The sequence below is a fragment of the Flavobacterium sp. Flavsp81 genome (assembly GCF_059491325.1).
The window spans coordinates 288358-403700 of record NZ_CP168505.1; the positions used below are offsets into that span (position 1 = coordinate 288358).

A 115343-nucleotide genomic window follows, 5' to 3' on the forward strand; every position below is an offset into this window, starting at 1 on the left:
CAAGAATTGCATTATATGCATCATTAAAGTTTCTATTTAATAAACTCAAATAGCCTTCAAATCCCTTTTCGACTGTTGAGAATTTACCGAAACCATCATTAACAAAAACTTCTTTACCATTAATTACTTCTCTAGTATATAAATCTGATTTCCCTAAATCTCCACTATCTTTAATATTCATAGGGTTATTATTTGGAACTTTTAATTTAAAACCATTTTCTTGCCTTCTTTGAGAAACGATATAAAGACCTTTGAATTTGTTCGATTTACCTTTTTCTTCTACCATTTTTATAGACGCTTCTCCAAATTCTTTATAAAATTCCTCCCTGCCATCGTTCTTTAAATTGCATTTGCAATCACTTATTTCAGGCAACGAATCAACTAAAACATAGACTTTAATTTCTTCTTTGTATGTAGAAGGAGCAACCACTACTTTTCCTATATCTGATGAGTATCCTCTTCTACCATAGACTCCTGTAAGTTCAGGAATAATAGTTTCAAGATAATTATTTAGTGCATGATAAATGAATTTATAGTTTTCCTTATCTTGATAACTATATTCGTTTTTACAGCTAGAATGTATATCACCATCCGAATTTCTAATACCTACACAACCAATTAAGCCCTTAGAATTCCATGGATCAATAGAAATCGACCCTCTATTACCTAAAGTCATCGTACCACTATTCACTTCTGCAGATATATCATCTGTTTTTTTAAAATTTGTAGTATTATCATCAACAATTCTATACCTAAAACTCTCTTTATTGTTATGATTCCATCCTTGTTTATATCTAACAGCATATAATTTATTAATTCCATTTGGTGGTAATGGACCTTCTTTTCCATAATTTTTATTATTCTTTTGCGCATGTCTTGCTAAAGTCAAAATAGTAGGTTCTGCATTTTTAAATGTATTATTTTCAATGTCTTGCTTTAATTTTTTTATAGCTTCGCCTTTTATATTTCCACGATATATATATGTCTTATATAACGGATAAGCACTTTTCTCATTAGAAAGTTTTTTGCAATAGATTTGATCATCATTTTTATATTCACTTATTCCATTATAACCTCCACTGTCTGGATATGAAATAGTATTTCCTTTTTCATCAACTTCAATTGGTGTTGCTATTTTATTTGTAATGTAAATAACTGCTTCTTTAGCTTTTTCATTTACCTTCTCAAATTTCTCCTCTTTCTTTTTCTCCGGTTGAAAAACCTTAAAAACAGAATTGGAATCACTTACAGGATCGGATTTAAAAACTGTGGCATCTACATCTACTATTGCACTTACTGTATGTTTGTTGGTTTCTAATACTTCAATGTCTGCAAATACTTCCTGTTCTGCTCCTTCTCCGAAATCTCCGCCCGAGCTTCTTGGAATTTCATTGAGTGCAACAGTTATCGAAAATATATTGTTGGTAATGGTACATTTTTGATCTGCCAATAAATCGTTACCCCAATAATCTTCATCATATAATCTAAGTTGAATTTCTCTCCCAATCAATCCGCTGGAATTTACCCAGACCTTAATTTGCTTGTTTCTGTAAGTGCCTTTTATAGTGTTTCCTGCAGCATCAGTAATATACACGCTGTTAATGGCGTCTTTTGGTTTTGTCTGGGGGACAGTTGGAGATTGTGCTTTGGGCTGCTGCGCAGGAATATTTTTAACAGGTTGCTGAACCGGTATTTTACGTTTAAAAGGAGCTACAGGAGTTTCAAGTTCATTGACGTTTACATTCTTACTGGCTAATTTTTCATTGTCAAAACTAGTTGTCACGTAGTATTCGTGAATTTTGTCTTTTTCTTCCCCGCCTTTAGTTGCTATTTTCGCAAAAGTGGGTCTTAGCAGAAAATCAATATCGGCGATTCCGTTTTCGACAAAACCGAAACGGGTTTCAATTATATTTTTCTCATTTGCTTTATTATGTCCTGCACCTTTTGCATCATCTTCCCAAAGGGTAACAAATATCTTCCGTTTTTCCATATGGAGACAATGAATCCTTGCTTTAAGCGTTTGCCCGTATGAAAGAGGTTTTGCAGGCTTTCTTCCGCTTTTATCAAGTAAATCTATACTGTCAATTTTTGGCCTTTCCGCGGGATGTGTATCTATATCAATTCTGGCTGTCTGATCGCCTCTTGTTGCCATGATACGAATGCCCTTTCTGCCCAGGCTTCTCTGCAGGAAAGTATAGGATACTTTATCTCCTTTTTTGTCATTCTCTTTTGTTTTTCGCCATCTGCCATGTTCTAAAATATGTACTGTCCATATAACCGGCGTGTCAAACGGACTTTTTGGTGCAGTTGTATACGGAAAGGTTTTGGCAACAGGATTGCTGACGCTGTAAAATTCTTCTGTTCCAATTATTGGATTAGGATTTCCGATTATTTTAAAATCTGGCATATTTTATAGTAAATTCAAAAGTAAAAGTGAGTTCTTTAAAAGCGAATATAATTATTAAATACTTTATTTTAACAAAGAATAAAAATAAATTTCTTACATTTTTTATTTATAGCCCTGATAGAAGTGGAAATCATTTTGTGCCGGGGTTCGGCGCAAAATATTACTTCACTTAACTTTTATTTTAATCGGAGTTCAGTGAACTTCGTTTGTAACGGATAGCAGGAAACAGCTCCAAAAAAACGCTGTAAAATCTAAGTCTTACAGCGTTTTAATCTGGGATTTTAATTTGGATAATAAGTGTAATCAACCTTAATTACCTGATTAATTTTGTCTTTGGTAAAACGATAAGTGTCCAGCAAATTATTTTCATTAAACTCTAGAGTTCCAAAGAAGTTAAATACTTCTGTTTCTTCTTCGCGCTCGGCACTCGAGTAATATTTTTCAAATTTGCTTTCTCCTTTTTTCTCTAATTTAGACTTTCGGTATTGCAGAACATTTCCGTCCTGATAAGAAGTATATTTGTAAATAAAAGGAAAAACATTTTCCGGACTCCCACAATTTTTTGTCCAAAGAATGTTATTGATGTAACGTAATATACAATTGCCTTCTATTTTTTCTTCGGCAAAACTATTCATATAGCAAAATTTATCATCAGTCATAATGATATAGGACTTTTCAAGCACAACATTATTTTCTAATCTATATACTGTCGTTTCGTTTGCATCACCGCGATTATCTGAAAAAATCATTTTATCATCATTGTAACGGATTGTTGTTGTTTGATCACCTCTGATAATTTTGGTCAGCATTCCATACTCATAAACATAATTTGCTTCTCCGTCAGGTTCGCCTTTTCTATTATAAGTTTTGACTTGTTTTAGGAGGCCATTTTCATTTACTGATACGTCTTTTATTGGTGTTTTTGTGCCGCTCTTTGTGAGGAAATAGTAAGATGCTGTTTTTATTTTTGATTTGTTTTCTTTAAATAAAGGAAATTCGTCTTCCCGTTTTCCATCAATGGACAAGATTGTTTTGTTCAGGATAGCATTCATTATTTCGTTAGACTTTGGCGTAATTTTATTTTTACTTTCTAATGAAGCAATTTCTTTTCTGTATTTTCGGGTATTTATGACATAAGATGATTCTTTTTTTACCTTTATATTCCCGGCGACGAATTCCGTAGCCATTCTTTTTCCCTGCTGTATTTTTATCTTGTCTTTAAGTTTTCCGCTCCAATATGCAAAAGCCTGAAAAGATTCCCCTTCCGGATTAATGTCTATAATTTCTTTATTTTCGAAAATAACATAAGTGTATTTATTGATGTTTATTATTTGCAATGCCTCTTTTCCAAAATTCCTGATTAATTCATTTTCTTCCGAATTTGAATCAAAAGTGATTGCCGGATCTGCAGAATCTTTATTAACATCAACCAGAAGTACACAAGGCTTTCCTTTTTGAATACGTAAAGTGTCGACAATTATTTTAGCAACATAAGCTTCCTGAGCTGCTGCTGCAGTAATTTGTTTTGTATTTGATTTAGGTTTCTGCTTAGTTTTTTTTTGTGAAAAACCTTGAAATGAGAATGTAAGAATAAGAAGAATGCTTAACAGATGTTTCATTTATTGTATTTTGTAATTAAAATTTTGCAAATATAATTCTTTCTGAAAATATTAAATAATAATCTTACAAATAAAGTAATGGTTTTAATAACATTTTCAATGATTCATTGCACGTCATTATTTAGTTCTTCGGAAAGAGAAAAAAATCCGTTTTTAATCCGCGCCTTCGCAAAAGCGAATCTGTACTATCTGCGTAACTATGCCAAAAATAAAAAAACGCTGCAAAACCTAAGTGCTGCAGCGTAATCTCAAAATAAATAATTAACGGGTATTATCTCCAGCCTCCGCCCAATGCACGATATAACTCGGTATTGGCAGAAAGCTGCTCTCTTTTTATATTTGCCAGTTCTAGTTCGCTTTGCAATAAATTTGCCTGTGCAGTAATCACTTCAAGGTACTCAGCCATTCCGTTTTTGAATAGAAGATTGGCATTTTTAATACCTAGCTGCAGCGTTTTCACACGTTCCTGCAGAAAAGCTTCCTGTTGTTTCAATTTCTCTACTTTTACCAAAGCATCAGATACTTCATTGACAGCCACCAAAACTGCTTGTCTGAAACTCAAAACAGCTTTTTCTCTTTCGGCTACAGCGATATTATATTGCGTTCTTACTCTTTTGTTATTCAATAATGGCTGTGTCAATCCTCCGGCTACAGTCCCAAATAAGGAAGCCGGAATATTGAACCAATTGCTGGTTTCGAATGAATTCACTCCGCCCTGAGCAGTAATTCTAAGGGTAGGATATAAGTCGGCTTTTGTGATTCCGACATTTGCATTTGCTGCTTTTAAGGCCAATTCGGCACTTTTTACATCAGGTCTTCTGCTTACTAATGAAGACGGAATTCCGATTGATGTATTATTTTTTACTTCGATAGCGCTCAACCGAATCGTTCTTTCTTTTGAATTTGGAAATGATCCTGTCAGCACACTCAGGGCATTCTCCTGAATAGCAATATTTTGCTCTAATAAAGGAACCAGTTGTGCAGCAGTTAACTTTTGTGCTTCCGATTGCTGAATCGCCAATGAAGTAACTTGTCCGGCATCATATTTTAATTTGATGATGTTGGTTGTACTGTCATTTAGCTGTACATTTTTCTTAGCAATTTCCAGTTGTGCATCCAGCATCAAAAGGTTGTAATATCCTTTTGAAACATTGGCTACAATATTCGTCTGTAGTGCTTTTTTAACTTCCTCTGACTGAAGATAAGTGGCATACGCCCCTTTTTTCTGACTGCGGATTTTACCCCAAATATCAGCTTCCCACGAAAGTGAAACTCCTGCCGAATAATCGTCAATGTGTTTTTGACCTAAAGCCTGATTCAGATTCATTCCTGTGAAACTATTATCAGAAGGATTGCTGGTACTGGCATTCACAAACAAATTGACCTGAGGTACATTTCCCCATTTTGATTGTGTGAATCTGTATTGTGCAATTTCGATGTTTTTAGTCGCGATTTGCAAATCGTTGTTTCTGGCCACCGCGCTGTCTATTAACTGAATAATATCTTGTTCGGTAAAGAAATTTTTCCACTCCAAATCCCCGATACTCGAAGTATCAGTTGAAACCGATGCATTCCTGAAATTCTCAGGAAATGCATCTTTTGGAGTTTCAATATCCTTCGAAACTTTACAGGATATTATTGTGACGATCAAAATGGCGATCATCACTATTTTGGTTATATACTTTTTCATTTTATATGTTCTCATTAAATTTCTGTACAAGTATCTTTTTTGCTTTCAAGATCTCTTGAAATTTTATAGGATATGTAAGCGATGCCAATGATAATGGTCACCAGGATTGCCGTTATATAATTTTCCATTTTTATTTTTCTTCGTTATGAATTACGGCAACTGGTTTTCCAGAAACCTTTTCTTGTAAATATTGAAATACGATGAATAAAACCGGGATGATCAACAACCCAAGAATTACTCCTGAAACCATACCTCCGGCTGCACCAATACTAATCGAATGGTTTCCCTGCGCCGATGGTCCCGTGGCGCTCATCATAGGGATTAGCCCTACAACGAAAGCCAGTGATGTCATGATAATTGGTCGTAAACGCAGTTTGGCTGCATCTATTGAGGCTTTGACTAATGCCTGACCGGATTTTCGTCGCTGCGAAGCAAATTCAACAATCAGGATCGCATTTTTGGCGAGGAGTCCGATTAGCATGACAAGGGCAACTTGTACATAAATGTTATTTTCGATTCCTGTTAGGCCAATGGCTACAAATACTCCAAATATTCCTGCAGGTATTGATAAAATTACAGCCAAAGGCAAAATGTAACTCTCATATTGTGCTGCAAGCAGGAAGTAAACAAATATCAGACACAATAGGAATATCGTTGCCGACTGACCTCCTGAAGAAATCTCTTCGCGGGTTTGTCCTGAAAATTCATATCCGTATCCGGCAGGCAATTGCTGCGCAGCCACTTCTTCGATTGCTTTGATGGCATCTCCGGAACTAAATCCGGGTTTCGGAATCGCATTAATCGAAATAGAATTAAACAAATTGTATCTCGAAGCGGTTTCAGAACCATAAATACGGGTTAGTTTTACCAGTGTATTTATCGGAACCATTTCGCCGTTTTTGTTTTTTACAAATACACGGTCAATAGCTGACGGATCTGCTCTGTCGGCAATATCAGCCTGAACAACAACTCGGTAATATTTTCCAAATCGATTAAAATCAGATGCCTGCGCACTACCAAAATAGGCCTGCATGGTTTGCAGAATGTCTTTGACTTTTACACCTAACTGATCTGCTTTCGCATCATCAATATCCAATTGTAATTGCGGATAATCGGCTTTAAAAGAAGTAAAGGCTACTGCAATTTCCGGACGTTTCATCAACTCTCCAATGAAATTTTGAGAAATACCGCTAAACTTATCCAGTTTTCCTCCGGTTTTGTCCTGAAGTACTAAATCTAAAGCCTCAACGTTACTGAAACCGGGTACGGTTGGGAAACTAAAGACGAAGAAACTACCACCGGAGATCTCGCCTAATTTGCCACGAACCTGATTCATGATTTCGTCAATATTTTTTACCTCGCCACGTTCTTCATTTGGCTTAAGCAACACAAAAACAACGGCTGATGACGGACTTGTAGAATTCGTTAACAGGTTGAAACCTGAAATAGCTGTTACAAATCGTGATGCATCCAAAGCTTTCAAAGTGTTTTCCGCTTGTGTCATTACTTTCTGAGTTCCGTCAAGAGATGTCCCTGAAGGAGTATTAACTGCAATTGCGATAAACCCCTGATCTTCTGTCGGAATAAATCCTGCCGGAGTTGTTTTAACCATTACAACCGTAGCGAAAGTAATTAAAGCCAATCCGCCTAAACTAACCCATTTATTGCGGATTAAGAATTTCAATCCACCCACATAGCGGTTGGTTAACGATTCAAAACTATTATTGAATCCGGTAAAGAATTTTTCTTTAAATCCTTTTTTTACGTATGGACCATCCCCATGAGCTTCATGATTATCCTTTAAGAATAAAGCGGCAAGGGCAGGGCTTAGTGTTAAAGCGTTTACGGCCGAGATTACAATTGCAATTGCCATCGTAAAAGCAAACTGACGATAGAAAACTCCTGTTGAGCCTTCCATAAAACCAACCGGCAGGAATACAGCAGCCATTACCAGCGTAATCGAGATAATAGCACCCGTAATTTCGTGCATTGCTTCATGTGTTGCTATTTTTGGAGACAGATGTTTGTGCTCCATTTTCGCATGCACGGCTTCGACGACGACGATCGCATCATCCACCACAATACCAATCGCCAGAATTAAAGCGAAAAGCGTTAAAAGGTTAATCGAGAATCCGAATAACTGCATGAAGAAGAACGTTCCTAAAATTGCCACAGGTACAGCAATTGCCGGGATTAATGTCGATCTAAAATCCTGAAGGAAGATGAATACAACGATAAATACTAATATAAAAGCTTCTATTAAAGTATGCTCAACCTGAGCAATAGACTGATCCAGAGAAACTTTTGTACTATAGAAAATATTGTGTTTTATTCCGGCAGGGAAATCTTTTGATGCTTTAACCATCAATTTATTGATCGCAACCTGAATATCATTTGAGTTAGAACCTGCTAACTGAATAACCCCAATTACAATTCCTTTTTTACCATTCAAACGGGTTAAACTGTTGTAGGAGTAAGCCCCAAGTTCAACTCTGGCAACATCTCTCAAACGAAGAACTGAACCATCGGCATTAGAGCGAATGGCAATATTTTGATAATCTTCCGGTTTGGTTAGTTTTCCTTTGTATTTGATTACGTATTCAAAAACCTCTTTACTTCTTTCACCAAATTTACCTGGAGCAGCTTCCAAACTTTTGTCCTGAATAGCTGCCATAACTTCGTTTGGCGTAACATTGTAAGTTGACATTTGAGTCGGGTTTAACCAAACTCTCATCGAGTAATCTTTAACCCCGCCGAAAATACTGGCAGAACCTACACCCGGAATACGTTTAATCTCCGGAATAATATTAATCTGAGCATAATTGGCAACAAAAGTCTGGTCATATTTTGACTCATCATCAGTATACATACCGATTGCCATAATAAAACTGTTTTGTTGTTTTGCCGTGATTACACCTTGCTGAACAACCTCTGCAGGCAATTGACTTGTCGCCTGAGCAACTCTGTTTTGTACGTTAACTGCGGCCTGATCAGCATCTGTTCCTAATTTAAAGAAAACAGTAATCGCAAGAGTACCGTCATTACTGGCGGTAGAACTCATATAAGTCATATTCTCAACACCATTTATAGATTCTTCCAAAGATGGCGCAACAGAACGTAAAACCGTTTCTGCGTTCGCTCCCGGATATACTGCCGTTACCAAAACCGATGGGGGCGCAATATCAGGAAACTGTTGTAAAGGCAATTTTGTAAGACCGAGTATACCTAATATCACCAATAAAATGGAGATAACGGTTGCCAGTACAGGTCTTTGTATAAATATTTTGAACATTTTCGTAAAAATTATTTTTTGTTAATTATTTGAGCAACTTTAGCAGTTGATTTTTCAGGCTGAATTACCTGACCTTCCTGAAGCTTGTCGATACCGCTTAATACAATTTGGTCACCGGTTTTTACACCGTCCTTAATAAGGTAGTTGTTACCACTTTTACCGATAACTGTGATTGGCATTTTAGTAACCTTGTTTTCTTTGCCTACAGTAAAGACGAAAACTTTATCCTGCATTTCGATTGTAGCAGATTGAGGAACCAAAATAGCATCATCATGCTGCAGTCCTAAACGGATTCTTCCTGTATTTCCTGAACGCAAAGTTCCGTTTGAATTTGGAAAAGTGGCTCTTAAAGTAATGGCACCGGTGTTTTTATCGAATTGACCATCTACCATATCAATTTTTCCTGTTTGCGGATATGCGTTGTTATCAGCTAATATTAAAGAAACCGGAGGTAATTTTTTGATTTTGTCTCCAATACTGCTTCCTGCATATTGTGCTTTAAAATTGATGAAATCAGTTTCTCCCAAAGAGAAATAAGCATATACTTCATGAACATCTGAAAGTGTTGTCAAAGGTTCGATATCAGCTGCTGAAACTAAACTTCCTTGTTTTTTAGGTAATCTTCCAATATAACCGCTTACCGGAGCTGTAACATTTGTATATCCTAAATTGATTCTGGCAGATGCTACCATTGCTTTTGCCTGCTCGATATTGGCAGCAGCAATTTTTTGAGAAGCCTTAGCCGTTTTCAACTGATAATCCGAAACTACTTTGTTTTGTACCAAAGGAGTTAATTTATCTACCTCTAACTGAGCATTGATCAAAGCAGCTTCAGCAGCATGAAGACTCGCTAAGGCATTATTTAATTGCTCACGAAAAGGACGCTCGTTTATTTTGAATAAAGATTGCCCTTTAGAAACGTAAGCACCTTCATCTACCAAAACGCGATCCAGGTTTCCGCTTACCTGCGGACGGATTTCAACATCAACAGTTCCTTGTATAGAAGCAGGATATTCAGCATCAGTAGTAGTGTTTTCGCTTGTTATTGCCAAAACCGGCAAAAGCGGTGCAGGTGCAGCAGCAGGCGCCTGTGATTTATCTGCACAACTGCTAAGGACAAGTGCGAGGATAAAGCTGGTTATAATTACATTTTTCATTTTCATATTGGTTTTAATTTGTTGGACATTCCCGTTTTTAAATTTTTTATTTGAGGTATTCTTAATATTCATATTTAAGTATATTAAATTTTCTAACGCTGTTAAGTAAATCGATGCAAAATTCCAAATAATAATGCTTTGCAATTCTGTTTCATAAATCGGTATTAAATTATTTATCGGTGTTAAGTAAATGAGGCTGAAAGTCTGTTTTTATGTTAATTAAATTATTTATCGCTGTTAAGTAAAAGAATAAAAAAAAGGATTTGTTAAATTAACTATTAAATCATTTACCACTGTTAAGTTAAAATGAAATTTTTTTTATTGTATTGATTTTATGATTCCTCCAATAGCATCTTTCAGAATCTGATTGTTGATAGTTTCCATGACATCACTTTTGTTAATGATATTAATCGCAATCAAACCATGAATGACAGAAAAGAAGGTAAAATATTTTTGTTTAATAACTTCTTCGGTCGGGTTGCTGTTTTTCATGATTTCAGCTATAACATTTGTAAATAGCTTATAAGGTGTTTTTGCAGCATCACATTGTTCCGTACAGCAATTCATCTGAACGCCAAACATTACCTGGTACATCTCAGTATCCGTAAAGGCAAAATCCCAATAGGCCATCCACATGGCTTCTATTTGTTCTTCCGGTTTTTCAAATTTAGATTTAGCATTTTCCAGCTCCTTTCCCAATTTGATAAAACCTTTACCGGTTAATTCTCTTAAAATAGCATCTTTATTAGAAAAGTATTCATAAATAATAGGAGCAGTGTATTCGATTCTGTCGGCAATCTTTCGCATACTCAGACCTTGCCAGCCTTCATCTTTAACGATAGCATAAGCAGCCTCAAGAATGTTACTTCTTGTTTCTTCTTTTTGTCTTAAAATACGATCTTTACTTGCCATTTTGATTAGTATTAAATAATCTAACACTGTTAGGCAAATGTATGGCAGTTTTTTGAAATATGATATAATTAAATTATAATTTTTTCTTATCGTAGTATAGATTGATGCCAAAAAAACGCTAAAAGCCTTTGATAATAAGGAGTTGTTGAAATAATTATTTTTTTAAGAAGCAGCAAATTTTCGTATTTCAGGACCATTTGTCCCGCTGTTCATTCTATTTTTTATAATCTCGTTCCAAAAACGAGCCCATAAAAGGATGCCATTTCCATCGGGGCTAGGCGAGAACTGTGGCAATTTAATTCTACTAACTCTTTATTTTACAGGGTATTTGTCCGGATTTAGAGAAGTGTGAAAAACTGCATTTAGAAAAACCGTTTTTTGAAATTTCATCAACAATAAAAAAAGCGATATAAGGAAATTTTTTGAAAGGGATTTGGCTGTCTAATATTTCTTGTTGTTCAGAAGATAATTTGAAAGATTTAGTATTCGCAATTTCAAATTTTATTTTCAATGCTTTCATAATAGCTTTAACAGCCTCATTTGAGAAACATCTTCTGTATATGTTGTGATGTTAATTACTTGCATAATTTTAAAATTTATATCTCTGTACGTTAAAAATAAAGTTAAGACAAAAGTCTAATCTAATACTAATCAATAATAATTTATTTTAATCTTCGATTAAGTCAAAAGGCATTTTTTTGTATTATTACAAAAAAAGAAAATGAAACCAGTATCAGTTATCAAAATAGCGATTGTTGCCCTGATCACACAATCGATACAATCTCAGGAAGCAAAAAAAGAAACGAATCCGACAGATATAAAATATACAATCGAAAACTGTGTCAATCACTTTGAATTAGACAAAGCTACCAAAACCAAAGCAGGCTACCAATACTGGTTTGCTGATAAAAATTTCACTCAGGAAAACACACTCAAAATGAGTATCGTTGAACCGGGAAAATCAACCCATGCGCCACACCATCATATCGAAGAAGAATTTTTTTATATCCTTGAAGGCACTGCACAATTCTATCTGGATGGAAAAACTGTAACAGCAGGACCAAACACCAGTTTTTATTGTCCTTCGAATATGGAACATGGAATCAGTAATGTTGGTAAAACAGATTTGAAGTATTTGGTAATTAAGAAGGATTTGAAGTAATTGAAATTATATTTTATAGTCAGTATAAAAAAACCGCAAAAGTCAGAAGACTTCGCGGTGAGTGCAAAACTTAAAAAGTCTTGTATGTTTTAATAGTGAGCTATTTCACATAGTTTGGCGACACACATGCTTCCCAATAACTTACAATTGTTTTAATTATTTGTTTTATTTCGTTATAGTTTGAAGGTTTAACAAAAAAGCCCTGAATAGATTTGGAATAAGCATCTACAACATGTTGCTGTTCTGCGCTTGTAGAAAAAAACAAATACGGAATTGATTTAAGTCTTAAATCTTCGTTTTCATGAATTTTTTCACGAAGTTCCATACCACTTAACTTTGGCATGTTTATATCAGAGAAAATTATAAAAGGCTCAACTTCTGTTGATGTCAAATATTCTAATGCTTTTTCACCTTCAGAAAAAAAGATGATTTCATTTTTATAATCAAGCTCTTTGAAAATATCGGTTAAAATATCCTGATCATCTAAATCATCTTCAATTATAATAATTGGCCCGACCTTGTTCATTTTTGTTTTTGGCAAAGGTAGTTTATTTAATCCAGAGGACAATTTTTATAATTTTTGAGCGTATTCAATATTTCCCACTTTTTCTCCTGACTTTAAAATGACAACGATAAACAGAAGCAGTTTAAAAACAAGGTTCGAATAGCTTTCGGAAAGTGGGTGATAAGAAATTCTTATATCAAATTTTCTAAACCAAATGATGCCAGTGTATCAGCAATTGGCAACGTCTTTAATCCAAGCTCTGTTAAGCTGTATTCTACTCTGGGCGGAATTTCCGGATATGCTTTTTTTGATACTAATTTGTTTTCAACCAAAAAATTTAATTCCTGAATTAACATTTTTTCGCTAATACCCGGAATGGCCCTTTTTAATTCTCCATATCGGATTACTCTTTCGTTTATTTGAAACAAAATCAATAATGTCCATTTGCCGCTAAGTAACCCTAAAGATTTCCTAACGGGGCAATTCTCGTCTGAAGTAAAAATTTTTTTTATATTTTTTTCCATTGATAATCAATTATTCTAACTAATAAGTAAGTACCATACTTATTTGTAGGTACTTGTACAAAAGTAAGAAACATCATTACTTTGTACAACAAATAATCAAATAAGTTAGAATACTATGGAGCAAGAAGAAAAAAACAGGCAAATAGCAATCACAGCTTACCAAAGAATTTTTGGCGACCTAGATATTACTGCAATAGATGATTATGTCAGTAAGGATTTCGTACAACACAACCCAACAATAGCTGGGGAGTAAAAGCACTTATAAAAATGCTTGTCTCACAAGGAGTGCAGAAGCAAAAAATTGAATTTAAGCATATTATTGCAGAAGATGATACTGTTATCCTTCATTCCCGTTATGAAATGGCAGGAAAGGAATGGAGATTTATAGATATTTATCGTCTCAAGAATAACAAGTTTGTAGAACACTGGGATGCAATGATGCAAATGGTGGAGGAACGTGCAAATAATAATTTGATGTTCTAAATTAGATTTGAAGGTTAAAATTAATATTGTAAGTGGGTATAATCCACAAAAAAATGGTTTTTAATAAATAAACAATAATAAAATGACAGCAAAAGAAGTAGTAGAGGCTTATTCAAGAGCACTTGGAAAAGGAGATATTCCAACAGCATTTTCGTATTTCAGTCCAGACGCAAAATGGCATCAGCCGGGAAAAAACAAGTTTTCAGGAACACAAAATGGTCTTGAAGCTATTGGCAAGTTGCTGTCTGATATGATGGGTACAGCACAAGGTTCATTGGTTATTAAGCCAACAGCTCCGTTAATGGTCAATGGAAGCTTTGTCTCTAGTCCTGTACAATTTAGTGCAAAAAGTGGTAATAAAACTATAGAAATGAATGGCAATGATTTGTTCGAAGTGACAGATGGTAAAATTGTTCAGGTTTGGTTATTTTCAGAAGATCAGGATGTTGAAGACGAGTTCTGGGGAAAATAATTTATCATAAAGTATTTATTAGTTTCGTCTTAAAATTTGAAAGAGTGTTCTTAAGGGACACTCTTTTGTTTTCTATTCTTTATCAGATTATTTCATTCTGTGCCTCAAACCCGTGTTGTATTGCCGCTTTAAGTATTTCAATGTTTATATCTTTCAGTGTTTTGAACTTAATACAATATCCGGTCACGTCTGCCTTGCCTATTTTATTTCCATACGTTTTGGCTAAGTATTGCTTATCATTAATACCAAGGATATAAACAGAGATTCCGGTTTTGTTTGCGCTCATACCAATTTGATAAAACTCTCTGGTTTTTCCATCAGCATATTTTATGGTGTGAAGCCCATATCCTATATTAGGATTAGAAACAGTTTTATTTTCACTGTTTTTACCATCCAGGAACCATAATTTACATGCCGGCATTACTTCCAGAATGATGCGGTGTAATTCTTGCATGTCGCTGCGTTTTAGTTCAGGTTGACCAGTAATATACTCTTTGATTTGTTCTTTTATGTCCATATAAAATTATAGATTGCTTTGTTAGCTATTTGTCATGAATGATCTGATAAGATTTTTTCGAATTTGCCAAATCATCCCAAATACAAAACCATCTTTCTATTAAGCCAATTGCCCAAAGCCGTTGTAGCTGTTATAAGCAGTATTTTCTATTTAGTTGGTCTAATTCTTTTTTACTATTGTCAACAGCAATCCAAGTTGATATATTTTCATTGTCATTCTTTTCAGTTTTCTTTCGTGTTGCTATTAAGAAATGTAAATACAAATTTTCATTAATTTCTAAATTTGGTATTATACTTTTTATAACGTTCTCGCGCTACAAGCAGTTTGGGATTAAATTAAGCCGATTATTCGGATTTGCTAAATCTCCCAAATACAAACCAATTTTTCCATTAAGCCTAATACCCAAATTGCTTGTAGCGTGTGTTGGCAACTGTTTTTTTTATTCAATTATATCTTCAGAATAATCATTTTTCTTTAGTAAAGATTTAATTTCTTGAATTTGTTCTTCTGTGCAATTTTCTCCTATTTTAATTTTATTAATTTTAAAGTTTGCATATTTACTGTTAAATGGTAAAAGAATAGATTCAACATTATCGGAAAATTCAAACGTGTAATCGTCAGTATGCTTTTTGATTGCAAATCTAACCTCATTTTCAATTTTATAAGAACCTGGTAAATAGAACATGCCTATTTTGGAAACTCCACGAATAAATAAATGTCTATTAAATCTATTTTCAATGTTTATATTTAACTTTTTTATTAAAAGATTTTCTACTTTGAAATTTCTGTCTTTGTAATATATTTTTCTAAAATCTGAATGGTTTGTTTCAACTTCAAATTCTATTCTAACACCACTTTTATTATCTCCAAAGGAATTCCATAAACTATTTTCATTTTCAACATTTAGATTGTCTTTTGAAGCCATACAAAAAGTATATATTTCTTTCATTAGTACATCTTTCATATTGTTTCCATCTTCATCAATATTTTCAAAATAACCTAATATATTGTGGTCAGTGTAGAAAGTTTGAAATTCTTCATAATTGTCATTTCTTATTAATGAGTTTAGTTTGAGATTTCCTTTTAAAATATTACTTAATGCTGATATTTTTGTATAATGATAAAATAACTTTTCCGTTGGTTTTGGATAATAGATATCAAATAATATGTTAGATAATTTTGAAGTTTGAAAAAAATCTAAATTTATTTGAGTTATATTTTTTCCATCAGCATTTACAGTTTCTATAACGCTTCTATTTGGAATAGATTTATCTTTAAAAAAATTATCTGTAAACTCAACATCATCAATAGTTATGGTTGAGGCATTATTATATTCTTTTTGGGTAATAATTGAGTTTACTAAATCTACTGCATCAGAAAGAGAATCTCTATTTAGATTTTCCGTTTCTCTATTTAATCGAATTGATTCTTTAATTTTCTGAATGTCTTTTGGTGTCATATTTTGGTGTAAAATAGTTGCCAACTTGTATATATGCGAAACAAACCTTCGCCAATCTACCTAAATTTAGGTGCATATACGAAAGATTGTTTCGTATTATTCTTTTTCAAATATATTTATTATTTCTTACAAACTACTAAGAGAATTTTTTATTAATGGAGATTTGTAATAATTCATATTTATAAGTTTCATTTAAACAAAAAAAAACTTCAAAAACAATGTTTTCAAAAGTTTCAAATTTAAGTAATCAATCACTTCAATATTAGCACTTCCTCAGGAATCCTAAACAGCAAAACACATCCGTTTTAGAAAACACAGAATGAGTGCTTCCGGGTGGCATATACAAATAATCTCCTTTTTTAATTCGTTTTTTCCGGAGAGGAAATGGTGACTGTGATTTGGATAGCCTCCTGCTTTAGGAGGTTAATAATTTAGAAAAGAAAATCGGCTTTAGCCTAAAAATGCGTATTTGGCTAAAGCCTCTATCAGGAAATCTTTAAAACCCTCCAGCTAAAGCAGAAGGCAATTCATTGTTTTAAACTTTTAAATTGAGACTATCAAAAGTAAGAACGTTTTTTTGTTTCCGGTTTCAAATGAGAATAGTTTTTTTATAGCTTATCGTAACAAATAACCCTGAGCTAATTTTTGAAAAGTGATTACTTGTTCTTTCTGCCATTCGATATCTTTTCCTAATAAGGATGCTATAATTTCGGCAACAACTGCTGCAGTTTCTATTGCTGCTCCTGCATCAAGAAAAAGCAGCCTGATTCTTCTTGCCAAAACATCTTCAATGGTTAGAGCCATTTCGTTTTTTACGGCCCAGACTACTTCCGCTTTTGTATAAGGATACGAAGGATGGATTTTTTCAGATAAAGAAATATCTGCAGTAATCATTTGTTGAATCAAATTTGCATCAGAACCATAAACGGCCAAATGCGAATTGATTTTGGCATTTGTAAAACCATGAATTTTCAAACGCCTCGTTTTGCAGCGAACATATTTCAAATCCGAAACCTGTATTGCCTTATTGACGGTTTGTTCGGCCATATTTCTGTAAGTAGTCCATTTGCCTCCTGCTACGTGAATCAAACCGGAGGGAAGTACTTTAATAATATGTTCCCTGGATAACAAAGCGGTCTTTTTCCCAGAACCGGCTTTAACCAACGGACGCAAACCCACGTAAACACTATTAACATCAGCATAATCAATTTTATGCTTTGTATATTTATTAAAGTGGTTAATAATAAAATGTATTTCTTCTTCCAAGGGTTTTGGCTCTAAGGCTATCTCTTTAACGGGGGTATCAGTAGTACCCAACACTACTTTATCATGCCAGGGAATCACAAATAAAACCCTGCCATCAGAAGTTTTTGGAATCAGCATAGCTGATAAACCTTCAAAATAGGACTTATTGAGTACAAGATGAATCCCTTGCGAAGGTGCGATTGTTATTTCTTCATGTTCTTCTGCCTTTTGTAATAACGCATCTGCAAAAACACCGGTAGCATTAACTATAGTTTTCGAATTAATAACATATTCCTGATTTGATAATTCGTCTTTTGCTCTTAAACCAATTATCTGATCATCCTTTTTTATAAAATCAACAACACCACAATAATTTAATACCAAAGCTCCATGCTGCATTGCTGTTTGAGCCAGATTGATTGCCAGTCGGCTGTCATCAAACTGTCCGTCAAAATAGAGGACACCTCCTTTTAAATGGGTCGAATCCAGGTCAGGCAAATGCTTTAAAGTCTCTTCTTTAGAAAGTGTTTTTGTTTTGCCCAAACTGAATTTAGCCGATAAAAACTCGTAAATCCATAAACCAAAACCATAATACCATTTGTCCCACCATTTATATACCGGTACCACAAAACCTAATTTATGACAAATATGGGGTGCATTCCGTAACATTCGGCCACGTTCAAGCAAAGCTTCACGAACCAAATGAATATTGCCCTGCGCCAAATATCTTACTCCGCCATGAACTAATTTGGTGGATCTGCTTGAAGTTCCTTTAGCAAAATCGTACTTCTCCAAAAGCAGGGTTTTATATCCACGGCTGGCAGCATCAACTGCACAACCGAGTCCGGTAGCTCCTCCGCCAATTATCACAATATCAAATTCGGTATTCTCACGAAGCTGATTGATTTTTTCTTCTCTATTCATTAAAAAAATAAGTTTAAAGGTGGGGTGTTAGCTGTTCGTGCTTCTTTATTCACCTTTAAAGACCTTTCATGTAAAAAACATTAAATTTATGACCGTCAGGATCTGCAAAAACAAACCCGTAATATTCTTTTCCAAATTCTTCGGGTTCGGAAAAAATTTTCCCGCCTGCGTTCTCAACTTCTTTCGCCCAATTGTCCACTTGGTTTCTGCTTTCAGCGGAAAGAGTGAATATAACTTCGTTTGCTGTATGTGAGTCGGTTATTTCGCCTTTTATACTTGTTTTGAGTAAATCTTTTAAAAAGAAGTGCATCACAAAATCATTTTTACCAATAAGAAAACTTGTCAATTCATTAGACTTACCGTTGGGCTTAAACCCTAATTCAGTATAAAATTTAGTTGTTCGGTCTAAATCGCTTACGGCCAAATTTGACCATATCATTTTCGGATTCATAATTTTATTTTTTGATTAGTAATGTAAAATTATTTCGTTTATTTTTATTTTTCTTGCAATGTTAAGTATAACCATTGTCTGCTGTAACTCCCAAAGTTTATGATACACTTCTGCTAAAATAATTCTTTTTTATTATGAATCACAAATGACTTCATTTCTTAATTATTTAGCAATCTTGCATTTTTTTTCTTTAAATATAGAAATTAGCTGCTTTCTTTTTATCTGTTCAATATCTTTTGTTAATGTTGCAAGTTGAATAGCTTAATACACAAAGGTATAAGTCCTAATGATATTGCAATGAAAATCGCAACTCTAATGTAATTGAGTGTCTGCCAAAGTGAAGTTCGGTTTATCAGATCTTTTGCAAGAGATGGCATTTCGGCTATTTTTTGAAAATCAATAATGTTAGGTGCAAAATAGGAAAGTGTCCAAACCCTGACAGCAAAATGAATAGCAAATAAAATCAGGAGCCAATTTCTAACCGGGTCAATTTTCCAACAGAAGATGATTGCAAGTATAAAAGTAATCTCGTGCAGTGAATGAAAAACTATCCAAAATATTTTCAGGCTTACCCCACGTCCGTCTAATAAGAGGCTGAAGTTGTTTGGCGGGGAGGCTGCCCACTTGGGAACAAGAATAAGGGTTTCAAAAATCTGTGCACCATTCATTAAAAAGTAAATTAGCGTTGTGATACAAAGCCATATTTCGGCTCTTGTCAGATAGCTTGTTGTTATATTTTCCATTTTAGTCATTTTGTTTGATGTTGATATTATTGGTTATTTCTTTCATTATAGTAGTTGCTTCAACAAAATAACGTTCTATAGCTTGTATTTCTGTTATAGAAAAAGAAGCAATAAGGTCTGCCGTTCTTTGTTGCAGTTCACTAAAAAGCGGTTGTAATAGCTGCATACTATTTTCCACATTTGGCACAATAATTACTTTTCGCCTGTCATCTTTGGTGAATTGTCTTTTTAAAAGCTTTTTTTTCTCCAAACGATCAATTAGACCGGTTACTGCACCGGTTGTTAAACCTGTCAGTTTTGAGAGATCACCTGCCGTCAATTCTTTGTGTTGAAGTATAAGTCCCAGATACTTGTGGTCGGAACCAGTTAGTTTTGCTTTTCGTGCGATTGCTTCGTGCATAAAAATTGAAGCATCAGAATATTGTCGGCTTGCCATTCTAAACTGTTGGATGATAGTGTCGGCTGATTTTTTGCTCATTGTCTAAATATCTTAGTGACAAAGATAAATATTTTACCTGCACAAATCCAAATACTGTAACAATTTATATTTGAAACAAAATGGTTATAAGCATTAAAGGGGGCTTTATGCGATAAATTTTTTTATCTCGAAAGGCCAAATGTAGAAAGGGTAGGAGGTCTTCTGACTTCGTACAGGAATACTAACAATTTATCCTGATTTTTAAGTTTTGTTATTTCAGGAAGGTTTTGGGGAACGGATGAATATACTGGTATGTTGCTATTATTTTTTTTCGGCTTCTTTCAGGAAGAAATCAGTCATTTTTTTAAAAGTACTTTCATTGAATGTAACGGGTCCATGCTGGCCTTCGGGTATAGAAATAAACTCGGTTAATAAACCTTTTTCTTTTAATGCTTTGGCAAAAAGTTTGCTTTGACAATAGGGTACAACGTTATCGGCCTCGCCATGAATTACTATAAATTGAGGATCTGTTTTGTCAATGAAAGTGACAGGATTAAGAAGCGCTATCATATCAGGGTTATCTGCCGGATTGCCTTTGATAAGAGCAGCTTCGGGAGAATTTTTGTCTTTGGGGCTTTTGCATTCATTCATGAGAGCCATATCAATAGGGCCAAACCAGTCGACTACGGCATTTACAGAACTGCTAACAGAGGTATGGTTTCCTATATTACCTTCAATATCAACTGTTTTTTTGCCTACTGTAAATTTTTTAACAGCATTTGATGTCCCTGCCAATGAGGCAAGATGCCCGCCTGAAGAATAACCTGTAATACCAATGAATGAAGCATCAATTTTGTATTTAACGGCATTTGCCCTTACAAACCGAACAGCAGCTTTAACATCATTGATTTGAGCCGGATAAGCAGCATCTGAACTTGCCCTGTGGTTGATAGTTATAACCGCAAAACCACTTTCGAGAAGCTGTTTCCCCATAGTTTCGAAAGCTGTTTGTTTCAGGTTATTACCAAACCATGCGCTGCCGTATATTACAATTATTGCTTTATAAGCAGGTTTCTCTGCATCGGGTAAGCGGATGTCAAGATTGTGATACTCTTTTTCATCATTAGCATAATTTTGATTGAACCATTGCCTGTCAGCATTTTGTCCAAAAGAAGTAGCAAAGCTAAAAACAGCAAGTATTGTCGCTAAAAAGGTTCTTTTCATACTTTTATAATTTAGTCACGTTTTATGTGAATTAGCCAAATATACTTTAATCGTCTAATTATTTCGTTGTTATACTTCCCATTTTCTTCCCTAATTTTTCATATTCCACGTCATTTGGTTCCCACAATTCAATTTTATTTCCTTCTAAATCTAATATGTGAACAAATTTGCCATACTCAGCGGTTTCAATTTCGTCTGTGATCGTTACCCCGTCTTTCTTTAATTGTTCTACTAAGGCCGATAAATTTTCGACCCTGTAATTAATCATAAAATCTTTGGCTGAAGGTTCAAAATACTTAGTCTTTTCTGAGAACGGGCTCCATTGGGTATATCCTTTTTTTGTAGAATCAATAGCTTGCCGCCATTCGAAAACAGTTCCATATTGGTTAGTGTTCAATCCAAGATTAGTTTTATACCATTCTCTCAGTTTTTTTGGATCTTTGCACTTAAAAAAAATTCCGCCTATTCCGGTTACTTTTCGAATTGGGTTTTGATTTTGTGAAGTGTATGTTTTGAATGAATATCCAAGTGAAAAAGCTAGAATAATCATCAACGCGAGGCTAAATTTTCTAATTGTCATATCGTAGAGTTTTTAAGTTATCTTATCAAAGTTGATTAAGTGCTTCCTATTGCAATCAAGTATGGGTTCGATTTCCAAAGTTTTAATAGAATAAATACTGTTAGATTGATGCTTTGTCCCCTTCTATTTTCCCCAAAAGCCACCTTAACGAAGCAAGATGTTCAAAGTCATGGCTGCAAAGAAAATGAATTAATGCTTTCAGTGTTATGTTGCCATAGCCTTGAAAAAAGCCAATTCTATCCCAATGACTACTTTCGATATTGCTAATCATTATTATTGTCTTTTCTCTGGCAAGACAAAACTCAGAAATAACTTCCGTCAGGCTGCTGTTTTTATAATCTCGTTGTATTGCTAATTCGTATCCGTCTATTGAAGATAAGTCAGGAGCATTTTCTCTGAGCATAGACTGAATTCTATGATGGTATCCATCCGTTTCAATATCTCTTAAATGACAAATCTGTTCTATTGCAGAAAAATTCTCGCCGGGATTGCCTTCCCAGGAATTAGGTTTCCAGTTTAGTTTGTCAACAGGAAAAAGTTCCAACACTTTCTTTACGTCATTTGCCATAGTTGAAAGAGAAAAAAAAGGGTCTGTGTTATTACTTTCTGTCATCATATTTTCTTATTTTTTTATAGCAGGTCAGGAGTAATAAATGTAGTTATGCGGCTATTACAATGTAATACAGTGTTATCGCCAAATACAAACCATTTTTCCTAAGCCTGTTACCTTTATTGTTTTCTTTAATCAATACCAAAGATGGTTTTGTTGTAACTGAATTATTGATATTTAGTTTCCTTTCAATAAATTGATACTTACCGTGGCTATATCAGCTTCCGGAAATCGTTTAAAAACTGATTTATCCGGGAATAATCCGGCTTCGGCAGCAATATTATTAAAGACCTCTATTTCAATGATATATTGGTCGGAAAAACCATGTGTGGCATCATAGGCTGTTGCAGGCGTTTTTCCTAAATTACTGGCTGCCAGTTTTGGATTTATGGTATGTAATTCAATTAAAAGCAAACCAAATTTACTGACATAGGGAGACCATTTTTTTAAATGTTCCAGGAGATTATCTTCTACAAGGTTGTTACTGATTCTTTTTCCTCTATAGACAAATGAACCGGTAGATTTACTGATCCTGTCTTTGTCAATGTTTTTCGGATCTTTCCAGATTCGATTGTGATCTAAAAAAGTTCTGACGTTAAGCAAATCTTTCAGGTCAATATTATAATTTTCTTTCAAGTCATCCGAAAGCACATCCGGGCGTCCAATATCTCCCCAAATTACTTTTGCCCAAATATCTGCTTTTATAAGATTGGCTCTGGTTACTTTCAGGGCAGCCTGATTATAATCGGCTCCCACCAAAAACAATGGATATTCATCGAGCATTTTGCCTCTTAGGGTCTGCCTGTCGATTACTTCAAAAATGTGTTGGAGGAAAGCACCATTACCACAACCCATATCCAGGATTCCTTTTGGCTGCTCTTCAATTGGTAAATTAAAAAGCCTAATGATAATTTCATCTACAACTTTAAAATAAGTGTCATGGGCACCGCCGCTTCCCCATACATTCATTTCGCGATCAACATGAATTTCATTCTCGCCATCGGCTATCATTCTTAAGATTGCCGGATCACCAAAAATCAGTTCTTCAATTTTGGCAAATGTTGGTAAATAAGAAACTGTAACACCATAGGCACTGGCTCTTTTTGCAAAAAACAAACCTACTTCTGTAAATTGATAGTTGCCATTTTTTTCCAAAAACCATCCAAGATGTACAAAAAAGTCCAATATTTTTTTAAAATTTTCAGGAGATTTATGAAATTCTTCCGGCCTGAAAGAAGTCTCCATAAAATATTTGTGGAACATGCCGTTCATTGCCAAACGCACTATTGTTGGCCCGATCAAATAACCTTCTATATGTTTTAAAATCTGATCCTGAATTGTGTTTGTAAGTACATCATTAGAGTGTTCAATTCCGTATCTTTTTTTATATTTTTCAAAAATGATATTGAGTTTTTCAAAAGGGACATCGTCAAAAATACGTGTATGAAACTGGATAGAGAATTGAAGTAAATTAACAACATCTTCATAGAGATGAAACATTGAAAAAGCTATTTCTGTCTTTTCATTTACTGAGATCTTAATTTCTTGTGTTTTGTTATCGACTTCGTAATCTAAAAAGCCCTGAGAAGCTAAAATCCTCAAACCAACATTGAGATAGCCTTCATTTGCTTTGAAAACAGTTACAAGCTGTGTTAATTGTATTTGCTTTTTGTCCAGGATAAATTCTAAAACTGCATTTTTTTTCAGTGCTATTGCTACAGGAGCAACAGCTAAGCCATCAAGGTGTCTGAAAATTGAACTACGGAGCTGTGATTTATCGGTCATATTAAAAAAAAATGAAGGTTTGTTAAAAATAGTATTTTTTTTTAATAAAGAAAGTATCAGTTTTGAGCCATTTAAATACTTGGGATTATCGTTTCGTCAGCAAGGCGTTACATGAAGTTTAGCCGGTTACCGGCGGGTGTTTTTTCTTTTACCGGACTTAGCTTTAGGATTATAATTCAAACACAATTGGAGCCAATTGTCCAGGTCTTTGGTGCTTTTGAAACCTTCCTCTAAAACATAAATGTAATTTTTCATTACTCTTTCGCCCATTTTCATTGGTAAAACATCATCACGTTTTACAGCTTCCAAATAATCTTCATCGCTTATTCGGCAAAACAGAAGATCTTCTTTCGTTTCTTTTGAAATATGGGTTCCGCAACACATTTTATCCTCTACCATTATGCAAACACCCATGAACATTTTCTTCTCATGGAAATCCACATCTTTTGATAGTAGTACTTTTCGAATTCGATCTAATGTTTCCTCGCTAAATGCCATATTAACATTTTAAATTTTCAGTTGGGTTTTTGCGAAATTAGGCACAATTATCTATAACTTATTCAATATTCATTACTTTGTGTAGATGATCTGCCAGGACTTGAACGTATACAGGAAAGTTTGTTTCGTTTTATATATTTTCAAAAATAACCAAAAAAGATTAAAAATTATCAAAGAATATTTATCTGCTACTCTAATAGTAATAAGATAATAGTATAAATATTTTAGAATGGTATCCTAAAAAAGAACTTCTCTTATAACTGTCGTTTAAAACCAGGAGACTTTTATAATATTTTATCAGATTAGAATTTATGAGAATATAAAATGCGCGAAGTCAGAAGAAGACGTTCGCGCATTATGGGCGTTGCTATAAAATGTTTTTGCAATCTATTGCTTGGATAACTCAGCTTCGGTATGAAGTACACAAACCCAATTATTGTTTTCTTTAGTCCAGGTAGAAGTGCAGGCACATTTCATAGGTGCTTTTTGTTTATCGTCTGCTATTCCTAATTCTATCTGGTATGCTATTACAGCACCATCCTGGCCAATTAATTGTGTTTCAGTATCGGAAAAATTCAGCACTTTTATTTTATTGCCGTCACCTGACTCAAACATTTTTTTAAAATTGGCTTCATCTACACTTTGTACACCATTTTTACCAGCGATTATACAAGGAAAACGAGTAAGATTTTTTACCGTTTCATAATCATGATTTTCCATTCCCTGCCAATATTTTTTTTCCAGTTCAATAATTTGCGTTTCCATAGTCATCTTTTATTAGTTAAACAGTTATACAAATTTCAAACTAATATTAAAACGTATAAACACTTTTAACATAGATTTAATTGACGATGGCTATAACGTGTTTCCGTATTTTGCCAAAATATTAAGAATGCTTATTTTTTTGCCTTGCCTATTTGCGATAAATAAATTCAACGCTATTAAGTTTTGTGAGAATTTGTAAAAGATTAATAAAAGCACAGGGATATTTTTTTTGTCTGTAAAAGGCCAACTGCGCTTAATTATGTAAGCAGTTATTCCAATTATATAAAATAAAATAGCTATAACTCTGTAATTTTAAATTATTAAAGTACTAAGATCACTTAATAAATAAAATTATGGAAAACTTAATTAATCAGGAAAATCTTGAGGACATCAGAGAACTTATTGAAAGTAAAATTGCAAATGTGCCGGGCAGTTATATACTCATTGGAGCAATTGGTTCCCTGCTTTTATCAGCATACCTTGCTAAAACAGGTAAAAAACAGGCTGCTTCAGTTATTGGAAAATTAGCTATTCCTATAATAGGAATCGGGATTGCCAAATATAAGGACGTGTTACAGTCAGAGTTAGAAAATCAGTTGGAAAATGTTAATATGTCTTAAAAAATTCAGACTTTCAGTTTGTCCATCGTGATTGAATAAAAGTTATAAAAGAGCTTTATTGGTGTGTACCTGTTTCAGCCAATAGAAAAAAAAGTCAGAAGCCTGAGAACGCAACTCTCAGGCTTTTCTATTTTATTTCAGGAAGACTTTCGCTAGAGGGGTTAAAGTCTTTTATGGATTCAGGTGTTTGTTTTTTGCTACGATCTTAATATGGAATTCAATGGAATCCGATATAGTCTGATCAGCTAAAACATCATAGAATTTTCCTGACATATAACGGATATCCCATTTTGTCCGATCAATGACCAACTTGCCATTCATTTTGACAATTCCGTCCTTAACTTCCATTTTCGCTGGAAAAGTAATTGGATGTGTGATACCTTTAATCGTTAGGTTTCCGGTAACTTTTTTATTCTCAACATTTAACATCAAAAAAATCAGGATCTTTTAAGTGCATAATAAGTCCACTGTTACTCCTATGGGTTTCATCTTCAATTGTATTCATGTCAATTTCAGCTGCACCACCCATAAGCTGACTGTTTTCAATCATCAATCCTCCTTTTGATATATGGACATATCCTGTATGATTGTTTGAACCAATTAGCATGGAACCTTTCCATGTTACAACACTTTCCTTCGTGTCTATTATAACATATTTTTCATTCCCTGCATATCCACGGGATATGGAGCTTGCCGATATATTATTTTTATTTTCCTCTTTTACAGGTCCACGGCAACACAAGAAGAAAGGAGCGATAATTAAAATTAAGTAAGTGATTGATAACTTGTTTTTCATACTATAGAAATTTATATTGATTAATAATAATTGACAGATTTTAAAATCAGCAACACACATTATTTCAGATCGACGCGCTTTTAAAGTCAGTAATGCAGGAAGTGTGAAAAACAAGCATCAACAACTAAGTGTATGTATTTCGTAATTTATTTACTCAACAGCCGCCTTTGCGGGGAACACGTTTAAAAATCACTTTATTATCTCGTTCTGCATAATCGCACGATACTATTGGATATGAATACTTGGGCGCGTGCGATACGTTATGGCTTTTTATAATTATTTTGTCGTTAACTTTCAGGCTATGCAATTGCTTAAGTTGAGACTTTTCCGGCTCAAATTTTACAATATAATCGTCATCATTAATCCTGGCCATCACTCCGAAACCTAATCTTGATCCCGGCGGAAGAGAAAGAGAGGTTACAACTCCCTCAATATTGGTAAAAGCACTTATCTGCTTTCTTATTTTAGCTTCAGCGGCATACACTTTTTTACCTCGGGGAGATGCTTCCCATTTTTTGAACCGTATACCATCAGCGGTAGCCTCCCATTTCTTCATTTCGGCTTTCCTTTCAGCAGCAGAAAGCGGCTTTGGGGACGACTTTTTAAAAGTTTCATTCTTGATTTCACGATTAGCACCCGAGCCGTAGGCGAACGGAGCGAAGCTAAATACTAGTCCGCTCATCACAACCAGTGATAACATCAGCGCATAAATTACTTTTTTCATAGTTTTGTGGGTTTATTAAATTATATAGATTCTCTTGATAAGTCAGATCGGATAAGACATACTTTAATTTTTCATAGGCTATCAAAATCGATTCAGCAAAATTAATTTGATATTTTTCGGCTTTAGGGATTTGGATTGTAAATAAAAATGTAAACTTTGTAAATAAAAACTTGACACTATGCATCTTATTCGAAATCTGCTTTCAGGAAAACGAAAATACCTGCTAGGATTATTAGTACTCTCATTTATCTCTGTAATCTGTGTGGCTTTCATGGAGGATAGCGAGGATTTTAATATTTCAAGAAGGGAAGTTTTGCTGCGCAGAATTGGACATGAACTGCTTTTACAGTCGGGTGACAGTACATCGAGAGTACTTCCAGTAAAAAAGATCGCTGAAAATCAGTATCAGATCAGATTTGAGAATGATCTGACTTTTCAACCGGACTCGCTGGTGAATATTACCCGGCGTTTGTTGGCTAAAGACCCGCTCGCATGTGATTATGTTGTTAACGTCCTGAACTGTGGCAACTCCAGTGTTGCTTATGGATACGCTATATCCAAAAATAAAAAAGATGATATTGTAACTTGTATTGGAAGAAAGCAGCCCCCAGCATGTTATATGATTAACGTTAAATTCAAACCGACAGGCATAAATACAGCAAAGACCGGATATCTTCTGGGTGGCTTTTCATTTTTAGCATTTGTTGGATTTATTTTTTTGAGATCTGCTAAGCCACGAAAAACTTTACCTGACGATAAGGATACTCGTATGTTCACTTTGGGCTCGGTACTGTTCGATGCAAAGTATCGAAAACTCATCATAAATGAAAAGACAATAGATCTGACAGGAACGGAAACCCGTGTATTGCTCATTTTCGCATTATCTCCCAACGAGACCATAGAGAGAAGCCGACTGCAAAAAGAGATTTGGGAAGATGACGGTGTTATAGTAGGCCGCAGTCTCGATATGTTCATATCAAAACTTAGAAAAAAACTGGAACTTGATCCGAACATCAAAATTGTTGTGATACGCGGTAAAGGATATAAGCTTGAAATTAGCGCTTAAGAAAATTTTCGCAAATAACTAAATTTTTTCGTTGATAAGAATACTGCAGAGAGCTGAGTATGACAGCACATAACTTATAATGATATTTACGTTTTTGAGACTTCAAGGAACAGGCAGTCTGCAGGCTAATCTTTATTCAAACGTTATTATTGGTTCTAAATATTTATTCATTCTATTTATAAATTAAATGTTATTAGGTGTAATTTAACATGGTTTCAAGCTGATGCACAACGCTCCGGAACTACAGCGGTTGTGACTAAATTAAGCCAATTGTCCAATTTTTTTGCAACAAGTATTATGTGCAGCCTTAATTTTTAAAGTAAATTTCAGCAATTTTATCAATTAACTCTTCAGGTGAACAACCTGTCAAATTTGTCAATAAAATAATTGACAAATGATCCTCTGGATAGATAAAAAATGCCGCCCGTCCTCCTCCAATTGGAGCAACAGCAGGATGTTGTTTTCTTTCTACAACAGGCCATCCTAATGCATATCCGTTTAAAATACCGCCAAAACCCCCAAGCTGTCCATTATTTAGTTTAACCGGAGTCCACATAGTTTTTAAGCTATTCTCATCTTTAAGAAGGCGTTTAGATTTTAAGGCGATTATCCAGTGAGCCAGTTCTTCAGCTGTACTGAACATCCCTGCATCTGCCCTTAGTATTTTTGCAAACTTCTCATATGTCTGTACCAATTTATTACTCTTGACATATTCACCAGTGCTGTTGTCCAAGTAATAATACGAATAGGTAGGAGCCTTATTTTTCACTACATCATAAGAATTTCCATAAATAGTATGTTTCATTCCAACTATATCCAATTGATATTTTTGTATGAATTGCTCAAATGGAAGTTTACTATATTTATCTATTATCCTTCCTAATAAAAGGTAATTGGTTGCGTTATAGCTAAATTGTTCTCCTTTTGGAAATTGCAGGGGCATTGTTTGAACAATTTTCCAGGCTGTATCTTCTCCTTTGTTGCCCACAAGTCCGCCAGTGAGATTATCCTCTATATCCGGAAGTCCTGATGTATGGCTAAGTAACTGTTTAAGAGTAATAAACCTCCAATTAGCCGGTAAACTGTCAAGATAATCGGAAATGGGTTTATCAATATCTATTTTATTTTCTTCTGCCAATTGCATAATGGCAGTTCCTGTAAATACCTTCGCAATAGAATTTATTGAAAATATTGTGCTTTTAGTAACGGGTACTGAGAATTCTACATTAGCATTCCCAAGGGCCTCAGATAAAACAATTTTATCATTACTCATGACGACAATTTGAAGCCCCGGTATGTGCTGCTTTTCCATTTCTTCAAGCAGATATTTCTTTACTTTTTCAGTAGTAGTTTGTGCATGAGAAATCTTAGCATTAAACAATAAAATGCTAAATAGAACCAATGAGCAGTTTAATTTAATATATCTGGTTTGCCTAATTTTCATTTGTTGAGTTAAAATGATGAATTATTACCTTGTTGATAAAATTTATTGCTTCTTCGTTTGTCTTGCATAGTGGTCTGCCCAGGAATTTGTTAATTTTTGGGTCAGAACGCAAAGCAAAAATATCTTGCTGGTCGTCAATTGATAATTGTCTGAGAGTTAATCTTTACAGTTGTCAAAATTGGGAAAGTCGCTGAATTCATATCTGTCATTCATTTATATTGTCTGGTCTTGAGGTTGGTCATAGTCTGATCACTAACTTGTATATACCCGCTACAAAGTAGTGACAATCTATTTGTAGAGTAGGGAAACCCAAGCCATACAATTGTTTGCTGTTAGCAGCCATTTTTTATTTTAAATTCTTTGAGTCCAATAACATCTTTTCGGATTATTCTATTCAAATATATTTATTTTTTCTTATAAATTACTGGCAAAGGGCTTCAAATGTGAGCTTTAGTGTTTCTCTCTAAAGCTATTTATACGGAATTATAAAAAATCCCATTCTTCCTTTTTATAAAATAATAATTCTTTGGTAGGGTAGTTTATGTTAAGGCTGTTTTACTATTGAATCCTAAAAGAATAAAACATGACTTCCCTAAAAAAAAGTGATATCTGGCCATAAGGCCAATTTTTTTATAACAGTTCGTAAAAATAAAGATCTTATTATTGAAGAAAATGCTCATAAAAGCTAGCACAACTTCTCCCTTATACAATTATTATAATAAACGAATTTACCAAAACTGGTAATGTATATTTTTTCCCCTTTTAATACAAACTAAATTTAAAAAACATGAAATTAAAACAAATTAAAGTCGCTTTAAGTGTATTTGCAGTAACAACATTTTTCTTAAGCTGTAGTAATGACAATAATGAAACTCCAACTCCGGAAGTTAAAAAAGAGATTTCACTTTCTACAAGTACTACATTAGGTTCTTATCTCACAGATAAGGATGGAAGATCTTTATACTTTTTTTCAACAGATGCAAAAGACCAGGTAACCTGTACGGGAGGATGCGAACTGGTTTGGCCTCCATTTTATTTAGATAATCTAAGCGCTGATAAATTGGGTGCAGGATTAACATTCTCAGACTTTGCTACTATAACCACTACATCCGGCAAAAAACAAGTAACCTATAAGGGATGGCCATTGTACTATTATGCACCAAATGTTAACGGAACCAATACAGCAGAAGCTGCCGGTAAAACGACCGGAGACGGAGTTGGTGGTGTTTGGTTTATTGCAAAACCAGATTATTCCATTATGATTGTAAGAAGCCAGCTTGTAGGCCATGATGGCAAAAATTACAAATCAGATTACACGGTTGGTGATGGTTTAACCACCTACTTTACAGATGCAAAAGGATTAACATTGTATGCTTTTAAGTTTGATAATTTCAACAAAAACAATTACACAAAAGCCGATTTTTCAAACAATGCTGTTTGGCCAATATATGAAACAGATAAAATTGTCGTTCCTTCTGTTCTTGACAAATCTAAATTTAGTGTTATTACTGTATTTGGTAAATCTCAATTGACTTACAACGGATGGCCTTTGTATTATTTTGGACAAGATGCCAGTGTAAGAGGTTCAAATAAAGGAATTAGTTTTCCTAGTCCCGGAGTTTGGCCGGTACTGACAAAAGACTCTCCACTTGCGATATAAAATTCAAAACATTCCAGAGAATTGATGCAATGAGTTGATATAATATTTAAAATTAGTCCGATATCTGTCGGACTAATTTTGTTTTTAATTGGATCGAAGAATAATAAAAAGTATTACAGCTATGACTGTTGCGGAAGCTCCTTACTTTGTACCCGTTCCAAATAAGTATAAGGTAAACATGAAAAAAAACTTGGATAAATAGGGATGGATTATAGCAATGTGCTGCGAAGTCTCCTGACTTCGCAGCACATAACTTTTATAATATTTTTTGTTGACGAGAAGACTTCGGAAAGCGGACACAGAATGCAATTCTGCACTATCGTTGTGCAAATCTGCGCGGTCGGGATTTTCGTTTGATTTTGAATAATGTATTACTTCCTGCAGCGATAAAAAAAAACTGAAAACCTAATGATATATTCAGATCTTGCATCAGATACTGTCTTTATTTAATTATATTAATTAGAAAGATATTTATGCGTAAAACTTTTTCTTTTAGGTTACTTTTACAGCTTAATTTAAAATTAGCTTATGTCTAAAAATTACACTTTTTTTATTGTATTATTTACTTTATTTTTCAGCTTAGAAAATATTCAGGCACAAAATTCAACTCATTTAAATTTTGATGGGGCAAATGACAGAGTATCTCTTCCTACCCATGTCTCTAATTCTAACAATTTTACGGTAGAAGCATGGATATACACCGAAGCAAGCACCTATCAAACGATTTATGCCGAAGGGAATACGGGAAACTATAATCCTATGTTTTCTTTAACCAAAATGCCTGATACATCAGGTTTTGAAATCGTTTTACGTAACGCAGCAACCACTGGACTTGTGGTATCAAGCACTACTGGATATGTGCCGTTAAACACTTGGACTCATGTTGCATTTGTGAGAACTTCAGCAACAACAGCAAGTTTATACATTAATGGAGCAAATACTGATAATTTTACGTTTGCAGACCCGGGAAATATTGTCGTAAATGTCTCTAACATAGGTGTGCGTCAGCGTCCCGCTTTCGATGGTTGGTTAAATGGAAATCTCGACGAAATTCGTATTTGGAATCGTACTTTAACAATGACCGAAATACAAAATAATATGAATTGCGAACTGTCAACACCTGCTACTCAAACAGGTTTGGTGGGATATTATAAATTTAATCAGGGTGTCAATGGAGCGGATAATACCGCACTAACTTCACTAACAGATAGTAGTGTTACAGCCAGTAACGGAACATTACTTAATTTCGCATTAACAGGGGCAACTTCAAACTGGTTGTCAGGTTCTGTAATTGTAACCGGAAATACCTGTAGCCCATTTTTGAGCACTACGGATTTTGATATTAGTTCTAACATCAAAATTTATCCGAACCCTGCTACAACTACTGTAACTATCGATTTGTTATCCCTTGATCATTCAAATGTAGAGGTGTTTGATAGTAATGGCAGAAAAATACTTACACAGCAGCTAAACGATAACTCCAATAACATTAATATCGGAAATTTATCTTCGGGAATGTATCTGTTTAAAGTGAATTCCGATAAAGGAAGTGCTATAAGCAAAGTAGTTAAGCAATAAATAAAATTTATATTTAAAGAAAGGCTTCGGGAAATCGAAGCCTTTCTTTTTATCTTTTGTTTTCTAAGTTGAAAAAATGAATTACAAATATGACAAAGTAAAACATTGGTATTGAACAATTCATTTGCTTTACTCTGTGGGCACAGAATGCAATTCTGCCTATCGTTGTAAGTCTGCGTGGTCGGATATAACTAATGATAAATGTATATTGCTATTTTAAAATTTATAAACTCTTTCTATTTTGTTTTCTGCAATTTCAAACATGATTAATTGGTCAAGACCTTCTTTTTGACCATACCTACCATAAATGACTTCATGCAAAATTATTATATTGCCATAATTGACTCTATTGATAATTTCCGCCTTAAGGTTTGGTGAGTTGTCAAATAAGTCTTTATACATTTTTTCACATGCATCTTTCCCATCAACTAAAACAGATTTATCGTGAAATTGTATAATTTGAAAATTTTCACTAAAAAGTTCCATATTACCTTTTAAATCTCTCTTATTATAAGCCTCAATTTGTGTAGTTACAATTTCAGAAGGGGACATAGTGTTTAGTTTTAGTATTTGTTATTAAAATAATTTTTGGCTATGCAATGAAGCAATTAGATTATAAGTCATGAGCTTTGCGGAAATGTTAGTTCACCTCTGCTTTCCTTTGAATAAATTTAGTGTTTTTATCTAATGTAAAGTAAAGGCAGAATTGCATTCTCTGCCTGCAAAATAAGGAAAAATAATTGTCTTTTAATTTCTTCTTAAATCATTTTCTTTAATCCATTCACTGCAATTTTTTACTGAGAGGCTGGCATATTTCAGAAAGAAATCTTATCATAGAATTATATAGCATTTCGAAGATTAACAGTTCTAATTAATTATCATATTTCCTTTTAATAAATAATAAGGAAAAAAACTAAATTCATAAATCTTATATTTTTTTTACAAAATAAATAATTGATAAGCAGTTGTTTACTGTTTTGTTTGAAAATATTAACGTTTGTCAAAGCAACCTTATTTCTTATTCGCCCTCTTCATAGTATATAAACAATATAAATATTAATATGAAAAATTTTAGATTAAAATCTGTTTTAGTAGTTTTATTAGGGTTAATTACTCTTATTTCTTGTAATAACGATGATGATAAGTCACCAGTAACCACAAAAAATGCTTTCGTTACCGAAGTAAAAGGACCTGCAACCGGAAAAGTAAATGTAGAATTAAGTTATGATGTAACTTTTATGCCAGAAACTGCTTGTGGCGAATTTAATAAGTTTACAGAAGCAACTATTGGTTCAGTAAAAGGTTTACAGGTTGAGGTAAAATACCCATCAGAAGTTTGTACATTACAAGTTCCTGCTCCAAAAACTGTAGTTTACAAATTCAAATCGGCAACCAAAGGAACTTTTGAAATTAAATTCAAAAAATCAGCAACAGAATTCATAACACAAACAGTTGTTATCACAGAATAGTTTTTTACAAATGCCTTAAAAAGTATTTTATTTGTAATTTTATTCAATAAAACACCAGTCCAGGATTGGTGTTTTTTTAGAAATAGAAAATAGTAAAAGTATTTTCGTGATTTTTGAGAGTATACATCTATTTTCCCGGTGCTAGCGGAGCATCTCAATTGTACTAGATTGTGTGTTCATATTTGCATGCAGGAGCGGGATATTTGCACCAGCAAAGGATTTTTCATATCAGCCGCACTATTGCCAGCGGATGTTAGTAACTCGTTCTCTTTCAACGCTGTTTCTAACTTATTTGTCTGCCGAAATAGCATACTCTAATGCTGCATTTGAATGTAAAATAGCTGTGTCAAAAGTTGGGATAAAACAATCATTTTGTGAAATTAATAATGGAATCTCTGTACAACCCAAAATAATTCCTTCTGCTCCTAATTCTTTTAAATTAGCAATAATGTCAAGATATATTTGTTTTGAATCATTTTTAATTTGTCCACGAACCAGTTCTTCTACAATTATTTTATGTATTATTTCTTGTTGATTTTCTGAAGGAACTATCGTAGTAATTCCATTATATGAAAGTTCATCTTTATAAAAATTTTCAGTCATTGTAAATTTGGTACCTAATAGTCCTATTTTTTTTAATCCTGCTTTTTTTATTTCTTTAATTGTCGGATTTAGGATGTGAATAAAAGGTATGTCAACTTTTTCTGTTACTTCATTAAATACTTTGTGCATGGTGTTTGTCGCAATAATACAGAAGTCGGCACCGGCATTTTTTAATTTTTCTGAAACCGAGATAATGTCGTCAGTAATTTTGTCCCATCGATTTTCAGCACGCCAAATATGATAGTTTTCCAGATTGACACTATAAATGATGATATCAGGATAACCATAATAGCCAAATTGTTCTACATATTTTCTCGTGATATTTAAGTAATATGAGACTGTCGATTCCGGGCTTAATCCTCCAATTATTCCAATCTTTTTATGCATATGTATTATTCAATTACTTAACATTTTTCGAATGGCCGCTAACTTGTATATATGCGAAACAATTTTCGCCAATCTACACAAATGGAAGGTAAATACGAAGGTTTGTGTTGTATTATTCTTTTTTCAAATGTATTTCTTTTTTCTAATAAATCAGCAGGAGAATTTTATTTTCGGGATATTTAAACTTAATATCTTTTTATAAAAATAGAAGATAAACAACACCTGAAAAAAAATGCCACAAAAAATGAACTGCCCCCAAAAAGTTAGACACTGTTTGGGGGCAGTTCAGAGACATTTGCAAAGCTTTTCAAGAGAACACTTCGTGGAGCAGGTTATTTGTAGGCTTTTATCTGATTTGGTTTTTAATACTTTGTTTCACATTTTCCCATTCACTATTCAAAATACTATAAAAAGCAGTATCTCTCGGGATTCCATTTGGTTCTATTTTATCCTTTCTTAAAACTCCTTCAAATATTCCGCCAATTTTTTGAATTGCTTTTCTTGAACGTACGTTGTTCTCTTTTGCTCTAAATTGAACTCTATTAGTTTTTAAATTTTCGAAACAATAATTGAGTAATAATAATTTACACTCCAGGTTTACATTTGTCCCCCAATATTCTTTCATAATCCAGGTAACACCTATTTCTATTTTTTTGTCATTAGGATATATTTCAAGAAATCTGGTAGTTCCAATAATTTTGTTTGAATCTTTGTGAATAATAATGAAAGGATACACTGTTCCTTTTTCTCTATCATTTATTGCGTTGTTGAAATTCGGATAAAATATTTCTTCAACTGAATAGTCTACAGATGTTAATTTCCATATTTCTTTATTAGATGCAGCAAGAAATAAATCTTCTAAATGTTCTTTTTCTAAAGGGAGCAGCTCTATTTCATTTCCTTTTAATACTATAGGATGATTAATCCAATTGTTCTTCATAACTCTATTTTTTTAAGCTTACGCTAACTTGTATATATATCCGATAGCGCAGAATTGTATTCTGTGCCCGCAAAGTAAAGAAAAATAATTGTCTTTTAATTTCTGAAAATATCAAAACAAATCTAGCAATATTCGATAGCGCAGCGTGCAATTCTGCGCTATCGTTGTGTAGATCTGCGCGGTCGGGTATTTCTCGTTTTCCTGGAATGTCTTTTTATTTTCGTACTCACTAATTTATACGATTATTTTCTTGGCTTTCATGCTATAAAATAGTAAACTAAATTGACATGAATCTTATATAATTTCAATTTAATTTTTAATAAAAACCTGTAAATCAATTAATTAACTTTTATTAAACAAAGGTTTAACATGGTGTGTTTTCGCTTGCTGTCTGAAATAACTAATTTTAGCTAAATCAAATTAATAACGTTTTAAATATTTAAAATTATGAAAAAGAATATAGCCATATTAGCCACACACGGTTTTGAAGAAACAGAATTATCATCGCCTAAAGCCTATCTGGAAGAGCAAGGCTGGAATGCAGATATCGTCAGTTTGAAATCAGGAACTATCAAAGCCTGGAAAGACGGTAATTGGAGCAAGGAATATAATGTTGATGTAGTATTAGATCAGGCAAATGAAGCAGATTACGATGCTTTGGTTCTTCCTGGAGGAGTTATAAATCCTGATTTATTGAGAAGAGAAGAGGCTGCAGTAAATTTTGTACGTGCCTTTTTTAATAGTAAAAAACCAGTAGCGGCTATTTGTCATGGCCCTCAAATTCTGGTAGATGCTGATGTTTTAGAAGGTCGAAAAGTAACTTCGTTCTTCTCTGTTAAAAACGATTTGAAAAATGCCGGAGCACAATGGGAAGACTCCGAAGTAGTCGTAGACAATGGATTGGTGACCAGCAGAAACCCTAATGATTTGCCCGCTTTTAATAAAAAAATGGTGGAAGAAATTAAAGAAGGAAAACACGAGCGTCAGACAGTGTAAAAAGATCTTTTTTAATTAGATTTATCAAGTTACAAAAAATGCAAGATCAATTTTGGTCTTGCATTTTTTGTAATTGCCAGTTTAATTACTCATAATTACATAATCCGTTGGTGCAGAATGCAATTCTGCGCTAACGTTGTGTAAATCTGCGCGATCGGGTTGAGAAGGGTTTTTAGTCCAATTAATCAGTAGTAATCTTCTTTTTGTGTTTTGTACCCCATTCAGCCAAAGCTGTAATAATATCTTTTAAGGATTTACTGTATTCCGTAGGAATATATTCCACGATAACAGGCGTTTGGTCAACAACAATGACTGTTCTTTCTATTAAATGGTTTACTTCTAATTTTTTTAATTCACTTGAAAGCACACTTGCAGAAATACTTTTTATGGTTCGTTGTAAATCATTAAACCTTGTATGTCCGCCCAAAACAGCAATCATTACTCTAATAGTCCACCTGCCACCAAGAACATATAGAGCGTCTTCAGTTGCTGACAGGCGATTTGTACATTGTGATTCCGAATACCCTAATTTGCTTGTTGCCATTTTGCTGTTTTGAGGTTAACTAACCCAAAGGTTACTACTAACATTATAGTAACTACTATATTTTGGTTAGCTAATGTACATAATTTTGCTTTATTAACTTTTAAAACAAAATAGAATGAAATTAACAAAAATTACGTACTACGCTACTACAGGAATTATTTCGGCAATGATGCTGTTTATTGCTTTTGAAACCCTTACAAAACCCGAAGTAAAAGTTTCAATGCAACATTTAGGTTTCCCTGATTATTTCAGAATTGAAATAGGAATTGCAAAAATTATTGGTGCAGTTCTTATATGGCTGCCCGTTCGCTTATTAAAAGAGTTGGCATATATTGGTTTTGCAATTATGTTTGCTTCGGCTTCGATAGCTCACTTTGTCGTTGGTGATCCTGCCGATAAAGTAATTGCAGGAGTAGTTTTTCTTGCCATATTAATTGTTTCTTATGTAACTAACACTAAAATCCAAAAAGCAAAATAAATTACCTTCGTTAGCTAACGTATTATTCAGCAATGTTATACCTTGATTTTCGAAGTGCTTCTCAGTGCTGTGCAAATGTCATTCGCTTTGTGCTATTTTATATATTTTGGTTAGACAAAAACTTCTCAAAGTCTCTGACTTTTGTCTTGCATTCATACAAATACTTTTTATAAGAATAATATTTATGCTGAATATTATTCTTTAGAAAGACTCTGTAAAAAGGCAGGAGACTTTTATAGAATAGCACAAAGCGAATGACATTTGCGCAGCTTTTCATGAGAACACTTCGTAGAGCGGGGTAAAAAGTCGGGAGACTTTTGAGAGGTTTAGAGCTTATAAGTGGATTTAAAAAATTGCGTAAAGTCAGAGACATTTGCGCAGCTTTTTATAAGGAACACTCCGGAAAGTGGACCACCAACTACGCCCAGCACCTACTTTTTAACAAACCGCATCACACCATCGCCCAGTTCCGTCCTCACCCGCATTACATAGCTTCCATTAGCAAGTGTTGTAACATTCACATCACCTTGGGGTCCCGGTGTTACATTTTCAAGTACCGACTGCCCTAAAAGATTATACACTGTTACCGACTGAACATTAACTTGTTTGGGATTACTGATGAATACCTTATCGCCCGCAGGAACAGGATAAAGCGCCAATTCAATCGTTTCAAATGATATAGTATGCAAAGACGTCTGCACCCTCACGACCGAAGTATTCGTCACAACAGGAAGATTGTAGTCAAAATAAATCGAAGCTGTATTCTCTAGAACAGCACCTTCTGCAAGCGAATTCAATGAACGAATTTTAAAAACCAAATAGCCATCATTATTCTCATCAGCAAACCCAAGCTGTATGTTGTTGAACATAAACTCGACCTGATTACCTTGTATCACGCGGGTAGTAAAAGGATGGCTACCGTCTACTGGACTCAAACTAGCGATATCAAATTTAGTGGTATCAATCATATCGGTCACCTTAATGTTTTGCGCCGATGCCGTACCCAAATTCTCGAATCGGATGCGGTAATACATATAATCACCTACATGTTCCGGGCGCACATAGTCACCTCCGAGGCAAATCTTATCATTAGGATCAAACGAATTTACTACCGTTTGCTCCAATGTCGCTTCATTATTCGTCGCAACTTCGTCTTGAGCAATGTTTGCCACTGCTGAAAATTTCAATACATCATTACCATTCAGTGGTGGCGTATCGGTAGGGGTGTTCAAGTTTAGTTTTACAATATATTTAACTTCAGATAACGGCAATAAACCCTCAACATTCCATGCCACCGAGCCAAAACCTGCGCTTGCGGCCAAAGGGGTACTTTGGAGGTATTCCGCCGTAGCGGCATCGTACGCAAATCGTACAGTACCTGTTGCCGTTTGATTGCCATTGTTCCTAACCAAAACTTTATAATAGGCGTCAAAACCTGGTCTCGCTCTGTCAATTGGTACTATTACAACCGACAAATCATGGTGGATTCCGACTGCGGTCACACAGAAATTCTGGTTTGCATAATTCGTTGCCGATGGCATATTCAGACTGATACTTGATGGCGAAACGCTGAACCAAGTCGGATTGTCAAGTATAGGGGTGATAACACTTGTGCCATTTTTGAGCATTACGCCATGGTAACCATTGGAACTGGAATAATAATAACTTTGGTTCGTACTGTTCACCAGTTTGTACTTAAGGTACGGAAATCCGGGATCGGCATCGGTACACCCATTATTTTGCATGTCAAGTCGGGTATAGCCGTTTACAAGGTAGCTATCAGTACCGAGCAAGCGAATCATGTTAGTCCTATTAGACTGACCTCCAATATTTCCATAATCACCACAGTGCAAGATCATACCGTCAGGTTGCTGCACGACCCTGCGCACCGCCGAGTATTCTGTAAGCCTAACGCTAGTACCAGTCGTCGATGGCGAAAAAGAATAAGTTACTGAACCGTTTGGTAACAGCATAGCAATACCATAAATACTGCTCGCGCTAAAATTACCTCCAATCAGGATATTGCCGTTAGGTCGCACCAAAATGTCATTTACCACAGGTTCTGTGTCATATATTGGGGATGAAAACGTGTTGTCATAACTTCCGTCGGGATGCAGCCGTGCTAAGCTCTTAGAATTGTTGCCGTCGCAAGTATCGAACCTTCCGCCCACCAGTATTTTTCCGTCAGGCTGTAATGCCAATGAAGACGTATAACCATTCCGACCTATAAAACTGGTGCTGATATTAAATGTTGGATCTATTGTGCCGTCGGCATTTAGTTTTTCAAGATTGTAGTACGTAACCGCCCCTCCTGAGTCTAACATTGAGCCTGCTACAATCAACTTGCCATCTGGCAATACCAATACGGCCCTGCAAGACTGTATTTCGGGATGCTCATCATAAAAAGTGGTATCTAAAGCACCATCGGCTGTCAGGCGAAGCAGTTTTTTAGAAGAGTCATTTCCAACCAGTAGCTTCCCGTCTGGCAACAAGGTCAAACAGTAGATATAAGAAGACGTTAGCAAAGCTGGCGTGTCGAAGGTTGTATCAATAGTACCGTCGGTGTTCAGCCGAATCATGGGTTTGACTACACCTGCTACGGTAAATACGGAGCTCAATATAATTTTGCCATCGGACTGTATCACTATCGGACATTTATGCCCATTTGCCGTATTATCGGTCAATACCTTAAAAGCAGCATCACTCGAACCGTCTGCATTGAGTCGTTCTATGGTTCGCGTCCATCCCGTATTGTAATTATATTGGGTAGCCGCAATGACAATTTTGCCGTCGGACTGAAGCGCCATATCGTTGACTTGTTTTTCATAATTATTCCAAACCGTAGCAGGAATAAATCCCGGATCGGCACTAGCTGCATTTTGCGCTTGAAATAAAGCAGGAAGCAATAACAGTAAAAGTAATAGTTTTCGCATGTTTCAGATTTTGGCCAAAGATAGTAAAGTAATGGTGAGAAACGCATTTAAATGCAAGTGATGTGGAAGTTGAATATGTAGTTATCGAACTTTCGGGAATTTAGGTTTTTTTATCTCTCCTGCTAGCGCGAGCGTCTCGCTCGTGAACGCAATCTAAATCAACAATACCGAATCATCTCTGTAAATATCTTTTCGGCAGACTGTTGCTAGATTTTACTTTTCATTTATTTAGATAGTTGTCATTCTTTGTGTTCACGAGCGAGACGCTCACGCCAGCAAAGGCTCGCGTACGTTTTATTATTCTAAACTTCTGATATAATCGAAGAAAAGTTGTCTTACTCCGTCTGGTAATCTTAGTTCTAATAAAGACTGTTGATTAAGTTCATCTGCCTTTTTTATACATTTGTAAACCAAATCTCGAAATTTTTCAACATTTATTAGAGTTGTATATTCTTCACGATTACCATCAAGTGTTTCATAACTTCCGTCCCAGTTTGTAACAGCTTTTTTGTAGACCGTTTGAATACTATTATCATAGCGAAAGATATAATGGTCATTATTGAATTTACTTTTAGATGTCAAACTTACATTGTGTAAAAGACCGTTGCGTAATGCGTATAGGGTATCTATTATTTCATCATCTTCATCTATTTCTCCAAAATAGACTAAACATCTTTTTATTCCATTTTGATATTTTGATTCTGCTTTATCCTTTCTGTTATAGCATATGCCTAATTGATCCAATATGGCACATAATGATAAATATGGTATCAATTGCTTACTATACTCGAAAGATAATGAGTGCTGAATGTTTTGATATACAAAAGATAAAGTTGATCTTAATCTAGCATTTTTTACATTGATTGGAGAATTACTTGTAGATAGATGAACAAATGCCATTTCTTCAAATGTAAGTTCATGGATGTTTTTATCCCTTAATTTATTTAGAGTAATATTATATTCCATTTTTTATTAAATTTTTAAGTGTTTCGTTTTTAGGTTTTCGTTTTCTAAAATTATGGGTATTTGAATATACTCGCTACAAATTAGCGACAATCTACCCAAATTTGGCTATATTTTACGGAGGTTTGGATCATATTATTCTTTTTCAAAATATAATTTTACCAATATAAACAACTACGTACTTATACCTGATTTATTCCTTATAAATCCTAAACTCCGATAGCACAGAATTGCATTCTGTGCTCGCAAACAATAAGAAAATTGTCTTATAATCTGGTAAAATATCCCAGGTTGGCGCGAGCGTCTCGCTCGTGAACGCAATCTAAATCAGCAATACCGAATCATCTCTGTAAATATCTTTTCTGCAAATTGTTGCTAGATTTTATTTCTCATTTATTTAGATAGTTGTCATTCTTTGTGTTCACGAGCGAGACGCTCGCGCCAGCAGAGGAATTTTTATTAAACCATTTAAAGGATTGCCTTCAAGTTCCACGTTGTCGTCAGATAAATCCTGTTCTTCATCATATTTATCAGGATCTAATAGATATGATTTTATTTCAAACAAAGTATTTATCTTCTTGTCACAAAATTGCCAAAAACTCATAGGCCACAGTTCTACAGCTTTTCCTGATTTTGTATTAAGATCTATTACTTTTTTTCTCGCAAGATTGTATTCTTCAATAAGTGTTTCTAAGTTTTTAGGGTGTAATACTAATCTTAAACCTAACAAACCTCCATTCCAATCAAGTGAAGGTATAATATGACTTACGTATCTTAATTCTTTAGTATCTACATTGAACCATAAATCTAAAGACGGTAAATACGGTTCAAGCAGTTTGATGCTTTTATCTTCATTTTCTAAAGTTTCTTTTGTAACCCATACTTCAGCAATTCTATTTAGTTCAGTCCAATTTGTAATGGTGAAATCCTGAGTTTTAAATTCTTTTCTTTCTAAAAAGGTAATAAGTGCGTCCATAGCGGTTGTTTTTCCGCTATTATTCGCGCCTACAAATATGGTTTCTTTGGCAGAAAACTCAATTTTACACGATTTAAGTTTTCTAAAATTTTTTATCCTTACAAAGTCAATTTTCATGGTTTATTTTTATGATAGTTTGGTTTAGCATTTCCCATAACGTTCTCGCGCTTGTGGCTGTTGTGGAGTTTTGAAAACGAGTATTTTCGGTTTAACGAAATCTTGTTGAAAAACGGTAATTCCACTAAATTCCACAATAGCCACAAACGTGTGTTGTAGGCAGTTTTAATTACTCATTATTTTAAGTATTATTTTGCCTAATTTTGTGAATTTATATACACCTCCACCAATTGATTCGATAACATCATTAGATTCTAAAAAAGCAATTGTCTTTGGGGTGACATCACTTCGGTCAGCTATTTTATAATTACCTTGTATTAAGCTAACTATTTTATCATATTCTTTTAACCTTTGTGGATCGGATTTAATCTTATCTACCATATCTTTACCTATACTTTCCAATTCATTATTACCACTAAAAGTATTTTCAAAAGGAAATGATTTAGTTCTGGATTGTGAAATAACTGAATTTAATTGATTAATTTCGGTGTTTTTACTTTCAATTAATTTTATGAACTTTTCTTCTTGTTTTGAAATTTCTCCTCTTAATTCAATTGATTGTTCAATATTTAATAATTGTTTTTGATCTACTATATTTTTTTGATCTACTTTCCATTTATTGAAATTAAGAGAAAGCCAATATGCTCCGTTTGAGATAAAAGGAATTACTGTTAGTAATATAAATGCTGATATTAATGGATATATTACTATGTGTTCTAAATCAGAGTATTTAGATAAAATATAATCGATTTTGTTTTCCTTGATTTTGCTTTCAGAAATAAAAAAAGTTAAATAAATTATTCTCCAATTCCAAATCAGCCAAGATGTAATCAAAGTTCCATATAATGGACTGGTAGTACGTTCATAAATAATTTCATTAAAAGATTTTTTAATGTCGTCAATCATAATTTATTTTTTAAGGTTATTGTATTTTCCGGTTTTACGCAAAAATTGCCTACAACTTGTATATACTCGCTACAAAGTAGCGACAATCTACCCAATTTGGCTGTATTTACGAAGCCTTGGTTTCATATTATTCTTTTTCAAAAATATCATTTTACAAACACAAACAACCACGTACTTATACCTGTTTATTCCTTATAAAAACTAAACCCTTAGCCCTGATAGCAGCGGTATCCTTTTTCTGGCTCCTTTAGCCAGAAAAATATACAAGCGGATAGCAGGAAACAGCTCCTAAAAAAAATGCTGCAAAACCTAAGTCTTACAGCACTTTCGAACAAACCAATAATTAATTAATGCGTACAGATTATTCGTTTATAACATCGCCTTCCTTAATTTCTTCGCTGGCGATTTTTACCAGTTGGTCTTTGCGGTTCAAATCACCAAATATTTCGATTTTATCGTCGATTTCTCTTCCTCTTTTTACGTCGACTCTTGTAGCTTTATGGTTGAGCACTTTGATTACAAAAGTCCCTTCAGCAGAACTCACCAATGCCGATTTTGGAATTACAAATGTGCTGTCTTTCGCGTTAAGCGATAATAAAACTTCGGCTACCATTCCGGGTAATAAATTGTTTTTTGTATTGTGTACATCCATTTCGACTCTTTCAGAACGTAGTTTCAAATCTAATGCTCCGGACATTCTGGTGATTGTGGCTTTAAAAGTTTCCGGCAATGATTTTACGTTAAAACTCATTTCGTCGCCAGTGTGCAAATATCCGGTGTACAATTCGGGAACAGAAACGGCCAGACGCAATTTATCCTGCTGCTGAATCGTCAATAATGGCGAACTTGAAGCAGGACCAACAAAAGTTCCTAAATTCACATTTCTGGCAGCCACAATTCCGTCAAAAGGCGCGCGGATTTCAAGATAACCTCTCATGATTTTCACTTCTTTATGCGCGGCAACAGCTGCCTGATATTGGGCGTAATCTGAGTTTTTCTTTCCGCTTGCCATTTCCAGGTCATTTTTAGAAATCGTTCCTTCCACTTTGCTTGTTTCGTATAAACGGTTGTAAGTGCTTTTACTGGTGGCGTAAATAGCCTCCATCGATTTTAGTCTTGATTCGGCAGCAGCTAGTTGCGAGCTGATTTCAGGCGCTTCCAAAACAATCAAGAGCTGTCCTTTGGTCACTTTTGAACCAATATCAACTTTTAAGGTTTTTACGAAACTGCTTACTTTCGCATACAAATCCACTTGCTGAAAACCGGTTAATTCGGCAGGCAAACGCAATTCGGTGGTCAGTTTTTCTTTTTCTAAAAGAAATGTTTCTGTTTTAGGCTCGATTACGGCAGTAGGAGTTTCTTCTTTCTTTGAATTACAGCTGGTTAGAAGAAATACGGCTGTAAAAAATAATGCGGTCGATTGTATAATTTTATTTTGCATTTTTCGGATTTATTGATGAGATATAATGGATGCTTTCTTCGTCTTCAGGATCTAAAGAAACAGATTGTGTTGTGGTATGTTCCTGCGCCCAGGCAAAAATTAACGGCAAGATTAATAATACGGCAAAGGTCGAAAATAACAGTCCGCCAATAACGGCTCTTCCTAACGGAGAAACCTGATCGCCTCCCTCGCCATGACCAATTGCCATAGGTAACATTCCCGCAATCATTGCCACCGAGGTCATGATAATCGGACGAAGACGCAGCGCCGCTGCCTCACGAGCCGACTCTAAGGCGTTTCCGTTTATTTTTCGCAGTTGCTCGGCATTGGTAACCAGTAAAACGGCGTTCGCAATCGAAACTCCAACCGACATGATGATGCCCATATACGATTGTAAGTTTAGGGTTGAACCTGTAATAGTCAGCATTAATAACGCTCCTAAAACTACCGCCGGAACTGTGGTTAAAATAACCAGCGAAACCTTGAATGACTGGAAATTAGCGGCCAACATTAAGAAGATTACAAAGATGGCAACCAATAATCCTACTTGTAAACTGCTTAATGTTTCTTCCAAAACTTTACTCAGTCCAATTGGCGTAACAAACAAACCACGTGGTAATTCTCCTAATGAACTGATTGTTGCAGCTACATCTTTAGTTGCCGTCCCCAAATCGGTTTGACTGATGTTTGCTGTAACGGTAATGTATGGCATTGCCCCTAAATTGTCATTTTCACCGCTTACAAAGCCGGGTGTAATTTTGGCAACGTCACTTAAAACGGGACGAAGCGAGTTTTTTAATACCGGAATTTCTCCCATATCGGTTTTGCTTTTCATTTTATTCAAAGGGACCTGAACCTGAACATTTACCGACAAACCTGATTTTTCGTCAATCCATGTATTTTTTTCCGTATATCTTGATGATGAGGTAGAGGCAATCAGCGAGCGCGAAATATCGTTCATGTCAACACCCAATTCGGCAGCACGGGTTCGGTCAATATCAATATTCATCGCCGGATAATGAATCGGCTGACCAATCTGTACATCTCTGAAATAGGCTATTTTTTGTAGTTTTTCAACGATTTGATTGGCATATAATTCATTTCGTTTTTTGTCTTTTCCTGCAATTCGAATTTCGATTGGAGTAGGAGAGCCCTGACTCAAAACTTTGTCCGTCAATTCAATAGGTTCAAAAGAGATTTTTACATCAGGAAGGATTTTTTTGATTCTCGCCCTAAGGTCATCTTTAAAATCATCCATATCTACGTGATAATCCTTCAGACTTACCTGAAAAACAGCTTCATGAGAACCCGCCATGAACAAATAAATTGGGTTAATCGAGAACAGCGACGGGTGCTGGCCCACATATACAGACGAAATTCCGATGTGTTCATTGCCTACCGTTTTTTTCAGCTCTTTCAACACTAAGATGGCTTTCTCTTCGGTACGTTCCAAGCGGGTTCCGTCGGGAGCACGCATTCTCAGCTGAAATTGACTTGAATTTACTTTCGGAAAAACATCTTTTCCAATAAAAGATATAAATACTACCGCAAGGGCTGTAATTACAATCAAATACGTTAAAGCTGCTGCTTTTTTGAACGGAAACAATCGGTCTAAGGTTTTCATAAATCGGATCCTGAATTTTTCAAAACGACTTATTTTTTTATCATTATCAAAATCTTCTTTTTCAACGATTGCTTTTTTCTGGCTGATTAAATCTTTTTCAGATTCAGGTGTTAATCCACAAGTATTAAATTCGGCTTCGTCATCTGTAATGTTTGGCGCGTGTTCGTGTTTTGGATGGTCTTTCATCAGCCAGTTGGCCATTACAGGCACAAAAGTCTGAGATAATAAAAACGAAATGACCATTGAAAAACCAATCGCTAATGCCAACGGCAAAAACAACGCTCCCGGAATCCCGACCATCGTAAAGGCGGGTGCAAAAACTGCCAGGATACAAAGCAGAATCAATAATTTTGGCAAGGCAATTTCCTGACAGGCGTCCCAAATTGCGAGTGCTTTTGGTTTTCCCATAGCGAGATGCTGGTGAATGTTTTCGATGGTTACCGTACTTTCATCTACCAGAATTCCAATTGCCAAAGCCAGTCCGCTCAACGACATTAAGTTGATCGTCTGTCCGAATAATTTCAGGAATAAAACTCCCGAAATAATCGAAATTGGAATCGTCAGGATTACGATTAACGCTGCACGCCTGTCACCTAAGAATAATAAAACCATTAATCCGGTTAAAACCGCTCCGATGATTCCTTCGGTAATCAAACTTTTAACCGAGTTGATTACATAAACCGACTGGTCAAATTCGTATGATAATTGTACGTCTTCGGGAAGTGTGCTCTGAATTTTAGGCAATTCGGCTTTTAATTTCTGAACCACGTCCCAGGTCGAAGCATCTCCGGCCTTTGCAATACTGATGTAAACCGAACGTTTTCCGTTGACCAAAGCATATCCGTTGGTTACATCGGCACCGTCTTTTACAGTGGCAACATCACCTAATTTCAGGTTTTGAACACCGCCTTTGAACAATGGAATCTGCTCAAAATCCTTAATTTCCTTAATGGTATTATTGGTTGGCGAAATGTAATTGATATCGCCAATTCTCACGTTTCCGGATGGAGCCGTTTGGTTGTTCACACGAATTGCTTCCACAATCTGGTCGGGTGTCATATTGTGCGAGCGCAATAAATCAGGATCAACGTTAACCTCTACTGTTCTTGGGCTTCCGCCAAAGGGAGCCGGAGATAATAAACCGGGAATTGAAGTAAACGAAGCACGAACATAAACATTCGCTAAATCCTGCAATTCGTTATTAGAACGTATTTTACTGCTCAAAACCAACTGTCCGATAGGCAAAGACGAAGCATCAAAACGAATGATAAACGGAGGTTGTGTTCCAGGCGGAAATGCAGCCTGAATCCTGTTGGATAATGCACCCAATTCGGCAGCAGCCTGCGCCATATTGGTGTTTTCGTAATAGGTTAATTTCATAATCATCAACCCCTGAATATTCTTGGTTTCTACCGATTTTATGCCATTGGCAAAAGGAAGAATGTTGACATAATTTTTGGCAAAATAAGCCTCCATCTGGTCCGGTGTGTACCCTCCAAAAGGATGCGCAATATAAATTACCGGCAAATTCATCTTCGGAAGAATGTCTACCTTAATGTCTTTGATGGCGCCAATTCCGAAGAAAAATAAACCAGCCACCAATACCAATATAGAGATGGGTTTGCGGAGTGCAAAACGTATTAAATTCATTAGGATCTATAATTAAAATTCATTTATAAATAAGTCGAAATTGCCCGTTGCGGCTACTTTTAGGAGATAAGATTGCCAGACATTATTATTGACGATATCACGGTCGATTTCGGCACGGTTTAAAGTGAATAACGTTTGTGTGATGTCTGTCAGATCTGTCAGGCCGTTTTTGTATAAAGTCGATTTTTGCAAATATGCTCTTTGTGCCGCATTCACCTGAATGGGCGCTTCGGCATAATTTTCCAGAGTGATTTTTATTTTATCTTCAGCAAAATTCAATTGCGATTTCAACTCTCTGTCCGCCTGATTATATTCTTCCTGCAATCCCTGCGAAACAAATTTTTGCGCACTTACCTGTTTGCTCATTCGAAACGGTGTAGTCAGATTCCAGGTAATTCCAACTCCTATCAAATAATTGGTACGATCCGGATTTACGCCATCCCAGTAATTTCGGTTAAAAGCGGTCTGGTCTGCTGCATAAGCCGAATCAAAACCTGAGGCTCTTGTCTGCAGGATGCCAAAAGCGCTCATGGTAGGATAATAAAATCGCTTGTATAATTTAGTCTGCTGATTGCTGTAGTCGATCCTGGTTTTATATAATTGAAGCAACGGATGAAGGCTGTCAGTTGTTTTTTCAGACAATAATAATGCTTTCGGAATCTGGTTTACAAAAATCGTATCGGCAACAAAATCCTGAGGCGCAACGCCCATCAAATCGACTAATTTATTGTTTTGTTCCTTAACGAAATTGCGTGCAAGATTCAACGCAATTTTAGCTTTTGAAACTTCGGCTGTAGCCAAAGTAGAATCGACTCCGGCCAATAATCCGTTTTTAACACGGGCTACGGCTGTCTTTTTGAAGACTTCGGCACGGCTTAAATTCTTTTGCTGTGAAATCAATAATCTCTGGCTTGCCAATAAATTGAGATAAGCGGCAGAAATTTTGATTTCCAATTGGAATTTTTCCTGGTTCAGGTCTTTTTCTTTGGCCTGTACATCTATTTTGGCCAAATTTATTTTTTCTTTTGCTTTTCCGAAAGTGAAAAAATCCCAGTTCATGTTCACTAAATAAAGTGCCCCAAAAGCAGAATTCCAGTTTTGTTCCGGCAATGGAAGCCCGGATGAAGCAACTCCCAACCCTCCAAAACCATAAAGCGGACCGTTTTGCCCGTTTACTGTTCCGTAATCTTGTTGGGCCGATAAGTTAAGATTCGGTAAGTAATCGCGTTTGGATTGTTTTAGCGTTTCCCGCGAAGCATTGCTATAATTGCTTTTTGCCCTGATCGATCCGTAATTTTCCAAACCTGTTTTTATAGCTTCTTTTAAAGACAAGGTTTGTGAATAACCGATTGAGGCAAAAATCAGGAAAAGTAATAGAGTAATTTTTTTGAAATACATATAAACTCAAAGTGTAAAATTATCTAACAAATTTATTTGTCTTAGATCGATATAAGCTTTCTTAAATGATGTAATACACTAATAAATGACCAATTGAATTTGTCATTTATTGGGAATAATAATTAAAATTTTGTGGTTAATTTGTAAACTGTTTAAACCAGTTAAGCGTAATTGATAGAAATTCTTATTTGATATAAAGTAAAAACATCTTACTTTAAAAATCATTGTCAGGCTGAGTCCATTCGGCTTCGCTCAGGATAAACTTAGTCGAAGCCCTTTTCATTCAATAAGCCTTCGACTCCGCTCAGGGTGGCACCTTTTTGAATTACACCAACAGGTTATTTTTAGCATTAAAAAATGAATAAAAAATTTGATAACATATTGGACAACAAATGGTGGCAGGAAATAGCCGTTGTTCTCTTTTCATTTACGATTTATACCTTAAAGAATGACTGGATGTTATTTAGTTCGTTCACTTCTATTTTAATGGGTGTTTTTTTCTACTTTATTCTCTACATGCATGCCCAGTTCAATCGTTTTTTTCTGCTTCCCATATTATTTAAGGCACAAAAACCGCTGACTTATGTATTTCTGACCTTGTTTGGTGTATTGGTTTTTTCGATTGTTTTATACGAAATAACAAAGCTTGATATGTTTAGCAAGTGCCATTTGTATCAAAATTCACATCAAAGAAGTTATGTGTATCAACTTGCAAGTGTTTTAGGTACTTTGGTCTGTATTTTAAGCCCGATAATTGTTTTTAAATTCTACCGTATTCACAAAAAGCAGACTGATGAAACCTTGCTGTTCAATCAAATGCAGTTAAATTCCTTAAAAGGACAGCTGAATCCGCATTTTTTATTCAACACCTTTAATACACTTTACGGAATCAGTCTGGAATTTCCTGAAAGAACCCCGGATTTGATCATGAAAGTATCACAATTGATGCGCTATCAGCTGGAAAGTAATAACAAACAATGTGTATCTCTTGAAGACGAACTGGAGTTTATAAACAGTTATGTGCAGCTCGAAAAAGAAAGAGTAGGATATCGTTGCGACATTACGTATGATTGCAAAATTGATAACGAAAATGCCTATAAAGTTTCGCCCATGTTATTGATTGCGTTTATAGAGAATGCTTTTAAACATGGAACCTGCGCTATTGAAAAATGTTTTGTACGAATTATTATTACCGTCGAAAATGGTTTGCTTCATTTACACGTAGTCAATTCAATTCCGAATAAAAAAACAGATGTTGTTTCGACCAAAATCGGTTTAAAAAATACGATTGAACGTTTGAACCTGATTTATGGGAAAGACTATAAATTGGATATTCAGGATGATAAAAATACGTATATAGTTGATTTGAAATTACAACTGAAAAAGTTTGTATAATGAGAGAATCCAAAAAGTGTATTATCGTTGATGATGAGCCGGCAGCACATTATGTTTTGGCGAATTATATAAAGCAAAACCCAAATTTAGAACTTGTTTTTCAAGGTTATAATGGAATTGAAGCAATGGATTACCTTCGTGAAAACAGAGTAGATCTGATGTTTTTGGATATTAATATGCCTGAGATTTCAGGAATGGAGTTACTGAAGATTCTTCAGGTGCATCCTAAAACGATTTTAACAACCGCTTATTCTGAATTTGCCCTCGAAAGCTACGATTACGGAGTTATTGATTATCTTTTGAAACCAATTTATTTTCCCAGATTTCTGAAAGCTGTTGATCGTTTTTTTCTAACTGAAAATGCAATCAATAAAGAAGACGAAATTATAGTCAATTCAGTAAACGTAAAAATTGACGGTTATTTTGTTGACATCGAATTAGACCAGCTTTTGTATGCGCAGAGTTTTGGTAATTATGTGAAATTGCACACCATCAAAAGAACTTTTCTGGCATCGATTACCACAAGCGAACTGGAGAAATGCCTGCCTGAAAAAAACTTTATGCGAATTCATAAATCCTATATAGTGGCACTGGATAAAATTGAAGCTGCCGAGAAGGATTTTGTCATCATAAAAAAAGAAAAACTACCGATTGGGATTACTTACAGAAGAGAATTAACTGATCGATTGAAAAATAAAAATTAGAAATAAAGAATGCTTACTAATTCAATTATTTCAAAAAAGAAGCCTGCCAGGAAATGTTCTGCAGGCTTTTTGCTTTTTAATTTATTAGAGCCTTGCCATTCGGCTTCGTTCAGGATAAATTAGTTGAAGGCTTTTTACATCTAAAGGGTTTCGACTCCGCTCTGCCTGATACCTGTTTTGAATTCATCAACGGGTTATCAGTAAATTTTCTTGTTAAATTTTAAGCTTCTTCATTTTTTCTTCATTTAAAAGTAGTACTTTTAGTATACAGTTTTCAAGATTATTAATTTAAATTAAGAATTATGAAAAGTATTTTAGGTCTTATTATTTTTTTATACACCGGTATTTTAATCGGTCAGACGGAAGTTTCACCCAATAGTGTAGTAACTCCTCCACTAAAAGTAATAGAAACGTTTCAAAAAGAATATCCAAATAAAATTCCGGTTTGGGGATTGGAATATGTTGGAGATGATAACGACGAAATCAGATATGAAGCAAAATTTAATACCAATGATGGGGAAGCATTAGCCGTTTATGATAATCTGGGTGTGTTAAAAGCTTTTGAACTGGCTATTCCTGTTTCCAAACTACCGGTTGCCGCTTTGAATTACCTGAAGAAAAATTATCCAAAAAACACTATTCGGGAAGCCAGTGTGGTTGTCGATTATAAAAACAAAACAACTTATGAAGTCGGAATAGAAAAAGACTCAAACTTCTACGATGTTGTCTTTGATAAAAATGGAGGCTTTAATGTTATCATTCAAAAAAACTAAAAAAAGGAATTCTTACTAACTCAATATATTAACAAGGAGAAAACCCGACGGACCATAAATCTGTCGGGTTTTTATTTATAACCGGATTCCGAAATATTACAAATTTGTTCCTCCTGAAACTTCAATGCGTTGTGCATTGACCCAGCGGGCGTCTTCGGTACATAAGAAAGCAACAACACCGCCAATATCATCAGGCAAACCAACTCTTCCCAATGCAGTCAATGAAGCTATGTTTTTATTTAATTGCTCATTATCACGAACAGCACCACCGCCAAAATCAGTTTCAATAGCGCCGGGAGCCACTACATTTACCCTGATTTTTCTTTCTCCCAATTCTTTTGCCTGATATTTGGTCAGGGTTTCGATTCCGCCTTTCATAGCCGCGTAAGCTGAGTAGCCTGGAAATGAAAATCGAGCCAGACCGGTAGAAATATTTACGATTCCACCACCATCATTCATAATTTTCAACGCTTTTTGAGTCAGAAAAAATGGACCTTTAAAATGAATATTGTTTAACTCATTGAATTCAGCTTCGGTTGTTTCCATGTAGGGTTTATGAATCCCGATTCCGGCATTATTTACCAAAAAATCGAACTTATCAGTATTAAAAGTACTTTTTAAAGCTTTAGAAATTTCTTCTAAAAAAGCATCAAAAGTATCAGATTCAGCCACATTCAATTGAATTGCCACGGCCTTTTGTCCCAGACTTTCAATTTTTTTTACTGCAGCTTCAGCTTCTTCTTTTTTGCTGTTATAAGTCAGAATAACGTTTATTCCTTTTTTTGCTATAGCTAATGCCATGTTTTTACCCAAACCTCTGCTTCCGCCTGTTACTAAGGCTATTTTTGTATTTCCTGCCATTTTAATTTGTTTTTAAATTGATAAGACAAAGGTAGAAGCAAAGCAGCGTTGGGGAATTGTAAATTTCAAATCGATATTTGCGAAATTCAAATCAGGGAAATCAAAATTCAAAATTCAAAAAATCAATTTCAATCTCAAAATCTAAAATTAACTTCGGAAAGCCAGAGGCGTGAAAGAAGTTTGTTTTTTAAAGAAATTAGAAAAATGTGCCAGCTCTTCAAAACCTAAAGAATAAGCAATTTCAGAGATGTTCCAGTCAGTTTGTTTTAAGAGAATTTTGGCCTCCTTTATTAACCGGGTGCTAATTAATTCGGTTGTGGTTTTTCCGGTGTTTTCTTTTAAAACCTTATTCAAATGATTGACATGAACAGATAACCTGTTGGCAAAATCTTTAGCTGTCCTAAGTGTAAGCCGCTGGTGGGGAGATTCAATAGGGAATTGTCGTTCTAATAATTCAGCAAATAAAGAAGAAACCCTGCTGCCGAATTATGTTTCGAATAAAGTGCCGTTAAAGGCTGTAATTTTTGTCCGAAGTGAATTAACTCGGCAACGTAATTCCGAATCAGATCATATTTATAGGCATAATCTGAATTGATTTCTTTTTGTATTTTATTGAATATCAGTTCAACCTCAACAACTTCTTCATCCGAAAGCTGAAACACCGGATAACCGCCTGCTGCAAAAATTGGAAGTTCATCAAGATCGATTCCGCTTTTGTTTTTAGAGAGAAATTCATTCGTAAATACGCAAAATTGCCCAGATTGATTATTGTCCTGCGGGAGGTAATTATAAGGAATTTTTGGAGTAGCAAACAAGAGTGCATATTTTTCTATCTGAATGACTTTATCGGAGTATTCAGCTATGTTTTTGCCTTTAATCAGGCTTATTTTGTAAAAAGCCCTTCGGTCATAAGGCATAACCCATTTTTCCTGAAGTTTGTCCATAAGTTTTTTAATGTCAAAGACATTAAAATGACCAATTTCTTTTTTGATATCGTTTGGCAATAAAGAACTTGGTTCGACTGAACCCTGACTGATGTCCTGATAAAATGAATCTAATGATTTCATGAATAAATTGTAAAATTCAAATATACGAAATCTTAAAATATTATAGTAAGGAATATAAAAACTGATATTTTAATTTTATTCAACACATAGAAACACAGATTTTTGATTGTACTGAAGTCTTTCACTTTATATTAAGACACAATAGAAATAAAATCGAGTTTAAATAAAATATTGGCATTGCCATTGAAGTTGATATTGAAATTTAATTCAGAACAAACTTCCCTGAACAAATTCAGGCAGCGGATTACTATTAAAAGTAAAAGTATCGATTACAAAAAACTGCTTTTTGATTTCATCTAATTCACGCAATACAATCGAATTGCATGAAAAATTAATATTAATAGTGGTGAAAAGGTGAGAGGCTATTTTTATACTTTCAGGAGTTAATCTTCGGCCAATGGAAATATGAGGATCGCTGCTTTTTTTCATATTTGAAAGCCGCAAAGCATCCTGGGTTTTTTTCATGACTGGTTTTAAATTATTTTTGGAGTCTTCATTTGGAGCGATGAAGAAAGCACCATTTTCATAAGCGCCAAAATGATCTAATTGTACGGGAAATGGCGTAAAGGTATCACAGACTTTATGGAGTTTTTGTTTGATTTTTTCCAGTTCGGCTTCTGTCATTTTAAATTCGCAGATTGTAATATGTGCAGTCGAGTTTTTACTGTTATACCAGCCGATTTTGGTTTCCAGGTAGTCTTTCATTATTTTGACAGAGTCAATGACGTCCTGCGAAGGATAAATGGCAACTGAATATTTCTTTTCCATTTTAAAGTTTCCCTTTTTGATATAACCTGTCCAGTATTTCGGATTGAAGCAATCCGCTTCCACCTCCAAAATGCTCAATGACTTCAACATCAGGATGAACTTCCAGGCAAAAGTCAGTGAACTCTTTTTCAATGTTTTTTTCAATTCCGGAACTTAATAAAACAAAATCCGGCTTATTTTCCAAAAAGTAATCCTGAGCTAGTTTTTCGTGATTAAATCCAACAGCATTCCAATTTTCATTGGCATTTACAAGCCGGATTAAGATTTCGAGTATAGGCTGGTTTTTGCCAAGGATCAAAAAATCATATTTTTTCATATGCTGTAATTTTCATTGCAAAAATAGTTTATAAAAGCCAAAATCAACTTAATCCAGATTAAGAAAGACTATTCGATTGAGATAAAAAAATAATGTTTTGAGTTAACTCAATTCCTGTTAAAGATGGAAATTTGATAGGACAAACAAATCAGTATTAATTAAAAATCTATATTATGTTACGTTGGACAGTCATTTTTATTATTTTGGCGATAATAGCCGGAATATTTGGTTTTGGAGGAATTGCTGCCGGAGCCGCAAGTATAGCTAAAGTCCTATTCTTTATATTTATTGTATTATTTATACTGTCATTGATTAGCGGCAGAAGGAAAGTTTAGCAAAAAAATTTCAAAATAAAATAAATACGGCACATCTATTTCGGTATATGTGTCGTTTGTAATTTTAATAAATAAATAAAAATCATGGGAACAAAAAGCGGTGCTTATCAGGATGTCTACATAAAAAGGGAAGATGAAATGGTAAGCTTAAAAAATGATGTTACAGATTTTTGCGAAAAATACATAAAACCCGTTCATCCTGATAATTGGGATTGGTCGGTACGCGATTTCGAAAACCCGGAGAATGATCCAACCATTGCTGAAGCAAGAGCAATTGGACTGGTTGTTTTTAATGATTTGAATGATACTAAAGATACGGATGTTGATTTATCGACAATGAATAATGTAGAGTCAATAAAGGCATATTTAAACCCGAACAGCAAGTACGAAACATTTAATATGGAAGAATTTGCCTTTGCTTTGAAAGTGGAACTTGAGCATGGGAAAATTAAGGATGTTAATGTAACCAATAATCATCCTTTTTTAACCGCTATGATTGCACTTGCCCATATGACTGAAAGCCTGACATATTATAAAAGATTGAAGGTGATGGAAGCTGAAGGTGAAATTTATGAAATAATGCGTAAAATTGAAAATATAAACACCATTGAAAAAGATAAATGGTACAAAGAATTAATTAAAGCTGAGGAAGAATTAACAGAAGCCAGATCCGGATTGGCAGAGCGTTTGGAAAAAATGGACGATATTCCTGTTTTGGAAAAAATTGGAGATTAATTATAAAAAAGAAACCCGTTAATATTTAACGGGTTTCTTTTTTATGATCTAAAACTTTCTTGGATCATTCGCAGGATAATCTTCCTCTTCGTCTTCCTGGATATCATCTTCTTCGTAGTTGTCATCTTCTTCCTGCACGTCATCTTCTTTATAGTCGTCGTCTTCATCATCGTCTTCATCGATGTCTTCTAAAACGTCTTCAGTTTCGTTAAAATCGTCTGATGGGTTATCAAATTCATCATTTGTGATATTTAAATCTTCTCCGTCATCATCCAGATCTTCTTCGATATAGTCATCATCATCATCGTGTTCCAAATCTTTTTCTGAATGAAAATCATCATCTAAATCGTCCAGGTCATCCTCATCATTTGTGATTTTTTCCTGCTCCGGATTTGGGTTGTTAGGATCATACCCATTTCGTACCGTATATCCCTGATTGGCAATTTCTTCATTGGTTTGATGAATATCTTCAAATTCATTATTTTGGAAGTCATCATTTAGAAGAGTTTCCTTATCAGAAATGCTCTGATTTCTGGGATCTCTTTTATCCTTGAAAATGTCGTTGTTTTGATCTATAGTATTCATAATATTAATTTTTGTTGTTTGTTATACAAATCTAGTTAGAACCCCAGGCAAATATTTATAGAATTTTGGTTCCTAATTCCATAATTTACAGTCGTTTATGGGATGTGAAGTTTCTATTAAATAAAAAACCTTTAAAATCATGCGTTTAAAGGCTTTCATAATTTATCTGAATATTTTTAGAATTTTAATGATCGTTTCGTTCCCAATCCTCTTCATCAAGATCTTCTTCATTTAGTTGTTCTTCCTGATCTGAAGGTTCCGGCAGATCATAATCATCATCTTCCTGATGGTTTGTGATATAGTCATTTTCATTGATTACCTGTTCTTCATTCGGAATGTTTTCATTTCTAATGATATTTGAATCTTTTAGAAGATTATCAATGGCGGAATCAATCAAAATACCATCAATGTCTAAGTTAGAATCTTGATATTCTTCGTGTATATAAAATTTAATTTCGTTACCGGATTGGGCATCTGTTTTCATAATTGATTATTTAGCTGTTCAAATTAAATTTACGCCGATTTTAAAAAAAAGGTCTTACAATATTTTTAGATACAATTTCATAATACACAGGTGCTTATAGTATAATTTTTATTAATAATATTATAAGTTCTATTTTTTCTAAACAAATTAATTTTGAAAATAGTAATTATAAAAAACAGATATATGAAAACTACTGATAATCAAAATGAAGCCACAAAACCTAAAAGTGATGCAGCATCCGGTTTAACTGAATTGTTTGCATCAAGTCTGAAAGATATCTATTGGGCCGAAAAAGCACTGACAAAAGCGATTCCTCTAATGGCAAAAAATGCTGTTTCAGCGGATTTGATTGAGTTGCTTAACAGTCATTTAACCGAAACAGAAGAACAAATAACCCGTCTGGAAAAGGTTTTTGAAGTGATTGGCAAAAAAGCAACAGCAAAAAAATGTGAAGCTATGGAAGGCTTAATCGAAGAAGGCAAAACAATTATGGAACAAACTGAAATTGGTGTGGTGCGTGATGCCGGAATTATTGCAGCAGCTCAAAAAATTGAGCATTATGAAATTGCAACTTACGGAACACTAAGACAATTTGCAGAAACTTTAGGTTTAACCGAAGCTGTTACTTTACTGGAACAAACTCTGGAAGAAGAAAAAAGCGCCGATCAAAAACTGACAACGGTTGCTGTGGATGCAATAAATATTGAAGCTGCTGAAGCAGATTAAATTTAAGAGATTAAGAAAGCACAGTTTTTAAGCTGTGCTTTTTTAGTTTAGATATTAGAATAATTAATAAAAAATCAGAATAGATAATAAAAAACAAAAGAGTATGCCAGAAGGTCCGTCAATAGTAATATTAAAAAAAGAAACCCGGCGATTTGAAGGGAAAGAAGTTATTGATGTTGCAGGAAATACCAGTATTGATATTGAAAGATTAAAAAATAAAACAATACTGGCATTTAAAAGTTGGGGTAAACATTTTTTAATTTGTTTTGATGGTTTTACCGTCAAAATACATATGCTGATGTTTGGTACTTATCGGATTAATGAAAGAAAAGAAACTACGCCGAGGCTAAGCCTGATTTTTTCAGATGGAGAAATTAATTTTTATACCTGTTCAATTAAAATTTTAGAAGGGGATGTCAATGATTATTACGACTGGAGCCGGGATGTAATGAATGAAAAATGGGATCCCGTAAAAGCTAAAAAAAGCCTGGAAAAAATTCCAAACCAAATGATTTGCGATGCTTTATTAGAACAGGACATCTTTTCAGGAGTTGGGAATATCATTAAAAATGAAGTTTTATACCGATGTAAAATTCATCCGGAATCACTAGTAGGTAAAATTCCAATTAAAGATATAGAAAGTCTGATTGAGGAAAGTGTTATTTATAGTTTTCAATTCCTGGCCTGGAAAATGAATTATGAATTAAAGAAACATTGGAAAGCACATACCAAAAGTGTTTGTGAGCGTTGTAATCTCCCTATCATAAAGAAGCATACCGGAACGAAAAAAAGACGCAGCTTTTTTTGTATTAACTGTCAACAATTATATCAATGAAAAATGAAGTTTTAGCAGGATGTTCCAGTTTTAATAACCGCTTCTGGAAAGGTGTTTTTTATCCGGAAAATTTACCGGCCTCTAAATGGTTTGATTATTACTGCCAGCACTTTGATACTTATGAGTTTAATGGCAGTTTTTATAAATTTCCAACAGTAAAAATATTTGAGAACTGGTATAAAAAAGCACCTGAACATTTTATATTTTCAGTAAAGGCACCAAAAGAAATTACACATATCAAAAAGTTTACAAACTGCGAAGAATTGATTTCAGATTTTTATGCTATTTGCGATACGGGTTTCAAAGATAAATTAGGATGTGTTTTATTTCAGTTTCCGCCAAGCTATTCTTTTAGTGAAGAAAGGCTTCATGCGATTATCAGTAATTTAAATCCAAAATTTAAAAATGTAATCGAATTTCGTCATGAAAGCTGGTGGATTGATAAAGTTTGGAATCTTTTTATAGAAAACAACATTACATTTTGCAGTGTAAGCCATCCTCAGCTGCCTGAAACTATTTTGGATAGTTTTCCTTTAATTTATATCAGGCTTCATGGAACTCCAAAAATGTTTTATTCCGGATATTCTTCAGAGCAATTAGATTATATTAAAAATAAAACAGAAGATAAAAATGCTTTTGTATATTTTAACAATACGGCAAGTGAAGAAGGAATTTTAAATGCTTTGGAATTCAAAAAAATTATAAACAGATGATGCAATTGATTTTTTAAATCTGTTATTCATACTCTGTCTCATAGATTTACAAAAAAGACTGAAACGAAAAAATCTTACTTAACAGAATTAATAGCAACACCAAAAAAAAAGTTATTAGCAGGCAGATAAGCACTACTGCTTTTTTATGCATTTCCTTGTCAATATCATCGAATTTTTGCACTAATTTAAGATCGTCTTCTGCTTTTATGGTTTTGTAATTTTCTCCCATGGTCCCAAAAAGTATTATGTTAATTCAGTTATATTACGCAAAAACTTGTTGATATATACAAAAACTCGTTGATATACACAAAAAACCGATGAGTGGTTTGTTATTCAATAAATTATAATATAATATATTCATTCATAAATGGTTATATTAAAAGAGGTTTTAATGTTTCAGAACTTTAAGAATATTATAAATGGCTATTTTTATTTGAAAAATAACCATTTATTATGTTTATAATTCTAAGTTCCCTTCAATCCCATCATCCATAGTTTTTCCGGTAACAAAAGCAACAGCCATTTTAGCAATAGCGATCATTTTCCCATGTTTATTGTTCCAGTAATATCCTTCTTCCGGAATTACTTTTATAATACTTAAATTCGGGTCATCTTCACCTTCAGGCATCCAGACTTTAATAATAGGATTCCATAATTCTTTGATTCTTCTTCTGTCATAAGAAATAGTGGCGGTCCCATGCAGCGTCAGGAATTTATCATGTGGCTGGACAAAGAATAATTCTACTTTCGGATTCAGGCTTATTTCTTCATTTTTTTGGCTGTGTTTATCAGACAAAAACCAGAGATTTCCATATTTATCAATTTCCTGAACTGACATAGGACGTGATTGCAGTTTTCCATCTTTGTAGGTACAAAGCATACATGTTTTTATATCGTTGGCAAGATTTTTTATTTTTTCTGCTGCCGATTCGTTTCTAAGGTTTTTATGATCTCCCATGGCTTTATTTATTTAATTTTTATAAACTAAAGATCAGTTTTTTATTTTTTTTTAGAGTTATATAATTCATTTTCAGGATTATGATATTTCTATTTTTAAAACTTTGGAGCAATTACAGTTTTATTGATAATTCTGCAAATTTATTTATCTTTGATGCAGATTATTTTATTTTTACGTGTCTATGAACGATTTTATTATATTTTATACTGATGATGATGAAGACGATTTAAACATTTTTGCAGATGCAGTAGAATTATTACCAAAAAAAATACACCTTCAGACTTATAATAGCGGAGATAAATTATTAAAGGCAATTCACAATCCTCCGCCAACACCAAATTTGATTTTTTTGGATTTGAATATGCCCGGAAAAAATGGATTTGATGTATTGTTGGAACTCCGAAATTCAGAAACAAACAATGATATTCCGGTAATTATATTTTCAACTTCAAATGAACCGGCCATAATTGAAAAATGCCGTTTATTAGGAGCCAATTATTTTATTAGTAAACCGGTTTTAATGAGGGATATTATAAAATCAATTGAGTATGCACTGGAAGTTGACTGGTCAGAATTTGTACCAGCCGGCAATAATTTTGTGCATAAATTTTAGATTAAAAAAAGAACTGCCTAATCATTCTGTATGATGATTAGGCAGTTTTTATAATTCAGGGAAATGAATATCAAAAGTAGCGCCTTTTCCTTTTTCGCTTTTAGCAGTAATAAAGCCTTTGTGGTTTTCTACAATTTTTTTTACGATTGCTAAACCAATTCCTGTTCCGGCAAATTCATTCTCTGTATTTAAACGTTGAAAAACATCAAAAATACGCTCTTTATATTGTATGTCAAAACCGATACCGTTGTCAGAAACCTGGAGATGAAGGTATATTTTTTCAGGAAAATCAATGTCAGGTTTTATATCTTCTCCTTTTATACGTTTTGCTTTAATTTCAATATAAGGAGTTTCATTTTTTTTAGAAAACTTTAAGGCATTACTAATTAAATTATGCAATAATTGCCTGAATTGAAAAGGTATAATGGTAGCATGGCCTAAAGGATGAAAATTGACTATGGCATTTGTTTCTTCAATACGTTCAAAAAAATCGCTTTTGACTTCTTCGGCAATCTCATCCAGGTTTGTATCAATAAAAACCCTTTCGGCAGAATTTGTCCTTGAATACATTAAAAGGTCCTGAATCAGAGTTTGCATTCTTTTTGCAGAAATATCAATTTTATTAAGATATATTTTGGCCTTTGCCGATATGTTCTCCTCGTCTAAATCGACTAAACGGCTCACGAAAGTTTGTATTTTTCTTAAAGGTTCCTGTAGATCATGGCTGGAAATGTAAGCAAATGACTGAAGTTCAATATTCATGTTTATCAAATCCTTATTTTTTGATTCGAGTTCAGCTGTACGTTCAAAAACTTCTTTTTCTAATTGTGATGTAAAGTTTTTCTGGTCCTGAATATCGGTACTTGTTCCCACCCACATCTGAATGTTTCCAAATTCATCTTTTTGGGCAATCGCACGGCTAAGCTGCCATCTGTATTCTCCGTCATATCTTCGGAAGCGATGCTCAAATAAAAAGTCATTCCCGGTTTTGATGGCTTCCATCCAGATATTAATATTTTCTTCCCTGTCATCAGGATGAACAATCTGGAGCCATCCGTCTTTTTCAATATCACATTTGCTAATCCCCGAATAGGTATAGATTGACTGATTGAAATAATTTAAATTTCCCATTGCATCACTTGTCCAGACGTGCTGAGGCATGGATTCTGCAAGCAGTCTGAATTTCTTCTCACTTTCTTCAATAATATTTCTGGCAATTACCTGTAGAGTCACATCATTGGCAATAGCAACAATACCGGAAATAGTTCCGTCAGGTTCTTTTAAAGCTTCATAAACTACATTTAAAAAAATCTTTTCATCAATTTTACCATTTCTGGATAATGTGACAGGGAATTCATAGGCAGTAAATTTTTCGCCGGTAGTATAAACATTTTGCAGAATATTTTCTAAACTCTGACCGGAGGCTTCGGGAAGTACTTTACAAATAGGTTTGTTTAGGGCTTGATTTTTTTCTTTTTTCCAAATTTCAAGCATAAAATCATTGGCAATTTCAACTACAAAATCAGGTCCCCTAAAAATACACATGGCATTTGGGGTTTGCATAATATTATTCAGATAGCGATTATTACTTTCTTCTAACTTTTTAACCATATTTACCTTTTCTGTAGTTTCGTTACAAATAACCAAAACTCCGGCAGGCTTTCCTGATTCGTTGTTTACAGGACTATAACTAAATGTCCAATAAACATCTTCCATTTTCCCGTTACGATAAATAGGTAATAATTGATCTTCATGCCATGTTGGCTCACCCTCTAAAAGAACCTGATCAATAAGCGGTTTTATAAAATCCCAGATTTCGGGCCAGGCATCAATTCCTTTTTGACCTAATATAAAAGGATGTTTCCCATTGTTCCCTAAACTGGGACGATAAGCGTCATTATAAAAACAAATATGTTCCGGACCCCAAAATAAGAACATCGGAAACTTTGAATTTAAAAGAAGTCCTAATGTTGTCCGTAAACTTTGAGGCCAGGACTCAAGAGGGCCAACTAAAGTTTTACTCCAGTCTTTAGCTCGGGTTAATTCTCCCATTTCGCCTCCTTTTGCTAAGAAATCCTGATTTATTATAGTCATTGAAAAAATATTTTTTGATTCTTTTCAGAAGAAAAAAAACTCTTACGTCCAATAAATATAATAATTTATAAACAGATTTTAAAAATGTCAGCAGCATAAAATCCTGCTTTTTTTATTTTTTACAGAAATTATTTAATGGGATAAAAAAAATATTTTTTGAGTTAAAAGGTTGGTCTAAAATCAATGAAATTTGTTGTAAAACAAATAAAATATTTGCTTTTTATATTCCGATACTACACATAAACTAAATTATCATGAAAAAAGATTCTTCAAAAAACGAGTTAGAATATATAGAGGAGTATCAAAAAAATGGATATTGCTGTAATTTTTTGTTTAAGGATGGTGCGCTTATAGAAACAGAATCAAAATACCCGTATCAGCCTGATGAAATATTTATTGTCGCCCATCATCGATACGAAGGAATCAGTAATCCTGATGATATGTCAATTCTGTATGTTATAGAAACTGCCGACAATAAAAAGGGAACTTATTTAGCAGGATACGGGCCATCTGCTGACCTGGAAGCTGCCGAATTTTTTAAGAATGTTCCAAAAGAAAATTATTCGACTAATGCGGATATTCACAAACTGACATAGTTAAGTTTCATTAAAATATAGGATTTTTTTATTTTGCTGATAAGACAGCTGTTTCAAATATGATGTTTGGACAGCTGTTTTTAGTTTATAATCTTTTTTATAAAGTATTAATTATGAAAGTTGTACGAAAAATTATATAACATTTAACATCCAAAGTATTACGAAATTTGAATAGTTCAAAAGAGAGAAGTATGATTAAGTTTTGAACTCTTTTATTATAGAATATTTAAATGCTTATCAGATGAAAAAACTTTACTTAAATACAAATGAAATGAATACTATTTTTAATGATCTTAAAGATAGTCTGAACGGAACTCTAACTTTAGAAAACAATCAATATAAACTAAAGCTTAATTCCAAAAAAGCAAAAGGAACAATCAGCGGGATGACTTTTAACAAGCAAACAGCATATATTGAATTTGATGGTTATTTTCATGAAGATGTTGTGTTAAGTATGGAATCTTCTGCAGATTCGCCTATTTTATTTGCGTATTGCTCTGTAGGTAATTTAAGCCATAGTTTTGGGATTAACGGAGATAAAAAAAGTATAAAACCGAATCAGACCGGAATTTTAAGAAATACATCAAACATTAATAGTATCTTATTTTTTAAAGGATATGAACGGGTTAAGTTTTCTATTATCAGCAGTAGTGCTTCTACTGTAGAAAACGCAGGTTTATTTTCTGACTTAAAAACGATGTTTACAAGTCCTTCAGGAAAATATATGCATGTGGGGCAGACTACTCCGGGAATAACTAAAAAAATTAATGAATTTAAGAGCGTCCCACAAAAAGGAATTGTGGGGGATTTAGTAAGAAAAAGAATTTTGGAAGATATCCTGGAAAGTGAGCATATGCAGCATAGCCACGCCTATATCAGAACAATATTGCCAATTTTGAATTTGGCAACCAAACAGATAGAAGAATTTAAAAGAATTTCTAATTTGAATATTTTAGAAGCTTTTTATGGTATAAAAAACGTTAAAAACCATTACTTACCACGGTTTTTAAAACAAAAATACCATTTAGCATTTAGTCATCTTATTAAAACCAGTTAGCTATAAAGCACTATTATATTCTACATTTATCAAAAAAACAGCTTTTACCGAGCTGTTTTTTTTATTTTATTCTTTTTCATAATAAACAAGAAAATAGATCATAGTAAGATTTAGGCATAACGAAATGCTATTGGTAATGATTATTGGCCAATCGTTTTTTAAAATTCCGTAAATAACCCATATCATGATCCCAAAAGTTAAAATACTAAAGGTCAGTAATGAAATTGCTTTTACTTTTTTCGTTCTCCAGACTTTTATTATTTGTGGAATTACTGAAATTGTGACACACATTCCCGCAAAAAGACCAATAATATCAATGAAATTCATAGTTTTTAATTTTAATGTTTTATCCGCCTACAGGCTCGCCTCCGTTTACATGAATAAATTGGCCGGTAATATAACTGCTGTCTTCCGATGCTAAAAAAACGTATGCAGGACCAACTTCAGATGGCTGCCCCGCTCTTCCCATTGGAGTATCTTGTCCGAAATCTGAAACTTTAGCAAACGTAGCAACAATAAGAGGAGTCCAGATTGGTCCGGGAGCAACGCCATTTACCCTGATTTGTTTTTTGGAAAGCATGGCAGATAAGGATCTTGTAAAGGTCAAAATAGCACCTTTTGTACTTGAATAATCAAGAAGGTGTTCACTTCCGCGATAAGCCGTAACAGAACTGGTGTTAATAATAGTGTCGCCTTCTTTTAGAAATGGTAAAGCTGCTTTTGTAATATAAAAATAAGGATAGATATTCGTTTCGAATGTTTTTTGAAGTTGTGCTGCCGTAATTTTTTCCAATTCATTTTGAGGAAACTGAACTGCAGCGTTATTGACGACTATATTTATTTTGCTAAACAATTGATGGCATTTTTTTACGGCGGCTATGCAAAATTTCTCATCCTTTAAATCTCCACTGATTAAAAGACATTGCTGCCCTTCTTGTTCAACCAGCTCTTTGGTTAATAGAGCGTCTTTATCTTCTTTCAGGTAAACAATCGCAATATTAGCACCTTCTCTGGCAAAATGTACTGCAACACTTCTGCCAATTCCACTATCACCTCCAGTAATAAAAGCTACTTTGCCTAACAATTTTCCGCTTCCAACATAACTTTCCTTAATGATCTCAGGTTCAGGATTCATTAAATATTCATTGCCCGGAAGAGTTTGTTTTTGTTCCGGAAATGTTTTATCTTTTTTCATGATATTTCATTTTTAAAATTATTATTTACTTTAAAAATAATTGGATTTCTTATTAAAATTTGACTTCATTGAATTAAAAATTATCTCAATAAATGTTACATTTTAAAAAATTAAAAAGATGGGAATTATGTAATGAATTAAATTTTTGGTAAAATGCAATTACCTGTTTTTTTTATAATTTTGAAAGTTTGTTGGTATTTTGATTGTTAATATTAGAAGAATATTTACTTAAAATATTTATAAATTATACACCTTAGCCTAAAATAGATGATATTAATTGTAGACGATATACGGGCAAATATAATTGCCTTAAAAAAAACATTAGAATTACATAATATCGATGTTGATACTGCTGAGTCAGGCGAAGAAGCATTAAAGAAAATTTTACAAATTGATTACTGCCTTATTATAATGGATGTTCAGATGCCCGGACTCGATGGTTTTGAAGTAGTAAAAATTCTTTCCGGCAATAAAAAAACAAAAGACATCCCTGTCATTTTTCTGTCAGCACTTAATATCGAAAAAAAATATATTTTTAAAGGATATGAAAGTGGTGCTGTAGATTATATAACCAAACCTGTAGATACTGATCTGCTGATTTTAAAAGTAAAAACTTTCCTGAAGATTTATGAGCAGCAAAATCAATTAAAAGAGATGAAAGATCTGCTTTCGAAGGAAATCAAAATCAGGAAAGAAGCGCAGGATAATCTGGAAATAAAAATTGCGGAAAGAACAAAAGAGTTAGTCTTAAAAAATGAAGAACTGGAATTTAAAAATCATGAATTACAGCAATTTTCCTGGGTAGTTTCACATGATTTGAATGAGCCCATTAGAAAAATTCAGATTTTTATTAAAATTATAAAAGATTTGTATCTGGCCAGTGATGAAAAGGCTGTTGATTATGTTAACAGAACTATCAAATCGGCAGAAAGGATGCAAACCCTGATTACGGATTTATTGGCTTACTCCAGATTATCATCCAAAGTACAGCCCGAAAAAACCGATTTGAATATTGTCCTGCAGGAAGTTCTCTCCGATTTCGATTATCTTATCGAAAGTAAAGGAGCTGCTGTCAAAACCAATGTACTCCCAACTATCGACAGTATTCCGAGCCAATTGCGACAGGTTTTTCAAAATTTAATTGGAAACGCCCTTAAGTTTTCAAATAATACAAACAATCCTTTAATAGAAATCACTTCTGAATTGATTGAAGCAAAAAGCTTTGATGCGGAATCATCACCCGAAGGAAAATATTGCCGCATTACTGTTAAGGATAACGGAATTGGTTTTGATGAAATTTATCTGGATAGGATATTTATCATTTTTCAAAGCTTAAATGACCGCAAAACCTATGAAGGAACGGGAATTGGTCTCGCCATTGCAAAAAAAATAATCGAAAAACACAACGGATTGATTACTGCAAAAAGTGAAGTAGGCAAGGGGGCAAGTTTTATTATGGTTTTACCTTTAGAATATCAAGATGAAAACAGTTTATATGAAAAAAAACAACTTTAAAAGAAATTTACTTGTAAGTTCCATGATTTCATTACTGGTCTTAATGATCAGTTCTACAGCATCATTTCTTAGCATAAAAAATTTATTGGAAAGTAATTTTTGGGTCAATCACACCCAGGAAGTAATTTATAATTTAAACGAAGGATCAGCCAGAATTATCGAAGCACAGACCAATATGCGTGGTTATCTCTTAACCGGTGACGAGCAGTTTGTACAAATGTATAATGACTGCGAATCAAAATCGAATGACTATTTTAATAGGTTGGACGAACTTACAGTCGATAATTCCTCTCAACAAAAAGAATTGAAAGAATTAAAAGTTCTTCGGGGCAATTTTTTTAAATACCTGAACAATCAGATTGTAAAAAAACGATTTGGAAAAAATAACGTCACATTTAATCTCGATGAAGGGAAAAAAATGATGAAAGAATTGCGATCAAATGTTAAACGAATTGAAAGACAGGAACAAAATCTTTTAAAAGAACGAAATGAAAATTCAGAACGTTACGGTACCTATAGTGTTATTTTAATTATTGTAGCCTTTATTGTTGCATTTTTTATCTCGATTGTTTTTTTAATCCGAATTTTAAAAGATTATAATGAACGTACCTTGCTACAGCAGGAATTAGAAAGAAAAGACAGGGAAATTGCCGATAGAATCGAGGCAATAAGCACTATTGCAAGTAATATTTCTAAAGGAAATTATGACATTCGTGTAGACGATACCAAGGCAGATGCGTTAGGCAGTGTAGCAGAATCATTAAATAATATGAGTGATTCCCTAAAAAAATCTTTTGGATTATTATCAGAAAAAGAATGGCTGCAGACCGGGGTCGCCAGTCTCAATAATGTAATGTTGGGTGATAAATTATTAAGCCAATTGTCAAAAGATGTTATTGAGTTTGTATGTAATTATGTCAATTGTAATGCCGGCGTTTTATATGTTCTTGATGGAGATGAGCTCTTTGCTGCTGCCGGTTACAGTTATATTCCAAGTAAAAATAAAGAACGTATCAGGAAAGGCGAAGGTTTGATTGGGCAATGTGTTGTTTCGGGTAAATTACTGGAATTAAAATCATTAGTACCTGAAGATATTCAGATTAGTTATGCATTGGGAGAGATAAAACCTGCTCATGTAGTGGCAGTTCCCTTATTGAATACCAAAATTGAAGGTGCAATTGAACTGGCAAGTATTACAGAGTTTTCACCTTTAATATTAGAGTTTTTAAAAATCGTTTCCGGCAATATTGCAATCGCGCTAAAATCAACAAAACACAGACAGCGTGTTTTAGAATTACTTGAAGAAACCCAATCACAATCTGAGGAATTACAAATTCAGCACAGCGAACTTGAAGCTATAAATTCTGAATTGGAAGCACAAACCGAAAAACTTCAGGCTTCTGAAGAAGAGTTAAGGGTTCAACAAGAAGAACTTCAGCAAACGAATGAAGAATTGTCTGAGCGAAGTGTTTTACTGGAAGAAAAAAACAGCGAGATTCAAAAAAAATCAGAGGCTTTAGAACTTACAACACGTTACAAGTCGGAGTTTCTGGCAAATATGTCGCATGAATTACGAACACCTTTAAATTCAATTTTACTCTTAAGCCGATTATTAGCTGAGAATAACAGTAAAGGCATGAATACCGAGGAAATAGAGTTTGCCAAAGTTATTCAGAGTTCAGGAAACAGTTTATTAGGTTTGATAGATGAAATTTTGGATTTGTCCAAAATTGAGGCCGGAAAAATGGAACTTGAATTTATGGAGTTTCCTACCCAGGAAATAACCGAGACTCTCATGAGTTTATTTGCACCGGTAGCAAAAGAAAAAAACATCAATTTTGAAATTATTTCAAAAGAAGCTCCCGCTATCCTTAAAACTGACAAAATGCGTTTAGAGCAAATTCTTAGAAATTTAATTTCGAACGCTATTAAATTTACAGATGAAGGCTCTGTAAGCCTTGAAATTAAAATAAATGATGATGACCCTAACATAATTTGTTTTATTGTAAAAGATACAGGAATTGGAATTTCGTTAGACAAACAGCCTTTAATTTTTGAGGCTTTCCAGCAGGCTGATGGCTCAACTAAACGAAAATATGGCGGTACCGGTTTAGGTTTGTCGATTAGCAGGGAACTGGCAAAATTACTAAATGGAGAAATAATTTTGCACAGTGTTGTAAACGAAGGAAGCACCTTTACATTTTGTTTACCCATTGTTGGTTCGGCAATAAAAAAACCTTCAATTGAAAAATTACCTCCAATCGAAATTGAAAATATTGAAGAAGAAGAAAATAAAATAACAGATTTAAAAGATAAATACATCTCTGCTATTATACCTGATGAGATTGAAGATGACAGAAACGCTATTTCTGAAAATGATAAAGTAATTCTGATTGTTGAAGACGATATCAATTTTGCGAAATCATTGCTAACCTTCAGCAGAAATAAAGGGTATAAAGGAATTGTTGCCGTAAGAGGGGATTATGCATTAAATTTTGCCTTGATGTATAAGCCAATAGGGATTTTATTAGATATTGAACTTCCTGTAAAAAGCGGCTGGGAGATTTTGGAAGAATTTAAAAATAACCCACAAACAAAACATATTCCGGTGCACATTATGTCATCACACAAATTGAGACAGGAAAGCCTTTTAAAAGGTGCTGTTGATTTTCTTGATAAACCAGTTGCTTTTGATAAAATTCCTGAGATTTTTATGCGAATAGAACATATCATCAGCAATGAAGCACAAAAAGTTTTAATTATTGAAGATAATCCTAAACACGCAAAAGCACTTGCCTACTTCCTCGAGACCTATAATATTAATTCTGAAATTAAAAGTGACGTATCAGACGGTCTGGAGGCACTTAATAAAAGCGATATTGATTGTGTAATATTGGATATGGGAATTCCGGATAAGCATGCTTACGAGATTTTGGAAGAAGTCAAGAAAAACCCGGACTTAGAAAATCTTCCTGTAATTGTTTTTACCGGAAAAAGCCTGTCGCCTAAAGAAGAAATGAAAATTAAGAAATACACAGATTCCATTATTGTAAAAACGGCACATTCTTACCAGAGAATGCTCGATGAAGTATCGCTTTTTCTACATTTGGTTGAAGAGAATAAAAATACAGACGGTAAAAAAGAAAGTTATAAAAAACTTAACTTAATGAATAATATTTTATTCGACAAAACAGTTTTAATAGTTGATGATGATGTCAGAAATATTTATTCACTCACAAAAGCGTTAGAAGTATTTAAAATGAATGTGATCACAGCTTTTGATGGCAAAGAAGCTATAAAAGCATTAGAAGAACATCCAAATACCGATATTGTTTTGCTTGATATGATGATGCCTAATATGGATGGTTATGAAACAGCCGAAAAAATACGCAGCAACCCAAAATATTTGACACTGCCATTAATAGCCGTAACAGCAAAGGCAATGACCGGCGATCGCGAAAAATGTATCAAAGCAGGGGCTTCAGATTATATAACTAAACCTGTTGATATCGATCAGCTGCTTTCGTTATTGCGAGTATGGCTATATGATAAAGTTTGACGAATCATAAAAAATGATTTAACACACTTCGACTCCGCTCAGTGCAGGCTGGAGACATAGGTATTATTTTAAAAAAAAATATAAAAGAAATACATTTCTTCAGATAGCTGGCTATGTGTATTTAAATAAGCGAAACGCCTGCTTTTGAGTTTGCAAAATCTATGTTTCTATGTGTTGAAATAATTTTAAAGTTTAATTAAATGTATTAAAATGAATAAAAAAAAACTCTTAATTATTGATGATGATTCAAGAAATATTTTTGCTTTGGAAAACACACTTCGTGCCAGATCATTTAATTGTCTATCATGTTTAAGTGCCGAAGAAGCTTTAAAAATATTAAACTCTGATGAAGCTGTTGATGCTGTTTTGATAGATATGATGATGCCTGAAATGGATGGTTATGAAGCGATTCCTTTAATTAAAAAAATCCCTTCCCAAAAAGATCTGTTTATTGTGGCTGTAACGGCTCAGGCTATGAAAGGAGATAAAGAAAAATGTTTAGAGGCCGGAGCTGATGATTATGTCTCCAAACCTGTAGATGTTGATAAACTGCTTTTAATCTTAAGCAAAATTTGAAATAGCTATGATTGAAGACATTGAGCTGGAAACCCTTATTAATGAAATTTATGAATATTACGGGTTTGATTTTGGAAGTTATTCCAGGGCTTCATTAAAAAGGCGCGTAAACAGGATATATCTATTGGACGGATTCACTGATTTTTATGAATTTTTATCAAAAGTCAGGTACGATCAGGATTATTTTAAACATATAATCAACGAAATAACAGTAAATGTTACCGAAATGTTTCGTGATCCCTATTTTTATAAAGTAATTCGAAATCAGATTCTTCCGTTATTGGCCACAAAGCCTTTTATTCGTTTATGGCACGCAGGATGTGCTACAGGTGAAGAGGTATATTCAATGGCTATTTTATTAAAAGAAGCCGGTTTGTTGAGTAAATCCCTTATTTACGCTACTGATATTAATGAAAAAGTATTGGAAACCGCAAAAAAAGGAATTTTTCCTTTAAGAATGATGAAAGAATATTCAGAAAACTATCTGGATTCCGGAGGGCAGGAAGATTTTTCAAATTATTATACAGCTAATTACGGGATTGCGAAATTCAATGAAGAATTGTCTCAGAAAATGGTTTTTTCACAACATAATCTTGTGTCAGACAGATCATTCAACGAGTTTGATTTTATTTTATGCCGAAATGTTTTAATTTATTTTGATAATGATCTGCAAAAAAGAGCCATTACCTTATTTGATGAAAGTTTATCCGTTCAGGGATTTCTGGCATTAGGCACCAAAGAAACCATAAAATATTCCATATCCCAAAGCAACTACAAACAGCTTGATAAAGAAAGAATATGGAGGAAAGTGAAATAATATCAGACCATAAAGTAATTATTTTTGGAGGATCAGCCGGCAGTTTAGTGGCGCTGATGCAAATATTACCCCAATTACCGGTAATAAATTCTTTTGCCATTGTAATTGTACTTCACAGGAAAAGTACAGATGAAGAAACTTTAGAAGAACTTATTAAATTAAAATCTGTTATAGAAGTAAAACAAGTAGAAGATAAAACGCCTCTTTTACCCGGATTTATTTATGTTGCACCTTCTAATTATCACTTATTGTTCGAAAAAAATAATCTGTTGTCACTCGATATTTCTGAAAAAATAAATTACAGCAGGCCAAGTATTGATGTTTCTTTTGAATCGGCAGCAGAAGTGTATAAAAATCAATTGATTGGGATTTTATTGTCAGGTTCAAACTCTGACGGTACACAAGGTTTAAAAGCAATTCAAAATGAAGGAGGAACCATTGTAATTCAGGATCCGGAATCAGCAGAAATGCCTTTTATGCCAACGAATGCAATCCATAATACTGCCCCTGATTTTGTTTTAAGTATTCAGGGAATAGTTCAGTTTATTTTATCAATAGATGATAATTAAGGTTCTGATAAAATATTATTCCAAATCTTTCAAAATTTGATTTGCTGCAGGCAGATTCATACGCTGTAACTCAGCAATCATAAGTTGTTTTTGCTCTTCGTCCATTTTCTGAGCAGGTTTTATAAAATCATTTTCAGGTGCTTCGTTAAAAAACAAATTATCAGTCCATTCATTTCGGATACCGTCAATTACAAGATGAATCCTGTCCCGGGTTCCGCGATTGGCAACCGAATGAATAAAATTAGCATCAATATACCAGCATTCACCTTCGTTCATTATCAAACGATTGCCATCTAAAATAAACTCAACTTCACTGTTTGTAATGATTGGAATATGCAATCGAAAACAGCCATCTTCATAACCAAGGCAATTATCGCTATGCGGTTTGACTTCGGCACCAACGTCTAATTTCAATAAACGAACGGCAGTTTTTTCAAATAAAAAATTCTTAAGGACTTCCTGAAAATAAGTACAGGAATCGAGAATTTCTGTAGGAACGAGTTTTTCGTCACTATTTGGCAACGCATAAATCGAATCCGACTTTCCATTTTGTGACATTAAGGCAATAGAGGTCCATTTTCCGTTATAATCATTTGTATTATAATGATTTGTCCAGTTTTTTTCGATGATTTTAGAAACATCATTTTTGAGTTTTTCAGGATCAAAAAGCAATGGAAACCTGATATAACGAACTAATTTATCCATAATTTAATCTCTTAGCCATTTTAACATTTTTGGAAACGCTTCTTTGCCTTCTTTAGTTGCGCGTTCTCTGCCTAAAGCAAGTCCTGCCCATTCCAGAAAAGGCAAACCAATATAATTTTCGCTGGTAAAATTTGAAATCAGCCATTCCGAATCATTTTTATATCCGTTGGGATGAAATACAAATTCAATTGGTAATTCTAAATACTTTGCTGCGGCAAAAGACCAAAGGATTGCGGCAATTTCTTCTCCTTGTGTTGGCCAGTCAGCTGCCATTTCATTTGTTCCTGCAATTTTTCTCTCAGCAGAAGTCGTAACAGCCAAATGCCCGGTTTCATGCAGAATATCACCGGGATATAATAATTTTTCGAAATCAATATAAAGACAATTGGGGCCTAAACTCAATCCGGGCAAAAAAGAAGTCTGCAATTCTTTTTCAACAATATCAATTCCGATCTCACTTAAAAATGACAGCACTTTTTCTAATTCCGGGGATTGATTTTTTGTTGTCATGAATTAAATTAATTAGCAATTAAGTCTGTATACCAAAAGCCATAATCAAAAGCATCCGTTTCGTTTGTATCGCAAGCCGTATTACTGGATTCTGTTTTTGGTTTTTCGTATTTACGATATACTGTTTCACCAATTTCGAAATTAATTGGGTCTGAGAAAATCGGACCATCAAAAGTAAAGGTATGAAATTCGCCGTTTTCGCCACATACATCTACATTTTCCGGTAAATCATTAATAAAAGACTGATCGATTATTCGTCCTACAAAACTTTTGTCAAGAAAACGCTCATTTACACAAACCACGATTGTTTTAAATCCTAAATCCATAAATTCCTGAATCAAATCGTGCGTTGGAATTTTCCAGATCGGAAAAACACCTTTAAAACCGATTTGTGCTAATTTATCCTCACGGTATTTTCGCAGATCTTCGAGAAATATATCTCCAAAAACGGAGTGGGTAATGTCCTGCTCTTTTAATTCAGTTAAGGTTTTAGTCATCACATTTTCATATACTTCCATGGTTGGCATTTCCGGAATCTGCATAATTTTTAAAGGCAGACCAATGCTTTTTGCCTGAGCTTCAAGTAGCTCTACACGTACACCGTGCATAGAAATTCGCTGATATTGCTGATTGACACTCGTCAATAAACATTCAATTTTAAACTCAGGGTTTTGAAGGATTTTGTATAATGCCAGAGCAGAATCTTTTCCGCTGCTCCAGTTAAATAAGGCTTTTTTTGGTGTTGGCACGATCATTATAATTTTGTAATGTAAACATACAAATTTCATTCGATTTGTTGGTGAAACCTTTGTAACTTTGGGTTTTCGCCTTCAAATTTATTTAAATGAAATACATCTTATTATTTATTACCAGCTTTGTTTTTGCACAGCAAACCCAATTCGTAGATTTTAAATCAGTTACCGGACAATTGACATTAAACGCTAAGGAAAAATCGGTTTCGGGTTCAGTCGATTATCAATTTGAAGTTCTGAAACCTCTGGATACGATAAAAATTGATGCTAAAAACATGGAGTTTTCCCATGTTCAAATAGATAATAAAGATGCTGTTTTTCTTAATACAGGCAAACAATTACAAATCATTTATAACTTTCAAAAAGGTAAAAACCATTTAAGTTTTGAATATGTGGCAAGACCTAAGCAAGCTTTATATTTTGTTGCTATTGAAAATTCAGAAGTACAAATCTGGACACAAGGGCAGGGAAGATATACGAGCAATTGGTTTCCGAGTTTTGATGATGTAAATGAAAAATTGATTTTTAGTTTAAGAATTACTTATGATAAAGAGTATCAGGTTATCTCAAATGGTATTTTAGAAGAAAAAATTAGAAAAGAGAATAATTTGCATTGGCAGTATAAAATGCAAAAACCAATGAGTTCTTATTTATTGATGCTTGCCATTGGAAAATTTGATAAAAAAGAATTCAAATCAAAATCTAAAATTCCGTTAGAATATTATCTGGAAAATAAAGACACAAATCGTTTTGAACCAACCTATCGCTATTCTAAGCGTGTTTTTGATTTTTTGGAAAAGGAAATAGGAGTGAAGTACCCCTGGGAAGTATACAGGCAGATTCCGGTTCGTGATTTTCTTTATGCAGGAATGGAAAACACTACTACAACACTTTTTGCTACCAGATATGTAGTGGATTCTATTGGTTTTGAAGATCGAAATTACACCAATGTTGATGCCCATGAATTGGCACATCATTGGTTCGGGGATTTGATTACCGCAGAAAGCAGCACGCACCATTGGCTTCAGGAAGGTTTTGCAACTTATTATGCGTTACTTGCCGAAAGGAATATTTATGGAGATGATTATTTTTATTCGAAATTATATGAAACTGCCCAACAAATAAAGTTTGCTTCACGATCTGATAATATTCCGGTTTTAAACGCAAAAGCCAGTTCCCTTACTTTTTATGAAAAAGGAGCGTGGGCATTGTTTGTTTTGCATGAATCAATAGGGGATAAAGCGTTTAAAAAAGCAATAAAAAACTATCTGAAAAAATACGCTTACCAATCTGTAAATACTCAGGATTTCTTTGATGAAATTAAAAAAGTATCCAATTTTGATTTGGTTCAGTTTCAGAAAACATGGCTGGAATCTACTGCTTTTGATACAGCAACGGCAAATACTTTATTGAGTAAAAATAAAGCAATTCAGGTACGTTTAGAAGTTGATAAATTAAAGAACACATCTTTGGCAGAGAAAAAAGATTTTTTTATTAAAACATTAAATTCAGATATTTATCATACTGTAAAAATTGCTGTTGTCGATCAATTGGAAAATGAAAAATACGAATCAAAAAAACAGTTAATGCTTTTAGCTTTAAAGACAAATAATGTTCAGGTTCGTCAGGCCGTTGCCGAAACTTTAACAAATATTCCCGAAGATTTCAGAGTCGAATATGAAGCATTGCTTGAAGATAAATCCTATCAGACCCAGGAAATTGCATTGTATTGGCTGTGGAAAAATTTTCCGGATCGTCAAAGCGAATATTTAAACAGATCTAAAGACCGGATTGGTTTTAACGATTATAATCTTCGCACTTTATGGCTTTCACTGGCTTTATCGACTCCCGGTTACAGTGATAATCCGGAATTATTAATATCTGAATTAATTGCTTTTTCTTCAACAAAATATGAAGCTACAACCCGACAAAATGCACTTGAAAAACTTATAGCTTTTAAAATAATAAATGATGAAGTCCTGACTAACCTGGTGAACGCGACCATACATCATATGTGGCAGTTTTCAAAATTTGGAAGAGATACAATTCGGCTCTTAATAAAAAATACTGAAATGCGTGCTTCATTTGAAAGAATTTTGATTAATTTGACCCCCGATGAACAATTCCAATTGAGTCGTTTGCTTGCTGAAAAAAGTTAGAAGTTGTATGTTAAGTGTCATGGAGTAAATTATACGAAAGTATAAAATAAAAAAAATAATAAGAAAATTTGAGAAAATGCAGTAATGTGTTATACGCATCTAAAACTTATAACTTTTAACTCATAACTCATAACCCCAAAAAAAATATGAGAGCATTGGTTATTTCCGGTGGTGGCAGTAAAGGTGCATTTGCCGGTGGTGTTGCACAATATTTATTAGAAGTTAAAAAATATCATTATGATTTATTTTTAGGAACTTCTACCGGAAGTCTTTTAATTCCACATCTGGCACTTGGAAATGTTGAGAAAATCCACTCAGTTTATACCAATGTCTGTATGAGTAAAATTTTTAACATCTGTCCTTTTGTCGTCAAAGTCAAGGATGGTGTTGATATTGTTACGATTAACCATTTTAACGTCTTACTTCAGTTTTTTAAGGGAAAAAGAACTTTTGGAGAAAGTAAAGGTTTGCGTAAATACATCAGGAATAATTTTACACTTTCGGATTTCAATAAACTAAAAAAACTGAAAAAAGATGTTGTAATTACAGTCACTAATTTTACAAAAAACGAAGCTGAATATAAATCGATTAAAGATTGTACGTATGAAGAATTTTGTGATTGGTCCTGGATATCCAGTAATTATGTTCCTTTTATGAGTTTGGTCAATAAAAATAATAATGAATATGGAGATGGCGGATTTTCGAGCCTGGTTCCTATCCGTGAGGCGATCAATCGTGGTGCCACTGAAATAGATGTAATTATTCTGGAAACCGAAGTCAATATGGATAAAACGGTGATAGGCAAAAATCCGTTTTCGTTGATGATTGATCTGTTCCGAATAGCTCTGGATCAGGTTGAGAAACACGATATTGCCATAGGAAAACTGATGGCAAGCAATAAGAATGTTAAACTTAATTTATACTATACTCCAACTAAGTTAACCAATAACGCATTGATTTTTAATAAAGAAGTGATGAAAACCTGGTGGGAACAAGGGTATGAGTATGCTCAGAATAAATCTGAAATTATGAGTGATAATAAGATAGGTTAAAGATTTTTAGAATGTAGATTTTCGGATAATCAATATTTTTTTAATCTAAAATCTACATTCTAAATTAAAATCTACCATAAACCAGCAACCTCATTTTTAATATATGCTAAAGCAGCATTGCTTGGTGATTGTTTCTCTAATAAATCATTCAAAATTACTTCACGTAATTTATCAGCACTATCAACACGATCGCTCATCGCAGTTTTACGAATAATTTGTATAGTTGAATTTTTAGCTGTCGTAATAATGGTCCAGCATTCATCAGACATATAAATCTGCTGAGTCAGATTGTGTTCAAATTCCTGTTCGATCTGGTCGATTACAAAATTTTCATAATCATGTTTTTCGTTCGAAATTGGAGCAATTCTAATCAATAATTTGGTCAGGTTAATACGCTCTAAATACAAAGTCATACGCTCGTATGCCTGTAAGCGTATTGGTAATGATTCTTTATGAGCTTCTCTGTTTAATAAAAAATTACGTTTTTTATCATTGTTTTTAATGTGCAATTCAAAAAAACTATAAGCCACAAATCCGGTAACGATGGCTGGTAAAGTATAACTTGCCAGTTCTATAATTCTTGTAAAATCCATTTTATTAATTTTTCAACAAAAATATACTTTTTGGGGAGAAATCCACTTTAAATTTATTGTAATAATGAAATGTAATTTTACTTTTGTGAGCAATTTCAAAACCAACTGAAACTCACCTATAAATGGAAACATACATCATATTTTTACTTTGTTTAGCTGCTTTTGCTGCAGGATTTATTGATGCAATTGTTGGAGGAGGAGGATTGATTCAGACTCCTATGGGATTGATTTTGCTGCCAAACCTGCCAGTTTCTACAGTGATTGGGACTTTAAAAATTCCTGCTTTTAGCGGAACATCTTTTGCTGCTTTTCAATATCTGAAAAAAGTTGTAATCCAATGGAAATTATTGTTGATTATGATGCTTTTGGCAGTTCCATCAGCGTTTTTGGGCTCCACAATATTAACTTATGTAAATAATGATTTTATGAAACCATTATTACTTGTGGTTTTATCTCTTTTAGCAATTTATACTTACGCTAAGAAAAATTTCGGGCAGCAGGTTGGAAAAGATCATTCGTATGCAAAACAAGTTTTATATGCGGTTTTGATTAGTATAATTGTTGGTTTTTATGACGGATTTATTGGTCCCGGGACAGGAAGTTTCTTTGTTGTTGCCTTTATTGCTTTAATGGGTTTTGATTTTTTGCATGCTTCTGCAAATGCTAAAATGGTCAATTTAGCAACGAATTTTGGTTCTATTTGTTTATTTATTTCAAAAGGGAAAATAATTTGGGCAATTGCTTTACCTATGGCCGCAAGTAACGCTTTGGGTGGTTGGTTAGGTGCCAAACTGGCTATAAATAAAGGAAACGGTTTTATTAGGGTTTTCTTTTTGATTGTGGTAATCGGCACTCTCCTCCGATTTGCTTATGATGTATTTTTCAAATTGTAAAAAAAATTTTTCTACTTCTCATTTCATCTTTTTCATTTTTTTTAAAAATAATTATTTTTAATGTCATCGATTACAATTGATAGAATTTTCGGGCTTTTACCAAAGTTATTGCGAATATAATAATTACATATTGTCTCTTTTTTTAATTAAATTTTTCAGTTTTTAAAGTTTTTTTAACGTTTTATTGTTTTTTGTCGGAAAAAATATATATTTTTGTGTAATCGATTACATATTATGATGCTGTTCATGTTTTTGATTTTAATAATGAGTTTTCAAAAATCGAATATAATTTCAAAATAAATTATAATTACTAACTAACCATTAAAAACCCTATTAAATGAAAAAAAAATTAACCAGTTTATTCGGTGCATTGTTGTTTTTTCCGCTTTGTATGTCTTCACAAATCTATGTCTCCCCAACAGGTACAGCCAGTAATCCCGGAACCTTAGCGAGTCCCACTACAGTAGCAAATGCTATAACAACAGTTAGTCCGGGACAAACCATCTATATGCGGGGTGGTACATATTCGATGGCTTCAACAATCTTGATCGATAGAGCGAATAGTGGTACATCAGGAAATCTTAAGCGTATAGAAGCTTATAATAGTGAAATTCCAATTCTTGATTTTTCTGCACAAACAGAAACTGCTTCCAACAGAGGTATTGTCCTGGATGGTTTTTATTGGTATTTTAAAGGAATTACCATTAGAAATGCAGGTGACAATGGTATGCTTCTTTCAGGTAATAACAATACTATAGACAATTGTATTTTTGAAAAAAACAGAGATACAGGACTTCAGTTAAGCAGGTATACAACAAGTTATACTGCAATCAGTCAATGGCCTTCCAATAATTTGATTCTGAATTGTGAATCTTTTGATAATAAAGATGCAGGTTCAGAAAATGCAGATGGTTTTGCTGCAAAACTTACCTGTGGCCAGGGCAATATATTTAGAGGATGCATTTCTCATAATAATATTGATGATGGATGGGATTTATATACCAAAACAGAGACAGGACCAATCGGAGTTATTTTATTTGAAAATTGTGTAGCTTATAATAATGGTACACTAACCACTAGCGGGACTTCTGGGAGTGGAGATAAAAATGGGTTCAAATTAGGAGGAGAAGGTATTGGAGTAAATCATATTGTACGTCGTTGTGTAGCTTTTGGTAATGGAAAACACGGTTTTACAGACAACAATAACTTAGGTTCAATAGAAATGTCTAATAATACATCGTTTAATAATGCTGAAAGTAATTTTAATTTCCGAACAGGCGGAACCCATCAATTCAGAAATAATCTGTCCTATAACTCAGGTGCCAGTGATAAAAAAACAGGAACCGATGTAGGAAATTCTAATGTATGGTGGATAAATAGCGTTAGTACAAATGGTGGAGCATTGGTTGTCAGCAGCGCCGATTTTGTTACTTTGACTCCAACAGTTACTAAAAATGCTGATGGAAGCCCTAATTTAGGTAATTTTTTAGCACTAAGCGCATCAAGTGATTTAATAAATGCAGGTGTTACTGCTACGGGAATTACTTTTAACGGTACGGCTCCGGATCTTGGTGCAAGAGAATCCGGTGGAACAGTAGTTACTAATTATACACTAACAACTACTGCAAATCCAACAGCAGGTGGTAGTATTGCACGTAGTCCTAATGCGACATCTTATGCAGCAGGCACTGTTGTAACACTTACTGCAACTCCTGCGTCCGGTTATACATTTACGAGCTGGAGTAACGGAGCAACAACTGCGTCAACCACAGTTACCATGAATGCGAATACAACTATTACTTCAAATTTTACCGCAACGACAACTTCTTATACTTTAACTACGACTGCTAGTCCAACTGCAGGGGGAAGTATTGCACGCAGCCCTAATGCGACATCTTATACTGCTGGTACTGTTGTAACACTTACAGCAACACCTGCATCCGGCTATACATTTACGAGCTGGAGTAACGGAGCAACAACTGCTTCAACTACAGTTAGTATGAATGCGAACACAACAATTACTGCAAATTTTACTGCAACAACAACTTCTTATACGTTGACTACTACGGCCAGTCCAACAGCAGGAGGGAGTATCAGTCGTAGTCCAAATACAACTAGTTATGCCAGCGGAACAGTAGTAACTCTTACTGCTACTCCAGCATCGGGATATACATTTGCAAATTGGAGTAATGGAGCGACAACGGCTTCTACTACAGTTACAATGAATGCAAATACAGCAGTTACTGCAACTTTTAATCCGATAACTACAGGTAATACGACGTTAAGAATTGACGATAATGCAACAATTACAAATGGATATTGTGGTGCTGACGGATCTCTTCAAAACAGCTATACCGGTGCTGATGGCGGTTACTACGTCAATCTTTCTAATTCAGCAGCAAAAGGAATAGATTATTCTGTTAATGTACCTTCAGCAGGAACTTATACAATTAAGTTTAGATATGCTAATGGAAGCAGCTCCTCAGCTACGGTAGCCAAAGTAGTAGTAAACGGTACTACTGCTATTGCAAGTTTAGGATTTCCTAAAACAACCAGCTGGTCAACCTGGTCAACTACAGCAGACGCAACAATAACATTAGTAAGCGGAATAAACAGAATAAGATTAGAAACAACAGTGAGTTCAGAATTTGCTAATGTTGATTGGTTAGAAATAACAGGAAATTCTCCAACAGCAGCCAGTTGCAGCAGTTCTGAGAAAACACTTTCTTCTAATACAGCTATTGCAGAAACTACTTCTGTTTTTGAAGCTGTTGTTTCGCCAAATCCGGCTGTAAATACTATTAATTTAGCAGTTACTACAGCTGAGGCTAAGGAAGCAAATATAACGTTGTCTACTATTAATGGACAAATACTTCTTTCGAAAAAACAAGTATTAGAAAGCGGGCAAAATGTGATTGCAGTTAATCAAAATACAATTGCTGCAGGTATATATATCCTTACTGTTCAATCAGCAGATATTCAAAAAACAATAAAAGTAATCATGAAATAAAACAGGCTATTGCCTTTTAATTAAGAAGCCACTTCAATAAAATGAAGTGGTTTTTTGATTTATATTATGGATCAAAAAATTACTGGTACGAAAAAAAATATTTTTCTGCATTTTTTTTCTATTTGAGGCAAGTTTGGTTTTTATAGATGCAAATTTCTAAAACTTAAATTCTTATTTTTGCATAAAAGGAAAAAAATTCATGCATAAATATATTGACCAGCTAAACGAAGCACAAAGAGAACCTGTTTTACAAAAGGATGGGCCAATGATTATTATTGCTGGTGCAGGATCTGGAAAAACACGTGTTTTAACTATCAGGATTGCTTATTTAATGCATCAGGGCGTTGATGCGTTTAATATATTGTCATTAACATTTACAAATAAAGCTGCACGTGAGATGAAAAGCCGTATTTCGGCTATTGTTGGAGCCAGTGAAGCTAAAAACTTGTGGATGGGAACCTTCCATTCTGTTTTTGCACGTATTCTCCGTTCAGAATCAGAGCATCTTGGATATCCTTCAAACTTCACCATTTACGATTCGCAGGATTCTGCCAGATTGATTTCTTCTATTATCAAAGAAATGCAATTAGATCGTGATATTTATAAGCCTAAACAAGTTTTAAATCGTATCTCGAGTTATAAAAACAGTTTGATTACTGTGAAAGCTTATTTTAATAATCCCGAATTGCAAGAGGCTGATGCTATGGCAAAAAAGCCAAGATTGGGAGAAATTTATCAACAGTATGTAGAGCGTTGTTTTAAAGCCGGAGCAATGGATTTTGATGATTTATTATTGAAAACCAATGAATTATTAACTCGTTTCCCCGAAGTTTTAGCCAAATATCAAAACCGTTTTCGTTATATTCTGGTTGATGAGTACCAGGATACAAACCATTCTCAATATTTGATTGTCAGGGCTTTATCAGATAAGTTTCAAAATATTTGTGTGGTAGGAGATGATGCGCAGAGTATTTATGCTTTTCGTGGAGCGAACATCAATAATATTTTGAATTTCCAGAAGGATTATGAAGGTGTAAAAACTTTTAGATTAGAGCAAAATTACCGCTCAACAAGAAATATTGTTGAAGCAGCGAATACTATTATTGATAAAAATAAAACCAAGCTGGATAAAATAGTTTGGACAGCAAATGATTTTGGTCCAAAAATAAAAATACACCGCAGCTTAACAGATGCTGAGGAAGGCCGTTTTGTTGCCAGCACTATTTTTGAGCAAAAAATGCAGAACCAATTGCACAATGGTTCTTTTGCAATTTTATATCGTACAAATGCTCAATCGCGTGCAATGGAGGATGCTTTGAGAAAACGCGATATTCCGTATCGAATTTATGGGGGATTGTCATTTTATCAACGTAAGGAAATTAAAGATGTTTTATGTTATTTACGCTTAGTAATCAATCCAAAAGATGAAGAAGCACTGATTCGCGTTATCAATTATCCTGCTCGCGGAATCGGAGATACAACTGTCGAAAAACTTACTATTGCAGCCAATCATTACAAACGTTCAATTTGGGAAGTGATGGTGAATATTGACAAAATCGATTTGAAACTGAACTCAGGAACCAAACAAAAACTGAATGATTTTGTAACCATGATTCAGAGTTTTCAGGTAATTAACGAAAATCAGGATGCTTTTTATATTACAGATCATGTTGCAAAAAAAACAGGTTTGGTTCAGGAACTGAAGAAAGATGCCACACCCGAAGGAATGGCAAAAATTCAGAATATAGAAGAGCTTCTGAATGGTATCAAAGATTTTACTGAAGGTCAGAAAGAAATTGATGGGGCAAGAGGAGCATTATCTGAATTTATGGAAGATGTCGCACTGGCAACCGATCTTGATAAAGACACAAGTGATGAAGATCGTGTAGCGTTAATGACGATTCACTTGGCAAAAGGACTTGAATTTCCTCATGTTTTTGTCGTGGGTATGGAAGAAGATTTGTTTCCGAGTGCCATGAGTATGAGTACAAGGAGTGAATTGGAGGAAGAGCGCCGTCTGTTTTATGTAGCACTGACCCGTGCAGAACATCAGGCATATCTAACATATGCACAGTCACGCTACCGCTGGGGAAAACTGACTGACAGCGAACCATCACGTTTTATTGAAGAAATTGACGCACAATATTTAGAATACTTAACCCCTACAGAAAATAATTACCGTTATAAGCCAATGATTGACAGTGATATTTTTGGAGATATTGATAAATCAAAATTGAGGCTGGCGAAACCAGTTGGAGGAACACCTCCAAAATATATTACAGATAATGAGCCTAAACCGGATTTAAATATTCGTAAGTTAAAACCAGTTACAGGGACTAATCCAAATAGCAGTGCTCCTAATTTATTTGACAGTAAATTAACTGTTGGAAATGTAGTGATGCATGAACGTTTTGGAAAAGGAGAAGTAATCAATCTGGAAGGTGTTGGAGCTGATAAAAAAGCTGAAATTAAATTTGAAGTCGGAGGAATTAAAAAATTACTATTACGATTTGCCAAACTAGATGTAGTTGGGTAATAAAATTTGTTTTAAGTTTAAAGTAGTTTTGAAAGAACTTTAAACCTGAAACCTGAAACAAAAACATACAAATGTCAGAATTTATAAAAATATACCCGGATAAACCCAGTGAAGCAGCGATTGCAAAAGTCGTCAAAGTACTTCAAAACGGAGGCTTAATTATTTATCCAACAGATACGGTTTACGGATTGGGTTGTGATATTACGAATTCTCGAGCGTTAGAAAAAATTGCAAAGATTAAAGGAGTAAAATTAGAAAAAGCAAATTTCTCCTTTATTTGTCATGATCTGAGTAATTTATCCGATTATGTACGTCAGATTGATACAGCAACTTTTAAAATTTTAAAAAGAGCTTTACCAGGACCATACACTTTTATTTTACCGGGAAATAATAATTTGCCAAAAGAATTTAAAAAGAAAACAACTGTCGGGATTCGTGTTCCGGATAATAATATTGCTTTAGAAATTGTCCGTCAGTTAGGAAACCCTATTGTATCGACTTCTATTCGTGATGAAGATGATGTAATTGAGTATACAACAGATCCTGAATTGATTTTTGAAAAATGGCAAAATCTGGTTGATCTTGTTATTGACGGTGGCTACGGAGATAATATAGGCTCTACGATTATTGATTTATCAGAGCATGAACCTGTAATTGTAAGAGAAGGAAAAGGGGATGTAGATATTTTGTAAAAAAAAACTTAAACTATTAACTGCTTTAAAAAATATTATTTGTAACTTTAGTGTTAGTTAAAATTTAGTTAGTTAATTAAAACAAATATTATCCCTGAATGATTTTAAGGATAGTAAAAAAGCAGGTCAATTGACCTGCTTTTTCTTTTTAATAAGTAAGAATCAGAAATTGTTATTGTTGTTGTTTTTTCATTTCTTTTTCAATCATATCATAAAACTGATCGATTTTTGGCATAACAACAATACGTGTTCTTCTGTTACGGGATTTATTATCAGGAGTATCATTTGCAACTAAAGGTACATATGAACTTCTTCCGGCAGCAATTAATTTAGCAGGATTAACTCCTAAATCATTAGTTAAAACACGTACAATAGAAGTAGAACGTTTTACGCTTAAATCCCAGTTGTCTAATAAAACTCCGTTGCTTTTGTATGGGACATTATCAGTATGACCTTCAACCATACATTCAAAATCAGGTTTGTCATTTACAACTTTAGCAACTTTAGCCAAAACGCTTTTTGCTTTGTCACTTACCTCATAACTGCCACTTTTAAATAATAATTTATCAGCGATAGAAATAAATACAACTCCTTTTTCAACGTTGATTTCGATATCAGGATCATTGATTCCAACAGCACCTTTTAGGCTTGTTACCAAAGCCAATGTTACACTGTCTTTTTTAGTTAAGGCATCCTGAAGTCTTGAAATTTTTAAATCTTTTTCTTTTAAACTTTCTAAAGATTTTTCAAGGTTTTCTGCACCTTTGGTAGTCAAAACAGTTAAATCTTTAGACGTACTGATTAAATCCTGATTATGTTCTTTATAGCTTTGTGCCGTTGCAGCTAATCCGGCTTTTTCTTCCAGACAAGAATTTAATTTTACAGTACAAGAATTTAATAAATCTTGAATCTCTTTGTTTTTGGCTTCTAAATCAGCATATTTCTTTTTAGAAACACACGAAGTTAAGGCCATTAATACGGATAGTGCAATTACTATTTTTCTCATGAATGTTAAATTTAATTATACGTTATTTACAAATTTAGTTTTTAATATTTTGATTACTGTTAAAGATATCTTTAAAAACAACCAATTTTTTCATATAATACAGGTAAACGATACTATTTACAGTATAGTATTTTTGCATCTGAAAATCTTTTCTTTTTCTTAAATACATTAGCGAAATACAATAAAAGGAAAAATGTGCATGAAGAATAGCAAAAGTATGTTTGAATTTCCCCTGTGTTAAAAACCGGATACCGGCAATGCCATCTAAAACCATTCTGAAAAAAATTATAAAAAACAACCCTTTTTTAGGAAGGTTTTTTACCATCATTAATAACGAATTTCTAAAATTTAAATAGGTTTTTTTAGGATTCCCCTGATTCAAAGTTGCTCCTCCAACATGGTAAACTACTGACTGTGAATTGTATTTAATAGTATGTCCTTCGTTTAAAGCACGCCAGCATAAATCAATTTCTTCCTGATGTGCAAAAAACGATTCGTCAAAACCTTTTAATTCATCATAAACTTCCTTTCTGATAAAAAAGCAAGCCCCTGAAGCCCAGTGTATTTCACAATTGTCATCATATTGTCCATTATCTTTTTCTATAGTCTCAAAAATTCGGCCCCGACAAAACGGATAACCATATTTATCAATGAATCCTCCGGCAGCTCCGGCGTATTCAAAGTATTCTTTGTTTTTGAAATCAAGAATTTTAGGTTGAATAATAACTGTGTTTTTTTCGCTGTCAAAGGTTTCAATAATCGGCTTTAACCAATTTTCTGTTACTTCAATATCTGAATTGACTAAAGCATAAATTTCAGCATCAACTTCTTTTAAAGCATCATTGTAACCCTTAGCAAAGCCATGATTGCCCGTATTTTTAATGATTTTAACTGTTGGGAAATTTTGCTGAACGAAACTAACAGAATCATCTGTTGAAGCATTATCCGCCACATATATAGCAGCACCTTGAGAATATTGGATTACTGATGGCAAAAATTGTTCTAATAATTTTATTCCATTCCAATTTAAAATGACAACAGCTATTTTATCCAAAAGTATTTCTTTATAATTTAATAAACCTCTTTATAATCTGGTAGCGATTTTAAAAACTCATACTTTTCGTTTTCAAAATCCATCTGGCAATAATAATGATTCAGACCGTTTGTGACTTTCAAAAACCGTGCCTGCATTGTCATATTGTAACGGGCAATCTGATCAAATGTTGCCTGCGAAATTTTAACTTCAGGAGCTTTACACTCTACCAATATATGGATAGAACCATCCGGATTGAAAACAACAACGTCATATCTTTTTCGTAACCCGTTGATGCTTAAAACTTTTTCTACGTTAATTAAGGATTTGGGATATTTTTTTTCATTCATTAAATAATGAACAACATGCTGACGAACCCATTCTTCGGGAGTAAGAATGATAAATTTTTTCCTTATTTCATCAAAAATAGACACTTTATTTTCGCTATTTTTGAATCGAAAAGTATAAGTAGGAAAATTGAGTTGTTGCATAAAGCAAAAATATTAAAATAGTTTCAGGTTTCAAGTTTAAAGTTTCAAGTTATTGAAACTAACCTGAAACTTGAAACCTGAAACAAAAGAATTTGAATGGATGAAGTTGTAAAAATTGTTAATGATATAAAGGCGGGAAATATAAAACCAATTTATTTTTTAATGGGTGAGGAGCCTTATTATATTGACAAGTTATCTGAATATATTGAACAGAATGTTCTTTCGGAAGAAGAGAAAGGATTCAATCAAACGGTTTTGTACGGAAGGGATGTTTCTGTTGAAGATATTGTTTCAACCGCTAAGCGTTATCCAATGATGGCTGATCGTCAGGTTGTTATTGTAAAAGAAGCCCAGGATTTATCAAGAACCATTGATAAAATAGAATCATACGTCAACAATCCGATGGAAACTACGGTTTTGGTTTTTTGCTATAAGTATAAAACGCTGGATAAACGTAAAAAAGTAACCAAATTATTGGCTCAAAATGGTATCGTTTATGAAAGTAAAAAACTTTATGAAAACCAGGTTGGTGATTGGATAAAGCGTATTTTGGCCGGAAAAAAATATACAATTGACCCAAAGGCGAACGCCATGCTAGTTGAATTTTTGGGTACAGATTTGAGTAAAATCAATAATGAGTTGGAGAAATTACAAATTATTCTACCGCAAGGAACCGTAATTACACCACAGCATATTGAGGAAAATATTGGTTTCAGTAAAGATTATAATGTTTTCGAACTCCGAAAAGCAATTGGCGAACGTAACCAGATTAAGGCGTATAAAATTGCCGAAAATTTTGCACATAATCCAAAAGAGTATCCATTGGTAATGACGACAGGATTGGTTTTTGGTTTTTTTGTGCAGCTTTTAAAATACCACGGACTTAAAGATAAAAATCCAAAAAACGTAGCGGCAGCCATTGGTGTAAATCCTTATTTTTTAAAGGAATATGATTTGGCAGTCAAAAATTATCCCATGCGAAAAGTGAGTCAGATTATTGGGGCCTTGAGAGATGTTGATGTTAAAAGTAAAGGTGTAGGAGCAAATGCTTTGCCTCAGTCAGATTTGCTAAAAGAAATGCTGTATAAAATATTTAATTAAGCCATGAAAATTCACGATATTTGCATTTCCGAAAAAATTAAACGACGTTAAAATTATTTACACAATTATGGGAATGAATAAAAATACCGTTTTAGGTTGGGCAACTTTTATAATGATACTTATGGGATTATTGCTTATAGGTCTTGGAGCTTTTAGATACAGCGATGTATCAGGTTGGGGATTTGCAGCAACAGGAGTTGGTTTTTTAGCTAATGCCTGGGTTTTTAATGCTTTGAAAGGCAGAGTTTAACAAAATTAATCGCAATTACAATATCAAATTCAATAGAAAATAATTAATCAAAATAAAAAATAAATAGAATGTCAGACGATAAGAAAGTAATTTTCTCAATGCAAAAATTGAGTAAAACCTATCCGGGAGCAGATAAACCTGTTCTTAAGAATATCTATTTGAGTTTCTTTTACGGAGCTAAAATTGGTATTCTGGGTTTAAATGGTTCAGGTAAATCATCTCTTTTAAAAATTATTGCAGGAGTTGATAAAAACTATCAGGGTGATGTGGTTTTTCAGCCTGGTTATACTGTAGGTTATTTAGAGCAAGAGCCAATTCTTGATGATTCTAAAACTGTTATAGAAATTGTTCGTGAAGGTGCTGCTGAGACTATGGCAGTTTTGGCAGAATACAATCAGATTAACGATTTGTTCGGTCTTGAAGAAAACTATTCTGATCCGGACAAAATGGATAAGTTAATGGATCGTCAGGCAGCTTTACAGGATAAAATTGATGCTCTCGGTGCTTGGGAAATCGATACCAAATTAGAAATTGCAATGGATGCTTTACGCACACCCGATGGTGATACACCTATTAAAAACCTTTCAGGAGGAGAGCGTCGTCGTGTAGCATTATGCCGTTTGTTGTTGCAACAGCCAGATGTATTGTTACTCGATGAGCCTACCAACCACCTTGATGCTGAATCAGTACTTTGGCTAGAGCAACACTTAGCGCAATATGCCGGAACTGTAATTGCGGTAACGCACGATAGATACTTTTTGGATAATGTTGCTGGTTGGATTTTAGAGTTGGATAGAGGAGAAGGTATTCCGTGGAAAGGAAATTATTCTTCCTGGTTAGACCAAAAATCAAACCGTATGGCTCAGGAAGAAAAAGTAGCCTCTAAACGCAGAAAAACTTTGGAGCGTGAGCTTGACTGGGTTCGTCAGGGAGCTAAAGGCCGCCAAACCAAACAAAAAGCACGTTTACAGAACTACGATAAATTATTAAACGAAGATCAAAAACAACTAGATGAAAATCTGGAAATCTATATTCCAAATGGTCCACGTCTGGGAACAAATGTTATCGAAGCTAAAAATGTCGCCAAAGCTTTTGGAGATAAATTATTGTACGATAATTTGAACTTCACTTTGCCACAAGCCGGAATTGTTGGAATTATTGGACCAAACGGTGCTGGTAAATCAACCATTTTCAAAATGATTATGGGTGAAGAAAAAACAGACAGCGGTGAGTTTTCAGTTGGTGAAACAGTGAAAATTGCATACGTAGATCAGGCGCATTCGAATATTAATCCTGACAAATCTATCTGGGAGAATTTTGCAGACGGACAGGAATTAATTATGATGGGTGGAAAACAAGTGAATTCAAGAGCTTATTTGTCACGTTTCAACTTTGGCGGGGGCGAGCAAAACAAGAAAGTTTCAATGCTTTCGGGTGGAGAACGTAACCGTTTACACCTGGCGATGACATTGAAAGAAGAAGGAAACGTATTATTATTGGATGAGCCAACGAATGATTTGGATGTAAATACACTTCGTGCACTCGAAGAAGGTCTGGAGAACTTCGCAGGTTGTGCTGTGGTGATTTCTCACGACAGATGGTTTCTGGACAGAATTTGTACACACATCCTGGCTTTTGAAGGGGATTCTGAAGTATATTATTTCGAAGGAGGTTTCTCTGAGTATGAAGAAAATAAAAAGAAACGTTTAGGTGGTGATTTAACTCCAAAACGTTTGAAATACAGGAAATTAATTAGATAGTGATTTAATTTAATAAACAGAAAGCCTCAGATTCATATGAATTTGAGGCTTTTTTATGTAATATTTTGTCATTCCGAGGAACGAGGAATCCCCACAAGTAGCTCTACAAAGTTTGACGATTTTAATTATGGAGTTTCTTATGGAGATTCCTCGTTCCTCGGAATGACATAAATACGTATAAATTATTTATAAAAACTTAGCCTTCAATTCAGAAGTTGGAATCATACAGCTTTCTTTTTTGCCATACCATTTGTAACGATTTTTAGCAATATAATCGTAGATGTAATTTCGAAGTTTCTCAGGAAGAATTTTAAAAATAGATATCAAACTGTAAACACCGCCTAGTTCATTACAAATTTCCAAAACTGCGGAAGATTTATAGTAATAAGCAACTCCTGGATTGTATAAAACGATACTGTCAATTTTTGTACGATCTACACCTATATAATTACAAATGGCAATTCCCAACTCTGATTGCAATGCTACAAACCTAAATACATCTTTTTTATCATGTTTAATAATAAACTGAACGGAACTATCGCATAAATTGCAAACTCCGTCAAAGAGGATTATTTTTTTATTTTGTGGAAGGTTTAGCATTTGTTATTTAAGTTTTCTTAGTTCAAATTTTTTAGATTTTCAAAGTTTCCGGCTATTTCTTCGCCGCCTCAACTAACTCCAGTTCGTCCAAACTCACCTTTGAAGTAAAAATTCCATAATTCACTGTGGCTTTATTTTTTTCAATAGAATCGATACTTCCCACAGACCTTCCGTCAAGCATTCTTACTCGGTCCCCAACCTTTAAAATTGGCTTTGGTTTTTCTACAACTGGTTTAAGTTTTTTCTCTTTTTTCTCTTTTCGGATTTCTTCGACCTGAACAGAGACTTCTGCAATCACTTCTTTTTTCTTTTCAATTATGGCTTTAGCTTCTTTTGGAGTTGCTTTTTTACGCTTTGAATTTTCTATTTCTATAATTTTCAAAAACTCTCCAATAAGTTCTTTTTTGTTTTTATTGTTGAAATATTTCTCCGAGATATCTTCTATTTTCTGTCCAATGTAAATCGTCTTTTGATTGCTGTCGTATAATTCCTGATAGCTTTCCAGTTTTTGCTTGATTTTTACATTGATGTTTTCCATCTTTTTACTTTCCTCACGCGCTCTGGTTTCTTCTTCTTTAAGATTGATAGAAGTTTTCTCAAGCTTTGAACGTTCTTTCTGAAGTGTAGCAATGGTTTTATCAAAACGTACTTTTCCGACTTCAATCTTCTTTTTCGCCCGATTAATCAATCCAAACGGGATACCATTTTTCAAGGCAACTTCAAATGTAAACGAACTTCCGGCCTGACCTAAAGCCAGTTTATACATGGGTTCCAAAGATTTTTCATCAAACATCATATTCGCATTCGTGGCAAAAGGTAATTCGTTCGCCAGAATTTTTAAATTTGAATAATGCGTTGTAATAATTCCAAAGGCTTCACGATGATAAAATTCTTCCAGGAAAATCTCAGCCAAAGCGCCACCTAATTCAGGATCAGAACCTGTACCGAATTCATCAATCAAAAACATCGTTTTCTTATTACACTTTTTCAGGAAATAATTCATGTTTTTTAATCGGTAACTATAAGTGCTCAAATGGTTTTCGATAGATTGATTGTCTCCAATATCGGTTAGAATTCTGTCAAACAAGAAAGTTTCACTTCTTTCATGAACCGGAATCAACATCCCGGATTGCAGCATCAATTGCAATAAACCAACTGTTTTAAGCGAAATTGTTTTACCACCTGCGTTTGGTCCGGAGATTACAATAATTCGGTTATCTTGTTTTAATTCAATAGTTTGCGGATGCGTAATTTCATTCTTTTGCTTATTATTCAAATATAAAATAGGATGATACGCATCTCTAAAAAACAATCTTCTTTCCTCTGTAATAGTTGGTAAGATTCCGTTGATTCGATTTGCATATTTTGCTTTTCCGGCAACAACGTCAATATCACTTAAAAATTCCTGATATTCAATTAGCAAAGGCAAATACGGCCGAATCTGATTTGATAATTGTTTTAGGATTCGGGTAATTTCTTCTTTTTCTTCGTATTCCAAATTAGCCAGTTCTCGGGAATATTGTAGAGTAGCTTCGGGTTCAATATAAGCAATGCTTCCGGTTTTGGAACTTCCCAAAATAGAACCTTTTACTTTTCGGCGATACATGGCCAAAACAGCTAAAACCCTACGGTTTTGCACAAAGCTCTCTTTGATATCGTCAAGATAACCAAGGCTATTGTTATGAGAAAGGGCAACTCCAAAACTTTGGTTGACTTTTCCGCGAACAATATTCATGTTTTGACGAATACTCAAAAGAGCAGGAGAAGCATTGTCTTTTATCTCTCCATATTTATCTACAATAGCGTCAATTGTGGTTACAATATCTTTGGTATATTCAACTCTTGAAGCTCGCGCATTTAAATTCGGATAATAATCATCAAACTTTTTAAGGAAATTCAATAAAAAATTAGAAGTTGATGAAAGTGTAGCAATTTTTCTAAAACTGCCTACTTCAAGGAAACTGTCTTCAATTGCTAAAAATTTGATTTCATGTGTGATGGCGTCAAATCCGTGATTCGGAATCGCGTTATTATTTTCAAAAGACGAAACATATTCTGATGTCTGCATCAAAGCCTGCATCAAAGTTTCCTTATCTCTGAATGGTGTTATTTGTAAAGCTTTTTCTTTTCCAATATCGGTGTTACAGCCCGCGGAAATGGTTTCAAGCACTGTTGGAAATTGTAAGTCTTGTAATGTTTTTTCGGTAATGCTAATCATTTAATTTCTTTAAAAAAGTACACGCAAAAGTACGAAAATAGTATCATTGAATTCTACTAACTTCATATCTAAATTTTATGACCCGGTAAATATGATTTTACTTAAAAATTTCTGAAATTCGCATTAAAAAAAATTATGGACATAAAAATGCATTCTTCCTGGAAACCGGTTTTAAATGAAGAATTTGAAAAACCATATTTCAAAGAATTAATTGCTTTTGTAAAATCTGAATATGCCACCAAAATTTGTTATCCAAAAGGAAGTCAGATTTTTTCAGCCTTTGACCATTGTCATTTCGACGAGGTAAAAGTTGTTATTATAGGACAAGACCCATATCACGGACCAAATCAGGCAAACGGATTGTGTTTTTCTGTAAATGACGGAATTCCGTTTCCTCCATCACTTTATAATATTTTTAAAGAAATCGAAACAGATTTAGGTAAACCAATCCCTAACACAGGTAATTTGGAGCGTTGGGCAGATCAGGGAGTTTTTCTTTTAAATGCTACTTTAACAGTAAGACAATCCGAAGCCGGAAGCCATCAGGGAAAAGGCTGGGAAAAATTTACAGATGCTGTAATAAAGCAAATTTCTGCCGAAAAGGAAAATGTAGTTTTTTTACTTTGGGGAGGTTTCGCTCAAAAGAAAGCAGCTTTGATCGATGCTTCAAAACATCATATTTTAAAATCAGGACATCCTTCTCCTTTAAGTGCCAACAGAGGGTTTTGGTTCGGTAACAAACATTTTAGTCAGACAAATGCTTTCCTGAAATCAAAAGGGCTTAAAGAAATTGAGTGGTAAAAGCACAATCAGTTTTCTTTGATTTTTATAGTAATTGAATGATATTGGATTTTTTTGTGAATCAAACATACGAATCAATCAAAGAATTAAAAAAAGAGATTATCTTTGCACCACATCAACACAAACTAAGTTTCATGAGTTCAGATTCCAGCAAAAGGTACGCACAAAGAGGTGTTTCAGCATCAAAAGAAGACGTACACAACGCCATAAAAAATATCGATAAAGGTTTATTTCCTCAAGCATTCTGTAAAATTGTTCCTGATTATTTAACTCAGGATGAAGAACATTGCTTAATTATGCATGCTGACGGAGCCGGTACAAAATCCTCCTTGGCCTATATGTACTGGAAAGAAACCGGAGATATTTCTGTTTGGAAAGGAATTGCTCAGGATGCCTTAATCATGAATATTGACGATTTATTATGTGTTGGAGCAACCGATAATATTTTGCTTTCATCAACTATTGGAAGAAATAAAAATCTAATCCCGGCTGAAGTTATTTCAGCAATCATCAACGGAACAGAGGAATTAATCAACGAATTAAAATCTTTTGGCGTAACGATTCATTCAACCGGTGGAGAAACTGCTGATGTTGGAGATGTTGTTCGTACCATAATTGTAGATTCTACAGTAACAGCGCGCATGAAACGCAGCGATGTGGTTGACAATGCCAATATCAAAGCCGGAGATGTAATCGTAGGTTTGGCATCTTTTGGTCAGGCAACTTACGAAAAAAGTTATAACGGTGGAATGGGAAGTAACGGATTAACTTCTGCACGTCATGATGTTTTTGGGAAATATTTAGCTAAAAAATACCCTGAAAGTTTTGATGCAGCCGTTCCCGAAGAATTAATTTATTCAGGCCAGGTTAATTTAACTGATGAAGTAGAAAATAGTCCAATAAACGCTGGTCAGTTGGTACTTTCTCCAACCAGAACGTATGCGCCAATTATCAAGAAAATTTTAGATACCTATACTCCAGACGAAATTCATGGAATGGTGCATTGCAGTGGAGGAGCGCAGACTAAGATTTTACATTTTGTTCAAGATTTACACATTATAAAAGATAATTTATTTCCGGTTCCACCATTGTTCAAACTGATTCAGGAACAGTCAAAAACAGACTGGAAAGAAATGTACCAGGTTTTCAATTGCGGTCACCGTATGGAAATTTATGTTCCTGAAAACATTGCTCAGGATATTATTGCCATTTCAAAATCATTCAATGTCGATGCACAAATCGTTGGTAGAGTAGAAGCTGCAGATTCAAAAAGGCTTACAATTACCAGTGAATACGGTACATTTGAATATTAACATAAAAATTGTCAGGCTGAGCGGAGTCGAAACCCTTATTTCTTAAAAGATTTCGACTCCACTCTGGATGGCTTTTTTAAATATATAACAATTAGCTTTTTCAGGAGCTAATCCTGCTATTCGCTGTATCTTTTGTGGCGAACCCCGCCACAAAAGGATGCCGCTGCTATCAGGGCTAAAACACCACCTAGTTATGTATGAACTGCTTTTTTGGAGATATTTAGAAGACATTTACTTAAATCACCACGAAGTTTACGAAGCCTTAATTGAAAAACAAGAAGTCGAAGGCCTGGAAAAACTTTCGATAGAAGTAATCCTAAACCGAATTAATTCAGTTTTCTCGCAATGGGAAAAAGTGGATGAGAATAGCTGGAAAAATAATTCCGGAAAAGGTGCTTTTCAGGTAATCACTACACCACAAAGCATCAAAATCGACTGCTACGGAACCGAAGGCAAAACAATGAACAAGTTAGTAGAATTACTCGAAGAATTTAAATGCCCTTTATACGACCCGCAAGTTCCCGAACGCTATGACGAAATGAGTGAATAAATATATTTTTATTCTGCGAATCTCTGTGAAATTTTGAGAATCTCTGTGTAATAGTTATTTCGCAAAGCAACACAAATATTTTACAGTGATTTGTAAAAAACTTAAAAAGATTATAAAAAGTATGAGTCAGGAATATAATTTCAACTTTTCAGATAATATTATTTTAGAAGACGATTTGGTTCTTTTGCGTCCTTTGCAGGAATCAGACGTTGATAACTTACTTGAAATCTCAGTCAACGAACCTGAAACATGGAAATATTCTTTAGTAGGAGCAGACGGAAAAGAAAACCTGATCAACTATATCCAATCAGCTGTAAAAGCAAGAGAAAATCAAAAAGAGTTTCCATTTATAGTTTTCGATAAAAAATCTCAAAAATACGCAGGTTCAACCCGTTTTTATGATATTCAACTTGAATATAAAACCCTTCAATTAGGCTACACTTGGTACGGTTCAGCTTTCAGAGGAACCGGACTTAACAAGCATTGTAAATTTTTATTATTGCAATTCGCATTTGAAACTTTGGGAATGGAGCGAGTAGAATTCCGCGCTGATAACGATAACGAACGAAGTATTGCTGCGATGAAAAGTATTGGTTGCAAAGTTGAAGGAGTTTTAAGAAGCCACATGCCAACAGCAAACAGAGAAGTACGTCGTGATTCGATTGTTTTAAGTATCCTAAAAAACGAATGGTTTGAGGAAGTAAAAGAAAATCTAAAGCGGAAACTTTAAAAAAGGCTGTTAGGCTCAACTCATATTGTAGAGTCGAATTTTAATCCAGTTTATAGAGGGAATGTAAAAATAGGCTAAAGAAAAACAGTAGGCCTTATAGAAAGAATTATCAAAAATAATAATACCTAAACATAGCTGAGTTTGAAAAAAACTTCACGAAATTTACACTTTAAAAATTAATAGACAGTTATGAAAATAAATCTAAAATCAGGAATCGATAAGTTGCTTTTTGGAATGAAGCAAAATGATGTGACAGCTGCTTTAGGAAAACCTGATAAAAACTATAAAGACGAAGATGATAATGTGATTTTTGCTTACAATGCACAAAAAATAAGATTAACTTTCTATCAGGAAGAAGATTTGAAATTGGGATATTTGGTTGCTTCCAGCAATGATTTAGAAGTTTTCGGATTCAAACTTATCGGAAGAAAAATTTCAGATGTAAAAAAAGACCTGGCGACAAAAGGAATCACAAAATACAATCAGGAAACTTTTGATACTTTCGAAAACTATTTCAACGAAGATAACTGGTTCATTCTGCAAACTGAATTTGATGAAGTAGTAAAATTTGAGATTGGTGCAATCATTAATGACAAAGACGAATTCGATTGGAAGTTCCCGGTTAAGAAGTAAAATCAATATATAATAGAATATCAAATCCGACAGTTTTTTTGAAAACTTGTCGGGTTTGTTTTTTATACATATATATAAGTAGGGAAATTATACCCAATTATATATTATGAGTAGTTGTGTCAGGCTGAACGAAGCCGAAATTTTCCCAAAATTGGAAGTAGGACTGAACGAGAGTGAACAGACAAGCAATTTAAATAATTTGTTTTTTAATCAGGAGCTTGATCCCGCTATTCCCTTCAATCTTTTGCTTTTTAAAGGAAAAAGCAAAAGGATTTCCGTTTTCGATCGGGGCTATGGCGCTAGTTTCCAAAAGGAACCCCCGGTATGGCGGGAAACTCAGCGCCTTTAGGGGAACCAGGAAAACATAGCAAAAATCCGCCACAGCACCTTTTCGGGCACCATTTCAAAGATAAATCCCCAAAACCTGGCCTGATTGGCCCCGTGCAAGGCTCACAGAAAAGAAAGCGCTGCTGTGTGGAGTCCGTAAAAGCCGCACTTCCGATAGGGGCTGACTGCGGCAAGGACAGAGTGATGCTGAAAATTCCTATAAATGCCAAAAAAGAGGGAAGCGTAAGTTTTGTGTTATCAGCGAGTTAAGAAAAAGATTGAAAAAAGGTGGAAAATATATAATAAAAAGTCTTGCAAATGTAAATAAAGGTGCTACTTTTGCACCCGCAACAGCGACAGACGTTCCTTTAAATACTGACAAGCATACGAATTGATACTGAAAAATTTTTTCAAAAAAAGATTCAAAAAAGCTTGTGGGATTTGAAAACGGATGTTACCTTTGCACCCCGCAAAACATCGGAAGTTCCTTGATAGATTGGTGAGAATTATAAAGAAATGAGGCGAAAAAAAAGTTTCAAAAAAAACTTTAAAAAGTTCTTGCTAATTAAAAAAGAAGTTGTAGTTTTGCACCCGCTTTGAGGGATAAACGAAAAGCGAAACAAAAAAGAAATACACGTTCGTAGACATATTGAATTGACAGCCGTTTTGAGAGAGATTTCAAAACACAAGAATAAAGAGTAAGATAATCGAGAGATTGAAAAGAACCGATAGAGACTGATTCGAATAACAATACGATTTGATGCAAATCAAATCAACAATATACGATGAAGAGTTTGATCCTGGCTCAGGATGAACGCTAGCGGCAGGCTTAACACATGCAAGTCGAGGGGTATTTGTCTTCGGGCAGAGAGACCGGCGCACGGGTGCGTAACGCGTATGCAATCTACCTTTCACAGAGGGATAGCCCAGAGAAATTTGGATTAATACCTCATGGTATTATGAAATGGCATCATTTTATAATTAAAGTCACAACGGTGAAAGATGAGCATGCGTCCCATTAGCTAGTTGGTAAGGTAACGGCTTACCAAGGCTACGATGGGTAGGGGTCCTGAGAGGGAGATCCCCCACACTGGTACTGAGACACGGACCAGACTCCTACGGGAGGCAGCAGTGAGGAATATTGGACAATGGGCGCAAGCCTGATCCAGCCATGCCGCGTGCAGGATGACGGTCCTATGGATTGTAAACTGCTTTTATACGAGAAGAAACACTCCCTCGTGAGGGAGCTTGACGGTATCGTAAGAATAAGGATCGGCTAACTCCGTGCCAGCAGCCGCGGTAATACGGAGGATCCAAGCGTTATCCGGAATCATTGGGTTTAAAGGGTCCGTAGGCGGTTTGGTAAGTCAGTGGTGAAAGCCCATCGCTCAACGGTGGAACGGCCATTGATACTGCCAGACTTGAATTATTAGGAAGTAACTAGAATATGTAGTGTAGCGGTGAAATGCTTAGAGATTACATGGAATACCAATTGCGAAGGCAGGTTACTACTAATGGATTGACGCTGATGGACGAAAGCGTGGGTAGCGAACAGGATTAGATACCCTGGTAGTCCACGCCGTAAACGATGGATACTAGCTGTTGGGAGCAATCTCAGTGGCTAAGCGAAAGTGATAAGTATCCCACCTGGGGAGTACGTTCGCAAGAATGAAACTCAAAGGAATTGACGGGGGCCCGCACAAGCGGTGGAGCATGTGGTTTAATTCGATGATACGCGAGGAACCTTACCAAGGCTTAAATGTAGATTGACCGTTTTGGAAACAGAACTTTCGCAAGACAATTTACAAGGTGCTGCATGGTTGTCGTCAGCTCGTGCCGTGAGGTGTCAGGTTAAGTCCTATAACGAGCGCAACCCCTGTTGTTAGTTGCCAGCGAGTCAAGTCGGGAACTCTAACAAGACTGCCAGTGCAAACTGTGAGGAAGGTGGGGATGACGTCAAATCATCACGGCCCTTACGCCTTGGGCTACACACGTGCTACAATGGCCGGTACAGAGAGCAGCCACTGGGCGACCAGGAGCGAATCTACAAAACCGGTCACAGTTCGGATCGGAGTCTGCAACTCGACTCCGTGAAGCTGGAATCGCTAGTAATCGGATATCAGCCATGATCCGGTGAATACGTTCCCGGGCCTTGTACACACCGCCCGTCAAGCCATGGAAGCTGGGGGTGCCTGAAGTCGGTGACCGCAAGGAGCTGCCTAGGGTAAAACTGGTAACTAGGGCTAAGTCGTAACAAGGTAGCCGTACCGGAAGGTGCGGCTGGAACACCTCCTTTCTAGAGCCCCAATTGTTAGTGCTTGCACACGATGGGGAAAAAAGAAGAAGCTTTAAAGGTTTTGATTTTGAGAATATTTTACTCTTGCTGTTAGTTCAAATAATAAATTTTAAGTAAAACAGAGTCTCGTAGCTCAGCTGGTTAGAGTACTACACTGATAATGTAGGGGTCGGCAGTTCGAGTCTGCCCGGGACTACTATTTTAGCGTTATGAGTCATAAGTTATGAGTTATAAGTTAAAAAAGACTGTAAGCTTAAAAAAAAGGAAATTCTAGGGTTGAGACCTTATGAGCTGAAAATTCATAACTCATAACTAATAACTCATAAGAAAATTGGGGGATTAGCTCAGCTGGCTAGAGCGCCTGCCTTGCACGCAGGAGGTCAACGGTTCGACTCCGTTATTCTCCACAAAGGCCGTAAGCTATAAGCTGTAGGCCATAAGCTAAAAGCTTAAAGCGTATTGCTTAAAGCCTAAAGCTGTAAAGTTCATTGACATATTGAGATAAGAAAATAATAAAAAGTAGAAAGCGTTTTTTGCTATTTATAGCAAGAGACAAAAAAAACGGTCTTAATTAATTTTAAGATTGGTACAATAAGCAAAATAAGGGCGTATGGGGGATGCCTTGGCTCTCAGAGGCGATGAAGGGCGTGATAAGCTGCGAAAAGCTGCGGGGACAAGCACACATTGATTGATCCGCAGATACCCGAATGGGGCAACCCACTATGTTGAAGACATAGTACACCGATAGGTGGGCAAACCCGCTGAACTGAAACATCTAAGTAGGCGGAGGAGAAGAAAACAAAAGTGATTCCGTAAGTAGTGGCGAGCGAACGCGGATTAGCCCAAACCAGTGATGTTACGGCATGGCTGGGGTTGTAGGACCACGAGATTTTATGCACAAGGAACCGGAATTAGCTGGAAAGCTGAGCCATAGAGGGTGATAGCCCCGTATGGGTAACGAGTGTAATGGATAGTGGTATCCTGAGTAGGGCGGGGCACGTGAAACCCTGTCTGAATTTGGCGGGACCATCCGCTAAGGCTAAATACTCCTGAGAGACCGATAGTGAACCAGTACCGTGAGGGAAAGGTGAAAAGAACCGTGAATAACGGAGTGAAATAGATCCTGAAACCATACGCTTACAAGCGGTCGGAGCCCTTTCGTGGGGTGACGGCGTGCCTTTTGCATAATGAGCCTACGAGTTAACGTTGCTGGCAAGGTTAAGTGGTTAAGCCACGGATCCGTAGCGAAAGCGAGTCTGAATAGGGCGCTTTAGTCAGTAGTGTTAGACGCGAAACCGTGTGATCTACCCATGGGCAGGATGAAGCTGTGGTAACACACAGTGGAGGTCCGAACCGGTTGACGTTGAAAAGTCTTCGGATGACCTGTGGGTAGGGGTGAAAGGCCAATCAAACTCGGAAATAGCTCGTACTCCCCGAAATGCATTTAGGTGCAGCGCTGAATTTAAGTTATATAGAGGTAGAGCTACTGATTGGATGCGGGGGCTTCACCGCCTACCAATTCCTGACAAACTCCGAATGCTATATAATGTTTCTCAGCAGTGAGGGCTTGGGTGCTAAGGTCCAAGTCCGAGAGGGAAAGAACCCAGACCATCAGCTAAGGTCCCCAAATATACGCTAAGTTGAAAGAACGAGGTTTGTCTGCCCAGACAGCTAGGATGTTGGCTTGGAAGCAGCCATTCATTTAAAGAGTGCGTAACAGCTCACTAGTCGAGCGGACGAGCATGGATAATAATCGGGCATAAGCGTATTACCGAAGCTATGGATTTACAGTTTACTGTAAGTGGTAGGGGAGCATTCCAGCAGGGTTGAAGGTGTATCGTAAGGTATGCTGGACCGGCTGGAAAAGAAAATGTAGGCATAAGTAACGATAATGCGGGCGAGAAACCCGCACACCGAAAAACTAAGGTTTCCACAGCTATGCTAATCAGCTGTGGGTTAGTCTGGTCCTAAGGCGAACCCGAAAGGGACAGTCGATGGCCAACGGGTTAATATTCCCGTACTACTAATTACTGTGATGGGGTGACGGAGTGATGAAAGCGCCGCGAACTGACGGAATAGTTCGTTGAAGTACCTACCTACAAGCTGCGCAGGCAAATCCACGCGGCTTGGGGAAATACGATAGTACTCGGAGTCTTCGGACAAAGAGATAGTGCGCCTAAGGGCTTCCAAGAAAAACCTCTAAACTTCAGGTAATTAGTACCAGTACCGTAAACCGACACAGGTAGTTGAGGAGAGAATCCTAAGGTGCTCGAGAGATTCATGGCTAAGGAATTAGGCAAAATAGACCCGTAACTTCGGGAGAAGGGTCGCCAGCAGCAATGCTGGCCGCAGTGAAGAGGTCCAGGCGACTGTTTATCAAAAACACAGGGCTCTGCAAAATCGTAAGATGAAGTATAGGGCCTGACACCTGCCCGGTGCTGGAAGGTTAAGAGGAGATGTTATCTTCGGAGAAGCATTGAATTGAAGCCCCAGTAAACGGCGGCCGTAACTATAACGGTCCTAAGGTAGCGAAATTCCTTGTCGGGTAAGTTCCGACCTGCACGAATGGTGTAACGATCTGGACACTGTCTCAGCCATGAGCTCGGTGAAATTGTAGTAACGGTGAAGATGCCGTTTACCCGCAGTGGGACGAAAAGACCCTGTGCACCTTTACTATAGCTTAGTATTGACCTTGGATAAATGATGTGTAGGATAGGTTGGAGACTTTGAAGCGGCGTCGCCAGGCGTTGTGGAGTCATTGTTGAAATACAACCCTTTGTTTATCTGAGGCCTAACCCCGTTTTGCGGGGGACATTGCTTGGTGGGTAGTTTGACTGGGGTGGTCGCCTCCAAAAGAGTAACGGAGGCTTCTAAAGGTTCCCTCAGTACGCTTGGTAACCGTGCGTAGAGTGCAATGGCATAAGGGAGCTTGACTGAGAGACATACAGGTCGATCAGGTACGAAAGTAGAGCATAGTGATCCGGTGGTTCCGCATGGAAGGGCCATCGCTCAAAGGATAAAAGGTACGCCGGGGATAACAGGCTGATCTCCCCCAAGAGCTCATATCGACGGGGGGGTTTGGCACCTCGATGTCGGCTCGTCACATCCTGGGGCTGGAGAAGGTCCCAAGGGTTGGGCTGTTCGCCCATTAAAGTGGCACGCGAGCTGGGTTCAGAACGTCGTGAGACAGTTCGGTCTCTATCTACTGTGGGCGTTAGAAATTTGAGTGGATCTGATTCTAGTACGAGAGGACCGAATTGGACAAACCTCTGGTGTATCTGTTGTTCCGCCAGGAGCATCGCAGAGTAGCTACGTTTGGAAGGGATAAGCGCTGAAAGCATATAAGCGCGAAACCCACCACAAGATGAGATTTCTTTTAAGGATCGTGGAAGATGACCACGTTGATAGGCTATAGATGTAAAGGCAGTAATGTCATAGTCGAGTAGTACTAATAATCCGTAAGCTTATGTACACCCTTTTCTCCCCGGTGCAAACCGGGGGGAAGAAACTTTCTAAAATATAAAAACTTTCTTTATCTCAGTATGTTAAGATATTGTTTTAATTATCAATTGTCAATTGTCAATTAAAAAGTTACCTCAAGTAACAACGACCTTAAGGTGGTTATTGCGGCGGGGCTCACCTCTTCCCATCCCGAACAGAGTAGTTAAGCCCGCCTGCGCAGATGGTACTGCAGTTATGTGGGAGAGTATGTCGTCGCCTTTCTTTTAAAAAACCCTGTCCAAATCGGATGGGGTTTTTTGTTTTGAAATGCTTTTGGAAAATTCTTAAAAGGATTTATTTTTTAAAATTAAAATATCTTATAAAACACAATTTGAATGTTTATTTTTGTTGTAAATCGAGTCTTTTTAATTTCTAAATTTTCTAGTTAATGAAAAAAAATATAATCATTTTTATTGCTTTTTTTACAATTTTTACATCAAAAGCACAAGGACTGCTTAATAAGTCTGAGAAAAGGTTTACAAATCAGGATACTCTACGAGGTAGTATCACAAAAGAAAGAGTATGGTGGGATTTAAAGTACTATCACTTAAATATAAAAGTAAATCCAGCTGACAAGACTATCATAGGTTCAAATACAGTTCGATATGCAGTATTAAAAGAGTATAAAAAAATGCAAATCGATTTGCAGGAACCGATGCAAATTTATAAAGTAATACAAGATGGAAAAGAGTTAAAATTTGAAAGAAATGGAAATGCTTTTTTTATTCAGTTAATTTCAGATCAAAAGGCAGGAGAAACCAAAGAAATAATTATTTCATTTGGAGGAAAACCTAAAGAAGCTGTTAATCCGCCTTGGGATGGCGGAATAACTTGGAAAAAGGATAAAAATGGAAAAGATTTTATAGCATCATCATGTCAGGGTTTAGGTAGTAGCGTTTGGTGGCCGTGTAAGGATCATATGTATGATGAAGTTGAAAATATGCTAATCAGTGTTAATGTTCCTGGCAATTTGACGGATGTTTCTAATGGAAAATTGAAAAGTATTAAAAAAGAAAAAGACGGTACAAAAACTTTTAATTGGTATGTTTCTAATCCAATTAATAATTATGGCGTGAATATTAATATTGGAGATTATGTTAATTTTTCAGAGAAATATAAAGGTGAAAAAGGAGATTTAGATTGTAATTATTATGTTTTGAGAGATAATTTGGTTCTGGCTAAGGAACAGTTTAAGGATGTGCCAAAAATGCTAAAAGCTTTCGAAGATTGGTTTGGACCGTATCCTTTTTATGAAGATAGCTATAAGTTGGTTGAAGCCCCTTATTTGGGTATGGAACACCAAAGTAGCGTTACGTATGGAAATGGCTATAAAAATGGGTATTTAGGTCGTGATTTAAGTGGAACGGGGTGGGGATTAAAATTTGATTTTATTATTATTCACGAGTCAGGGCACGAATGGTTTGCGAACAATATCACTTATAAAGACATTGCAGATATGTGGATTCACGAAAGCTTTACAAATTATTCAGAAAGTCTTTTTGTTGAATATTATTATGGAAAAACGGCTGGAGCTGAATATGTCAGAGGCTGTCGTAAAAATATCGAAAATGATAAACCAATTATTGGATATTATGATGTAAACAATGAAGGTTCAGGTGATATGTATCCGAAAGGTGCTAATATGCTGCATACAATTCGGCAGATTTTAAATAATGATGCAAAATGGAAATCGATTTTGAGAGGTTTGAACAAAACTTTTTATCACCAGACAGTAACCACAAAACAAATCGAGGATTATATGAGTAGTGAAACAGGTTTGGATTTAAATAAAATTTTCAATCAATATTTAAGAACAACCCAAATTCCAACTTTCGAATATTTTTTTAAAGAAGGTTATTTAGAATACCGTTGGTCGAATTGCGTAGAAAAGTTTAATATGCCTTTAAAAGTGAACTTAAATGGAGTTGAAACTTGGTTAAAGCCAACTCAGGAATGGAAAGTTGAAAAACTAACTACTCAAAAATCAACATTATTAGTGGATAAAGATTTTTATGTCGCTTCTTTTAATATTACTGAATAGTTTATAAAAACAAACCCGACATATTATATGTCGGGTTTGTTTTTTATGTAAAAATTTATATAGCAGTTACAATTGCTAAAAAGTCGTCTGCTTTTAAGGCTGCTCCTCCAATTAGACCACCGTCTACATCTGGTTTAGAGAAAATTTCTTTCGCATTTTCAGGTTTTACTGATCCTCCATATAATATTGAAACTTGGTCAGCAATCTCATTTCCAAAAGCTTTACGAACAGTTTCTCTGATAAATTCATGCATTTCCTGAGCTTGTTCCGGTGATGCTGTTTCACCAGTTCCAATTGCCCAAACTGGCTCATATGCCAAAACTACATTTGACCATGATTCTTTTGAAATATGAAATAATCCATCACGCAATTGATTTTCAACAATATTAAAATGATTATTAGATTGACGATCTTTCAATTCTTCACCGAAACAGAAAATTACTGTAAGATCATGCTTTAAAGCTGTATCAACCTTGTTAGCAATTAAAGCATCAGTTTCGTTAAAAATAGCTCTACGCTCTGAGTGTCCTAAAATTACAGTGTTTACTCCAACACTTTTTAACATATCAGCAGAAATTTCTCCTGTAAAAGCACCACTTTCAGCCTGATGAACGTTTTGTGCTGAAACACGAATAGGAGTGTTTTTTAATTTGGATACAGCAGCAGCTAAATTTACAAATGTCGGTGCAACAATTACCTGAGCATTAGTTTTTGCCGGTATTTTTGTAATTAATTCGTTTAATAATTCTTCGGTTTGTTCAGCATTTTTATGCATTTTCCAGTTTCCTGCAACAATTTTTTTTCTCATTTTGGATAGTTATTAATTTTTTGTTTTTGTAATTTTAAAAAATAGATTGAAATTAAGAATGCAATCTATTTAAGGCTTTTTAAAGTTTCATTGATTTTATCAAAGTCAGTTTCAATGGCACGGTATAAAACAATTTTACCCTTTTTGTCAACAATGATATATCTTGGAATCCAATCCAGATCAATTGCTTTTCCAAAAACACCTTTCATGCCATCATTCATTATATAGTGATCACCTTTTAATTCGTGTTTCTCAATTCCGATTTTCCATTTGTCAGCAGTTTTATCAGCTGAAATAAACAAATAGGAAACATCAGGGTTGCTTGCTTGTAATTCTTTTACTTTAGGCATAGCCTTTACGCAATCACCACACCATGAAGCCCAAACTTCAATAACTAAAGTTTTTCCTTTATAATTTTTTAAAATGTCTTTAAATGCAATCTGACTTCCATCAACAGCTAATAATTTTTCAGATAAGGCTTCTTTTGAAAAATTGTTCTTTTGAGCATTTGTACATGAGAATGTAGCAAAGGCAATAAGTAATATAACTAATTGTTTCATTTTTATATGTTTTGAACAAAGTTAAACAAACAAATTGAAACAAAAATGCAGAATATTAAAATTCGGAAAAGCCATAGTTTTATGATCAAAAAAAGAAATCTGTGTAAACAATAAAAAAAAGAAATCGTAATAGTCTTGTCTATTTTTTTATTTTTTTAATGATTCCTTAAAATGGTGAATAAGAAAAATTATTTATTTGGATTTTTTATCTTGATAATTTTAAAAATAAATGCTAAAATAGACTGATGGATCAAGTTATATTTCAAAAAGCAATTTTCGCATAGATTAAAAAAGTCGTCTAAATTAACTATATTTGCATGTAATTTAAACTTAGACTATGGCGAGGATAATTACACTTTTCTGTTTTTTGGCAATGCAAATCAGTTTTTCTCAATCTGTTGAAAACTATTTGGAAAAAATCAGAAATAACGAAGCGCTCTTAACCGCTTTTTTTCAACAAATGCCAAAAGGAGGCGATTTACACCATCATTTTTCGGGATCAATTTACGCAGAACCTCTTCTGGAAAGAGCTATTTCAGAAGATTTTTATCTGAATTTAGAAACGATGGAAGTATCAAAAAATAAACCCTCAAAAGGCAATTGGGAAAATTTCTCTTCTCTTAAAAATAACGGACAACTTGCTTTTTACAAACAGCAAGTCATGCAAACCTGGTCTGCAAAAGATTATAATGGTGTAACAGTACCTTCAGATGATTTATTTTTTGATTCTTTTGGTAAATTTTCTTCTGTAATCGATGGTCATTTTGCTGAGGGTTTACTGGAATTGAAAAACCGTGCACTTTCAGAAAATGTAAGTTATATCGAAACTCAGTTATCATTAATTCCCTGTGATATGAAGGTGGATGATTTAGCTGATTTTAACTCGAAACTCCGTCAATTCACCAATCAAAAAGATGAAAAGGGGGTTTTAAAAACTTTAGATGATTTGTATAAATCGATTGAACAAAAAGACGCTAAAAAATATGCGGAAGATTTTAATACTAACTTTATTGCGAAGCTGCATAAAGATTTAAAAATTGACGACGAGCGTTTTAAGATGCGTTATCAAAATTTTGTGCTACGTTTTATGGAACCTGTAGATTTGTTTAAAAACCTTATTATTGCTTTTATTTCGGCTAACAATAGTAAACTTGTTGCCGGTGTAAACATTGTTTCTCCTGAAGATGGCGAAACTTCAATGAAAGATTATTGGCTTCATATGGTCATGTTTAAATATTGCCATTATCGTTTTCCTGATGTAAAATATACGCTTCATGCCGGCGAATTAACTTTAGGATTAGTACAGCCTGAAGATTTAACATGGCATATCAATTCGGCAATTTATACAGCCGGAGCCAATAGAATTGGCCACGGAGTAGATATTGCTTATGAAGCAAATTCATATGATTTGCTGCGTTATATGTCAAAAAATAATATTCCAATTGAGATTAATTTAGTCAGTAACGAATTTATTTTGAAAGTAAAAGAAGGAAGGCATCCTTTTACACTTTATAAAGAGTTTAATGTGCCAATTATAATCAGTACAGATGATGCAGGAATTTTGCGAACAAATATGACAGAACAATATGTTTTATTGGCAAAAAGATATCCTGATGTTTCTTATGCTACTATCAAAAAATATGTTTATAATAGTATTAATTACAGTTTTATTCAGGATGAGTCTGTAAAAAAGCAATTATTGAAAGATTTGGATGCCAGATTTAAAACTTTCGAAAATAAATTTCCTAAAAATTAAGTATTTAAAATTGAAACTTTTTTGAATAAATTATAATTTCTTCAGATGAATATTAAACTTATTGCCATTGGTAAAACCGATAATAAATCATTGCAAACTTTGATCGATGATTATACTAAACGTTTGTCGTTTTATATCAAATTTGATTTAGAAATTATTCCGGATATTAAAAATGTAAAGAATTTATCTGAAAGCCAGCAAAAAGAAAAAGAAGGCGAGTTGATTTTATCTAAATTAACCCCAACCGATCAGTTGATTTTATTGGATGAAAACGGAAAAAACTTTTCAAGTGTTGGTTTTTCTGAAGAATTACAAAAAAAGATGAACTCTGGAATTAAAACGCTGGTTTTTGTAATCGGCGGTCCTTATGGTTTTTCAGAAACGGTTTACAGTAAGGCGCAAGGCAAAATTTCACTTTCGCTAATGACTTTTTCGCATCAGATGGTGCGTTTGTTTTTTATAGAACAATTATATCGTGGTTTTACTATTTTAAGAAATGAGCCTTATCATCATCAATAAATTATACTTTACTTTGAATACAACAAATCATTGATTATTTATTAATGAAGATTCATAATGATTATAAGAAAAAATAAATAAATTAGCCGTCAAAACCATAACTATGACAAACCTACCAAAAGGAAGTAAAAAATTATTGAATGCCTGGGCCTTTTATGATTGGGCAAATTCAGTTTATACTCTTACAATTGCATCAGCTGTATTTCCTATTTTTTATGAAGCCTTATTTTCTAAACGAAGTCATTATATAGAAGTTTTCGGATTAGAATTAAAAAATACAGCCCTGATTAGTTTTACAACAGCATTTGCCTTTATATTTGTAGCCTTTTTTTCACCGTTATTATCCGGTATTGCGGATTATGTTGGGAATAAAAAAATGTTTATGAAATTTTTCTGCTATGTTGGAGCTTTATCCTGCATGGGATTGTATTGGTTTAATCTTGGAAACATTTACATTGGATTATTATTTTATTTTCTTGGTCTTATTGGATATTGGGGTAGTTTGGTTTTCTATAATTCCTATTTGCCGGATATCGCATTTCCTGAACAACAGGATAAAATTAGTGCCAAAGGATATTCTTTAGGATATATTGGAAGTGTGATTTTACTGGTTGTCAATCTGGCAATGATTATGAAGCCTAACTGGTTCAATATTACAGGAATTGAAGGACAATCGGCTAGGGATATAGCGATGCGATATTCTTTTGTAATGGTTGGTGTATGGTGGATTTTATTTAGTCAGTATACGTATTATTATTTGCCAAAGGGAAGCAAAGAAAAAGACGAAAAACTAACTAAATCTGTTGTTTTTAATGGCTTTAAGGAATTGAAGAAAGTTTGGGCTATATTGAAAGATAATATTCCTTTAAGAAGATATTTAGGCGGTTTTTTTGTTTCAAGTATGGCCGTCCAAACTGTAATGCTTGTAGCGACTTATTTTGGAGCGCAGGAAATTCAATGGGCATCTGAAGAAGAAAGTACTATTGGATTAATTAAATGTATTTTAATTATTCAATTAGTTGCCGTTATTGGTGCTGTTTTAACTTCAAGAGCTTCAGCAAAATTTGGTAATATTCCAACTTTAATCGCAATCAATACTATATGGGCGGTCTTTTGTGCACTTGCCTTTTTTATTACTTTACCCATACATTTTTATGTTATGGCTACAGTAGCCGGATTTGTAATGGGCGGGATTCAGGCTTTATCACGTTCTACCTATTCAAAATTATTGCCTGAAACAGAAGATACTGCTTCTTTTTTTAGTTTTTATGATGTTGCCGAAAAAATCGGAATCGTTATTGGAATGTGCCTTTACGGAATTATCGATCAGATTACAGGAAGCCCTCGTTTGGCGATTGTATTTTTAGGAATCTTTTTTGTGGTTGCTATTTTCCTTTTACGAAGAGTGCATAAAAAATAATTAGTAAAATAATATTCTCAATCTAAACGCAATTATCCTATATTTGATTCTTGCGTTTTTATTTTAAATTTAATAACAATTGATCTTTAATGACGAGTCAATATTTCCTTGATAAAGAATATAATAACATCATTTACGATAGGGATGGGGCTAATTTTAAGGATTTTGAATGTTGTATTTTTAATAATTGCAATTTTTCCGCCTGTACTTTTTTAGCTGTTACTTTTATTGACTGTGTTTTTAATGATTGTATTTTTAATGATGCAAAAATCAATTATGTGGCTTTTAGAACGGCAACTTTTAATCGATGTGAAATCAAAGAGGTGAATTTTGCTATGTGCGACAAACTCATTTTTGAGATACATTTTAACGATTGCATTTTAGATTTTTCGAAATTTTATACTTTAAAAATAAAAGGAACGACTTTTACAAATTGCAGTTTGGTTGCCGTCGATTTTATGGCTACAGATCTTACAAGTGTGCTTTTTGATAATTGTGATTTGTATCGGTCTGAGTTTAATAAAGCAATTGCGAATAAAGCCGATTTCAAAACGAGTTATAATTATACGATTGACCCATTCAAAACCAAACTTAAAAGAGCTGTTTTTTCTTTGAATGAAGTAAAAGGTTTATTGTTTAAACACGATGTTGTTGTAAGTTGATTATAGCTTTTTCTCCATCACATAATCTTCCATCAAATACTCTTTGCCAATATCAATATTAACTTCATCAATAATTTCAAAACCTATTTTTTTATAAAAGCTTAGGGCTGTGTTAAATCTGTTTACATTTAAAGATAAAACAGTTGAATGATTCTCTAAAGCCATTTTTTCTATCTGTTCAATTACTTTTTTTCCAATCCCTTTTCCTTGTGTTTCAGGTAAGAGATATATTTTATGAATTTTGGTTACAGCTTTATTTTTGTAATTATGTTCAATTCCAATGAAACCGAAAGTTGCTTCATCTTCTGAAATCAGATAAAATAATTGTTCTTTTTTCTCAAATTGGTTAATTAAAGCTTCATCAGAATAAAATAAATCCAGCATATAATCTAATTGCGATTTGGATAGTATTTTACCATACGTAATTGGCCACGTTATATAGGTTATTTCCTGAATGGTTTTGATATCTTCTGCCGTTGCTTCTGAAATTGTAATCATATTCAATTTAAAATGTGTTGTAATAGTTGAAAAATTATTTCGTGAAAATTTGATTTTCCTGTTCACTGACTCTTATAAATGTTGTTCGTTTAGTCAATTCTTTTAATCTTGAAGCACCCACATAAGTACAGGTACTGCGCAAACCTCCTAAAATATCCAAAACAGTATTGATTACTTTACCTTTAAAGGGAACCTGAACAGTTTTTCCTTCACTTGCCCTGTATTCGGCTACACCGCCAACATGTTTGTCCATAGCAGTTGTAGAGCTCATTCCGTAAAATTGTTTGAACTTCTGACCATTAACTTCAATCAATTCGCCACCACTTTCAGTATGTCCGGCTAACATTCCGCCAAGCATAACAAAATCGGAACCTGCACCAAAAGCTTTGGCAACATCGCCGGGTGTACTGCATCCTCCATCGCTAATAATATGTCCTCCTAAACCATGAGCAGAATCGGCACATTCGATAATGGCTGAAAGCTGCGGATACCCAACACCTGTTTTTACACGAGTCGTACAAACTGAACCAGGTCCAATTCCGACTTTTACAATATCAGCTCCGGCTAATAACAATTCTTCTGTCATTTCGCCTGTTACAACATTTCCTGCAATAATAACTTTATCAGGATATTGTTTACGGGTTTGTTTTAAAAATTGAACAAAGTGTTCTGAATATCCATTGGCAACATCAATGCAAATAAATTTCAATGAAGGATTTGCTTTAATAATTTCAGCAATTTTAACAGCATCTTCTTTGCCGGTTCCTGTACTAACTGCGATATAATTGTAAAAATCAGAGGAAACAGTTTGTAAAAAAGCATTCCACTCCTGAAGTGAATAATGCTTATGAATGGCAGTAAAAAGCTTTTCTTTGGCTAAAGCTGCAGCCATTTCAAAAGTCCCTACGGTATCCATATTTGCTGCCATAATTGGAATTCCTGTCCATAGAGTTGTACTATGCAAAA

At 34.5% G+C, this 115343-nt stretch carries 104 protein-coding genes, 2 tRNA genes, 3 rRNA genes and 1 pseudogene (2 of these 110 only partly in view); 51 read left to right on the forward strand and 59 right to left on the reverse strand.

Features of this window, described 5'->3' with window-relative positions; genetic code table 11:
* From ACEN92_RS01285 to ACEN92_RS01310, 6 genes are all read right to left on the reverse strand, one after another.
* Positions 1-2407, reverse strand: partial view of a glucosaminidase domain-containing protein gene (locus ACEN92_RS01285; RefSeq protein ID WP_495640563.1) — the 5' portion only. The gene continues 224 nt to the left of window position 1, outside the view; the window shows 2407 of its 2631 coding nt (coding positions 1-2407); the start codon lies at positions 2405-2407; its stop codon lies off the left edge, out of view.
* A 281-nt stretch (positions 2408-2688) separates the two neighbouring features.
* A complete protein-coding gene (locus ACEN92_RS01290; RefSeq protein WP_495640564.1) occupies positions 2689-4026 on the reverse strand; it encodes a hypothetical protein in 1338 nt (445 codons plus the stop codon).
* Between the two features lie 271 nt (positions 4027-4297).
* Positions 4298-5716, reverse strand: a complete 1419-nt coding sequence (locus ACEN92_RS01295) for a TolC family protein (protein ID WP_495640565.1) — start codon at positions 5714-5716, stop codon at positions 4298-4300.
* Positions 5717-5846: 130 nt separating this feature from the next.
* On the reverse strand, positions 5847-9008 hold the full coding sequence (locus ACEN92_RS01300) for an efflux RND transporter permease subunit (RefSeq protein WP_495640566.1): 3162 nt from the start codon (positions 9006-9008) through the stop codon (positions 5847-5849).
* An 11-nt stretch (positions 9009-9019) separates the two neighbouring features.
* Positions 9020-10165 (reverse strand): efflux RND transporter periplasmic adaptor subunit, encoded by a 1146-nt coding sequence (locus ACEN92_RS01305; protein WP_495640567.1) that lies wholly within the window; start codon positions 10163-10165, stop codon positions 9020-9022.
* 318 nt (positions 10166-10483) lie between these two features.
* Positions 10484-11077: a TetR/AcrR family transcriptional regulator gene (locus ACEN92_RS01310; protein ID WP_495640568.1), complete on the reverse strand. Its 594-nt coding sequence runs from the start codon at positions 11075-11077 to the stop codon at positions 10484-10486.
* A 721-nt stretch (positions 11078-11798) separates the two neighbouring features.
* Here ACEN92_RS01310 and ACEN92_RS01315 point away from each other — a divergent pair.
* On the forward strand, positions 11799-12239 hold the full coding sequence (locus ACEN92_RS01315) for a cupin domain-containing protein (RefSeq protein WP_495640569.1): 441 nt from the start codon (positions 11799-11801) through the stop codon (positions 12237-12239).
* 100 nt (positions 12240-12339) lie between these two features.
* Here the strand turns inward: ACEN92_RS01315 and ACEN92_RS01320 are convergent, their stop codons facing one another.
* Together ACEN92_RS01320 and ACEN92_RS01325 are read right to left on the reverse strand one after the other, a co-directional pair.
* A complete protein-coding gene (locus tag ACEN92_RS01320; RefSeq protein WP_495640570.1) occupies positions 12340-12765 on the reverse strand; it encodes a response regulator in 426 nt (141 codons plus the stop codon).
* 170 nt (positions 12766-12935) lie between these two features.
* A complete protein-coding gene (locus tag ACEN92_RS01325) occupies positions 12936-13268 on the reverse strand; it encodes a winged helix-turn-helix transcriptional regulator (protein ID WP_495640571.1) in 333 nt (110 codons plus the stop codon).
* Positions 13269-13383: 115 nt separating this feature from the next.
* On the opposite strand from ACEN92_RS01325, the gene ACEN92_RS01330 reads away from it, so the two are divergent.
* From ACEN92_RS01330 to ACEN92_RS01340, 3 genes are all read left to right on the forward strand, one after another.
* Complete coding sequence (locus tag ACEN92_RS01330) at positions 13384-13521, forward strand: hypothetical protein (protein ID WP_495640572.1); 138 nt, start codon at positions 13384-13386, stop codon at positions 13519-13521.
* A gap of 14 nt (positions 13522-13535) precedes the next feature.
* Positions 13536-13751 carry a nuclear transport factor 2 family protein gene (locus tag ACEN92_RS01335; RefSeq protein ID WP_495640573.1) on the forward strand — a complete coding sequence of 72 codons (216 nt, stop codon included), beginning with the start codon at positions 13536-13538 and terminating at the stop codon, positions 13749-13751.
* Between the two features lie 82 nt (positions 13752-13833).
* The gene (locus tag ACEN92_RS01340; RefSeq protein ID WP_495640574.1) at positions 13834-14223 is read left to right on the forward strand and encodes a nuclear transport factor 2 family protein; all 390 of its coding nucleotides are present in this window, start codon (positions 13834-13836) and stop codon (positions 14221-14223) included.
* A gap of 82 nt (positions 14224-14305) precedes the next feature.
* On the opposite strand, the gene ACEN92_RS01345 is transcribed toward ACEN92_RS01340, so the two are convergent.
* The 12 genes from ACEN92_RS01345 to ACEN92_RS01400 form a co-directional block, all read right to left on the reverse strand.
* Positions 14306-14740, reverse strand: coding sequence for a DUF1801 domain-containing protein (locus ACEN92_RS01345; protein WP_495640575.1), 435 nt, complete (start codon positions 14738-14740; stop codon positions 14306-14308).
* A 439-nt stretch (positions 14741-15179) separates the two neighbouring features.
* A complete protein-coding gene (locus tag ACEN92_RS01350) occupies positions 15180-16199 on the reverse strand; it encodes a hypothetical protein (RefSeq protein WP_495640576.1) in 1020 nt (339 codons plus the stop codon).
* Positions 16200-16814: 615 nt separating this feature from the next.
* On the reverse strand, positions 16815-18368 hold the full coding sequence (locus tag ACEN92_RS01355) for a glycerol-3-phosphate dehydrogenase/oxidase (protein WP_495640577.1): 1554 nt from the start codon (positions 18366-18368) through the stop codon (positions 16815-16817).
* A gap of 55 nt (positions 18369-18423) precedes the next feature.
* Entirely contained in the window at positions 18424-18819 is a 396-nt protein-coding gene (locus tag ACEN92_RS01360; RefSeq protein ID WP_495640578.1) for a VOC family protein, read from the reverse strand.
* A 239-nt stretch (positions 18820-19058) separates the two neighbouring features.
* Complete coding sequence (locus ACEN92_RS01365; protein WP_495640579.1) at positions 19059-19562, reverse strand: transposase; 504 nt, start codon at positions 19560-19562, stop codon at positions 19059-19061.
* Between the two features lies 1 nt (position 19563).
* Positions 19564-20040: a MarR family winged helix-turn-helix transcriptional regulator gene (locus ACEN92_RS01370; protein ID WP_495640580.1), complete on the reverse strand. Its 477-nt coding sequence runs from the start codon at positions 20038-20040 to the stop codon at positions 19564-19566.
* Between the two features lie 261 nt (positions 20041-20301).
* Positions 20302-21204 (reverse strand): prolyl oligopeptidase family serine peptidase, encoded by a 903-nt coding sequence (locus ACEN92_RS01375; protein ID WP_495640581.1) that lies wholly within the window; start codon positions 21202-21204, stop codon positions 20302-20304.
* 58 nt (positions 21205-21262) lie between these two features.
* On the reverse strand, positions 21263-21784 hold the full coding sequence (locus tag ACEN92_RS01380; RefSeq protein WP_495640582.1) for a VOC family protein: 522 nt from the start codon (positions 21782-21784) through the stop codon (positions 21263-21265).
* 100 nt (positions 21785-21884) lie between these two features.
* A complete protein-coding gene (locus ACEN92_RS01385) occupies positions 21885-22400 on the reverse strand; it encodes a DinB family protein (protein WP_495640583.1) in 516 nt (171 codons plus the stop codon).
* 171 nt (positions 22401-22571) lie between these two features.
* Positions 22572-24179, reverse strand: coding sequence for a class I SAM-dependent methyltransferase (locus tag ACEN92_RS01390; protein ID WP_495640584.1), 1608 nt, complete (start codon positions 24177-24179; stop codon positions 22572-22574).
* A 126-nt stretch (positions 24180-24305) separates the two neighbouring features.
* Complete coding sequence (locus ACEN92_RS01395; RefSeq protein WP_495640585.1) at positions 24306-24677, reverse strand: TfoX/Sxy family protein; 372 nt, start codon at positions 24675-24677, stop codon at positions 24306-24308.
* Positions 24678-25064: 387 nt separating this feature from the next.
* Positions 25065-25442, reverse strand: coding sequence for a nuclear transport factor 2 family protein (locus tag ACEN92_RS01400; RefSeq protein ID WP_495640586.1), 378 nt, complete (start codon positions 25440-25442; stop codon positions 25065-25067).
* Positions 25443-25795: 353 nt separating this feature from the next.
* Between ACEN92_RS01400 and ACEN92_RS01405 the strand changes: the two genes are divergently transcribed.
* On the forward strand, positions 25796-26062 hold the full coding sequence (locus ACEN92_RS01405; RefSeq protein WP_495640587.1) for a hypothetical protein: 267 nt from the start codon (positions 25796-25798) through the stop codon (positions 26060-26062).
* 171 nt (positions 26063-26233) lie between these two features.
* On the opposite strand, the gene ACEN92_RS01410 is transcribed toward ACEN92_RS01405, so the two are convergent.
* From ACEN92_RS01410 to ACEN92_RS01420, 3 genes are all read right to left on the reverse strand, one after another.
* Positions 26234-26491, reverse strand: a complete 258-nt coding sequence (locus ACEN92_RS01410; protein WP_495642321.1) for a YceI family protein — start codon at positions 26489-26491, stop codon at positions 26234-26236.
* Positions 26478-26858: a hypothetical protein gene (locus tag ACEN92_RS01415; protein ID WP_495640588.1), complete on the reverse strand. Its 381-nt coding sequence runs from the start codon at positions 26856-26858 to the stop codon at positions 26478-26480. Before ACEN92_RS01415 ends, ACEN92_RS01410 begins: the two co-directional genes overlap by 14 nt.
* A gap of 154 nt (positions 26859-27012) precedes the next feature.
* Positions 27013-27540, reverse strand: a complete 528-nt coding sequence (locus ACEN92_RS01420; RefSeq protein ID WP_495640589.1) for a hypothetical protein — start codon at positions 27538-27540, stop codon at positions 27013-27015.
* A 220-nt stretch (positions 27541-27760) separates the two neighbouring features.
* Between ACEN92_RS01420 and ACEN92_RS01425 the strand changes: the two genes are divergently transcribed.
* Positions 27761-28648, forward strand: a complete 888-nt coding sequence (locus ACEN92_RS01425) for a winged helix-turn-helix domain-containing protein (protein ID WP_495640590.1) — start codon at positions 27761-27763, stop codon at positions 28646-28648.
* A gap of 307 nt (positions 28649-28955) precedes the next feature.
* Here the strand turns inward: ACEN92_RS01425 and ACEN92_RS01430 are convergent, their stop codons facing one another.
* Together ACEN92_RS01430 and ACEN92_RS01435 are read right to left on the reverse strand one after the other, a co-directional pair.
* On the reverse strand, positions 28956-30092 hold the full coding sequence (locus ACEN92_RS01430; RefSeq protein ID WP_495640591.1) for a serine hydrolase domain-containing protein: 1137 nt from the start codon (positions 30090-30092) through the stop codon (positions 28956-28958).
* Positions 30082-30204 (reverse strand): hypothetical protein, encoded by a 123-nt coding sequence (locus ACEN92_RS01435; RefSeq protein WP_495640592.1) that lies wholly within the window; start codon positions 30202-30204, stop codon positions 30082-30084. Before ACEN92_RS01435 ends, ACEN92_RS01430 begins: the two co-directional genes overlap by 11 nt.
* Before the next feature lie 675 nt (positions 30205-30879).
* Here ACEN92_RS01435 and ACEN92_RS01440 point away from each other — a divergent pair.
* The gene (locus tag ACEN92_RS01440) at positions 30880-31752 is read left to right on the forward strand and encodes a COG4315 family predicted lipoprotein (RefSeq protein ID WP_495640593.1); all 873 of its coding nucleotides are present in this window, start codon (positions 30880-30882) and stop codon (positions 31750-31752) included.
* 528 nt (positions 31753-32280) lie between these two features.
* Positions 32281-33330, forward strand: a complete 1050-nt coding sequence (locus tag ACEN92_RS01445) for a T9SS type A sorting domain-containing protein (protein ID WP_495640594.1) — start codon at positions 32281-32283, stop codon at positions 33328-33330.
* A gap of 216 nt (positions 33331-33546) precedes the next feature.
* Here ACEN92_RS01445 and ACEN92_RS01450 read toward each other — a convergent pair whose 3' ends face one another.
* Positions 33547-33882 (reverse strand): nuclear transport factor 2 family protein, encoded by a 336-nt coding sequence (locus ACEN92_RS01450; protein ID WP_495640595.1) that lies wholly within the window; start codon positions 33880-33882, stop codon positions 33547-33549.
* Between the two features lie 509 nt (positions 33883-34391).
* Between ACEN92_RS01450 and ACEN92_RS01455 the strand changes: the two genes are divergently transcribed.
* Positions 34392-34799 carry a hypothetical protein gene (locus ACEN92_RS01455; RefSeq protein WP_495640596.1) on the forward strand — a complete coding sequence of 136 codons (408 nt, stop codon included), beginning with the start codon at positions 34392-34394 and terminating at the stop codon, positions 34797-34799.
* Between the two features lie 288 nt (positions 34800-35087).
* Here the strand turns inward: ACEN92_RS01455 and ACEN92_RS01460 are convergent, their stop codons facing one another.
* On the reverse strand, positions 35088-35789 hold the full coding sequence (locus ACEN92_RS01460) for an aspartate/glutamate racemase family protein (protein ID WP_495640597.1): 702 nt from the start codon (positions 35787-35789) through the stop codon (positions 35088-35090).
* Positions 35790-36135: 346 nt separating this feature from the next.
* Positions 36136-36729 (reverse strand): GNAT family N-acetyltransferase, encoded by a 594-nt coding sequence (locus ACEN92_RS01465; RefSeq protein WP_495640598.1) that lies wholly within the window; start codon positions 36727-36729, stop codon positions 36136-36138.
* A 447-nt stretch (positions 36730-37176) separates the two neighbouring features.
* Here ACEN92_RS01465 and ACEN92_RS01470 point away from each other — a divergent pair, with 447 nt between their 5' ends.
* Positions 37177-37725 carry a type 1 glutamine amidotransferase domain-containing protein gene (locus ACEN92_RS01470; RefSeq protein ID WP_495640599.1) on the forward strand — a complete coding sequence of 183 codons (549 nt, stop codon included), beginning with the start codon at positions 37177-37179 and terminating at the stop codon, positions 37723-37725.
* Positions 37726-37906: 181 nt separating this feature from the next.
* Here the strand turns inward: ACEN92_RS01470 and ACEN92_RS01475 are convergent, their stop codons facing one another.
* The gene (locus tag ACEN92_RS01475) at positions 37907-38269 is read right to left on the reverse strand and encodes a winged helix-turn-helix transcriptional regulator (protein ID WP_495640600.1); all 363 of its coding nucleotides are present in this window, start codon (positions 38267-38269) and stop codon (positions 37907-37909) included.
* A gap of 115 nt (positions 38270-38384) precedes the next feature.
* On the opposite strand from ACEN92_RS01475, the gene ACEN92_RS01480 reads away from it, so the two are divergent.
* The gene (locus ACEN92_RS01480) at positions 38385-38747 is read left to right on the forward strand and encodes a DoxX family protein (protein ID WP_495640601.1); all 363 of its coding nucleotides are present in this window, start codon (positions 38385-38387) and stop codon (positions 38745-38747) included.
* A gap of 431 nt (positions 38748-39178) precedes the next feature.
* On the opposite strand, the gene ACEN92_RS01485 is transcribed toward ACEN92_RS01480, so the two are convergent.
* The 7 genes from ACEN92_RS01485 to ACEN92_RS01515 all read right to left on the reverse strand — a co-directional run bounded on the left by ACEN92_RS01485 (position 39179) and on the right by ACEN92_RS01515 (position 50755).
* The gene (locus ACEN92_RS01485; RefSeq protein ID WP_495640602.1) at positions 39179-41680 is read right to left on the reverse strand and encodes a DUF7619 domain-containing protein; all 2502 of its coding nucleotides are present in this window, start codon (positions 41678-41680) and stop codon (positions 39179-39181) included.
* A gap of 297 nt (positions 41681-41977) precedes the next feature.
* Entirely contained in the window at positions 41978-42646 is a 669-nt protein-coding gene (locus ACEN92_RS01490; RefSeq protein ID WP_495640603.1) for a hypothetical protein, read from the reverse strand.
* Positions 42647-43064: 418 nt separating this feature from the next.
* Positions 43065-43736: an AAA family ATPase gene (locus ACEN92_RS01495; RefSeq protein ID WP_495640604.1), complete on the reverse strand. Its 672-nt coding sequence runs from the start codon at positions 43734-43736 to the stop codon at positions 43065-43067.
* 165 nt (positions 43737-43901) lie between these two features.
* Positions 43902-44642 (reverse strand): hypothetical protein, encoded by a 741-nt coding sequence (locus ACEN92_RS01500; protein ID WP_495640605.1) that lies wholly within the window; start codon positions 44640-44642, stop codon positions 43902-43904.
* A gap of 361 nt (positions 44643-45003) precedes the next feature.
* Positions 45004-46083, reverse strand: coding sequence for an efflux RND transporter periplasmic adaptor subunit (locus ACEN92_RS01505; RefSeq protein WP_495640606.1), 1080 nt, complete (start codon positions 46081-46083; stop codon positions 45004-45006).
* The gene (locus tag ACEN92_RS01510) at positions 46073-49357 is read right to left on the reverse strand and encodes an efflux RND transporter permease subunit (RefSeq protein WP_495640607.1); all 3285 of its coding nucleotides are present in this window, start codon (positions 49355-49357) and stop codon (positions 46073-46075) included. Before ACEN92_RS01510 ends, ACEN92_RS01505 begins: the two co-directional genes overlap by 11 nt.
* Before the next feature lie 12 nt (positions 49358-49369).
* Positions 49370-50755: a TolC family protein gene (locus ACEN92_RS01515; protein WP_495640608.1), complete on the reverse strand. Its 1386-nt coding sequence runs from the start codon at positions 50753-50755 to the stop codon at positions 49370-49372.
* Positions 50756-51112: 357 nt separating this feature from the next.
* Between ACEN92_RS01515 and ACEN92_RS01520 the strand changes: the two genes are divergently transcribed.
* The 3 genes from ACEN92_RS01520 to ACEN92_RS01530 all read left to right on the forward strand — a co-directional run bounded on the left by ACEN92_RS01520 (position 51113) and on the right by ACEN92_RS01530 (position 53627).
* Positions 51113-52150 carry a sensor histidine kinase gene (locus ACEN92_RS01520; RefSeq protein ID WP_495640609.1) on the forward strand — a complete coding sequence of 346 codons (1038 nt, stop codon included), beginning with the start codon at positions 51113-51115 and terminating at the stop codon, positions 52148-52150.
* Positions 52150-52854 (forward strand): LytR/AlgR family response regulator transcription factor, encoded by a 705-nt coding sequence (locus tag ACEN92_RS01525; RefSeq protein ID WP_495640610.1) that lies wholly within the window; start codon positions 52150-52152, stop codon positions 52852-52854. Before ACEN92_RS01520 ends, ACEN92_RS01525 begins: the two co-directional genes overlap by 1 nt.
* 302 nt (positions 52855-53156) lie before the next feature.
* Positions 53157-53627: a hypothetical protein gene (locus ACEN92_RS01530; protein ID WP_495640611.1), complete on the forward strand. Its 471-nt coding sequence runs from the start codon at positions 53157-53159 to the stop codon at positions 53625-53627.
* A 96-nt stretch (positions 53628-53723) separates the two neighbouring features.
* Here ACEN92_RS01530 and ACEN92_RS01535 read toward each other — a convergent pair whose 3' ends face one another.
* From ACEN92_RS01535 to ACEN92_RS01550, 4 genes and pseudogenes are all read right to left on the reverse strand, one after another.
* Positions 53724-54488, reverse strand: a complete 765-nt coding sequence (locus ACEN92_RS01535; RefSeq protein WP_495640612.1) for an SDR family NAD(P)-dependent oxidoreductase — start codon at positions 54486-54488, stop codon at positions 53724-53726.
* 147 nt (positions 54489-54635) lie between these two features.
* A pseudogene (locus ACEN92_RS01540) lies at positions 54636-55555 on the reverse strand (helix-turn-helix domain-containing protein).
* Between the two features lie 207 nt (positions 55556-55762).
* A complete protein-coding gene (locus tag ACEN92_RS01545) occupies positions 55763-56323 on the reverse strand; it encodes a 2'-5' RNA ligase family protein (protein WP_495640613.1) in 561 nt (186 codons plus the stop codon).
* A gap of 1 nt (position 56324) precedes the next feature.
* A complete protein-coding gene (locus ACEN92_RS01550) occupies positions 56325-56639 on the reverse strand; it encodes a hypothetical protein (protein WP_495640614.1) in 315 nt (104 codons plus the stop codon).
* Between the two features lie 173 nt (positions 56640-56812).
* Here ACEN92_RS01550 and ACEN92_RS01555 point away from each other — a divergent pair, with 173 nt between their 5' ends.
* Both ACEN92_RS01555 and ACEN92_RS01560 read left to right on the forward strand, forming a co-directional pair.
* On the forward strand, positions 56813-56974 hold the full coding sequence (locus tag ACEN92_RS01555; protein WP_495640615.1) for a DUF1328 family protein: 162 nt from the start codon (positions 56813-56815) through the stop codon (positions 56972-56974).
* An 84-nt stretch (positions 56975-57058) separates the two neighbouring features.
* Positions 57059-57709 carry a DUF5661 family protein gene (locus ACEN92_RS01560; RefSeq protein ID WP_495640616.1) on the forward strand — a complete coding sequence of 217 codons (651 nt, stop codon included), beginning with the start codon at positions 57059-57061 and terminating at the stop codon, positions 57707-57709.
* Positions 57710-57757: 48 nt separating this feature from the next.
* Here the strand turns inward: ACEN92_RS01560 and ACEN92_RS01565 are convergent, their stop codons facing one another.
* Positions 57758-58294, reverse strand: a complete 537-nt coding sequence (locus ACEN92_RS01565; RefSeq protein WP_495640617.1) for a hypothetical protein — start codon at positions 58292-58294, stop codon at positions 57758-57760.
* A gap of 184 nt (positions 58295-58478) precedes the next feature.
* Positions 58479-58778, reverse strand: coding sequence for a hypothetical protein (locus tag ACEN92_RS01570; RefSeq protein ID WP_495640618.1), 300 nt, complete (start codon positions 58776-58778; stop codon positions 58479-58481).
* Between the two features lie 183 nt (positions 58779-58961).
* Between ACEN92_RS01570 and ACEN92_RS01575 the strand changes: the two genes are divergently transcribed.
* From ACEN92_RS01575 to ACEN92_RS01585, 3 genes are all read left to right on the forward strand, one after another.
* Positions 58962-59504, forward strand: coding sequence for a YciE/YciF ferroxidase family protein (locus ACEN92_RS01575; RefSeq protein ID WP_495640619.1), 543 nt, complete (start codon positions 58962-58964; stop codon positions 59502-59504).
* A gap of 103 nt (positions 59505-59607) precedes the next feature.
* Entirely contained in the window at positions 59608-60339 is a 732-nt protein-coding gene (locus tag ACEN92_RS01580; protein ID WP_495640620.1) for a DNA-formamidopyrimidine glycosylase family protein, read from the forward strand.
* Positions 60336-61052, forward strand: a complete 717-nt coding sequence (locus ACEN92_RS01585) for a DUF72 domain-containing protein (RefSeq protein WP_495640621.1) — start codon at positions 60336-60338, stop codon at positions 61050-61052. The genes ACEN92_RS01580 and ACEN92_RS01585 overlap by 4 nt, the downstream gene beginning before the upstream one ends.
* Positions 61053-61509: 457 nt before the next feature.
* Here ACEN92_RS01585 and ACEN92_RS01590 read toward each other — a convergent pair whose 3' ends face one another.
* Positions 61510-62010, reverse strand: a complete 501-nt coding sequence (locus tag ACEN92_RS01590; RefSeq protein ID WP_495640622.1) for a pyridoxamine 5'-phosphate oxidase family protein — start codon at positions 62008-62010, stop codon at positions 61510-61512.
* A 181-nt stretch (positions 62011-62191) separates the two neighbouring features.
* Here ACEN92_RS01590 and ACEN92_RS01595 point away from each other — a divergent pair, with 181 nt between their 5' ends.
* Entirely contained in the window at positions 62192-62623 is a 432-nt protein-coding gene (locus ACEN92_RS01595) for a response regulator (RefSeq protein WP_495640623.1), read from the forward strand.
* Between the two features lie 48 nt (positions 62624-62671).
* Here the strand turns inward: ACEN92_RS01595 and ACEN92_RS01600 are convergent, their stop codons facing one another.
* On the reverse strand, positions 62672-64717 hold the full coding sequence (locus ACEN92_RS01600; RefSeq protein ID WP_495640624.1) for a PAS domain-containing sensor histidine kinase: 2046 nt from the start codon (positions 64715-64717) through the stop codon (positions 62672-62674).
* Between the two features lie 254 nt (positions 64718-64971).
* Between ACEN92_RS01600 and ACEN92_RS01605 the strand changes: the two genes are divergently transcribed.
* Together ACEN92_RS01605 and ACEN92_RS01610 are read left to right on the forward strand one after the other, a co-directional pair.
* A complete protein-coding gene (locus ACEN92_RS01605; protein WP_495640625.1) occupies positions 64972-65313 on the forward strand; it encodes a hypothetical protein in 342 nt (113 codons plus the stop codon).
* A gap of 241 nt (positions 65314-65554) precedes the next feature.
* Positions 65555-66370, forward strand: a complete 816-nt coding sequence (locus ACEN92_RS01610) for a hypothetical protein (protein WP_495640626.1) — start codon at positions 65555-65557, stop codon at positions 66368-66370.
* A gap of 66 nt (positions 66371-66436) precedes the next feature.
* Here the strand turns inward: ACEN92_RS01610 and ACEN92_RS01615 are convergent, their stop codons facing one another.
* Complete coding sequence (locus tag ACEN92_RS01615) at positions 66437-66697, reverse strand: SemiSWEET family sugar transporter (RefSeq protein ID WP_495640627.1); 261 nt, start codon at positions 66695-66697, stop codon at positions 66437-66439.
* 19 nt (positions 66698-66716) lie between these two features.
* Positions 66717-67565: an SDR family oxidoreductase gene (locus ACEN92_RS01620; protein WP_495640628.1), complete on the reverse strand. Its 849-nt coding sequence runs from the start codon at positions 67563-67565 to the stop codon at positions 66717-66719.
* A 267-nt stretch (positions 67566-67832) separates the two neighbouring features.
* Between ACEN92_RS01620 and ACEN92_RS01625 the strand changes: the two genes are divergently transcribed.
* The 5 genes from ACEN92_RS01625 (at position 67833) to ACEN92_RS01645 (ending at position 74601) form a co-directional block, all read left to right on the forward strand.
* On the forward strand, positions 67833-69080 hold the full coding sequence (locus tag ACEN92_RS01625) for a hybrid sensor histidine kinase/response regulator (RefSeq protein ID WP_495640629.1): 1248 nt from the start codon (positions 67833-67835) through the stop codon (positions 69078-69080).
* Entirely contained in the window at positions 69061-72639 is a 3579-nt protein-coding gene (locus ACEN92_RS01630) for a response regulator (protein ID WP_495640630.1), read from the forward strand. The genes ACEN92_RS01625 and ACEN92_RS01630 overlap by 20 nt, the downstream gene beginning before the upstream one ends.
* 210 nt (positions 72640-72849) lie before the next feature.
* Complete coding sequence (locus ACEN92_RS01635; protein WP_495640631.1) at positions 72850-73215, forward strand: response regulator; 366 nt, start codon at positions 72850-72852, stop codon at positions 73213-73215.
* 7 nt (positions 73216-73222) lie between these two features.
* On the forward strand, positions 73223-74032 hold the full coding sequence (locus ACEN92_RS01640) for a CheR family methyltransferase (RefSeq protein WP_495640632.1): 810 nt from the start codon (positions 73223-73225) through the stop codon (positions 74030-74032).
* Positions 74014-74601 (forward strand): chemotaxis protein CheB, encoded by a 588-nt coding sequence (locus tag ACEN92_RS01645; protein WP_495640633.1) that lies wholly within the window; start codon positions 74014-74016, stop codon positions 74599-74601. The genes ACEN92_RS01640 and ACEN92_RS01645 overlap by 19 nt, the downstream gene beginning before the upstream one ends.
* Positions 74602-74616: 15 nt before the next feature.
* On the opposite strand, the gene ACEN92_RS01650 is transcribed toward ACEN92_RS01645, so the two are convergent.
* From ACEN92_RS01650 to ACEN92_RS01660, 3 genes are read right to left on the reverse strand one after another with little or no spacing between them, the layout of a single operon-like run.
* Positions 74617-75306 (reverse strand): aspartyl/asparaginyl beta-hydroxylase domain-containing protein, encoded by a 690-nt coding sequence (locus ACEN92_RS01650; RefSeq protein WP_495640634.1) that lies wholly within the window; start codon positions 75304-75306, stop codon positions 74617-74619.
* Between the two features lie 3 nt (positions 75307-75309).
* Entirely contained in the window at positions 75310-75816 is a 507-nt protein-coding gene (locus ACEN92_RS01655) for a hypothetical protein (protein WP_495640635.1), read from the reverse strand.
* An 8-nt stretch (positions 75817-75824) separates the two neighbouring features.
* On the reverse strand, positions 75825-76571 hold the full coding sequence (locus ACEN92_RS01660) for a Dph6-related ATP pyrophosphatase (RefSeq protein ID WP_495642322.1): 747 nt from the start codon (positions 76569-76571) through the stop codon (positions 75825-75827).
* Between the two features lie 89 nt (positions 76572-76660).
* On the opposite strand from ACEN92_RS01660, the gene ACEN92_RS01665 reads away from it, so the two are divergent.
* Positions 76661-78727 (forward strand): M1 family metallopeptidase, encoded by a 2067-nt coding sequence (locus ACEN92_RS01665; RefSeq protein ID WP_495640636.1) that lies wholly within the window; start codon positions 76661-76663, stop codon positions 78725-78727.
* A 146-nt stretch (positions 78728-78873) separates the two neighbouring features.
* Positions 78874-79779 (forward strand): patatin-like phospholipase family protein, encoded by a 906-nt coding sequence (locus ACEN92_RS01670; RefSeq protein WP_495640637.1) that lies wholly within the window; start codon positions 78874-78876, stop codon positions 79777-79779.
* Between the two features lie 71 nt (positions 79780-79850).
* Here ACEN92_RS01670 and ACEN92_RS01675 read toward each other — a convergent pair whose 3' ends face one another.
* Positions 79851-80372, reverse strand: coding sequence for a DUF7935 family protein (locus ACEN92_RS01675; protein WP_495640638.1), 522 nt, complete (start codon positions 80370-80372; stop codon positions 79851-79853).
* A gap of 122 nt (positions 80373-80494) precedes the next feature.
* Between ACEN92_RS01675 and ACEN92_RS01680 the strand changes: the two genes are divergently transcribed.
* From ACEN92_RS01680 to ACEN92_RS01695, 4 genes are all read left to right on the forward strand, one after another.
* Positions 80495-81265, forward strand: a complete 771-nt coding sequence (locus tag ACEN92_RS01680; protein ID WP_495640639.1) for a sulfite exporter TauE/SafE family protein — start codon at positions 80495-80497, stop codon at positions 81263-81265.
* Between the two features lie 337 nt (positions 81266-81602).
* Positions 81603-84275: a right-handed parallel beta-helix repeat-containing protein gene (locus ACEN92_RS01685; RefSeq protein WP_495640640.1), complete on the forward strand. Its 2673-nt coding sequence runs from the start codon at positions 81603-81605 to the stop codon at positions 84273-84275.
* 199 nt (positions 84276-84474) lie between these two features.
* Positions 84475-86811 (forward strand): ATP-dependent helicase, encoded by a 2337-nt coding sequence (locus ACEN92_RS01690; RefSeq protein WP_495640641.1) that lies wholly within the window; start codon positions 84475-84477, stop codon positions 86809-86811.
* A 71-nt stretch (positions 86812-86882) separates the two neighbouring features.
* Positions 86883-87503 (forward strand): L-threonylcarbamoyladenylate synthase, encoded by a 621-nt coding sequence (locus ACEN92_RS01695; protein ID WP_495640642.1) that lies wholly within the window; start codon positions 86883-86885, stop codon positions 87501-87503.
* 172 nt (positions 87504-87675) lie between these two features.
* Here ACEN92_RS01695 and ACEN92_RS01700 read toward each other — a convergent pair whose 3' ends face one another.
* From ACEN92_RS01700 to ACEN92_RS01710, 3 genes are read right to left on the reverse strand one after another with little or no spacing between them, the layout of a single operon-like run.
* Complete coding sequence (locus ACEN92_RS01700; RefSeq protein ID WP_495640643.1) at positions 87676-88509, reverse strand: OmpA/MotB family protein; 834 nt, start codon at positions 88507-88509, stop codon at positions 87676-87678.
* Positions 88510-88543: 34 nt separating this feature from the next.
* Entirely contained in the window at positions 88544-89563 is a 1020-nt protein-coding gene (locus ACEN92_RS01705; protein ID WP_495640644.1) for a glycosyltransferase family 2 protein, read from the reverse strand.
* A gap of 17 nt (positions 89564-89580) precedes the next feature.
* Positions 89581-90033, reverse strand: coding sequence for a type I restriction enzyme HsdR N-terminal domain-containing protein (locus ACEN92_RS01710; RefSeq protein ID WP_495640645.1), 453 nt, complete (start codon positions 90031-90033; stop codon positions 89581-89583).
* Positions 90034-90129: 96 nt separating this feature from the next.
* On the opposite strand from ACEN92_RS01710, the gene holA reads away from it, so the two are divergent.
* The 3 genes from holA to ettA all read left to right on the forward strand — a co-directional run bounded on the left by holA (position 90130) and on the right by ettA (position 93144).
* The gene (gene holA / locus ACEN92_RS01715) at positions 90130-91134 is read left to right on the forward strand and encodes a DNA polymerase III subunit delta (protein ID WP_495640646.1); all 1005 of its coding nucleotides are present in this window, start codon (positions 90130-90132) and stop codon (positions 91132-91134) included.
* A gap of 67 nt (positions 91135-91201) precedes the next feature.
* Positions 91202-91384, forward strand: a complete 183-nt coding sequence (locus tag ACEN92_RS01720) for a CAL67264 family membrane protein (protein WP_230714740.1) — start codon at positions 91202-91204, stop codon at positions 91382-91384.
* 68 nt (positions 91385-91452) lie between these two features.
* Positions 91453-93144, forward strand: coding sequence for an energy-dependent translational throttle protein EttA (gene ettA / locus ACEN92_RS01725; protein WP_495640647.1), 1692 nt, complete (start codon positions 91453-91455; stop codon positions 93142-93144).
* 186 nt (positions 93145-93330) lie between these two features.
* On the opposite strand, the gene ACEN92_RS01730 is transcribed toward ettA, so the two are convergent.
* Positions 93331-93744, reverse strand: a complete 414-nt coding sequence (locus tag ACEN92_RS01730; protein WP_495640648.1) for a thiol-disulfide oxidoreductase DCC family protein — start codon at positions 93742-93744, stop codon at positions 93331-93333.
* Between the two features lie 52 nt (positions 93745-93796).
* Positions 93797-95962, reverse strand: a complete 2166-nt coding sequence (locus tag ACEN92_RS01735; RefSeq protein WP_495640649.1) for an endonuclease MutS2 — start codon at positions 95960-95962, stop codon at positions 93797-93799.
* A gap of 135 nt (positions 95963-96097) precedes the next feature.
* Here ACEN92_RS01735 and ACEN92_RS01740 point away from each other — a divergent pair, with 135 nt between their 5' ends.
* The 11 genes from ACEN92_RS01740 to ACEN92_RS01790 all read left to right on the forward strand — a co-directional run bounded on the left by ACEN92_RS01740 (position 96098) and on the right by ACEN92_RS01790 (position 108154).
* Complete coding sequence (locus ACEN92_RS01740) at positions 96098-96763, forward strand: uracil-DNA glycosylase (RefSeq protein ID WP_495640650.1); 666 nt, start codon at positions 96098-96100, stop codon at positions 96761-96763.
* A 134-nt stretch (positions 96764-96897) separates the two neighbouring features.
* Positions 96898-98076, forward strand: a complete 1179-nt coding sequence (locus tag ACEN92_RS01745) for an AIR synthase related protein (protein ID WP_495640651.1) — start codon at positions 96898-96900, stop codon at positions 98074-98076.
* Positions 98077-98269: 193 nt separating this feature from the next.
* Positions 98270-98626, forward strand: a complete 357-nt coding sequence (locus tag ACEN92_RS01750; RefSeq protein WP_495640652.1) for a hypothetical protein — start codon at positions 98270-98272, stop codon at positions 98624-98626.
* 121 nt (positions 98627-98747) lie between these two features.
* The gene (locus tag ACEN92_RS01755; protein WP_495640653.1) at positions 98748-99356 is read left to right on the forward strand and encodes a GNAT family N-acetyltransferase; all 609 of its coding nucleotides are present in this window, start codon (positions 98748-98750) and stop codon (positions 99354-99356) included.
* Positions 99357-99545: 189 nt separating this feature from the next.
* Positions 99546-99989 (forward strand): hypothetical protein, encoded by a 444-nt coding sequence (locus ACEN92_RS01760; protein WP_495640654.1) that lies wholly within the window; start codon positions 99546-99548, stop codon positions 99987-99989.
* A 1109-nt stretch (positions 99990-101098) separates the two neighbouring features.
* Positions 101099-102612, forward strand: a 16S ribosomal RNA gene (locus ACEN92_RS01765).
* 122 nt (positions 102613-102734) lie between these two features.
* Positions 102735-102808: transfer RNA gene (locus ACEN92_RS01770), tRNA-Ile, on the forward strand.
* 137 nt (positions 102809-102945) lie between these two features.
* Positions 102946-103019: transfer RNA gene (locus tag ACEN92_RS01775), tRNA-Ala, on the forward strand.
* A gap of 182 nt (positions 103020-103201) precedes the next feature.
* Positions 103202-106084: ribosomal RNA gene (locus ACEN92_RS01780) — 23S ribosomal RNA — on the forward strand.
* Positions 106085-106225: 141 nt separating this feature from the next.
* Positions 106226-106335 (forward strand): 5S ribosomal RNA (gene rrf, locus ACEN92_RS01785).
* The 16S, 23S and 5S rRNA genes sit together here with 2 tRNA genes alongside, the layout of an rRNA operon.
* Positions 106336-106501: 166 nt before the next feature.
* Complete coding sequence (locus ACEN92_RS01790; RefSeq protein WP_495640655.1) at positions 106502-108154, forward strand: M1 family metallopeptidase; 1653 nt, start codon at positions 106502-106504, stop codon at positions 108152-108154.
* A 55-nt stretch (positions 108155-108209) separates the two neighbouring features.
* On the opposite strand, the gene tpiA is transcribed toward ACEN92_RS01790, so the two are convergent.
* Positions 108210-108962 carry a triose-phosphate isomerase gene (tpiA, locus tag ACEN92_RS01795; RefSeq protein ID WP_495640656.1) on the reverse strand — a complete coding sequence of 251 codons (753 nt, stop codon included), beginning with the start codon at positions 108960-108962 and terminating at the stop codon, positions 108210-108212.
* 65 nt (positions 108963-109027) lie between these two features.
* Entirely contained in the window at positions 109028-109522 is a 495-nt protein-coding gene (locus ACEN92_RS01800) for a TlpA family protein disulfide reductase (RefSeq protein WP_495640657.1), read from the reverse strand.
* Positions 109523-109859: 337 nt separating this feature from the next.
* Between ACEN92_RS01800 and ACEN92_RS01805 the strand changes: the two genes are divergently transcribed.
* The 4 genes from ACEN92_RS01805 (at position 109860) to ACEN92_RS01820 (ending at position 113879) form a co-directional block, all read left to right on the forward strand.
* Positions 109860-111278 carry an amidohydrolase family protein gene (locus ACEN92_RS01805; protein WP_495640658.1) on the forward strand — a complete coding sequence of 473 codons (1419 nt, stop codon included), beginning with the start codon at positions 109860-109862 and terminating at the stop codon, positions 111276-111278.
* A gap of 45 nt (positions 111279-111323) precedes the next feature.
* Complete coding sequence (gene rlmH / locus ACEN92_RS01810) at positions 111324-111797, forward strand: 23S rRNA (pseudouridine(1915)-N(3))-methyltransferase RlmH (protein ID WP_078229761.1); 474 nt, start codon at positions 111324-111326, stop codon at positions 111795-111797.
* A 103-nt stretch (positions 111798-111900) separates the two neighbouring features.
* The gene (locus tag ACEN92_RS01815; protein ID WP_495640659.1) at positions 111901-113217 is read left to right on the forward strand and encodes an MFS transporter; all 1317 of its coding nucleotides are present in this window, start codon (positions 111901-111903) and stop codon (positions 113215-113217) included.
* Between the two features lie 89 nt (positions 113218-113306).
* Complete coding sequence (locus tag ACEN92_RS01820; RefSeq protein ID WP_495640660.1) at positions 113307-113879, forward strand: pentapeptide repeat-containing protein; 573 nt, start codon at positions 113307-113309, stop codon at positions 113877-113879.
* On the opposite strand, the gene ACEN92_RS01825 is transcribed toward ACEN92_RS01820, so the two are convergent.
* Both ACEN92_RS01825 and ACEN92_RS01830 read right to left on the reverse strand, forming a co-directional pair.
* A complete protein-coding gene (locus ACEN92_RS01825; RefSeq protein ID WP_495640661.1) occupies positions 113880-114377 on the reverse strand; it encodes a GNAT family N-acetyltransferase in 498 nt (165 codons plus the stop codon).
* A 34-nt stretch (positions 114378-114411) separates the two neighbouring features.
* Positions 114412-115343: the 3' portion of a GMP reductase gene (locus tag ACEN92_RS01830; RefSeq protein ID WP_495640662.1), read on the reverse strand. Its footprint extends 109 nt past the window's final position; only the last 932 of its 1041 coding nucleotides appear in the window; its start codon lies off the right edge, out of view; its stop codon occupies positions 114412-114414.

Excerpts from the sequence above, each read along its gene's own strand:
- ACEN92_RS01290 (WP_495640564.1), bottom strand. The coding sequence starts at position 4,026 with ATGAAACATCTGTTAAGCATTCTTCTTATTCTTACATTCTCATTTCAA.
- ACEN92_RS01295 (WP_495640565.1), bottom strand. The coding sequence starts at position 5,716 with ATGAAAAAGTATATAACCAAAATAGTGATGATCGCCATTTTGATCGTC.
- ACEN92_RS01300 (WP_495640566.1), bottom strand. The coding sequence starts at position 9,008 with ATGTTCAAAATATTTATACAAAGACCTGTACTGGCAACCGTTATCTCC.
- ACEN92_RS01305 (WP_495640567.1), bottom strand. The coding sequence starts at position 10,165 with ATGAAAAATGTAATTATAACCAGCTTTATCCTCGCACTTGTCCTTAGC.
- ACEN92_RS01310 (WP_495640568.1), bottom strand. The coding sequence starts at position 11,077 with ATGGCAAGTAAAGATCGTATTTTAAGACAAAAAGAAGAAACAAGAAGT.
- ACEN92_RS01315 (WP_495640569.1), top strand. The coding sequence starts at position 11,799 with ATGAAACCAGTATCAGTTATCAAAATAGCGATTGTTGCCCTGATCACA.
- ACEN92_RS01320 (WP_495640570.1), bottom strand. The coding sequence starts at position 12,765 with ATGAACAAGGTCGGGCCAATTATTATAATTGAAGATGATTTAGATGAT.
- ACEN92_RS01325 (WP_495640571.1), bottom strand. The coding sequence starts at position 13,268 with ATGGAAAAAAATATAAAAAAAATTTTTACTTCAGACGAGAATTGCCCC.
- ACEN92_RS01330 (WP_495640572.1), top strand. The coding sequence starts at position 13,384 with ATGGAGCAAGAAGAAAAAAACAGGCAAATAGCAATCACAGCTTACCAA.
- ACEN92_RS01335 (WP_495640573.1), top strand. The coding sequence starts at position 13,536 with ATGCTTGTCTCACAAGGAGTGCAGAAGCAAAAAATTGAATTTAAGCAT.
- ACEN92_RS01340 (WP_495640574.1), top strand. The coding sequence starts at position 13,834 with ATGACAGCAAAAGAAGTAGTAGAGGCTTATTCAAGAGCACTTGGAAAA.
- ACEN92_RS01345 (WP_495640575.1), bottom strand. The coding sequence starts at position 14,740 with ATGGACATAAAAGAACAAATCAAAGAGTATATTACTGGTCAACCTGAA.
- ACEN92_RS01350 (WP_495640576.1), bottom strand. The coding sequence starts at position 16,199 with ATGACACCAAAAGACATTCAGAAAATTAAAGAATCAATTCGATTAAAT.
- ACEN92_RS01355 (WP_495640577.1), bottom strand. The coding sequence starts at position 18,368 with ATGAATAGAGAAGAAAAAATCAATCAGCTTCGTGAGAATACCGAATTT.
- ACEN92_RS01360 (WP_495640578.1), bottom strand. The coding sequence starts at position 18,819 with ATGAATCCGAAAATGATATGGTCAAATTTGGCCGTAAGCGATTTAGAC.
- ACEN92_RS01365 (WP_495640579.1), bottom strand. The coding sequence starts at position 19,562 with ATGGAAAATATAACAACAAGCTATCTGACAAGAGCCGAAATATGGCTT.
- ACEN92_RS01370 (WP_495640580.1), bottom strand. The coding sequence starts at position 20,040 with ATGAGCAAAAAATCAGCCGACACTATCATCCAACAGTTTAGAATGGCA.
- ACEN92_RS01375 (WP_495640581.1), bottom strand. The coding sequence starts at position 21,204 with ATGAAAAGAACCTTTTTAGCGACAATACTTGCTGTTTTTAGCTTTGCT.
- ACEN92_RS01380 (WP_495640582.1), bottom strand. The coding sequence starts at position 21,784 with ATGACAATTAGAAAATTTAGCCTCGCGTTGATGATTATTCTAGCTTTT.
- ACEN92_RS01385 (WP_495640583.1), bottom strand. The coding sequence starts at position 22,400 with ATGATGACAGAAAGTAATAACACAGACCCTTTTTTTTCTCTTTCAACT.
- ACEN92_RS01390 (WP_495640584.1), bottom strand. The coding sequence starts at position 24,179 with ATGACCGATAAATCACAGCTCCGTAGTTCAATTTTCAGACACCTTGAT.
- ACEN92_RS01395 (WP_495640585.1), bottom strand. The coding sequence starts at position 24,677 with ATGGCATTTAGCGAGGAAACATTAGATCGAATTCGAAAAGTACTACTA.
- ACEN92_RS01400 (WP_495640586.1), bottom strand. The coding sequence starts at position 25,442 with ATGGAAACGCAAATTATTGAACTGGAAAAAAAATATTGGCAGGGAATG.
- ACEN92_RS01405 (WP_495640587.1), top strand. The coding sequence starts at position 25,796 with ATGGAAAACTTAATTAATCAGGAAAATCTTGAGGACATCAGAGAACTT.
- ACEN92_RS01410 (WP_495642321.1), bottom strand. The coding sequence starts at position 26,491 with ATGTTAAATGTTGAGAATAAAAAAGTTACCGGAAACCTAACGATTAAA.
- ACEN92_RS01415 (WP_495640588.1), bottom strand. The coding sequence starts at position 26,858 with ATGAAAAACAAGTTATCAATCACTTACTTAATTTTAATTATCGCTCCT.
- ACEN92_RS01420 (WP_495640589.1), bottom strand. The coding sequence starts at position 27,540 with ATGAGCGGACTAGTATTTAGCTTCGCTCCGTTCGCCTACGGCTCGGGT.
- ACEN92_RS01425 (WP_495640590.1), top strand. The coding sequence starts at position 27,761 with ATGCATCTTATTCGAAATCTGCTTTCAGGAAAACGAAAATACCTGCTA.
- ACEN92_RS01430 (WP_495640591.1), bottom strand. The coding sequence starts at position 30,092 with ATGAAAATTAGGCAAACCAGATATATTAAATTAAACTGCTCATTGGTT.
- ACEN92_RS01440 (WP_495640593.1), top strand. The coding sequence starts at position 30,880 with ATGAAATTAAAACAAATTAAAGTCGCTTTAAGTGTATTTGCAGTAACA.
- ACEN92_RS01445 (WP_495640594.1), top strand. The coding sequence starts at position 32,281 with ATGTCTAAAAATTACACTTTTTTTATTGTATTATTTACTTTATTTTTC.
- ACEN92_RS01450 (WP_495640595.1), bottom strand. The coding sequence starts at position 33,882 with ATGTCCCCTTCTGAAATTGTAACTACACAAATTGAGGCTTATAATAAG.
- ACEN92_RS01455 (WP_495640596.1), top strand. The coding sequence starts at position 34,392 with ATGAAAAATTTTAGATTAAAATCTGTTTTAGTAGTTTTATTAGGGTTA.
- ACEN92_RS01460 (WP_495640597.1), bottom strand. The coding sequence starts at position 35,789 with ATGCATAAAAAGATTGGAATAATTGGAGGATTAAGCCCGGAATCGACA.
- ACEN92_RS01465 (WP_495640598.1), bottom strand. The coding sequence starts at position 36,729 with ATGAAGAACAATTGGATTAATCATCCTATAGTATTAAAAGGAAATGAA.
- ACEN92_RS01470 (WP_495640599.1), top strand. The coding sequence starts at position 37,177 with ATGAAAAAGAATATAGCCATATTAGCCACACACGGTTTTGAAGAAACA.
- ACEN92_RS01475 (WP_495640600.1), bottom strand. The coding sequence starts at position 38,269 with ATGGCAACAAGCAAATTAGGGTATTCGGAATCACAATGTACAAATCGC.
- ACEN92_RS01480 (WP_495640601.1), top strand. The coding sequence starts at position 38,385 with ATGAAATTAACAAAAATTACGTACTACGCTACTACAGGAATTATTTCG.
- ACEN92_RS01485 (WP_495640602.1), bottom strand. The coding sequence starts at position 41,680 with ATGCGAAAACTATTACTTTTACTGTTATTGCTTCCTGCTTTATTTCAA.
- ACEN92_RS01490 (WP_495640603.1), bottom strand. The coding sequence starts at position 42,646 with ATGGAATATAATATTACTCTAAATAAATTAAGGGATAAAAACATCCAT.
- ACEN92_RS01495 (WP_495640604.1), bottom strand. The coding sequence starts at position 43,736 with ATGAAAATTGACTTTGTAAGGATAAAAAATTTTAGAAAACTTAAATCG.
- ACEN92_RS01500 (WP_495640605.1), bottom strand. The coding sequence starts at position 44,642 with ATGATTGACGACATTAAAAAATCTTTTAATGAAATTATTTATGAACGT.
- ACEN92_RS01505 (WP_495640606.1), bottom strand. The coding sequence starts at position 46,083 with ATGCAAAATAAAATTATACAATCGACCGCATTATTTTTTACAGCCGTA.
- ACEN92_RS01510 (WP_495640607.1), bottom strand. The coding sequence starts at position 49,357 with ATGAATTTAATACGTTTTGCACTCCGCAAACCCATCTCTATATTGGTA.
- ACEN92_RS01515 (WP_495640608.1), bottom strand. The coding sequence starts at position 50,755 with ATGTATTTCAAAAAAATTACTCTATTACTTTTCCTGATTTTTGCCTCA.
- ACEN92_RS01520 (WP_495640609.1), top strand. The coding sequence starts at position 51,113 with ATGAATAAAAAATTTGATAACATATTGGACAACAAATGGTGGCAGGAA.
- ACEN92_RS01525 (WP_495640610.1), top strand. The coding sequence starts at position 52,150 with ATGAGAGAATCCAAAAAGTGTATTATCGTTGATGATGAGCCGGCAGCA.
- ACEN92_RS01530 (WP_495640611.1), top strand. The coding sequence starts at position 53,157 with ATGAAAAGTATTTTAGGTCTTATTATTTTTTTATACACCGGTATTTTA.
- ACEN92_RS01535 (WP_495640612.1), bottom strand. The coding sequence starts at position 54,488 with ATGGCAGGAAATACAAAAATAGCCTTAGTAACAGGCGGAAGCAGAGGT.
- ACEN92_RS01545 (WP_495640613.1), bottom strand. The coding sequence starts at position 56,323 with ATGGAAAAGAAATATTCAGTTGCCATTTATCCTTCGCAGGACGTCATT.
- ACEN92_RS01550 (WP_495640614.1), bottom strand. The coding sequence starts at position 56,639 with ATGAAAAAATATGATTTTTTGATCCTTGGCAAAAACCAGCCTATACTC.
- ACEN92_RS01555 (WP_495640615.1), top strand. The coding sequence starts at position 56,813 with ATGTTACGTTGGACAGTCATTTTTATTATTTTGGCGATAATAGCCGGA.
- ACEN92_RS01560 (WP_495640616.1), top strand. The coding sequence starts at position 57,059 with ATGGGAACAAAAAGCGGTGCTTATCAGGATGTCTACATAAAAAGGGAA.
- ACEN92_RS01565 (WP_495640617.1), bottom strand. The coding sequence starts at position 58,294 with ATGAATACTATAGATCAAAACAACGACATTTTCAAGGATAAAAGAGAT.
- ACEN92_RS01570 (WP_495640618.1), bottom strand. The coding sequence starts at position 58,778 with ATGAAAACAGATGCCCAATCCGGTAACGAAATTAAATTTTATATACAC.
- ACEN92_RS01575 (WP_495640619.1), top strand. The coding sequence starts at position 58,962 with ATGAAAACTACTGATAATCAAAATGAAGCCACAAAACCTAAAAGTGAT.
- ACEN92_RS01580 (WP_495640620.1), top strand. The coding sequence starts at position 59,608 with ATGCCAGAAGGTCCGTCAATAGTAATATTAAAAAAAGAAACCCGGCGA.
- ACEN92_RS01585 (WP_495640621.1), top strand. The coding sequence starts at position 60,336 with ATGAAAAATGAAGTTTTAGCAGGATGTTCCAGTTTTAATAACCGCTTC.
- ACEN92_RS01590 (WP_495640622.1), bottom strand. The coding sequence starts at position 62,010 with ATGGGAGATCATAAAAACCTTAGAAACGAATCGGCAGCAGAAAAAATA.
- ACEN92_RS01595 (WP_495640623.1), top strand. The coding sequence starts at position 62,192 with ATGAACGATTTTATTATATTTTATACTGATGATGATGAAGACGATTTA.
- ACEN92_RS01600 (WP_495640624.1), bottom strand. The coding sequence starts at position 64,717 with ATGACTATAATAAATCAGGATTTCTTAGCAAAAGGAGGCGAAATGGGA.
- ACEN92_RS01605 (WP_495640625.1), top strand. The coding sequence starts at position 64,972 with ATGAAAAAAGATTCTTCAAAAAACGAGTTAGAATATATAGAGGAGTAT.
- ACEN92_RS01610 (WP_495640626.1), top strand. The coding sequence starts at position 65,555 with ATGAAAAAACTTTACTTAAATACAAATGAAATGAATACTATTTTTAAT.
- ACEN92_RS01615 (WP_495640627.1), bottom strand. The coding sequence starts at position 66,697 with ATGAATTTCATTGATATTATTGGTCTTTTTGCGGGAATGTGTGTCACA.
- ACEN92_RS01620 (WP_495640628.1), bottom strand. The coding sequence starts at position 67,565 with ATGAAAAAAGATAAAACATTTCCGGAACAAAAACAAACTCTTCCGGGC.
- ACEN92_RS01625 (WP_495640629.1), top strand. The coding sequence starts at position 67,833 with ATGATATTAATTGTAGACGATATACGGGCAAATATAATTGCCTTAAAA.
- ACEN92_RS01630 (WP_495640630.1), top strand. The coding sequence starts at position 69,061 with ATGAAAAAAAACAACTTTAAAAGAAATTTACTTGTAAGTTCCATGATT.
- ACEN92_RS01635 (WP_495640631.1), top strand. The coding sequence starts at position 72,850 with ATGAATAAAAAAAAACTCTTAATTATTGATGATGATTCAAGAAATATT.
- ACEN92_RS01640 (WP_495640632.1), top strand. The coding sequence starts at position 73,223 with ATGATTGAAGACATTGAGCTGGAAACCCTTATTAATGAAATTTATGAA.
- ACEN92_RS01645 (WP_495640633.1), top strand. The coding sequence starts at position 74,014 with ATGGAGGAAAGTGAAATAATATCAGACCATAAAGTAATTATTTTTGGA.
- ACEN92_RS01650 (WP_495640634.1), bottom strand. The coding sequence starts at position 75,306 with ATGGATAAATTAGTTCGTTATATCAGGTTTCCATTGCTTTTTGATCCT.
- ACEN92_RS01655 (WP_495640635.1), bottom strand. The coding sequence starts at position 75,816 with ATGACAACAAAAAATCAATCCCCGGAATTAGAAAAAGTGCTGTCATTT.
- ACEN92_RS01660 (WP_495642322.1), bottom strand. The coding sequence starts at position 76,571 with ATGATCGTGCCAACACCAAAAAAAGCCTTATTTAACTGGAGCAGCGGA.
- ACEN92_RS01665 (WP_495640636.1), top strand. The coding sequence starts at position 76,661 with ATGAAATACATCTTATTATTTATTACCAGCTTTGTTTTTGCACAGCAA.
- ACEN92_RS01670 (WP_495640637.1), top strand. The coding sequence starts at position 78,874 with ATGAGAGCATTGGTTATTTCCGGTGGTGGCAGTAAAGGTGCATTTGCC.
- ACEN92_RS01675 (WP_495640638.1), bottom strand. The coding sequence starts at position 80,372 with ATGGATTTTACAAGAATTATAGAACTGGCAAGTTATACTTTACCAGCC.
- ACEN92_RS01680 (WP_495640639.1), top strand. The coding sequence starts at position 80,495 with ATGGAAACATACATCATATTTTTACTTTGTTTAGCTGCTTTTGCTGCA.
- ACEN92_RS01685 (WP_495640640.1), top strand. The coding sequence starts at position 81,603 with ATGAAAAAAAAATTAACCAGTTTATTCGGTGCATTGTTGTTTTTTCCG.
- ACEN92_RS01690 (WP_495640641.1), top strand. The coding sequence starts at position 84,475 with ATGCATAAATATATTGACCAGCTAAACGAAGCACAAAGAGAACCTGTT.
- ACEN92_RS01695 (WP_495640642.1), top strand. The coding sequence starts at position 86,883 with ATGTCAGAATTTATAAAAATATACCCGGATAAACCCAGTGAAGCAGCG.
- ACEN92_RS01700 (WP_495640643.1), bottom strand. The coding sequence starts at position 88,509 with ATGAGAAAAATAGTAATTGCACTATCCGTATTAATGGCCTTAACTTCG.
- ACEN92_RS01710 (WP_495640645.1), bottom strand. The coding sequence starts at position 90,033 with ATGCAACAACTCAATTTTCCTACTTATACTTTTCGATTCAAAAATAGC.
- holA (WP_495640646.1), top strand. The coding sequence starts at position 90,130 with ATGGATGAAGTTGTAAAAATTGTTAATGATATAAAGGCGGGAAATATA.
- ACEN92_RS01720 (WP_230714740.1), top strand. The coding sequence starts at position 91,202 with ATGGGAATGAATAAAAATACCGTTTTAGGTTGGGCAACTTTTATAATG.
- ettA (WP_495640647.1), top strand. The coding sequence starts at position 91,453 with ATGTCAGACGATAAGAAAGTAATTTTCTCAATGCAAAAATTGAGTAAA.
- ACEN92_RS01730 (WP_495640648.1), bottom strand. The coding sequence starts at position 93,744 with ATGCTAAACCTTCCACAAAATAAAAAAATAATCCTCTTTGACGGAGTT.
- ACEN92_RS01735 (WP_495640649.1), bottom strand. The coding sequence starts at position 95,962 with ATGATTAGCATTACCGAAAAAACATTACAAGACTTACAATTTCCAACA.
- ACEN92_RS01740 (WP_495640650.1), top strand. The coding sequence starts at position 96,098 with ATGGACATAAAAATGCATTCTTCCTGGAAACCGGTTTTAAATGAAGAA.
- ACEN92_RS01745 (WP_495640651.1), top strand. The coding sequence starts at position 96,898 with ATGAGTTCAGATTCCAGCAAAAGGTACGCACAAAGAGGTGTTTCAGCA.
- ACEN92_RS01750 (WP_495640652.1), top strand. The coding sequence starts at position 98,270 with ATGTATGAACTGCTTTTTTGGAGATATTTAGAAGACATTTACTTAAAT.
- ACEN92_RS01755 (WP_495640653.1), top strand. The coding sequence starts at position 98,748 with ATGAGTCAGGAATATAATTTCAACTTTTCAGATAATATTATTTTAGAA.
- ACEN92_RS01760 (WP_495640654.1), top strand. The coding sequence starts at position 99,546 with ATGAAAATAAATCTAAAATCAGGAATCGATAAGTTGCTTTTTGGAATG.
- ACEN92_RS01790 (WP_495640655.1), top strand. The coding sequence starts at position 106,502 with ATGAAAAAAAATATAATCATTTTTATTGCTTTTTTTACAATTTTTACA.
- tpiA (WP_495640656.1), bottom strand. The coding sequence starts at position 108,962 with ATGAGAAAAAAAATTGTTGCAGGAAACTGGAAAATGCATAAAAATGCT.
- ACEN92_RS01800 (WP_495640657.1), bottom strand. The coding sequence starts at position 109,522 with ATGAAACAATTAGTTATATTACTTATTGCCTTTGCTACATTCTCATGT.
- ACEN92_RS01805 (WP_495640658.1), top strand. The coding sequence starts at position 109,860 with ATGGCGAGGATAATTACACTTTTCTGTTTTTTGGCAATGCAAATCAGT.
- rlmH (WP_078229761.1), top strand. The coding sequence starts at position 111,324 with ATGAATATTAAACTTATTGCCATTGGTAAAACCGATAATAAATCATTG.
- ACEN92_RS01815 (WP_495640659.1), top strand. The coding sequence starts at position 111,901 with ATGACAAACCTACCAAAAGGAAGTAAAAAATTATTGAATGCCTGGGCC.
- ACEN92_RS01820 (WP_495640660.1), top strand. The coding sequence starts at position 113,307 with ATGACGAGTCAATATTTCCTTGATAAAGAATATAATAACATCATTTAC.
- ACEN92_RS01825 (WP_495640661.1), bottom strand. The coding sequence starts at position 114,377 with ATGATTACAATTTCAGAAGCAACGGCAGAAGATATCAAAACCATTCAG.